This window comes from Candidatus Acidiferrales bacterium (assembly GCA_035515795.1).
Lineage (GTDB): Bacteria > Bacteroidota > Ignavibacteria > Kryptoniales > JAKASW01 > JAKASW01.
The window spans coordinates 115343-218380 of sequence record DATJAY010000005.1; the positions used below are offsets into that span (position 1 = coordinate 115343).

Here is a 103038-nt window from a genome sequence, read left to right on the forward strand (position 1 = left end):
TTCTGTTCATCGCATCACCGGATGATTGAAGGATTTGGAATGAAGTTCCTCATAGTGCCACAATATGAGAACGTTAAACTTTATTTTAAAGAGAGAAAATAGGGAATGAACGAGGCCGTCGGTGAAGCACCGGAGAATTAGCGATTCTCTCGGTTCTCGTAATGCACTTCCGACATCTCGCGGAGCCTTTCGGCAGCCGCTTCGGCAGTAATGTCACGCTGCGGATTCGCGAGCATCTCATAGCCGACCATGAACTTCTTTACGGAAGCCGACCTTAGAAGCGGAGGATAAAAATGCATATGAAGATGCCATTCCGGATGATTCACGGCATCAGTGGGCGATTGATGTATTCCTGAGGAATAAGGAAATGACGTCTCGAATAGATTGTCGTACCGAACGGTAATTTTTTTCAGCGCCGATGCAAAATCTTCATTGTCATCTCCGTTAAACTCAGCTAGACTAGCTTGATGTTTCTTCGGTGCGATTAGAACTTCGAATGGCCACACAGCCCAGAAAGGAACGACAGCAACGAACCGGTCGGTTTCAAAAACGACCCTGTCCTTTTGCTCCAACTCCAATGCAATATAATCACAAATAATACATCGGCCGGTCCGTCTTCGAAATTCCTCAAAGTTTCTCGATTCTTTCGAAGGTTCAACCGGGATTGAGCTCTCGGCCCAAATCTGGCAGTGCGGATGCGGATTGCTGCACCCCATCAGCTCACCTTTGTTTTCAAATATCTGGACATAGTTGACATCATCAAGCTTTCCGAGACTAATATATTCCGACCTCCACACCTCAACAACGCCGGCAATCTGTCGTTCATCCATTTCGGCCAGGGTTAGGTGATGGCGAGGAGAAAAGCAAACGACGCGACAGATTCCGCTTTCACTTTCAGCTTGTATCAACCCGTCGACATTGATCTTTGTCGTCTCGTGACTGAGTGCGCTGAAATCATTGTCAAACACGAAAGTATTTTGATAATCGGGATTTTTCTCTCCGTTTGCCCGTTCATTGCCGGGGCATAGATAACATCCCGGATCGTATGTGGGAAGAACGGTTGCGGATACCCTTTCTACTTTTCCGAGCCATGGCCGCTTGAGTCGTCCGGGAGAAACGAGTATCCATTCTCCGGTCAGGATGTTTCTTCTTCTGTGAGTCTTGGATTGTAGATTCCGATCCATGCTGTCGCTACATGTTGATTAAGCCTTGCCGAAAAAAAATTCAAGGAGACAGTTACAGGCGTTTCGTTCACCTCGAGACAACATCGGCCCCGGAGACAAGTTTACATTCGTAGAACTCTGGCTCTTTTCCCGTTTTCCTCTGATACTCTCTTTTTACACCTACTCTGAAATCCTGTAGAGAATCTTTTTCGATCAAATTGATTGTGCACCCGCCGAACCCGGCACCCATCATTCTTGCTCCGAGTACACCGTCGATCTGGGATGCCGTGTCGACAAGCAAATCAAGCTCATTGCAGCTGACACTATATTTATTCCGAAGGCCGTCATGGGATGCGTAGAGCAGATCACCCAATTTTTCGTACTCTTTCATTTCGAGGGCTTTGCTGGCAGATCTTACCCTGTCATTTTCTTCAAGCACATAACGGCACCTGTCGTAGACGACCGGTTCGAGCTCGTGTCTGCAGTTCTCCAATAGATCGATACTCACATCGCGCAATCTAGAAACCGGATGACCGACGGATGCAATTTTCCTTACGCCGGACTCGCACTGGCGACGACGAAGATTATATTCCGAATTCGCAAGGTCGTGCTTAATGCCGGTGTCACAAAGGACGAGACTTAGATTTTTCATGTCAAATGGGATGTACCTGTAATCCAGTGAACGGCAGTCGAGCTGGAATACCGAGTCCTCTTTCGCGATGAGATTTGCAAATTGATCCATGATGCCGCACATTACGCCGACAAATTGGTGCTCTGATTCCTGTGCCATTGCGGCGAGCTGGACACGTTCGATTCCCAGTTCAAAAATTTCATTTAGCGCAAATGCAAGCCCTGCTTCGATGGCAGCGGAAGACGATAGCCCTGCGCCAATTGGAATATCTCCTCCGAATAAACAATCAAACCCGTGCAGTGCATATCCATTCTTCTGCAATTGATCCACGACGCCGATAAGATAATTTGCCCAGCGCTTTGAGGATTTTTCAGGTGCGTTCACATCAAATTCGCAGCTGTCTTGAATGTCGCTTGCATACAATCTGCATCTCGAGTCTTTCCTTCTTGAGATGACGAAATTTATGGAGCGATTTATTGCCGCGGGAAGGACAAGCCCGTCATTGTAGTCGGTGTGTTCGCCGATGAGATTTATTCTTCCTGGCGAGCGAACGACGATTACTTCGTCCTTCTTTCCGTAAGAGCCGAAGAACTTTTCTCTGACAGCCCGGAAGAGATCGTTGGAAGCACTCAACGTTTCCATCAGAATTCCTTAAAACACTCTTCTTTTGTTGAAGTCACAGCGTCATTCATGTTTAGATTTCCGAATTCCTTTATGACGTAAAAAAACAGCACGGTTTCGCGCGGTTCTCAAAAAGATGTCGAATTTGAACGATTCGACGCTTATGTTAGCGCTAACAAAATTTAATTGCTTTTCGTGTAAATATCAAGTGGCTATCAGTCTTTCTATTGTAATCATTGGGCGGGGTGCATAAATTCAATGAGGGTTGTCTCAGCATTGTCAAGAGAGGCCATCGTTGGAAAAATTGGCGCAACTTGTCTCAAAATCTTATAAGAATATGTCTTATGTTCGATCCTCGCATCATAAGAAGTGATGAATAAGAATAATGCCTCCAAAAATAAGAACGCGAAGCTCATCCAAGCATGTAACAGTTGAGGCGATCGCCTTACGTCTTGGAATATCTGCAATGACGGTTTCAAGGGCGCTCAATGGTCGGCCTAATGTCAGCAAGGAAACCAAAGAGCGAGTCCTGGCCGCTGCAAAGAAATATGGCTACGTCCCCAATCACATAGCACGGAGCCTCGCCACCAAGAAGACAGATACAATCGGCGTCGTTGTACCGGAGATCACTCACTCTTTTTTTCCGGAAGTCATACGCGGAATTGAAGATGCCGCATACGCAGCGGGCTACCATCTTATCCTGGCCCACTCTGCAGAAGACTATAACAGGGAGCTTGATGCGATGAATACCCTGAAGTCAAAGAGAGTGGATGGCATGTTGATTTCCATTGCACAAACGGTCACGGATCATTCTGCATACGGAGAGACCATAGGCCGCGGAATCCCCATCGTGTTCTTCGATCGAGTTGCCCGTGATATCGGCGCGAGCAGCGTAAGTATCGACGATGAAAATTGTTGTACCATGATAACTGAGCATTTGATTGATCATGGTTATAAATCCATTGCTCATCTGAGTGGTCCAACTACAGTATCGATAGGGAAAGAAAGGCTCGCTGGATTCAGGAAGGCATTGAAACACCACGACTTGAGATTTAGACCGGAGCTTGTCGTTCAGTCCGGTTTTCATGAGAACGGCGGATATGCCGCGATGGAGAAAATTCTGCAATTACCGCCGGCTGAAAGGCCGGACGCGGTAGTCGCGGTTAACGATCCGGCGGCATTCGGGGCAATGAAGGCCATGATGGAACACGGACTCAGAATTCCTGAGGACATTGCAATCGTCGGGATGTCGGATGACGTTAGAGCAGAACTTGCTTCAACTCCACTGACTACTATGAGACAGCCGGCATATGAGATTGGAAAGACGGCGGCGGCAACTCTCATATCTGAAATTGAGGGAAAATCAAAACCGGGGAAGAGAATAACTGTCGACACTGAACTGATCGTGAGAAAATCCTGCGGTTGCGGAATTAACTAATACTTTTCGAGATAAGACGACAACAAGAAACCTCACATCCGAAGAAGATGTTCAAGTCGTCATTCAACTATTGCTATAGGCAGGGATAACCCAGATGTCCATGGCCGCCAAGTTGGATTCCGCGGGGAAGCGAGAAATGTTCTTTATGTATTGCCTTCTCAAGGTTGGTCACGGTATCTGAAGTCGCAGTATGTCGTGGTCTCTTGGATAAGAGAAGGAGCAAACTTCATGTTTTGAAGTTTCATTATCAATCGAGGAACGATTTCGGGAACAAATTGTTGGCAATTGGGAATCCACTTTGACATAAACCAAAATTTATTGGAGGAGGAATGAAAATAGGAGTTTTTGGTACCGGAATGGTAGGGAATACTATCGGTACAAAGCTCATCCAACTAGGCCATGAAGTAAAAATGGGATCGCGGACTGCGGATAATCAAAAAGCGGCAGAATGGGTGAAAGCAAACGGATCGAAAGCTTCGCAGGGAACATTTTCCGATGCTGCAGCTTTCGGAGAGATACTCTTCAACTGCACGTCAGGGATGAAATCAATCGATGCGTTGAAACTTGCCGGTGAAAAGAACATGGAAGGCAAAATCTTGGTCGATGTCGCAAACCCGCTCGACTTCTCGAAGGGAATGCCCCCGGCCTTGAGTGTTTGCAACACCGACTCCTTGGGGGAACAGATTCAGCGTACGTTTCCGAAAGTGAAAGTTGTCAAATCGCTCAACACTGTTAATTGTAAGATCATGGTCGAACCCTCGCTTGTGAAGGGTGACCACGATATCTTCGTGGCAGGCAACGACAAAGCTGCAAAGGATAAAATTAGTCAAATGATGAAAGATTGGTTTGGGTGGAAATCTGTTATCGACCTCGGCGACATCACTGCCGCCCGATCTCTTGAAATGTTACTCCCTATCTGGGTGAGGCTGATGGGGATTTTCCAAACGCCGAATTTTAATTTCAGGATCGTGAAATAAATGTCTTGCCCCCGTCAGGCCGAAAGCGGCATTGATGGGGTCTCTCTTGTTGCAACTCTCCGTCATACCGAATAAATTTTCCTAGAGTTTGTTTCCAACCAAAGAGGTGCATATATGACGTATCCGAAACCGACCCGTCGAAGCTGGGCCGAACCGTTCAAGATAAAAGTTGTCGAGCCGCTCGAGACGACGACCCGCCAACATCGTGTAAGAGCAATCAAGGAGGCGGGTTATAATACCTTTCTCCTTCGTTCCGAGGATGTCTATATCGATCTCTTGACCGACAGCGGCACAAATGCGATGAGTGATTACCAATGGGCGGGTATGATGCTTGGAGATGAGGCCTACGCCGGAAGCAAGAATTTTTATTATTTAGAATCTAACATGCGAAAATATTACGGCTACAAATATCTTGTGCCGACTCATCAGGGGCGCGGTGCCGAGCATATAATCTCTCAAATCTTGATAAAACCTGGGGACTATATTCCGGGAAACATGTATTTCACCACGACACGCGAGCATCAGGAGCTTGCGGGCGGGAATTTTGTCGACGTGATAATCGATGAGGCACATGATCCGGAATCAAGTTATCCTTTCAAAGGAAATGTCGATCTTCAAAAGCTCGAAGATTTGATAAATATGGTCGGTGCAAAGAAAATTCCATACGCAAGCATTGCTGCAACAGTGAACATGGCCGGAGGGCAGCCGATCTCAATTGGAAATATTAAAGCAGTTCGCAAACTTACGGCTAAACACGGAATCAAGATCATTCTGGATGCGACACGCGCGGTCGAGAACGCTTACTTCATAAAAATGCGCGAAAAGGGTTTTGAGAAAAGATCGATTGAAGAGATACTGAAAGAACTTTGTTCATACACGGATGGATGCACGATGAGCGGGAAAAAAGATTTGCTCGTCAATATCGGCGGATTTCTGGCCGTGAACGACAAGGATGTCTTCGATGAGGCGCGAAACATGGTCGTAGTGTTTGAGGGACTTCACACCTACGGAGGCTTAGCGGGACGTGACCTGGAAGCCATGGCACGCGGAATGGAGGAGATGGTTGAGGAAGATTACATCCGCTCGCGCATTGGCCAGGTCGAATACCTCGGGCAGAAACTCATGGATTGGGAAATCCCGGTAGTCAAACCTATCGGCGGCCATGCGGTTTTTTTGGACGCGAAGAAGATTTATTCACACATACCTCAGGATCAATTTCCGGCGCAGACTCTTGCAGCGGAGATCTATGTCGATTCCGGCGTGCGAACAATGGAAAGAGGAATAGTGTCTGCAGGACGCGATTCAAAGACCGGAGAGAACCGGCATCCTAAACTCGAGCTCGTTCGAGTGACGATTCCGAGGCGTGTCTACACTCAGGCTCACATGGATGTTACTGCGGAATCGGTCTTGGAAGTCTATGAAAACCGGAAGAAGGTAAAGGGCATGAAGATGGTTTATGAACCGAAGCACCTGAGATTTTTCCAGGCGAAGTTCGCGAGACTTTGAGTACCAGCTCATCATCTTGAACCATTAATTTCTGGCCGATAATCACTCCTGAATAATCTGAACAGGACGTGGCGCCTCAACCGGTGTCCTTCCTTAATGTTGGGATGATCAAATTCTCTCACTCTTTCCATCCCGATCCTTTCCATCACCTTTATTGAACGCCAATTCAAAAGGGACGTGAAAGAATATACTTCAGTGAATTGAAACTCATCGAATCCATAACGAAGGCAAGCCCTTGCTCCTTCCGTCGCGTAACCTTTTCCCCATGCCTCTTTTCTCAAACGCCACCCGATTTCAACGCAAGGTGTGAAGTCAGATCGAAATGTAGTAAGGTTGAATCCCGTGAAACCTATGAATCCCCGATCCTTTTTTGTTTCAACCGCCCAGAGCCCGTAACCATTTTCATCCATGTTCTTTACAATTCTCTCAAGGAATTGGTCGCTTTCCTCGCTCTTCAACGAGTTAGGAAAATATTCCATCACCTGCGGATCGGAATTCATCTTTCGGAACTCAATCCTGTCGGCGTCTGTCCACCGTCGAATACATAGCCTTTCGGTTTCAATGATGCATTTCATTGAGTAGCTCCGTGCGGAAGTCGATAGGAGAATTTTGGAATTTCAATCGCGGCATGTTATTGCGTGGAGCGAAAAAGGGCCTTGAGCATCTCTGCAACTGTATGTGGGTTTCTTCCTTCAATGTCGCTTCTATGGATCATGCCTGCAAACTTTCCGTCTTTCATGATTGCAAACGAAGGCGATGATGGCGGCTGGCCTATGAAATAATTTCGCGCGCGCTCCGTCGCCAGGCTGTCCTGTCCGGCAAAGACCGTCGCCAGATCATCAGGAATGATTTTTCCGTTGAGTGCCATCTCGACCGCCGGTCTGGCGATTCCCCCGGCACAACCGCAGGTCGAATTGACAAAGATCAGTAGAGTCCTCTTGTTATTTTTTATAGCTTCATCGACATCCTCTGGAGTTCGCAATTCCTTGAAGCCGAGCGATCTGACCTTATGTCGAATGTCCTCAACGAATAAATCGATTGTAGCAACCATATATTTCTCCGTTCGTTTGTATGATTAAACAACGAATCGGCAAAAATAGTTTTTAGGATTAACAGCAAAGCTGCGAAGACACAAAGATGCCTAATTTTTTATTCGTGGCTTTGCGTCCCGGCGGTAAAAATATCTTATAGATGTGTGATCGCTTCGAGAACCTTATCGACTTTCTCTTTTGATTCGGCTTCGCAGTAATAACGGATGAGAGGCTCCGTCCCGGATGCGCGGACCAGCATCCAGCCGCCGTCTGCAAAGAAATACTTGTATCCGTCGATTTTCAGGACGTGATCGATTTTGTGTCCTGCGACTTCCTTCAAACCCTTCTTCAACTTTCCGAGAACTCTTTGTTTGTACTGCTCCGTTGTGCGCACGTCGATTCTTCTGTAAACGTGTGGTCCAACCTGATCGAATAGTTCTTTCACAAGTTCTCCGAGAGTTTTTGTGCGCTTCGCCATCATTTCGCAAATCGTCAGTCCGAGGAACAGGCCGTCCCGTTCGGGTATGTGTCCTTTGAGTCCGACTCCTCCGCTCTCTTCGCCGCCGATGAGAACATCGCGGCTAATCATCACCGCGGCTACGTGTTTGAATCCAACGGGCAACTCCGTCAAAGTGAGGTTATATTTCTTTGCGAGAATGTCCGGCATATCGCCGACCGAAACAGTTTTCACGACTTCACCCCGAAGCCCTTTCGTCTCATAGTAATATTTTAGAAGGAGGGCGTATACTTCCTGAGGTCCGACAAAATTTCCGTTCTCATCAACCGCGCCGATCCTGTCTGCATCGCCATCGGTCGCAAGTCCGACACTGTAATTTCCTTTCGGCACGAACTTCAACAATTCACCGAGATGCATCGCGATTGGTTCCGGATGCTCGCCGCCGAATGATGGATTGAACTCATCATGAATTACAGTTGCATCGCCGATGAGGTGTTTCAGAATCCCTTGTCCCGCACCGTACATTGCATCGTGGACGATTCTCAGCTGGGCATTTTTGATTGTCTCAATGTCGATCTTTTTTTTCAGATCATCTATGTAAATCTGGCGAAGATTCTCCTTACTGATCAGACCCTTCTTGCTCAAGTCATCAAAACTTTTCTTTATCGAGTCGATCGATTTCTGAGAGGTCCGGTTTGCGTCCTTCTCGACTTTTGCGACGTATTCGACTTCTTCCGGTCCGCCGAAATCGGCCTTCAACTTAAAGCCGTTGTACCTCGCAGGGTTGTGGCTCGCAGTTATTACGACTCCACCCGCGGCACCGAATTTCGGAATCGCCAGTGAAAGGGCTGGCGTCGGACAATATCCATCCGAAAGAATAACTTTCAGACCGGTGCTCGCGATCACTTGAGCCGCTCTTTCCGCGAACTCCTGCGACTGAAATCGCGTGTCGTATCCTATCAGTATCCCGTTTCTAGCCTTCTTATGCTTTTTGTAAAATCTAGCAGTGGCTAGGGCGACTTTCGATACGTTGTCGAAAGTGTAATCTTGTGCGATGATTCCGCGCCAGCCGTCGGTTCCGAATTTTATTTTTGCCATGGTGATTCCTTTTGATTTTAATGGAATAAAATAAAATTCAACCGTTTAAGTTGCAAAGACGTGACTCAGGAGTGCCATTTCAAAATCAGGGGATTGAATTGGTGCGAAACAATGTCTATGATATTTTCTGGATAGGATATAATTAAGAATGATTTTCTGCGTCTTATGGATGTAAAGTCCTAAAGCTTTCTTTGGAGATAACATGAAATTGCTAATCATCGCTTGCTCCTTTTGTGCCTCGGTCATTGTTTGCTCCTGCATTCGCACTGGCTCCGGCACAACTGGACCTAAGATTCCGCAAACGATAGCCCTCGATGGTTATGGAGAGGAGCTTGATTCTACATACTACAAGGTTTGGTCGGATAGCTCATGGGAGGAGTTCTATCAGGATACGACTATAAACGGAGTGACCTACACCGTACTTCTTGATGCCTACGGCGAAGAAAGTCTTTACGACTCGGCAGGCTACTCCGGCTTCATTCTTCCTCAAACAATCTTTGGGGATACCGTTATTATATTTGATGCGCCGCTTCCTTCCCTGCCTGATACCATGGTTTCTGGTCAAACATACGTATTGAAGACAACTTTCTCTTTTCAGGGAGTGAGTTTTGTTCTTGAAGACGACGAATCCTTTCAGGGTGCGACCGCTTCGATCAACCTCCCATTCGGCACGTTCACGAATTGTCCGGACCTTGTATCAACCCAATCGATAACCGGCGGCGGGGAGACTGTGGCAGGAGGAGACCTCGAATATTGGCTAGCCAAAGGTCCTTCAGACATCCAGCAGAATATAAATTTGAACAATGGATACACATACACCATCGAAATGGTCTACGGAGTGGTCAACGGACAAGGCTGGGGTGTGAAGTATCCGAAAGCGCGGCTAAGTTACAAAGCATTTTCTAATGGGACGGTCACAGGACGGCGGCTCATTATAGACTCTTACCGATCAATATCTCGAATTTATACTATTGTACCTCCGATTCGTAGCAGGAAAAGTAGATGAATGTGAGTCAGGGCAGGATAGCTTTCGGCCTGTCCGATCTGTTGTTGAAATTCCTGTTCATTACATTTATATTCACGAAACGAAAATCGCCTTGAACTACCATACAAGATTTCGTGTCGACTCATTTCTTATCAAGGGGCAAACAATTTTTCCCATAAACTAAAAAGGAGCTACTCATGGCTGAAGAAGTGAAAACCATTTCACGTACCCAGTCTTTTGTGCCTGCCGAAACTACGATGAAGGAGTTCACTCTAAGAGCGTTGCTGCTAGGATTGGTAATGTGTGTCATACTTGGAGCGGCAAATGCATATCTGGGTTTGAAAGCGGGAATGACTATCGCTGCTACTTATCCGGCGGCAGTCATCGGAATGGCAGTGCTCAGGATAATGAAAGGGAGCCTGCTCGAGGAAAATTTTGCAAGAACAGTCGGCGCAATCGGCGAGTCGATTGCAGCGGGAGCAGTATTCACTATTCCGGCGTTTTATATTGCCGGGATCTGGAAGCAATTCGACAGCTCTCATTATCTGGAAGCGACCTCGATCATGTTAGTCGGAAGCGTGGTCGGAATTTTGTTTGTCACGGTTCTCAGGCGCGTCATGGTGGAAGACAGAGAGCTTCCGTTTCCGGAGTCAGTAGCGGCATCCGAGATTCATAAAGCAGGCAGGACGGGCGGAACAGGTGCGAAGTATCTTTTCAGCGCGATGGGACTTGGAGCCCTGATTCAGGCGCTTGGAGAGCTCAACTTCTTTGCCGGTGCATGGGAAAGGTTTATCAAATTTACTCCTCTTTCGATGACTCTCAAAAATGGTGCGGGCACTTCCACGGTTCAATCCGGCGGCGGCACTCTCATCACGACTCCCGGCGTCAGCCCGGCGTACGTCGGCGTCGGCTATATTATCGGGCCGAGACTCGCCGGACTGAATTTCGGCGGCGGAGTCTTGAGCTGGGGGTTGTTTGTTCCGCTTCTTCTTTACTTCGTGGGCCCCAGTGCTCTTCCCGCGGACGCATCGCAGGATGCTTGGATCGCGCTGAGCTATTCTGTCTGGTTGACTCTCGTTCGTCCGATTGCAATCGGCGGAATGATTTTCAGTGCGGCATATACGCTTTATAAAATGAGGAAGAGTCTGAGCGTCGGTCTTGGTAGAGCTGTAAGCGACGTGAGAAAAGCGGCAGCCGGCGGAAGAGTCGAGATCAGAACCGAACGCGACATGGATTTTAGGTATGTAGGCGGCGGAATTCTTCTGGCCGGCGTCGCAACATTTTTCATATATAATTATTTTGCGCAAGATGTCTCCGCCGCTCTCACTGCGACGGTTGTCATGCTTGTGACGGGGTTTTTCTTCGCTGCAGTTTCGGGATACTTGGTTGGAATAATCGGATCGAGCAATAATCCCGTGAGCGGACTCACCATTTCTACACTATTGATCGCGGCGATTCTCATGGTCGTGCTCGGGCAGACAGGCGTTGCCGGAGTCGCGGCGGTGCTCGGTGTTGCTGCTGTGGTTTGTGTCGCTGCCGCAGTTGCCGGTGAGATGCTTCAGGATCTAAAAGTCGGACACATACTTGGTGGTACACCTTGGAAAATGCAGGTAGGCGATTTGATCGGCGTGCTTGGCGGATCTGCGATTATGTTCATCCCTCTCATGATTTTGAACCAGGGCGATATCAACCAGGGCGGAATCGGCTTCGGCGGACGAAACCTGCCGGCTCCGCAAGCCGGCATGATGGCTGCACTCGCTCAGGGAATCGTCGGTGGACACATGGCCTGGCCGCTCATCGTCGTCGGAATACTAATGGCTTTCGGATTCATCATCAGCGGTGTGAAGAGTCCGATGCTGGTCTTCGTCGGAATGTACTTGCCGTTCGGAACGGTGGCTGCGATATTCGTAGGCGGATTGATACGCGGAATCGTCGATCTCATCGGCAGGGGCAGAAAGTACAACGAAGCGCAGACAGGGAGGGTAGAGAACACGGGAATCCTTCTATCGTCCGGCTTAATTGCGGGAGAGGCATTGTGCGGACTCGTGTTCGCTGCCCTCGCCTTCTACGACATAAAATGGTTTTCTATTTTTGTCAACCCGAGCTTCGGAGTCAGTTTGTTCGTGTTCCTGCTCCTCGCTGTGATTTTGATTTACTTTCCGATTCGCAATGCTGGATCACCCGATCAGCCTGCCCCGCCAAAGGCAGCAATGTAGGGACATAATCGGCCATTTTAATATAGGGCGGCTGAATTAGCCGCCTTTTGTGTCCCGGTGAAGCACCGGTTTTCTCTTACAGCTTTCGTGTCTGTCAGCTATATTTCAATTCAGACATTCCTACGAACAATAAATAAAAGGAAAGCCATGAAGCATTATTACCTTTTAGCTCTTTCTTGCCTCTTGCCTTTGATTCCTTCTCTCTCAGTTTCGGCTCAGCCAAAATCTTCCACCGATTCGTTAATGTCCTCTGCGACTTTCAGCGGCCTGCAGCTTCGTTCCATCGGACCCGCGTTCACTTCAGGCAGAGTGGCAGCATTTGCAGTCGACCCTAACGATCGCGCGCACTATTTCGTCGCCGTCGCATCCGGCGGGGTGTGGGAAACGAAAAATGATGGCACATCATGGACGCCCGTCTTCGATAACGAGGGCTCGTATTCCATTGGCGCAATTGCAATGGATCCGAAAAACCCTTTCGTTGTCTGGGTCGGGACAGGCGAGAACAACAGCCAGCGGAGCGTCGGATACGGTGACGGTGTTTATAAAACGCTCGACGGCGGAAAAAGCTGGACTGACGTTGGTTTAAAAAAATCAGAACATATCGGAAGAATTCTTATCGATCCGCGAAATTCAAACGTTGTTTTTGTTGCTTCGCAGGGGCCGCTCTGGGGTCCGGGCGGCGATCGCGGCGTCTTCAAGACAACCGACGGCGGCAGGACATGGAGGAACGTTCTCAGTATCAGTGAGAATACCGGTGTGAACGACATCGAAATGGATCCGACGAATCCTGATCTTTTGTACGCCTCATCTTATCAGAGACGCAGGCATGTCTGGACGTTGATCGATGGTGGCCCGGAAAGTGCGATCTACAAATCGACAGATGGCGGCGAATCCTGGAGAAAAATTTCGAGCGGTCTGCCGACCGTCGACATGGGGAAAATCGGTCTTGCGATTTCTCCGGTTAAGACTAGCGTGGTGTATGCAATTGTTGAAGCCGCGGAAGGACAAGGCGGCGTTTTTCGATCCACCGATTTTGGTGAAACGTGGGAGAAGCGGAATAGTTTTGATCAGACGGCGATGTACTATAGTACAATCTACGCAGATCCGAGTAATGTCGACAGAATCTATGTCATGAATTTCATGATCCAGGTTTCCAACGACGGCGGGAAGACTCTCACGCCTCTTAATACTAAATCAAAGCATGTCGACAATCATGCCATGTGGATCGATCCGCGCGACCCGCGTTATTATCTCGTCGGCTGTGACGGCGGAGTTTACGAAAGCTACGATCGTGGCGCGACATGGGATTTCAAAAATAATCTTCCTGTCACGCAGTTCTACGACGTCACGGTGGATAATTCTAAACCGTTCTACTACATCTATGGTGGGACTCAGGATAATAACTCGATGGGTGGTCCATCACGGACTGTGAGTGCATCCGGTATTGTCAATTCGGACTGGTTTATCACAGCCGGAGGCGACGGCTTTCAATCGCGCGTCGATCCCGAAGATCCCAACACCGTCTATTCGGAGAGCCAATATGGCGGACTTGTTCGCTTTGAAAGAAAAACGGGGCAGGTCCTCGGAATACAGCCCCAGCAAGGGGAAGACGAGGCTCCGCTTCGCTGGCAATGGGATTCACCGCTCATCATCAGCCCATTTTCTCATACCCGGCTCTATTTCGCCTGCAACAAACTCTTTCGAAGTGATGATCGAGGTGATACCTGGACTGAAGTCAGCGGAGACCTGACGCGGCAGATAGATAGGAATAAGCTGAAAGTCATGGGAAAGATCTGGAATGTTGATGCAGTTGCAAAGAACGCCTCTACAACTTTTTACGGCACGTGTACCACGATATCAGAATCTCCGATGAAGGAAGGACTCCTGTACGTCGGTACGGACGATGGGTTAATCGAAATGACCGAAGACGCAGGCAAAACATGGAGGAAGATAGAAAAATTTCCCGGCGTACCCGAAATGACTTATGTCTCTCGAGTTTATGCATCGCAATTTGATCTGAACACTGTCTACGCTACCTTCGATAATCACAAGAACGCGGAGTTCACGCCATATGTTTTGAAAAGCACTGATCGAGGAAAGTCGTGGACCACGATCAGCTCGGACCTTCCGAAAAACGGGCCAGTCCTTGCTTTTACAGAAGATTATATCGATCCCAATTTACTTTTTGTCGGCACGGAGTTCGGCCTGTTTTTCACAAGCGATGGAGGAAATCACTGGATTCAGCTCAAAGGCGATATGCCGACGATTCCCGTGCGTGATCTCGTAATTCAGAAACGCGAAGGGGATTTGATCGCAGCCAGTTTCGGAAGAGGATTCTATGTCCTCGACGACTATTCTCCGCTTCGTTCTGCGGATGAAAGGTCGCTTTCACAATCGGTGCTTCTTTTCCATGTCAAAGATGCAATGCTTTATATCCAATCTCAACCTCTTGGCGATTCTGGAAAGGCTGCTCAAGGTGAATCTTTCTTCGCTGCACCCAATCCTCCCTTCGGGGCTACGTTCGCTTACTATCTGAAGGAAAGCCTCAAAACGAAAAAGGAAATTCGTCAGGAAAAGGAGAAGGAGGCCGAGAAAAAGGGCGAAGAAATTCCATATCCTTCGCAGGAAGAGCTGACCTCAGAGAGCATGGAATCTCAGCCTGTTGTTGAACTGAGAGTGACAGACGAGTCGGGAAATGTCGTGAGAAAAATAGACGGTCCATCGACAGCGGGCATGCACCGTGTCAACTGGGATTTGACTTACCCAGATATGATTGCCTCCGGAGGGAGCGATGGCTCCGGCCCTCTCGTGATGCCTGGCAAATATTCGGTGACGCTTTTTGAAAGAATCGAAGGTAAGATGGTACAGCTATCAAGTCCCCAAACATTTGCGGTCTACGTCGAAGGAGCCGACACCATGAAGCATGAAAACCACCAGGCACTTATCGCATTTCAAAAGAAAGTTGCGAGCTTAAACGGTGAAATCCGTGGAGCCATCGAGACCGCTAACCTTCTGAAAAATAGGCTCGGTCTAATCACGCAAGCCTTGAGGCAAACTCCTGCCGCTGTTGACAGTCTGTGGATCATGGAACTCGGTATCGAGAAGGCGGCAGATTCAATACTAATTGCACTTCGAGGCAATGAGACTTTGCGTGCCTTGAGCGAAAATACGCCGGTATGTATCAGCGAACGAGTGTCCACGATAATGGGAAATGAAGCAACCTCTACCGCGAAGCCTCCTCAGACCGACATCAACTCATTTGAAACAGCGAGCGAAGAATTTATTCTGGAATCGGGCAGGCTGAAAGAGCTTGTCGAGGTGCGTCTGAAAAACCTGGAGGAGGAAATGAAAGCATCGGGATCTCCCTGGGTACCGGGCACGCTTCCGGAATGGAATGGGAAATAAAAAACAGGACTAGAAGCACGCGGAGGTTATTAAGTTGCTCTGGTAAAGCTGGCCGTGTTCGTCGGAATCCGTACTTTCGACGTTGGCGGTGCAATGTTTTGTTTACAATGAGTTAAACATAGAGTAAAAAGGATTTCATAACTGTTACATAAAATGATAAGCTGAAACGATAATACATGCGGAGTTTTAGAATGGCAAAAATAAGACCGAGATTTGCCCTGATGTCATGTCTTTTCGTGTGTGCATCCTGCAGTTTCGCGCTGGCACAGAGTGAGAATGAGATGGAATTCGACGAACCGGGCAGCGAGCAAGTCCTCAATCGTCAATTGTGGGAATTTGCCAAAGGGACCCCGTACGAATCTGTAGAGGCTTATGTCGAGAGGGCGCAAGAGAAGTCACGCACAGGAATGTCCGACGAGATAGAGCTTCCGACCGGCTGGAAGATTCATCCTGCCGGAAGACAAATCCAGGTCGGCCACCTTCCTTATGAAGCAATCATGTATAACGGAAAGCTTGTCGTGCTCAACACAGGTTACTATGCCGGTTACTCTCGTATTACGCTGGAGGATACCCTCGAACCTCAGGGAGTTTCAATCATCGACCCTGAGAGCGGAGAAATCCGAAACTCATTGAAGCTTGGTTGCATATTCCCGAGCGCAGTCGTCGGAGCGGACGCATACCTGTATGTCAGTGGCGGGTTTGATTCCACCATTCATAAGATTGACAAGAACTTTCAACTAGCTCAAGAGTACAAAGTCGGAGGTTACACAGCAGGACTTGCCCCGGTTGATTCTCAACATATCGCGCTTCTTTATATGGTTACGACCGATACTTCAAAGACTTCACGTGATCCTTTCGGCATGGGCCATTATGTGAAAGGCAGGATCGCACTGTTGAATCTCGTGAACGGGGATGTCGAGCGTGAGGCCGTCGTCGGTTATTTCCCCTATGCTGTCGAATTTTTGAACGGGAAGTTTTATGTGAGCGTATTGGGAGAAAATAAAATAAACGTCTATGATTCGCGTTTTCGAGAATTGAAATCGTTGAAAGTGGGAAGCGCCCCGGCAAGTATGACTGTTGATGGAGACTATCTCTATGTGGTGAACACAACTGCCGATGAGCTTACGGTGATAGAAGCGAAGACCGACAAAATTCTTCGCAGGATCTTCGTGGGGAAGCATGGATACAGGTCCGGTGTTTCTCCCACTTCTTGCGCAATCCTCGATGGTAAACTGTACGTAAGCGAAGCGACTCTTAACGCTATTGCGGTCTATCGGTTAATAGACGGAAAGCTTCTCGGTTATATACCCACGGGATGGTACACCACAAAGGTTTTGTTGGACGGAAAGAATTTGTATTTCCTCAGTGCTAAAGGGATACTTCCAAGACGTCCCAATCCGAATGGACCCTCGCCCATTATAGAAGGCCATAAAGAGGATTATGTGCTAAATCTCCTGAAAGGGACCGCTGGAATTGTTCCAATGAATTCCATAGATGATGATTTGTCCGAATGGACCAAGGAAGTTGAAGACGGCTCGCCTGTTTATAGTCCGGAGAAGGGCCTCAAGCTTCCGATCAAACATATTTTTTACATCATAAAGGAAAACCGATCTTACGATCAGGTACTCGGAGACCTCGGAAGAGGAAACGGCGATTCGAGTTTGACGATCTTCGGGAGATCGATCAGCCCCAATGTCCACAAGTTGGCGTCGGACTTTGTTACGCTCGACAATTTCTATGCCGATGGTGAGATAAGCGTACTCGGACACAGCTTCACGACAAGCGGCTATGCAAGTCCATTTCTAGAATGGCTCGGCAACGCATCGTACAGCGGCCGATACAAGGGGTATCCGTTCGGCACAGTCCCAGCCGTTTTCTCGAAGGAGTACATTTGGGATGCGCTCGACTTAAAAAGGGTCGATTACAAAATCTATGGCGAGCCGTATTATCTGATGACTGCTGCTTATAGAATCATCGAAAAGTTTTTCGGTGCAAGCAGCGTCATTGCAGAAAAATTTTATTCGAATAGCATGGCACTCGCCGCGAGTGTAGACAGAGGGGCAGAGTTCAGCGAATTCGTGCAGACATTTTATGGAAAGGCAAACAACAGAAAGAGCGCCCTCAAGCTTCTGAACGATGATGCTTTCACGAAGGGAATATCGAGAATTTTTACGGGAGATGAAACGCTTCACAATGCCCTGCGGAAAAATCTCCGTTTCAGGAGGGCATTTGCAGATTTCTTGTACCACTATTCTTTCAATTACTGGACTTGGGATTTGTGGTATTCTGACCTGCGTCGGTTCGAAGCGTGGAAAGCTGACTTCGAGCAGCAGTTGAAATCCGGAAAGGTCGTGCCGTTCGAGTACATCTGGCTTCCTAACGATCACACGGGAGGAATAAACCCCAATTACCAGAATCCGTATCAGCTTGTTGCACAGAACGACGCTGCGTTGGGTTTGATGGTACAGACGATTGCCGCGAGCCCCATCTGGGAAAACAGTCTGATACTTGTGGAGGAGGACGACGCTCAAAATGGTCCTGATCACGTCGATGCGACGAGGACTGAGGCTCTTGCCGCCGGCCCGTACGTTAAAAGAAATTCCGTCGTTGACGACCGCTATGACCAGCTCAGCACGATCAGAACCGTGGAATTAACCCTTGGACTCAATCCACTCAACTTTGAAGATGCGGTAGCGGTACCGATGTTTAGTATCCTTTCTTCTAAACCCGATTTTACAAAATTTGATTCCGCCCCTCCATCAGATAGTTTATCTGCTTCAGACAGATTCATTCTTGAAAGAATGGCGGCTCATGCAGGGGAAGAAAAATGAGCAAGGAAATGAAAATATCCGCGCAGGAACTGGCAGGAATGATCGATCATACTCTTCTCAAGCCGGAAGCGACGCCACATGAAGTGGAACAACTCTGCAAGGAGGCAATCGAATTCAACTTTGCGAGTGTCTGTATAAATCCATGTTACGTTGGACTTGCGAAGGCCAGACTGATGGGTTCGGCAGTAAAAGTTTGTACAGTCATCGGTTTTCCGCTCGGTGCAGCTACTACTATGTCGAAGGTGGGTGAAGCGAAAGAGGCGATCGCGAACGGTGCGCAAGAAGTGGACATGGTCATTAATATCGGGAGACTGAAGTCAAGAGATTATGGTTATGTAGAAAATGAAATCCGCGAGGTCGTGCAGTCTGCTCACTCGAGAGAGGCAATCGTGAAAGTCATAATTGAAACCTGTTTGTTGACGGACGAGGAAAAAGAGAAGGCATGTCTTCTCTCCAGGAATGCCGGCGCTGATTTCGTGAAAACATCTACGGGGTTCAGCAAGGGGGGGGCGACGACGGCCGACGTTGCTTTGATGAGGAGAACAGTCGTGAACAAGATCGGTGTGAAGGCATCCGGCGGTGTGAGAAGTTACGATGAAGCAATCAGTATGGTAGAAAGCGGCGCGACAAGAATCGGAACAAGTTCGGGCGTGAAAATAATTTTGGAAGCAAGACAGCGTATCGGCTAAGCAAAAAAGTTTCTTAACTCCTTCAATTTTATCCCTCCTTTTTTCGTTGTTGAATTACGCAACGGGCAACGCTGAACATTTCACCACCCTGCAATTCTTCTAATTCAACCGAGATTCTCCGATTCCAGTGAATCTTCATTTCTTGAACGTTGAAGAATTCCATCCGATCGCTCGTGGCGGGAGAATCTTGATCGAGCTGTCTTTTACAATCTGGTAAGTCATATGAAATCAATCGATTATGGTGGAAGAAATTTCGTGGAACAGCGTATTTCGGTATAGCAATTGCAAAATATTCAGTGAAAATATTCTCGTGTAATACGGAAATTGAAAATGGAGGTTTAAGATGGTTGCGATATTTGTAGTAGCGACGATAATCGTGTTTCTTATTATCGATTATTTCGTGCAGCGTGCGGAAAAACATAAAGTGGTACAAACTTCGTCGGCGACGGTCAAGGCCCGGTTTATCATTCCCAAAGGGTATTTCTTCGGAAGAGGACATACGTGGATCGAAATCTTATCGAACAGCCTGGCGAGGATCGGACTCGACGATTTTTCCCAGAAGATTATCGGGCGAATTGATGAGGTCGCTTTCATTCCGACGGGCAAGGAAGTCATGAAAGGTGACAGACTCTTCGCAGTGCAACAGGGGAGTAACGCCCTCTGGTTCCGTGCGCCTATTTCGGGAAAGGTTGTTTCATTCAATGATGAGCTTACACACTCGCCTGACGTCGTCAGGAAGAAACCTTACTCTGATGGCTGGGTTGCTATAATAGAACCGGCAAACCTTGAAAAGGAAACAAAGCTTCTTTCGATGGGAGAAGAGGCAGCACAATGGCTTAAGGAAGAAATCAAAAGATTCAGAAATTTCATAACGGCGCAGGGAACCACCAATGCGTCGTCCGGTCTTCCGGCATTGGCTGCAACAGCGGCCGCCCGAACCGGAGCGACATTATTGGATGGCGGAATTCCTGTTGAAGGTGTCATGGAACATTCATCGAAGGAAACATGGCAGAAATTCGAAAACGATTTTCTGACAAACGGTGATGCAAAGTAGAGTAATGGAGCATGAGATGCAAAAGCAATTTGGAATTTTGGTCGATACGACGCAATGTATAGGGTGTATGGCGTGCGAAGATGCATGTGCCGACAAATGGGGTTTCCCTCATACCGACGTGCACGAGCTTTCCTGCAACAAAAACACCGTGGTACAGCAGTGGGGCGATACTTATGTACCGAGGCTCTGTATGCACTGCGAAAATCCCGCATGCGCATCGGTCTGTCCGGTAGGTGCCTTGCACAAAACGGCGGACGGCCCTGTGGTTTATGACGAAAGCAAATGCATCGGTTGCCGCTATTGCATGCAGGCATGTCCGTTCCAGGTCCCGAAGTACCAATGGAACATGCCGAATCCGAAAGTGACGAAGTGTAACATGTGCTACGATAGAGTTGAAGCGGGCAAGCAACCAGCATGCGTCGAAGCATGTCCGGCGCAGGCGAGGATTTTCGGATACCGTGACGACTTAATGGAGGCAGCGAGGCAAAAAATAAAAAGCAATCCTCAAACCTACGTCCAGCATATTTTCGGGGAAACCGAAGTCGGCGGCACCTCGACGATTTATCTCGGCAGCGTTGATTTTGCGAAACTGGGATTCAGAACGGATCTTCCGCAAATTCAACTCCCGCAATATACATGGAATATCATGTCGAAGATACCGGATTACTTTGTCTGGGGAACGACATTGATGACGGGATTCTGGTGGCTGACTAATCGAAAAAAGAAAGTCGCGGAATATGAAGCCAGGTTAAAACGTGAGGGATCAAATGGCAACGATAAAGACGATGGGCGGAATGCCGATGGAGGTCGAGATGGACACGAGTAAGTTTTCTTACACAATTTCAAATTGGTTTAAACACTTTACTTTTTGGAAATGTGTCTTTCTAGTTCTGGTAATTGTGGGTTTGTATTCCACGGCGATAAGGTTCGCATTTGGACTTGGTGCCGCAACGAATCTGAACGATAATTTCCCATGGGGATTGTGGATCGGATTCGATGTGCTTTGCGGAGTCGGGCTTGCCGCCGGCGGATTTGTCATCGCGGCATCGGTTTATATTTTCCATCTCGACGACTACAAAGCATTGATAAGACCAGCTGTCTTGACTGCGTTTCTCGGATATGTTCTCGTCGTGTTTGCCCTTCTTTTCGATCTCGGACGGCCGTGGAATATCTGGCATCCGCTCGTGATGTGGAATCCGCATTCGGTGATGTTTGAAGTGGCGTGGTGCGTAATGCTCTATACTGCCGTCCTTGCGCTGGAGTTCAGCCCGATCGTACTGGAGAAGTTCAAATTGGAAAAAGCACAACGGGCCGTCCACTCGATAATTATTCCGCTGGTGATCTTGGGCGTGATGCTGTCAACACTTCATCAATCATCGCTCGGCTCGATGTATCTGATTACTCCCGAGAAAACCTATCCGCTATGGTACTCTGGAAATCTTCCGTTTCTTTTCTTCCTGAGCGCCGTAGCCGTCGGCCCGGCGATGGTCATAATAGAATCTTTTCTGAGCTCGCGCGCATTTCATCGCGAGATCGAACTGCCGCTCTTGTCTCGTCTCGGAAAAGTATCGGCGGTTGCGTTGGCAGTATATCTGGTTTTAAAAATGGAAGACGTCGTAAACTATAATCTTGTTTCGCATTTGCTTACCTCTAATCTCGAAGGAATACTCTATTGGATTGAGATCGTGATCGGCGCGCTCCTTCCTATGATCCTTTTGATTGTTCCAAAAGTCAGGACGAGCAAACGCGGTTTGTTCGGTAGTGCAATCCTGGTAGTGACCGGATTTGTTTTGAACAGGATGGATGTCAGCATTACTTCTCTGGAGCGGTACTATGGCACAAACTATTTCCCCAGCTGGATGGAGATCTCCGTGACAATGATGATAGTCGCACTCGGTTTTGGTGCGTTTGCGTGGGCAGCAAAGAATCTCGCCGTTTTTCCGAAGGAAGATAAGGTCAGAGTTCATGATGAAGGTTGCGAGGTGGTTATAGTCGATGCTCCTTCGAAACCCATCCCGGTCTTTGTAGAAACAAAAGCAAAATATTAAGCAGAGAGGTGTATTATGTCCGAAAAATCGGCTGGACAGGATCTCAAATCTATGAATCGTGTGATTCCCGAAGGCGAATCAAGCTGTATTTGGGTAGATGCCGGAGTCGTCTCTTATAGGCTGTGTGATCGCAATTTCGAATGCGAGGATTGCCCGTTTGATCAAGTGATGCGGCGGGAGTCTCGTCGAGACTCCAATGTCTCAATATCTGCTAAAGATTGGTCGAGTGAAAAGAAACACTTCGACCAATCTTTCACCGGGCACGAGACTATTGCCGATCTGGTGAAAAAATTCTTTTCTGTTTCCGCTGCGTGCGAACTTCCAAGCAGGCGCTTTTATTCCAGGAATCATGTTTGGGCAAAAAAGATCGATGACGGCTGTTATCGAATCGGTTTAGACGAGTACGCCGCTTCGCTTCTTCGTGATACTTGGAGCGTAATACTTCCGCAAACTGGAACAGTGTCCAGGCGCAATGCACCATTATCATGGGCCATTCTTGAAGATGGCACTATAATGGTACGTTCTCCGCTGAACGGAAAGGTATCGATGAGCAATTTGCATTTGAAGGAGTCTCCTTCTCTGATCGTCTCCGACCCGTACGAATCGGGCTGGATTTGTGAAATCGCCGGCGTGGAGGACAAAGCGGTAGGATCAAATTCCTTCGACGAAGCGGCGGGAAAAAAATTCTACGACAATCAATTTGCCGAGCTGGAGAAAACAATCGTATCCGAACTTGAGCGGAAGCCTGAGCTCGTCGGGGCTACGATGATGGACGGCGGAACGAGACCGAAGACTCTGAAAGATCTGCTTGGCCCTCAAAAGTATCTTTCCATTTTGAAATCGCTCTTGTCGATGGACCTGTAATTTCTGATAGCGGAATTCTGCCTCGTTGATTGATACTTCCGCGTCTTTTTATTCTTTCATGCCTTCGCCAAGCCAAACATAATCGCATTTCACATCAATTTCACACAATTCGACTAGCCTTCTGTCGTCTTTCTCGGCATAAGGATTGTTGAAATTTCTAACAAGGATAATGATGCGAATTACAAGATTCTTGGCCTTCAGACTGGTCGTTATCGTGTTGCTCGTGATGCTTGCTTCAACTGCAATCTTCACAAGCTTAATGCTTAAATGGCATTCGGAAAAATATCTTAGCGTCAATAAGGACTGGGCTTTGCGAACGAGCGACCTGATAAAGAGATCGACTCACTACAGCATGTTGGAAAACAGGCGTGAGGATATCTACCAGACTATCAATACTCTCGGATCGGAGCCGGGCATAGAAGCAATTCGCATTTACAATAAGAAAGGTGAGATTACCTTTTCAACCGTGAGCGGGGAAACGGGAAAACATGTAAACACCGGTGCCGAAGCGTGCAACGTCTGTCACCAACCTGGAAAACCGTTGCCGTCAGATACCTCAAGCGGTCTAACAAGAATTTTCCTTTCCCAGAAAGGCTACCGCGTTCTTGGAGTGATCACACCTATAAAAAACGAACCGAGTTGTTACAATACGGATTGCCACGAACATGCTGCGTCTCAAACCGTTCTGGGTGTCCTCGATGTTATGCTGCCGCTCAAGGAAATGGACGCGAGCCTTTCCCAGCTTCGAGGAGCAACTTATCTGACATCTGCGCTGATGGTCGCAGGCGTTACGGTTTTTGCGGGGATATTTATCTGGATAATGGTGAACGTGCCGGTAAGGAAATTGATTCGCGGGACGGATGAAGTCACCAAGGGAAACCTCGGATACCGGATCATGGTACGCTCTCATGATGAGATCGGAGACCTTGCGGCTTCATTCAACAAAATGACCGAGGAACTCAGGAGAGCGAGGGACGAACTGACCAGGTGGGGACAAACGCTCGAAGAAAAGGTCGAACAGAAGACCGAGGACTTGAGAAGGGCATTATCCAACATGGTACAGATGGAGAAAATGGCTTCGCTGGGAAAGCTGTCCGCAAGTGTGGCGCACGAGCTGAACAATCCTCTTGCTGGAATCTTAGCATACGCAAAACTCTTGCGCAAGAAAATATCCAAACAGGATTTTTCTCCGGAAAACCTGAAAGAGATCGACGATGAGCTGAAGATGATCGCAGACGAAACTGCGAGGTGCGGAAATATCGTGACAAACCTGCTCCTGTTTTCGAGACAGAAAGTCGGTGAATTCCGTCCTCAGAACCTCGCTCTGGTTATTGAACAAAGCGTTAGACTCATTGCGCATCATTTGGCCATGAATGATGTCAAGTGTGAGGTCAAGCTTCCCGGTGAGCCTATTGAAATCAATTGCGATCCTCAGCAAATTGAACAGGCCATGATAGCCCTTGAGATAAATGCGATCGAGGCAATGCCGGAAGGAGGCAATCTGAGGATAGAGCTGCAGAGAGTTGCAAACTTAAATGCCGCACAAATTAGAGTTGAAGATACAGGCATCGGAATCAGCGAAGAAGATATTGATCATATTTTCGAGCCGTTCTATACGACCAAGATAGACGGAAAAGGCACGGGTCTCGGCCTGGCGGTCGTGCACGGAATCGTAGAGGGCCACAACGGCAGGATAGAAGTATCGTCGAAGGTACACTGTGGGACTACGTTCACGATCACTTTTCCAATAGGTCCGAATGCTTCTTCGGAGAAGGAATTTGCAAATTCACAAAAGAGTTGAAAATAAGTATGGCGAACATTAATAGATCGGAGCAAGCGAGTGTTCTCATTGTCGATGATGAGCTTTCAGTTAGGGACTCATTGACAAAGTGGTTCATTGAAGACGGCTACCGCGTCGGTGCGGCGGAGAACGCGAATAAGGCGCTGAATCTCATGAACGATGGACCATGGGATGTAGTGCTTCTAGACATAAAGATGCCGGGCATGGACGGGCTTGAACTGCAAAAGAGATTGAAGGAGATCGACAAGACTTCGGCAATCATCATGGTCACCGCTTTTGCTGCGGTTGACAGTGCGGTGCAGGCTTTGAAAGAAGGAGCGTTCGACTACATAACAAAGCCCGTTGATCCGGAGCATCTGTCCCATCTCGTGCGAAACGCACTCAGGACAAAGAAATTGTCGGATGAAAATTGGCGGCTGCGCCAGCAAATGTCGGAACTTTCGGGCGTCGAGGAAATCATCGGAGAAAGCCAGCAGATAAAAAAAGTGATCGAGCTTGCAAAGACTGTAGCGCAGACAGATACAACCGTAATGATCCGGGGCGAGAGCGGCACGGGCAAGGAATTGATCGCACGAACCATCCATGCGAACAGCACGCGAAAATTTTTCCCGATTATTACAGTCAACTGCGGTGCGGTGCCGGAAACCTTGTTGGAGAGTGAGCTATTCGGCCACGAGAAAGGAGCTTTTACCGGCGCGCAATACAGACGTAAGGGTAAGTTTGAAATGGCCGATGGCGGCACAATTTTTTTGGACGAGATAGGAACGATCAGTCAGAAAATGCAGGTGCAGCTTCTGAGGGTGCTGGAGACAAGGCAATTCACGCGTGTCGGCGGGAATGATTTGATCTCAAGTGATTTTAGAGTAGTCTGCGCGACAAATCGTGACCTCGAGGCGGCAATCGCGGAAGGAAATTTCAGGGAAGATCTGTATTACCGCTTGAACGTGTTCACCATATTCATTCCGCCTCTCAGGGAAAGACGGGTTGACATCCCACCGATGGTGAATCACTTCATGAAAAAATATGCTGCTTCTATGAACAAGGCCATGCTCGAAGTCGATCCGGAAGCGATGGATATTTTGATTCGCAACAAATGGCAGGGGAATGTACGCGAGCTTGAGAACGTCATCGAGCGTGCGATGGTCCTGGCAAAACCGCCATCTGTCAAGGCATCCGACTTGCCCTTCCAGCTTTCACAGATTCAAGATGAAAACGGCACGGGCGAAGATTCGCTCATGAGCATGGAAAAAATTCATATCGCAAGAATTCTCAACAAATATGGATGGAACATCACGCGAGCGGCGGAAGCCCTCGACATAGACCGGGTCACGCTTTACAACAAAATTGCTAAATACGGTTTGAAGAAACCCTGAAAGCTGTGACTTACTTCAGAAGTGAGTCATAGCAAGTTTCGCCTAACTGCTCGAATAATGTCATCCATACTCCTTGTTGCAATCGCACCAGTAGATGTTTCTGTATTGTCCCCGCTTACCGAATCAATCGGGAAAACTTTTGAAGCGCGCGTTGATGTAATTCAATCCCCGCCGTTAGACGGTTCATTTGCATTTAATCTTTCACGGAACCAGTATAACTCTACTTCAATTCTGTCCGCGTTGCTAGAAAAGTCTGCCGAATGGATCCGTCCGGCAGATTTTTCTAATGGTCCGCCCTCCGTCCCTGCTGAACGAGACTTCACCAGGATGAGGTCGGGAGGCAAGATCCTAGGAGTTACCGATGGAGATATCTTCGTACCGGTTCTTACTTATGTTTTCGGAGAGGCGCAGTTTGATGGGAAGGCTGCCGTTGTTTCATCGCACCGGCTCAGAGAGGAATTTTACGGACTCCAGCCCGATAAGATCGTCTTCATGTCCCGACTGGCCAAGGAGGCAATCCACGAACTCGGTCACACTTTCGGACTGATCCATTGCGGCAACTATTTATGCGTCATGCACTCGTCAACGGGCGTTGAAGAAGTCGACGTGAAGACGGACAGGTTTTGCGACGAATGCAGAAAGAAGCTGATTGCTCATGGCTGGTAGCATGAAATATTTCACATTTTGAACCGCAGATAAATTCATAAGATCAATTCCCAGTATCCAACGTCAATCCATTTATTAAATTTGTATCCGACCTCTTTGAAGTGTGCCACTTTCTTGAACCCGAATTTTTCATTGAGCGCGATACTTGCCGGGTTTGGAAGTGCGATCCCGCTTATTACGGCATGGAATGATTTTTCTTTCAGTATCCTGAGAAGTTCTTTCTTCAGCTGCGAGCCGATTCCCTTTCCGATGAATCGAGAGTCAATATATGTTCCTGTTTCCACCGATTTCCGGTACGCCGCACGGTCTCTCCAAGTTCTCCCGTAAGTATAACCGACCACTTTTCCATCGATTTCGTAAACAAGCCATGGATAATTCTGCATCGCGGTTTTGATGCGTCCCATCATCTCATCCAGCGGTACGGGAATCTCTTCGAATGTGACAGAAGTGTTCTTTACATACTCATTATAAATGTCGCAAATGGCCTGCGCGTCGGACAAGCCCACTATTCGTATCATGGTTGCTCCGTAATATTATTTACACAACAAAATAACGACCGGGGGAAGAAATGAAAAGGGTTCGAATTGTATTGAATCGCACAACCGTTTGTGTTTAATTAAAGATGGTCAGGGTTGAAAAGTGAAAAGCCAGCCTGCTTTCAAAGCCGCACTCCTCGCCGCAGGAGGTATCGTCATAGGGAGACAATTTTATGTCTATTCCTACGTCTTTCTTGCAGCTGCGATTTGTATGACGGTCGCCGCATCGTCATGGCTCATCCTGAAAAAGGGAAGGATATCTCCGGTAATCTCCGGTCTCATCTATTCCGCGCTTCTCCTCTCTTTTGCCTTTTACATAAGCGTATCGTCATTGTCGCCAGCCATCCTTGCGAATTTTGCCGGCTTCACCGGCACTGTTGATGAGACTCCGCGCGGTGCGCCTGCTTATTCAGTGATGCTCAATGACTGCCGCGGATACGATAAAAAATGGTACAGGATCGCTGGTGATCTCATTGTTTCCTCCTCTTTCGAATTGAATTTGTCCGTCGGAGATAGGGTGGCGATCATCGGGAAAACGACCCCTCTTTCGAGCGCGAGAAACCCGGGGGATTACGATTGGAAATCATTTTACGAATTGAACGGAATTGCGGGGAGGATATTTGTGGAGGGCAAAAGAGATATCCTGCTGGTGTACCATGATACGAAGTTCAATTTTCTTAGGGATGTCATAGTACCGACGAGAGATTTTTTGCGCTCCAAGATCTCGGAGTTCATGCGAGGCGATGAAGCGGAGCTTGCAAAGGCCATGATCTTAGGCGAACGCCGTGGAATCAACGGGGAAATCGACGAGCAGTTTGTCAATACCGGTACGATTCATATCCTGGCGGTTTCGGGATTACATATCGGTTTTCTGACGGGGATGCTGATGATAATGGCGGCTCTTCTGAGAATTCCGAGGAGAATGCGGTTTTTTGCGATGGCTCCGATTTTGATCTTATACGCCTTTGTTGTCGGTTTGATGCCGAGCATAACACGCGCCGTCATCATGGCTTTGGTTGTTCTGTTCGGACTTTTCTTGCAGAGGAAACCGCAGATACTAAACTCCCTGGGATTTGCCGCGCTTGTTATTTTGGCTCTTAACCCATCGCAACTTTTCACGCCGGGGTTTCAATTGTCGTTCGCAGCGGTGATGTCGATCGCCTTCTTACACCAGAAAATTCTTGCGATGGTCCACAGAAGCTATCCAGCTTTAGAAGAACGTACCCTTCTAAATTCGATTGTTTCCCTTTCATTGTTAACGGTTGCCGCGACCCTCGGAACTGTTCCGCTTACCGTATATTACTTCAACAGGATCTCTCTCGTTAGTGTTATTGCCAATTTGTGCATAGTCCCGCTTGCAGGGATTTTTGCAACCATGACGTTCACCTCTATCGGCATGAGCGTGCTGTCGTCGTGGCTCGGCGGGATTTTCGGTGCCGCATCCCAATTGACCGGTTTTGTAATTCTCAAAATCAACTCGCTTCTCGGTTCGTCGAACTTCAGCAGCATGACGATTTCCGATTCCGGCTGGGTCTTTGCAGCTCTCTTTTATTTATGGCTTATTGCAGTAATTGCATTCCCCATGGCAAGTTCTTCGTCCGCTCAAAACTACCTCCGGAAAAAAATCATCTTTGCGATTCTTCTCGGTGCAAATTTCGTCCTCTACGGGGGATTTATGGGGCATCGAAAATCGGATACGAAATTGTACGTGCTGGATGTCGGCCAGGGTGATGCGATATATGTTGAGCTTCCGGATGGGAAGAACATGCTTGTGGATGCAGGGTTTAAGTTTAGAAATTATGATGTCGGTGAACGCATAGTGGTTCCTTTTCTACAGCGTCACGGTGTCCGAGAGTTGAACTATTTTGTGACAACACATTTGCACAGCGACCATATCGGCGGTGCAGCATCAATAATAGAAAAGTTTAAAATTGACAGCTTCATCTACCCTGATCAATCATCAAACTCGCAAGTGTGGCTGAATACTATGGCACATGTGAAGGCATTCAAAATTCCTGCAAGGATCGCGTCTGCAGGGATGATTTTAGATTCTTCTCCAACATGCAGAGTCTACGTACTGCATCCGAATCCAAAATATGTCGGCGAAGGCGGCCTCGCTTTTAAGACGAGACTGAACGATGGCTCGATAGTTCTGAAGGTGTGCATCGGAGGAAAGAGTTTTCTTCTTGCAGGAGACGCTGAAAAGCGTGTCGAGCATGATCTGGTAAAGATTTACGGACCATTTTTGTCCTCTGATGTTTATAAGGCGGGACACCATGGAAGCAACACGAGTTCGTCGGCGGAATTTCTGCAAACCGTTCACCCGGCTTATGCTGCAATTTCTGTAGGGATGAACAACAAATTCGGTCATCCATCTCCGGAAGTCATAGAAGAAATGAAGAGGGAGAATATCAAGATCTGGCGGACCGATTCAATGGGTGGAGCTTTCTTCGACGTCACCCCTGACACTGTGAGGCTTGTTCAGTGGAGATGAGTTGGCGGACAAAGGATAACGTGATGGAACAGTGATCGCTCATCAGATTATGGTGCCCGGGGCTAATCATGTAAGCATCCCTCGACTCCTTCGGAAGTAGTTTACGTTACAGTGATCATTTTTTCCATCGAGATGCTCAAGATTTTTTGTTTTTGCGGCGCAGAAGTCTTGTCGCGGTGCGAGCCAGACATGTTTCACACCTCGCAACGTACGCAGCGCCCCGTAACTTTCGAAAAAATTGAACGTTATGTCGCTGGCGAGCGGTTCGCAACCTTGATTTTTACTCTATGCAGGTTTAAATTTTACAGCAAAAAAATAAGGCGGAAAGTTTGATCACCCAGAGCTCCGATGACAAAAACCTGCAGGACGAGTTAAAAAATACCGGAAGCATTCCCGAACACATCGCCATTATCATGGATGGCAACGGCAGGTGGGCCAAGCAGCGGTCGCTTCCTCGAGTCGCCGGTCATCGAGAAGGCGTAGCTTCGGTTCGAGACATAGTCGAGGCATGCGGACAATTAGGAGTGAAACATCTTACGCTTTACGCATTCTCGACGGAGAACTGGAAACGGCCGGAGCAGGAAGTCTCGACATTGATGAGGCTTCTCGTCAAGGCGCTGAGGGATGAGACAGACAAGCTTCACGAGAACAACGTCCGGCTTACCGCCATAGGCGACCTTGAGTCGCTCCCTCTCATTGTCCAGAATGAACTGAATGACGCGTTGGAAAAAACGAAACGAAATACCGGATTGAATTTGAATCTCGCACTGAGTTATTCCGGCAGATGGGAGATAACGGAAGCGGTCAAGAGAATGATTGCCGACGCTATTGACAGGAAAATTTCTATTGACGATGTAAGTGAGTCCGTTATATCAAATTATCTCAGCACTTCGAGGATGCCAGATCCGGACCTGCTTATAAGAACAAGCGGCGAATTCCGATTGAGTAATTTTCTTCTGTACCAGCTTGCATATACTGAGATATATATATCAAAAGTTTATTGGCCGGAATTTCGAAGAAAACACCTTTACGAGGCGATAAGCGATTTCCAGAAACGTGAACGTCGGTTCGGGCTTGTGAGTGAACAAGTCAAACACCTGCAGACTTTTTAGTGAATTAAGCCGGAAGTATTCTTCAAGCGTGGATAACCTGCGGACCTTTCCTCCGTCTAAAGAAGTGTCGAGTTTCGGTAACAATTTGATTCATGGAGCCTTTTTTCGATAAATGAAAAATATTCTATTAGCGGTCATTATATTTACCGGCATTGCGAATGCTCAAGTTCAGAGTCCGCAGAAGGCAAAGCCTTTGAAAATTCTCGGGATATCGGCTGAGGGAAACAGACTTACTGATGCTGGTGCGATCATCAGATATTCCGGATTGAGGGTCGACGGCGAATTCACACCTGGGGGTGATGAGATACGCCAGGCAATAAAACAACTATGGTCCATCGGGATATTCTCCGACATCCAGGTTCTGATCGACAATCAGGTCGGTGACGGCGTTTATCTCCTCATTCGAGTGAAGGAATACCCCAGGCTGAATGATATCGTGTTGAAGGGGAATGATGAGCTGAGCGAGAAGGACATCAAGGATCAGATAAATCTTGTCAAAGGCCAAATCGTAAACCGACAGGACCTGAGCACCATTGTATATAACATAAAGAAGAAGTACGAGGACAAAGGGTATCTCCTTGCTAAGATAGATCCCGAACTTGTGCCGGTCGCCGATACCGCGGGTGCACCTGTCAATCTCGTCGTAAACGTAGATGAAGGCAAGGAAGTCAAGATCGAATCGATAACCTTCGGCGGCAACAGAGATTTTGACGACGGCGATCTGCGCGGTGCGATGGATGATACTAAGGAAAAAGTGTGGTGGATGTTCTGGAGGAGCGCGAAGTTTGATCAGAAGAAATACGATGACGACAAAGGGAAAATCCTTGACTTCTATAGAAAGAACGGCTACATAGATGCTTCGATACTCTCCGACTCAATATGGTACAGCCCGGACAAGGAGAATATGTTCATACATATTAACGTCGACGAAGGAAAGAAATATTACATCAGGCATATTACGTGGGAAGGGAATACAAAGTACCCATCTAGCATTCTGGATGAGCGGCTTGATTTGAAAGAGGGCGACGTCTACGACAAGGAGAAATTCGACGAAAATCTCCGCGGCAACAAAGACCAGACCGATGTCGCGTCCTTATACTTGGACACCGGTTATCTTACGTTCAGTGCCGATCCGGACGAAGTACGTGTTCCGCCGGATTCCGTGGACCTGAAAATAAAATTATACGAGCGGAATCAATTCCGCATCGGCGAGATCATTATTACCGGTAATACTAAGACCCAAGACAAAGTCATTCGTCGCGAGCTTTTTACAGTGCCGGGCGATTACTTTTCGCGTGCAATGATCATAAGAAGCGTAAGGCAGCTTTCGCAGATAAACTATTTTGATCCGGATAAAATTAAGCCTGATTATTACATCGTGAATGACTCCACGGTTAACGTGACTTACGATGTCAAAGAGAAATCGAGCGACACCTTCAATGCCTCGGTCGGTTACAGCCAGGCTTTTGGATTCACCGGTTCACTCGGTTTATCGTTCAACAATTTCGATATAGCTCATCCATTCGAGGGTGGGGCAGGTCAAGCGTTAACCTTTACCTGGCAGTTCGGAGTAAGCACCTACTATAGAACTTTCAGTCTCGGATTTAACGAGCCGTGGTTCATGGATACTCCAACTTCTCTCGGCGTGAACGTGTATGACACCAGACAGATTTACGGAGTTGACTTGAGAATGACGGGTGCCTCAGTGAGCGTCGGACGGAGATTTGATTGGCCCGACAGATATTTTCGTGGCGACTGGATCTTTTCGGGCCAGAAGGTCGATGTGGCAAACGGTGAAGCTTACGGTTACTTGAACGGCGATTACAGCGAATTTACGGCCACGCAGGTGATTTCCAGAAACAGCACCGATAATCCAATTTTCCCGACGATAGGATCGAATCTTTCGTTGACAGATGAAATAGCCGGTCCCCCTGTTCTGCCGGGGCAAATAAATTTTCACAAACACGTTTTCTCCGCAGACTGGTACACGTCGCTGCTCGGGACAAGCAGAGTTGTCCTGTACAGTGGAACAATGTTCGGGGTCGTCGGCGCTATAACAAATCATCCTATAGTTCAGATCAACGACGAATTTTTCATGGGTGGAACGGGGCTCGGCTACATTTCCACGACACCCTTGCGTGGGTACGACGATAGGGCTGTCGGTCCCAAATCCCCTGATACCCCGGGTGGAAATCCGCTTGGCGGGCTGGTCATGTTCAAGCAGACTTTCGAGATGCGTTTCTCTCTGCTGACCGATCCGATCCCGCTGTACTTGCTGTTGTTTGCCGAAGGTGGAAATGTATATAAAGATTTTCACCACACCGACATATTCCAGCTTGCCCGGTCGGCGGGTTTTGGCGCACGCGTTATGATTAATCCGATCGGCATGGTCGGATTCGATTATGGCTACGGTTTTGATTCAGTCGCTCCCAATTCTCCTCCTTCCGGCTGGCATTTCCATTTCCAGTTCGGAAGGGGCTTTTAAAAGCTGAATTTGTTAATTTTATAATCAATAAAGAAAGAGGTTAGAAGTGAAAGAAAAATCGGTTGTTTTGATTTCGGCTGCCGTCATTTTATCGGCACTCGGATTCATGTTTGCAGCATCGCCGAATAGCTCTCAATTGAAAATCGGCTATGTCAATTCCGCAACTATTCTCGATCAAATACCGGAAGCACAAGCGGCTCAAAGGAAGCTCGATGCGCTGATGAAAGCGTGGAGTGATACCGTCAACCAAATGTCGCAACAATATCAGGACAAGGCGGATGCTTATCAGAAACAATCCGCCATGATGACAGATCAAGCGAAACAGGCAGCACAGCAGGACTTGAACACTCTCCAGCAGCAGATTTTACAGTACCGACAGGAGAAAGTGGCGCAGGGCGGCGAACTCGATCAGACCCGCGAGAAGTTGATGAAGCCGATTCGCGATAAGGTTTATAAGGTTATCGCTCAAGTTGCGAAAGAAAAAGGAATGCAGTATGTCCTTGACAAGCGAGACGAATTGGCGATAATACTTTATGCAGACAAGAACTTCGATCTTACTTACGACGTGCTGGGCATTATAAATCGCGAAGGTAATTAAGACTTTATGAAAATTGTAGCTTCTAAAACGTGGATTCTTGCCTGTGCCATGATGGTTTCTTCTGTCGCCTTCGGGCAGCAGAAGATCGGGTGGGTCGATTCTCAAGAAATCATGAAACAGCTGCCGGATGCTGTCGAAGCGCAGGGCAAGCTTGATGCTCTCGTTGCGCAGTGGCAGGGTGAGATCAGCAAACTCCAGACGCAACTGCAACAGGAAGCCGACGATTACCAGAAGAGGCGTCTCATTCTCCCGGAGCAAGCCAGGGTACAGGAAGAGAACAAACTGGCAGACATGCAGAAGAAAGTATCCGATCTGAGAAATCAAAGATTCGGACAGAACGGGGACCTTTTTCAGCAGCAAAATAATATTATGCGGCCGGTTCAGGAAAAAGTAGTGCAGGCGATCCAGGACGTTGCCAAGGAGCAGGGTTATGATTATATCTTTGACAAAAGCGGCCAGGTCCTTTTGATGTATGCGAACGACAAATATGACGTCACTTCGCTTGTTCTCGATAAGTTGAAAATCCCGACGACGAACAAACCCGGTTCCACCACACCAACGCAGCCTACTCCCGTGCCGCAGAATACACAACCCGTCGTACACTGATGAGAGTTTCCGAAATCGCCCGTGAAATCGGAGCTCGCGTCGACGGGAAACCGGATGCTGAAATAATAGGCGTCGGGAAAATTGAAGAAGCAAAAGCCGGCGAAATTACTTTTCTTGCCAATCCGAAGTACGAAAAGTATGTTTCGACTACCTGCGCGACTGCAGTAATTGTCTCGGAAAATTTCAAAACAAATCGAAAAGACATTACGCTGCTCCGCGTGAAGGATCCGTATGTCGCTTTCGTTTTTGCATTAAAAAAACTGGCGCCTTCCCGCGACCTTCTTCCGCCCGGAACGCACCTGGCGGGCCACATATCTTCGAAGGCAAAGTTGGGGAAGGATGTACGGATTGGCGCTTGTGCCATCATATTGGATAATGCGCAGATCGGGGACAGAACAATGATTTTTCCCGGCAGCGTCGTGGGAGAAGATGTGGAAATCGGCGAAGACTCGGTGATTTATTCAAATGTGACTATTTACCAGGGATGCAAAATCGGAAACAGGGCCACGATACATGCCGGTACGGCCATCGGAAGCGACGGTTTTGGATTTGCGCCGAAGGATGATGGCACATACGAAAAAATTCCGCAGCTGGGAATTGTCGTTATCGAAGACGATGTTGAGATCGGGTCGAACTCTTCGATCGACCGTGCCACTTTGGGCGAAACCAGGATTTGCAGGGGCGTTAAGATAGATAACCTGGTACAGGTTGCCCACAACGTCATAATAGGAGAGGATACGGTCATCGCGGCACAAAGCGGAATTTCTGGAAGCACGAAGATCGGCAAGCACTGCATGGTCGGCGGGCAGGTGGGCTTCGCGGGCCACCTTGAGATTGCCGACAACACGAATTTCGGCGCACAGTCAGGAGTGCCGAAATCGATAAAGGAGACCGGAAAAACATATTTGGGTTATCCTGCCAGAGAGCTGCGGGACACCCATCGGATCTGGGCAGCTTCGGAAATGCTTCCAGGGATAATTCGTGAATTCACCAAGCTGCAGCACAAAGTCGAAGAATTGGAAAACAAGATGAAAGGCCGCAGCTGATAAGGATCGCCGTTTTGCTGCGGGCAATGAGTCGTTGGCTGCTAACTAAATTGTTATTGAAACAGAAAAAGAGAGAGTAATATCATAGATGCTTGTTCAACAGCGTACCATTTCAAAAAGCGTTTCTTTTTCCGGAGTGGGTCTTCATACCGGACTCGAATCGACAATCACGTTTCTTCCCGCACCAGAAAATCGCGGAATTGTATTCCGTCGCACGGATGTCGGCGGCAACCCTGAGATTCCTGCGATTGCTGACTACGTGGTCGACGTTTCGCGAGGTACGACCCTCGGCATCGGCGATGTCAAAGTTCATACCGTAGAGCATGTGCTGGCGGCGATCGCGGGCCTTGAGATTGACAACATAGTAATCGAGGTAGATGCGCCCGAGCCGCCTGTGGGCGACGGCAGCTCAAAACCGTTCGTCGATGCGTTGTCGAGCGCTGGATTTACACAGCAGGACGCTCCCAAGGATTATCTCATCATCGACCAGACGGTTGAGTACAAAGATGATAAAAAAGATGTCGACATGGTGGCACTTCCGCTTGACGATTTCAGAATTACTATAATGATCGACTACAAGAATCCCGCACTCGGAAGCCAGCACACCGGCCTATTCTCTCTTGAAGAAGAGTTTGTAAAAGATTTTGCTTCGTCGCGGACTTTCTGCTTCCTGAAGGAAGTCGAGATGCTGCACGAGAACGGCCTCATAAAAGGCGGGAACCTTGACAACGCGATCGTAATAGTTGATGATGACATGACTCCCGAAGAGTTGAAGAGACTCGGGAAGAGACTGGGAATAAACGGATCGATCATTTTAGGATCGACAGGAATTTTGAACGATAAGGCACTGCGGTACAAGAACGAACCGGCTCGTCATAAGCTTCTGGATCTTATCGGTGATCTTGCGCTCGTCGGCGCGCCGATGAAGGCCCAGATACTTGCAGCGCGGCCCGGACATCCGCATAACGTGGAGTTCGCAAAGAAGATTCGAAAACTTTACCAGCAAAAGAAAATAGTAAAGAGGTACCAGTTTACTAAAACCGCAGGCGTAATCTTCGATCTTGAGGCAATAAGGCGAATACTTCCGCATCGTTATCCGTTTTTGCTCGTTGACAAAATCGTCGACTTTAAGCTGGACGAAAAAGTCGTCGGAATAAAAAATATTTCCGCCAACGAGCCTTTTTTTGAAGGGCACTTCCCGTCCAGGCCTATCATGCCGGGGGTCCTTATAGTGGAAGCCATGGCACAGACCGGCGGTATTCTTCTCCTGAACGGGTTGGAAAATCCCGACGGCAAATTGGTCTATTTCATGGCTCTGAACAATGTGAAGTTTAGAAGAACAGTCGTGCCGGGCGATCAACTGGTAATGCAGGTCGAGATGATTTCCCGCAGGAGCAAGATGGCGGTATTGGCGGGGAAGGCTTTTGTAGACGGCACTCTTGTGGCCGAGGCTGAAATGACCGCGGCAATAGTCGATGCGAACAGCAATGGCTCCAATTGAGTTCGCCAACAGATCGGGTTTGGAAAACCAACTCAAAGTGATTTGTAAATGCCAACTTCAATAGATCCGAGAGCGGTCGTCAGCCGAAAGGCACAGCTGGGGAACGAAGTAAGCATCGGTCCTTTTACGATTGTCGAAGATGATGTTACGATTGGCGATGGCTGCAAGATAGCTGCGAATGCGCTGATCGCGAACGGTGCACGCATCGGGAAAAATTGTGCCATTCATCACGGCGCCGTCGTTTCGAATGCCCCCCAAGATCTGAAATACCGGGGAGAAGAAACCATAACAGAGATCGGCGACAATACGTTGATCCGCGAATTTGTAACCGTGCATCGTGGTACAGCGGAAACAGGGAAAACTGTGGTCGGTGCCGATTGTCTTTTGATGGCGAACGTCCATGTCGCTCACGATTGCAGGGTCGGAAACAAATGTATTCTGGCAAACGTCGTAGCACTCGGCGGGCACGTGACACTTGGCGATTGGGTTATAATCGGAGGATTAACACCTGTACACCAGTTTGTCAGCATCGGCTCTCACGTCATGATAGGCGGCGGCTTCAGGGCCGTACAGGACGTGCCGCCCTATGTGCTTGCCGGCCGCGAGCCGCTGCGATACGAAGGTGTGAACGTGATCGGACTTCGCAGGCGTGGATTTACACGGGAACAAATAGAAAACATCGAAAAAGCCTACCACGTTTTGTATTCATCCGGTCTGCTGTTCAGCGAGGCCATCAAGAAAATCGAAAACGAGTTTCAGCATTCTGAAGAAATCTGTACCATCCTGGAATTTTTGAAATCTTCTTCCCGCGGCATCATCCGCAAATAAAAGAGGTTACAATCGGTCCTGTTCCAAAAAATCTATATGACGGCGTGCGCCAACCACACCTTCCCATATGCAAAGCAAATATGATTGAACGAGAGATGGAGAGGGACACTCACCTTCAACCATCGGCTGATCGAAATTGGATTTGCGTCGACACGGGTGAACATGACGGCAGGTTCAACATGGAGTTCGATATCCGACTCGTGAACGAGTTTGACCTGGATGACACTCCGATTCTCCGTTTTTATTCATGGAAGCCTTATTGCATTTCGCTTGGAAAGAACCAAAGTTATTCTGATGTAAATACTGCACTCGCGGCACGGGATGGGATTGAAGTTGTGAAACGGCCTACTGGTGGAAAGGCTGTTCTCCATGGAGAGGAATTGACTTATTCAGTTGTGATGAATACGAGCGGGTTGAAGGTCCGCGAAAGTTATAATCTGATCAGCAAGGCACTTGCAGAAGGTTTAGGGATCATCTGCGGCGACCTGGAATTATCTCAAAGCTCAGCGGATTTCCGAAAGCTGTTCCATGATCCTTCAACGATACCGTGTTTTGCGACATCCGCTGTTTACGAAGTCGAATGGCACGGGAAAAAAATTGTCGGGAGCGCGCAGCACAGATTTGGCGACGTTTTGCTTCAACATGGCTCCATACTGGTTGGGAATTTTCACAAACAAATTGTGAAATACCTCAACGTTGACGATGAGGTTAGGCGGAAAGCATCGGCCGATCTCGATTCACATACGGCTGTCCTGGAAGAAATCCTGGGAAGGAAAATCGATCCTGCGGAAATAAAAGACTCGATCAAAATCGGATTTGAAAAAGTGTTTGGTGCAAATTTCTCTGAGAACTTAACAGGTGTTGCAGCTTGTTAGATCTTTTTCTAAAGGAGGATATCATGGCTGAGGTTGAAAAATCCAAGGTGGTAACGACCCGGACTGTAATTCAATTGAAAAACAACGGCGTAAAGATAGCCGTATTGACGGCATATGATGCCATTGTCGCCCGCATACTCGATGAGTCGGGAATCGATATTATCCTCGTCGGCGATTCCCTCTCGAATGTTGTGCAAGGAAACGACACGACGATTCCGGTAACTCTCGAAGAAATGATCTACCATGCAAAGATTGTCGTTCGAGCGGTGAAGCGTGCGCTTGTAGTCGTCGATATGCCGTTTATGAGTTTTCAAGTCGACGCGCAAGATGCCATCCGAAATGCGGGAAGAATACTGAAAGAGACCGGCGCTGGTGCCGTCAAGGTGGAAGGAGGCAAAGCAATCGTCGAATCTGTTCGAAGGATGACGGAGATTGGAATCCCTGTCATGGGACACCTTGGATTGACGCCCCAGTCCATAAATAAATTCGGCGGATATAAAACTCGCGGTTTGGAGAAAGATGAAGCCGCGAAAATCTTATCCGATGCAAGACTTCTCGAGTCTTCAGGTGCATTTGCGGTCGTGCTGGAAAAAATCCCTGCACGGTTGGCCGCGAAAGTCACGAAGAGCATCAGGATTCCGACGATCGGAATCGGGGCCGGCGTGCATTGCGACGGACAAGTGCTCGTCTATGCCGACATGGTCGGGCTGACGCAGGAGTTCAAGCCGCGATTCGTACGCCATTACGAGAACCTTGCGGAAAAAATGCACGATGCCTTTGTGAGGTACATCGGGGACGTGAAAAACGGAAAATTCCCATCGAAGGAAGAAAGCTACTAGTGAATTTCCAGTGGATACGTTTGGGGATCGCTTGTCTTTGAAATAGAGGCTGTGTAAATTCTTCTGGTACCTGATCCGAGTAGAATGGGTCAAGGTAAGATTGCCTGGTGCAAAGGTGTGATTGTTGTGCAAGAAGCTATAGTGAGTTGAAATATGTCAGGGCGATATTTCGCAGATATTCGGGGGGAGTCGTGTCGCGACAACATACACATATGATTGGTCGGGATAAAGCAGTTTTCCTGATTGTCTCCCTAACCTGCTTGGAAATATGCTTTATGACGTCTCTTGTTCCCAACGGATTCTCACAAGCCAGAACTACCGCAGATTCGAACCAGAGCGCGGATACTACACGTTTAATTTCCACGCTTGGCATCGAGCATATTCAAGTTGCTTCGTTGCCAATGCAGAGAATGGTGACGAAGATCCCGGAAGAATTAGCACAAGCGACAGATGCTTTTACAGGTAAGCCGTCGCGAAAGGCGGTGAATGTCAACATAGTCGTGAGTCCCGAGGAAGCAAAAGACGCAGCAGTCACTGTCGTGCAGAAAAGCAAGATGACTATCGAACCAGGCTCAATAACTGTTTCCTGGATTACTCCCGATACAATCGGGACGTGGAGAGCGCCTCTTTCATTGGCTCTGCTTGAAGGAGACTACGATGTTGCGGCGACGAAGGCTGGTTTCAGGTGTGTGGAGGAATCCATCAAACTTTATGATACCCGGGACCGTGAAGTATCGATGGACATGCTCTCGCTTGAGTACTTGCGGCGACAAAGAGAACAATGGGGCACGTGTAAATGGATCAGTGCAGGAGTTGCTGCCTGTGCAGGACTATCTACGCTTTTCTTTTACGAAAGGATCGGGACATACACAAACAGGTACAATACGGCAGTGGGCCTCTCTGATATTCAAGCAGACAAGAATTCCGTGAGGACGAATCAGAATTCATATAGAATATCGTCCACAGTAGCTTTCAGTGCTGTCGGTAGTTTTCTTATAACGTGGTTGATTCAAAGCTTATACCACGAATGATAATCATGAAAAGTAGATTGCACCTTTTTATTGTGATCCTTCTTCTTGCTTTTATCTCTCTATCGTGCACCAAGAAGGTCGAGTTTAACAACCCGTTCGATCCGAGTGTATCATTGGCTCCGCCAACCAATCTTCGCGTAGCGTCGGTGACAGATAGCTCTCTGTTATTTCAATGGAGCGACCACTACATCATCCGCAGCGAAGCTCAAACGTCGATTGCATCAATCATGTTCGAGGGAAGCTTTGATGATACTGTTTTTTCAGTGATAGACACTTTCAGTGCAACCGACACGACGGGGATTGTAAGCACAAAATTTGATACCACCAGTCAGACGCAATACTTTCGCATCTTTGCAAAGATAGGTGAGAGAACATCAACTACTTCAAACGTGGTAGCCTGGATAAAATCGTCGATCAATCCATTCGGACTCTCATTAACAAGTGTTAGTGAATACGGGCGCACGCTAAACTGGCGTGAGTCGTCTTCCCTTGTTGAAAAATTTCAAATCGAAAGAAAAGCAGGAACCATTGGAAGTTTCGATGTTATCGGAGTAACTCCTCCCAGCGTCACGAATTTTCTTGATACAGCAATAATTCTTACGAACACCACTTATTATTATCGAGTCTGTGCGATTTTACGAGGGGGTCTTAAGAGTCTCTATGATACGGCTTCGATTTATATTTCATTTCCTCCACCAAGTAATTTGATGATGAGTGCTAGCGATTCCAGCAGCATCAGCTTGACTTGGTCAGACAATTTTACAGGATTAGTTGGTTCTGAAATCCAAAGAGGCGAGGACAGCATTACCTTCGTGACAGTTGGCACTGTTGGGCCCGGTATAACTAAGTTCACCGACATTGGTCTCGATAGAAGCAAGATGTATTATTACAGACTGAGAAATTTCACCCAATACAACAAATCTCCATATTCCGCTTCCATTAGAATTTTCTATGGATGCGACTCACTCCACCAATTGACGACCCTGCCGTTTTCCGTACCAGTTTCAGCGGGCTATACATTTGGTTCAATTTACGTGAGCAGGCAGGGTAACGTAGCAATGTTCTGGTCAAAAGATGGTACGATAACCGTTTGGGATGTAGTTTCCAGATTGATACTGCACACTTTTTCTCAACTTGGGACGATCGGCCGGGTTGGCTTGAGTGGAAATGGAGCAGTCCTAGGTATTATGGATAGTTCCGCCGGTTCGTTTTCTCTTTATTCGACCACCGATGGACATCTTGTACGGGAAATTACAATAGCACCTCCAGCTGTTGATTTGGAAATGTCAAATGACGGTCTCTCGCTGATTACTTCGGGTGGTGATGACACTATTCGCGTTTGGAACGTCGAACGTGGCTCAGTGATAGCCTCGATGACTGGCATTCAGAAATCTCCCACCTCCTTGTTTTTGACGGAAGGCGGGGATACTCTCGTTTCAGGAGGTGGAAACACACTTTGTTTCTGGGATTTACATTCTGGATCCTTACTTCAGACAACTTCGGGTGGATATTTTAACAAACCTATTTACAGGTTAGCCAATGGCAATTGGGTTGGCGCAAATTTCGACGATTCCGGTGTCAGGGTCTTTGGTCTTTCAACTGGAGCCACCATACTTACAATACCGACACGATTGTCGGACCTGTCATACACTTCTTGGTTTTTATCACCTGATGGCGCGACGCTGTTCGCAGGTGGGAGTGACGGCTTCACTGCCTATAATCTGATTCCTGCACCTCCAGTCGCGGCCGGATTTGCCGATTACCCGGCGACGTGGATTATCGCGCGAATGGGGGAAAGCAGTAAGTTTATTGCAAAGGATGAACTCAATTATTATGGTGGAGCGCCGATTATTTTTGAAATGAAATTTGATTGGATAACTCAAACTTCAGGTTTCAATGGAGGCTTCCGATGAAGTTGACGGTCGGAAAATCTTGAGACTATTATTTAGAGGATATTTGATTGTCCTTTTTGCGAGGCAAATCGACCTGAAGGTGCAGAAGATCTTTACCGGGATATTAGCCGTCCAAATTCTAATAAGGGTTACCGCGTCTTTCTTCATCCTTTCTTTGTCTTCGTGCGGCTTCATCGAGCCGAAGCCTGCAATTAACAGCCAAGCTGGACATGTGCCTGGATTAAGATTACTCGTTTTCAAAAACGGTCAGCATGTTGCCGGGACTATCAACTTGACTGTTGTTCCAGATTCGATGCCGGCGCAAATTACCCAACTAAACCTAAGCGTGGACTCTACTTCGGTTAGCCCGCTCAGTCTTAACACGACTAATTTTTCACAGGGCGACCATGTTCTGCACTTCACTGCGCGATTGACGAGTCCAACTTCAGGATTTGTGAATTATCAGAACGGTGTCGTTGATACATTGAACGTGACGCTGAACTTTGACCAGACACCCGCTAGAGCGGTATCAGGTCTTTCAGTTTCAAACTCAAACGCGCATCCTGTCCTGTCTTGGTCGCCCAATCCATTCTCGACTTTTCTTTGTTACATCGTTCGTAGAAATAATACAATCATCGATAGCATATTTTCTGAGACGACGGCCTCTTTTGTCGATACTGGCTATACTCTCGCTGATTTTGATAGAGTAAGTTATGATGTTGGTACGTCGAATTGCGGGAGCGTTGCATATTCGCCGGCCATGACCTTTCAACTTGGACAATTTTTGTCGCTGATTCCTATATCGGGCAATCTGGACTACTCCAATGTGACAGGCGTTCTAGAAAATCTTGGCGATAAGGTTATCTTTGAATCCGATTTTGGCATTTTGCACAGCGACTTCTCGGTTGACTTCTACAGCTTTCTTGTGTCCATGTCTACTCAAACCCATAATATCCTGTCTCAAGCAAAAGTTCAATCAACGTGGATGGACTATACTCCAGGGCCTTACGCAAAGAGTCTTGATGCAGCAAGAATTTTTGGGGTTCAACCATACACTGGTACCATCATTGTACTTGATACTAATCTTCAACAACTGAGTTTGTCTTCTGTGAGTTTCGGATCCCCAAGAAACCTGTTCGCCGTAGGTTGGGCGGACAACTTATATTCCTCCGATGGTAATGGAACTTTATACGTATACGCCTCGGACGGTACCCGCATTAACTCTTACGAAAATATACTTGGTGGTCAGGCACGGTTTCTCAGCATATCTCCCGATGGCACGACTATGCTCGCCGCGGACAACAAGGGAATTAAGAGCTTTGCGCTCAGTCATGACTCGGTAGTCTTCAAACTTCAGTCCCCGATCAAAGATCAGTTGGGGTTGTTCCATTGCGATTGGAACGACTCCTTAGTATTCATAACAAGGCAGAATGCAATAGTTGAGGGGTGGGATGTAGGAACACTTAAATCTCTCGGTTCCTTTCATCCGTCAGCAGGTGTGCCGCAAGTATCGAGCGTTACTGCGCTAACCGCTAATTCAAGATACCTTTATGTCGCGTATACCGTCCGGTATAACAATGGGCCTGCTAGCATTGTTGTAGAGTATGACGTTTCTACCAGGCAACAAACGCGCTCCTGGATATTTCCATCCGTAGTCCAATCGCTCCTTGGTTCTGAGAAAGGTCGTTATCTTTTTGCCTGTACTTCTAGCAATCAATGGATCGTTGACCTTGGAGTTGGACAGTTATGAAACGAGTAATCTTTCGTTTAGTTTTGTCATTGTTCGTCTTTCGTCCAGCCTTTTCTCAAAACTATATTCCCATCGATATCTGGCAACCGTTTATATCTGTCGGATATGAATCTGCATCCACTGGTGACGTGAGCATTTTCTATCATAATATCGTCCAATCGTACCGCGACCAGGGAATTCCAGTTCCCACTCAAACCGATTTCGGCCGTACGTTGGCGGTTAATGGCGGTTTTCTTTATTGTCCGATAGCGTCTATATGGTTTGGTCTCTCCATGGGTTGTCTCTACTCACCGGCTTTCTCAGACTATCAGGACTATGCTGGTACACTGAAAGTTGACGGATCGGTTGTAACGTATCCAATAACAATTATAACACAATATAAATTGACTGACGTCGGTTCCTTTCCGATCCTGATCATTGTGAAACCCGGTTTCAGTTATTTTGCATCTAAGATTACTCAGGATCTTGAATTTGCAGGTTCCCCTCAAAACGATTTTCATTCCAAAATCTCAAGTTATAGTTGGGCATTCTGCATCGAGGCCGGCCTCGGAACGTCTGTTCAGATCGGAAGGATTACTGCGACGATCGAATCGGGGTACCATCTTTCAGGTGTCGGACCTCTGGATTATCATCAGAACCCTGGACCGGCGAACGATCCTTACTGGGGTGAAAGACATTTCATGTGGTCGATGGGGCAGTCGGGTTTCATTGTCCGCCTCACAACTGGATTCAATCTATAGGGACAATCATTGTTTAATCACTTGAATCATAGCGGAAAAGATTTCAATGGAACATTGTATTAACCATCCCGGCAAAAAAGCACTCTCTGTCTGTCATGGGTGTGGAAAAAATTTTTGCGAAGTCTGTTTAGACGAAGGCCGGGAATTCTATTACTGCAAAAACCCTGCTTGTCAGGAATTGTTAAAGAAAGACAAGAAGGTTGAGCTGCTGCCGGAAAAAATGATGTGCCCGGTCTGTTCCAGCGAGTTGGAACTTTCTAACGAGGATAGGACTTCGAAGAAATTCCACTGTCCGGAGTGTAAGTCGTTTGTCGATTTAACTGAGGATCCGCCGAAAATCTGGGACGACAAGAATTATTTGCTTTTACTTACTACTATGAACCAGGGCGACATTGCTGTGATCAAGTCACTTCTGGACAACGCAAACATAGATTACTATGCATTTGACGAGGATTTTCTTTCCATGAGACCTTTGGTTCAACCGGCAAGATTTTTCGTGGCTGAAAGTGACGTTGAAAAGGCGAAGGAAATTATGGAAAGCCTGAACCTCAATTTCTTTGGGATCACGAGACGGAATAAAATTGAAGAGTAAATCATAATGGGCCGGATGGCTTATCTATAACCTTTCGCGGTATTCCTTGGCCAGACGTTCTCACGAAGCTTGACATTCAATCCATGGCACGCTAAATTATGCTGAAGTTTTATTGAAGAGCTTTATTGAAATATCGCGGCGGGGAAAAGAGGTAACCATTTCAATATCGTCTAGAAGAGGGTAACAAAATTCTTTATCCACGTAATCTTAGATTAAGAGTTTTCCTGAACGGATATTTTTTGGAACCTTTCAAGTTTTTGTTGAGCGTCAAACGGGTAATTAATGGCGAAAGCGGTCGCGAACGTTTTGAATTTTCATTGTGCCCGTCTGGTCGTCCCGGGAAACCCATTTATGTCGGGATAGATAGAGGAATTTCTTGGGACGCACAAGCGATCTCTGGAGCTGGCTACATTCTTAGGAGGTATTAAAAATGCCGAACGGCAAGGTGAAGTGGTTCGATGGGAAAAAAGGATTCGGGTTTATTGAGCAGGAAAATGGACCTGAAATATTTGTCCACTATACGGACATAAAAACCGACAAACAATATAAAACTCTCGACAAAGGTGTCGAGGTGGAGTTCGAAATTGTTGAGGGCGCCAAGGGACTCAAAGCTGTTAACGTTACCGTGAAGTAGAACCAAGGGGCACAGAGGAAAAACGCGACAGGACCTCGCCGCTTTGTGCCTTTGCATCTCTGTACCTTTGTGCCTATCTTTTGAAACATAGAATGAAGACGATGAGTTTTGAATTTAAATCGAAAGACATCGAGAACATCGGCGTCGTTTTAAAAGTAAAGCCGGTAAAACGCGGCAACTTTTATCGCTTCGATTTGGATGACAAAAAATCCAAAAGAAAACTTTCGGTAGAAATTTATCCGGCAATCAAAACAGGGAAACAAAGCGGGAATTTGATTTCAGTTTATACAATCAATTCTCATCTCCAATTGCATCAGTGTACGGGTTATCTTGCTTCTGAAATGCTTGGGGAGGTGACGTTTTATTCCGAGATGGACGGAAAGATCAGCGGGTTGATTATCGAACGGGAAGCAGGGTGCTCACTTTATGCGAACGTCGATAGGAGCGTCCTTTCGGGAGACTTTACAAGGTTCGGACCGGAAGTTATGTTGAGCAGCATTGCACTGTCGCTTGCGGAGACGCAATTGTCCGCGGGTGTAAAAGGCAAATCCCGCGTCTCCACCGGTTCATAGCCTCGGGGGTCGTCCGATCCGAAGGGATTCTCCAGGAGAGGTCCGCCGCGGGCGGACATTCGGACAAGTGAAAACACGAGTTTTTTACGAACATAGACATGCTCCGAAGTTTGATCATGGTACACTTGCGTTGCTTGTTCGGCGCATCTTGCGGGAAGAGGGGAAGAAATCCGATAATATTAATGTGGTACTTGTTGACGATGAATATTTGAAGGAAGTAAACAAGAAGTTCCTGAACCACGACCATAGAACTGATGTTATATCCTTCGACGTCGGAGAAGATGGAATAATAGATGGGGAGATTTATGTCAGTGTGGATCGTGCGATAGTGCAAGCAAGACGATATAACGTTTCTCTTGAGAAAGAGATAACGAGATTAATCATTCACGGGATTCTTCATCTTTCAGGATGGGACGACGCGTCTCGGTCACAAAAATTACGAATGAGAAAGCGCGAAAATGTATTCATCGAGGCGTTTTGTAAGAAATAAGCTGACCTTTCGAAGGAATCAGAGATCCTTCGAACCTCCGGGAGAATGGAGGATAACTTGACTTTGGCAATTTTCAACGTATATTTGTTTTAAGGATGAGAATAGAATGCAAGAGAAAATCGTAGAGCTTATCGTCGTTTTGATGCGTGAGATAAGACAGGCTCGTGACATTTCCAAGGTCGATGTCTCAAAATTGAAGGATAACGGTTACAGTCAGTCTGAAATTTCGACAGCGCTGAGCTGGATCTACGACAAGATGAATATGCGCGAGCCTTTGAAAAATGTCAAAGGCCCGCGTGCGAGATCGTACAGGATGTTCCATGAAGCGGAAAGGCAGATCATCACTAAAGACGCGCGTGGATTCCTGGTCGAAATGTACGAGTTGGGCCTGATAGACCACCTCGATATGGAAAATATTATCGAGCGGTCCATGATGTCCGGGTTAAATATCGTAGACCGCAATGAGGTCAAATCGATTGTGGCGGGCGTCCTGTTTGAATATAATTCTCCGAATAAACCAGGCAGCCGGATTTTGCTTAATAGTTCAGATACGATAAACTAAATTCAAGAATCGAAGGCTAAGAGTCGAAAACAATTCCGTTGGATCAACAGACCGTTTGAAGCGGGACAATCTTTTTAATTTCATAAAATCAGCGTAAAAAAATGGCAAAGAAACTTGTAATTGTAGAATCACCTGCAAAAGCTAAAACCATAAATAGATATTTGGGAAGCGATTTTGTCGTCGAAGCATCAGTCGGTCATATAAAGGATCTGCCCAAGAGCAAATTGGGCGTCGATATCGAGCGAGGGTTCGAGCCGGAATACAAAACGATCCGGGGTAAAAGCGAAACGATCAAGAAACTCAAAGACCTTTCCGAAAAAGCTCAGCAGGTTTACATCGCTACCGATCCCGACCGCGAAGGCGAGGCAATCGCTCAACATATTGCGGAAGAGTTGAAGCAGGATTCCGATAAAGTTTTTCGCGTGCTCTTTACGGAAATAACGGAGTCCGGAATTTCAAAGGCGATGGAAAATCCTCTGAAGATAGATTCGCATCTGGTATATGCACAGCAAGCACGCCGCGTCATGGATAGGCTTGTCGGATATAAAGTCAGTCCTTTGATTTGGAAAGCTGTTTACCCGGGATTGTCGGCTGGACGAGTGCAGTCCGTCGCGTTGAAATTAGTGTGCGAACGTGAAAACGAGATAAAAGATTTTCTGCCGATTGAACACTGGTCTATTCTCGGAAAATTCCGAACGGTCGAAGATCCTTCGCACGGGAAAAAGGCGGAGGAATTTGAAGCGAAGCTTTACTCGATAGGGGAGAATGACTTAAGAGACCCGCAGGGAAGTGCGAACTCGAAAGAACGCGACAAAATATTTTATATCAAGGATCAAGAAAGCGCTGCCAAACTTGCGCAGGAGATTCTCGGTGAGAAATACAGGGTGGCTTCGATTGCCAGAAAAGAGCAGAAGAGGAATCCTGCTCCTCCGTTCATCACAAGCACACTTCAGCAGGCATCCTCCACTCGACTCGGTTTCTCTCCGAAACGGACCATGATGCTTGCACAGCAGCTTTACGAAGGCGTCGACCTCGGGCCGGAGGGGAGAGTCGGCTTAATCACGTACATGAGAACCGATTCTACTCGTATCAGCGAAGAGGCGATCAATGCCGCGCGCAGTTATATCAAGAGTGAATTTGGCGATGAATTCCTTCCTAAAGATGCCAGACATTTCAAAAAAGCAAAAGCGTCCCAGGATGCACACGAGGCGATAAGACCTGCTCATATGGAATATCTCCCTCAAGTAGTCAAGAAATACCTGCCGAGAGAGACGTTCTTGCTTTACGATTTGATATGGAAACGATTTGTCGCTTCCCAGATGAATCCGGTAGTCTACGACCAGATCACAGTTTCAATTGAAGGGGGTAAATTTGTTTTTAAAGCATCCGATTCCCGTGTGAAGTTTGCCGGTTTTCTCCAGGTCTATGACATTACGGCAGAAGATGCTGACGTGTCCAGGCCGGATGAGGACGTCGATGAACTCCAGAAATTCAAGCTGCCGGCGACTCTAAAGGAAGGCGAGCAGGTAAATCTTGAGGATATTTTTCAGCGCCAGCATTTTACAAAACCGCCTGCCCGTTATACTGAGAGCAGCCTCGTCAAGGAACTTGAGTCGCTTGGAATTGGAAGGCCTTCAACGTATTCTGCAATTGTTTCTACGATCGAAGATAGGGGCTACGTCGAATTGAAAGAGCGAAAGCTGTATGCGACAGACCTGGGAATGAACGTAAACAAGATTTTGTCGGCAAATCTTCCTGAGTTTTTCGATGTGAAGTTTACTGCCGAGATGGAATCGGAGCTTGACGAAATTGCAGGCGGGAACAAAAAATATCTGGATGTCATGAAGGAGTTCTACTCGCCGTTCGATACCGCGGTCAAGAAAGTCGAGGAAAAGATGGACGAGATAAAGTCCACGGTTGACGGTCAGCAGGTTGACTGTGATATCTGTGGTGCGCCAATGGTAATAAAGTGGAGCCGGCGCGGAAGATTTCTCGCGTGCAGCAGGTATCCGGAATGTAAGAACACGAAACCGATCGACGCGCACGATGACAACAATCGTCCGACGGGTGACAAGTGTCCCGAATGCGGCGGCGACCTTATCTACAAGAACAGCCGCTTCGGCAAGTTCATCGGCTGTTCAAATTATCCGACATGCAAATTTACGAAGAGCATCACGACAGGAGTGAAGTGTCCGGAGTGCGGCAAGGGAGAGCTTGCCCAGCGATTTACCAAGAAAAAGAGAATTTTCTACGGCTGCACAAACTACCCGAATTGTAAGTATGCGACGTGGGATAAACCCGTCAACATCCCATGTCCGCTCGGTGATTCTCCATTTCTGCTTGAGAAATATTCCAAGGCAAAGGGGAATTACTACAAATGTCCAAAATGTGAGAGCGAGATCTCTCCCGAAGAGGTCTCTCCGAAAAACAAGGAAGATGTGGCGGCGGGATCGAACGGAAAGATCGAAATTGCAGCGAAGTGAAACTGCGTGAATTAATAGATTCTTTTCTCGAATTTCTAAAAAAGGAAAAGGGAGCATCGGAAAAAACTCTCTCTACCTACGAGCAGTCGTTGAGGGAATTCGATAATTTTTTGTGTGAGTATTCGGGTGGTGCGGACCCTTCTATCAATAGTCTGTTGGAAGAAAGTGTTCGGGGTTTTCTTGTCGAACTCGACAAACGGCATAATAATAGAAGGACTGTCCGGAAGAAACTTTCAAGTATAAGATCCTTTGCAAAATATCTCGTGAAGTTTGAATACGTTGAGCGCGATTTCACTGGTTTCATCAGCACTCCGAAAGCGGCTAAGCCGATCCCGGTCTATATAGAGGAGGAGGGAATTAGAAATCTGCTTGGAGCGACTCCGAAAAGTGCGAAGGACTTCCGAGATATAGCTATGATAGAGCTTCTTTACGGAACCGGGATGCGCGTGAGTGAGTTATGTAATTTGGACGAAAAGGACATCGATTTTGACAGCAGGCTCGTTACGGTTTTGGGAAAAAGGAGGAAGCAAAGAGTTATTCCCGTGATCGACAGGGCGATTGATGCTGTCAGGAATTATTTAAAAGTAAGGGACGAAACATCTGGCAGAAAGGTGAGTAATCTTTTCGTTTCATCTAACGGGAAGAGAATGCTCCCGGCTTCCGTATATCGCATTGTCGCGAGGAGAATTCGAGAAGTATCGGACGTTGAGCGAAGGGGTCCTCACACACTGCGTCATTCGTTTGCGACACATCTTCTAAACCATGGTGCAGACCTCGAAGCTGTTCGGCAACTTCTAGGTCATGAGAGTCTGTCCACGACCCAGGTTTATACTCATCTCTCTGTTGAACAGTTGAAAAAAATATACAAGAGTGCTCATCCGCGCGCGAAATAATTCCATTGTCCGACGGGTCAATTGGGTAAGAATTAAAGATCGTATCGGATGTGCCGATAGATAAAAATAGGAGGAATCTTATGAACATCAGCATCACTTCCAGGCATTTTAAAGCTGACCCGGCTCTCAAATCATACGCTGAGGACAAGGTTTCCAGACTTGACAGATTTTTTGACGGAGTCGTGCGCTGCGACGTCATTTTCCTGAATGAACATTCCAAACCGAACGGAACCGACAAGATGGTCGAAATAAAACTTGCCGTGCACAACAAAGTCTTGACAGCACAGGAGACCACCAACGATTATTTCAAAGCAGTCGATAAAGTGGTCGATAGGCTCGAAGGACAGTTGGTGAAATTCAAACAGAGGCTCCGCAAAGTATAGAAATCGCGGAGTTCGACACTCATAATAGTCTGCGTCTGACACGCGTTCCCTTTTTGCTCAGGTGCATTTGCGCCGTTTTATTTATATATTTCTTGTGTCATGGCATCGCGCGTTTGGGAAACCAAGGAAATAAGGCGAAAAGACATCAGCGTCGGCGAGCTTTACAAGTTAGCCCACGACAGGACAAAGCTGCGTCCGATAAACGGGGATGTCGGCTTCGGAAGACTCATAAACGACAAGAATGTTCACCGGCCCGGTCTTGCCCTCGCAGGCTTCGTCGACCTGTTCACCTACAACCGCATCCAGATTTTCGGCAATACGGAAGTTCAATTCCTCAGCTCGCTCAAGCCTGAAGATAGACACCGCTCATTCCAGACGATACTTCAGTTTGAAATTCCCTGCATGATTTTTACAGACAGGAACGAAGTAGAACCGGAATTAATAGATATGGCGACTGCGCGCGGTGTTTCGGTTTTCGGTACCACTCTGGAAACGACACGCTTTGTTTATATCCTTGGCGAATTCTTAGACGATATTTTTGCTCCAAGCACAGTGGTACACGGTTCGCTGGTTGACGTTTACGGAATAGGGTTGTTGTTCCTCGGAAAGAGCGGCATCGGAAAGAGCGAGATCGCACTTGATCTTGTCGAACGCGGCCACAGACTTGTCGCGGACGACGCCGTCCAAGTCGTTCGTCAAGGAGAAGATATTCTTGTCGGAAAGAGCTCGAAGATCGCGCAGCATTTCATGGAAGTAAGAGGACTCGGTGTTATCGATGTTCGCAGCGTTTTTGGAATCAGGGCCGTCAGAAAAAGAAAACGGATTGAAGTTGTTGTAGAACTTGAAGAGTGGGATCCCAATCAGGATTACACCAGGACCGGCCTTGACCATGAGTATATTTCAATTCTCAGTGCCGAGGTCCCGCTTGTCAAGCTTCCTATCTTGCCGGGCAAAAATATTACGGTCATTGCGGAGGTCATCGCGCTGAACCATCTTCTACGTTCTTACGACTACGATGCAGCAGAGGTATTTAATAAAATACTCATGGACGCGATAAAGAAGAAGAAAAAAGAAGGCACCGCTGCGAATCGATACTTCGAAAGGGATATTGAATGAAGATGGTGAGAAAGACAAAAAAGTTTACGAAAAAAATTGTTGAAGGTGCTCTTGCTGGAAAAGTGGCGATCATAACGGGAGGATCGAGAGGGATCGGCAAATATATCGCGAGACGTCTGGCTGCTGAAGGTGCCTCCGTGGTTATTGCGGGACGAACGATTTCAGACCTCAAGGTCGCTCAGGAGGAAATTTCAGCCGAGGGAGGACGGGTGATCGCGGTGCAGACAGATGTGTCGAACGAAAAAAGCGTTCACAGGCTGCTTTCTAAGACTCTGACTGAATTCGGGACGATCGATATTCTTATAAACAACGCCGGTCAATACATTGAAAAATCGATCACCGATATGTCTGTTGAAGAATGGATCAATGTTATCAACACCAATTTGACCGGACCGTTTCTTCTGACTCGTGCAGTTCTTCCGGAGATGATAGAAAAGAAGGACGGGACAATAGTGATGATTTCTTCCACCTCGGGCAAGAGGGCAAAGGCGAATTCGGCCGCATACTCGGCATCGAAATTTGGCATCGAAGGATTTTCGGAAGCGCTGCTGAGAGAGGTGAGGGAGCATAATGTCCGCGTGATTGTCGTGACGCCGAGTTCGGTCGATTCGAGCGAGAGAGATTCGCAGCAGATCCTGAAAGGTGGCGAAGGTGCAAGACTTCGCGCCGAGGATGTAGCTGAAGTAGTCGTCGGGGCGATCAAGCTACCGCCGCGCGCTCTCGTTAGAGAAGTAGAACTATGGGCGACAAATCCCTGAAGGAAAATCAATAATCGAGATTCAAGGTCGAAAAGAGAGAGTCAGGGCGGTAAAAGGCGGAACAAGATATTAAGTAATGTTGTTGCTATTTTTCGTTAGAGATGGCGTAACCAGTTGGGTAATGACTTTTGAATTTGACTATGTTTGAACCGTCTTACATAAGACTCTATGAATCTGGCGAGCTGGAGAGAAGAATCAACATTCTCGATGAGATGCTCTCATCGTGCAATATCTGTCCTCTTGATTGCCGGGTCAATCGCACAAAAGGCGAAATTGCACGATGCTACTCCCGCTATCTACCGATCGTGAGTTCGTATTGTCCTCACTTCGGTGAAGAGCCGCCGCTTGTCGGTACGAGAGGTGCAGGAAACATTTTCTTCGGGAATTGCAACCTGCGCTGTGTGTATTGCCAGAATTACCAGATCAGTCAGAATTATAAGAACGAAATAAAGAATGAGGTGAGCTGCGAACGGCTTGCTGAAATTATGATTGAGCTGCAAAACAAAGGCTGTCACAATATCGGTCTTGTTTCGCCGACACACTTCGTTCCACAGATCCTAAAGTCAGTGTCCATCGCGATCGAAAAAGGATTACACCTGCCCCTTATTTACAACACTAATGCTTACGATTCGGTCGATGTCCTTCGCTTGTTAGATGGCGTCATCGACATTTATCTACCAGATTTGAAATACGGCTATGACTACGATGGGTACAGCTATTCTAAAGTCAAAGAGTATCCTAGGTTTGCAAGACTTGCGGTCAAGGAAATGCATCGGCAGGTCGGGAGCGAACTTGTATTCGGCAATGATGATCTATTGAAACGCGGGCTGGTAATCCGCCATTTGGTTTTGCCAAACGATATCGCCGGCAGTGAAGAAACTCTGAAATGGATTTCTGAAGAACTTGGAAAGGACACCGCTCTTTCCATTATGTCTCAGTATTACCCGACGAACAAAGCGGACGCGGTCGTACTTTTAGATCGTCGTATCCGTGAATCTGAGTATGAGCGGGTGCTTGCACTTCTCGACAAATATGGGCTGGAAAATGGATGGATGCAGAATTTCGAGAGCCAGGATTATTATAAGCCCGACTTTTCGGATAGGGTAGAACCGTTCAAGCGCTGAATAATTTTCTACGCATTTCCCGAATGCGGACACGTAGAAAGAAGGTCTGTAACTCTACATCTCTGTGGTCGCAACTGCGTGTGCCTGAGTTCCTCTATGTATTCTCTTCATCGTCGTCGAACGGGAAAAATATTTCCCTCGAATGGGGATCACTTTTCTCTTTAATCGAGATGCCTTTCGGATAAATTTCCAGGTCGACCTTATCCTTCAGGTATCCGGCTATGATCGCCGAGAATAATTCTTCTTCTTCCTTCCGGGTGAGTCTGCGAGAAGATGCACCACTTCCATGATCTGCAATTCTATTGTCGTCCATGACATTCTCTCTTTTCGTTATTTGATTCTGTTGCTTCTTTGTCCGAAGCAACGCTTCGGACAGCACCTTACAACTATTATCGGAACAAAATCAGCCAAACTTAATTGGACTTGATGAGCATGAAACACGAGGCTGGCATTGAGCACTCGAGCAGATTGCGTCAAGCTGCAGGCCGGAGAATTGACAAGTTATCCTTTTGGTGTGCAAAAGGGCGTGAAACGAGAAGATGAAAGCTCGAGTTTTTGCTGTGGATCGTGAGTCGACGGTCAAATCAGATATTTACATTCACCGAATAATTAATTAAACTTTGGAGCAAATGAGGAGATACTGCGTATGAATGCTATGCCGATCATCGTCTTGACCCTTGCTGTCTTCGCAATCGTATATAGATTTTATTATAGCTTCATCGCGGCGAAGGCTGCCGTGTTGGATGATTCACGCGTAACCCCGGCGCACCGCTTGTATGATGGCCACAACTATTATCCGATGAGCAAGTGGGTTCTCTTCGGCCATCACTTCGCGGCCATAGCCGGTGCCGGACCGCTTGTAGGCCCTGTTCTCGCCGCGCAGTTCGGATTCCTTCCCGGATTTTTGTGGCTGCTGTTCGGGGTGGTGCTCGCCGGCGCGGTGCAGGACTTCATAATATTTGCCGCGTCGGTTCGTCATGACGGAAAGTCTCTCGCGGAAATTGCTCGGGCGGAGATAAGCCCGGTGAGCGGAGTCATCGCGTCAATAGCGATTCTCTTTATCGTCGTCGTTGCACTGGCAGGGCTCGGCATCGTTGTGGTCAATGCGCTCGCGGAAAGTCCGTGGGGAACATTTGCCATAGGCACGACGATCCCAATTGCCATTTTCATGGGCCTCTGGATGTTCAAGTTCCGGAAGGGAAAAACCGTAGAAGCCACGGTCATCGGCGTTATCCTTTTGACAATTGCAGTTGTAGGCGGCAAGTATGTTCCCGAATCTTCGTTCGCTCCATATTTTACATTTGATCATCACACCCTGACGATCCTGATGGCAGTTTATGGCTTCTTCGCGTCCGTTCTTCCGGTGTGGTTCCTTCTTTCGCCGCGCGACTATCTAAGTTCGTTCATGAAATTGGGCGTTGTAGCATTTCTTGCTCTTGGTATAATTATAGTTGCTCCGATACTGAAGATGCCGGCATTTACCGCCTACGTCTCAGGCGGTGGGCCGATCATTCCGGGGAAATTGTTTCCGTACCTGTTTATCACGATCGCATGCGGCGCAATCTCAGGATTCCATGCCCTCGTCAGCTCCGGCACTTCACCGAAAATGGTTTCAAAAGAATCCCACATAAAGACGATTGGATTCACCGCGATGCTTTGCGAAGGTTTCGTCGGGATACTTGCGCTGATAGCGGCGACGAGTTTGTTTCCGCTTGACTACTTCGCGATAAATGTGCCGGTGCAAAAATTCGCCGCTATTGCCTCTCAGCTTAAGTCGATGGGATTTGATGTTTCCAATTTGCCAGCGTTGTCGAAAGAAGTCGGCGAGCAGCTCGCAGGAAGAACTGGCGGCGCCGTCTCACTCGCAGTCGGCATGGCACAGATATTTTCGTCGATTCCCGGCTTGAAAAATTTGATGGCATACTGGTACCACTTCGCAATCATGTTCGAAGCGCTCTTCATCCTAACGACGATCGATGCAGGCACAAGAATTGGAAGGTTCGTGTTGCAGGAAGCGTTGGGAAAAATTTACGGGCCGTTCTCAAAGGCAAGCTGGATGCCGGGAACGATTGTCACGAGCGCAGTTATAGTTTTCGGCTGGGCTTATTTTATTTATACGGGCACGATCGCCACTATCTGGCCGATGTTCGGAGCAGCGAACCAGCTTCTCGCTGCAGTTGCACTCGCAGTAGGGACTACATACATAATAAACCGCGGCAGAGCAAGATACGCCTGGGTTACGATCGTGCCGATGCTGTTCGTAGGTGCGACGACGCTGACGGCAGGATGGATGAATATGGCAAACATATATTATCCGATGATTTCACAGCCGGGCGTGCAAGTGCAGGGATATTTGAATTTAATTCTCACAGCCGTCATAATGGCAAGCGTTGTCGTGATCCTTTTTGATGCAGTGCCAAAATGGTACATGACCGTTAGAGGAACACGGCCGGTATTTGTCGAGGAAGCGGCGACAAAGTAAAAGATGTGTTGATGGATAGTGAGATTACCGAGCGGCTCGTTTTTATCCCTGTGAGGTTATGGGTCAGAACTTCATCGTCACGACGACCGAGTAGTTCCTTATCGGTGCGACATTCCCGATCATCTCAACGTAATAGTATTCGAACGCGTTGTTGACCACAAGACTTACTTCAAGGGGGCAGCCGACCGATGTCAAATCAACCCCTGCGCGTACATCTGTTACATATATTGGCACACGCTGGTCTCCGTCTTTCATGATCCCCAATTGAACAAGTTCTTGGTCGTAGTTCTCAAACTTTGAAAGATATCGGAAGTCAATCGACGCCCTGAAAAGCGAATACGAAAAATCCGCGGAGGCATAGAAAATCTCCCGCGAGCGGTACTTCAAAACAGTGCTGTCGGAAATGTCCCGGGGGTATATGTAAGTATAGCTCGCATTCAATGTCAGGAAATTCGTTCCAACGTTGCTTGAAATGTCGATCTCGTATCCCTGGATGCGCGCACGAGTAACATTTTCAAATTTTATTTGCTCGGTTAAAGTGTCAAATTCAGGTTCTATCATATTCCAGTAATCGCTTTGGAAGACCGAGGCATCGACGAGGCCGTACCACGATACCGGGATTCTCGCGCCGATTTCTCCAGATAGACTTGTTTCCGGAAGCAAGTCTGGATTTGGCACAATGATCACACCGCCGGTTGACGTATTGGAATATAGTTCGCTTAAACTTGGCGCGCGAAAACCTGTTCCGAGCGAGGCCCTGAGGGAAGATTCACTGCCGAGATCATAAACCAATCCGAGCTTTGGGTTAAACTGGTTGAACTCCTGCTTACCTCGTATTTTTTCATAGTCGTATCTAGCTCCTATCGTGGTACGCCATTGATCGAGTTTTCTTTCTCCCTGAAAATACACCGCGCCGCCACTGCCCTCCTTTGTCGAAAACAAGTTTGAATTTATGAAATCCGGCTCGACCTCGGTGCCGAAAGTCAGTATAGTCATTGAGTCGGCCTTCCATGTTCCTTGAAATTCCAGATAGCCTAAGTTTGAGGTGGAAGTGTCGCCGGACACATTTGCAGCCTGACCTTGAGGCTTCCCGAAATTGTCGTACCAGTAGTTGAAATAATAGCTTCCGCGAACAGCATAAAGGAATTTACTGCTCACAATATTCGTATAGATCCATGCAAGGTTTGCTCTGGTTGAATTCACCCACTCGCCGAGAGAACCGTCAGGAGGCTGGAGGGCGTGATTCAGATCTTTCCACCAAAGAAAACTGCCCGTGTGCTGCGTGAATACATTTCCGAAAATCTTCAGAGTCTGGTTCTCACCGATTGTTCCGGCAGACTTGATAAAAAAATTTAAATTGTCAAAACCGTCGTTTTCGATGTACCCGTCATCTTTTTTGTAGATCAGCGACGTCGTGAGCCCAAAATCTCCTAGACCGAGCTCCCCGGATGCAAACGAATGACTGATGGAAGCGCCCTGAAAGAAACGCGGCTTACTGGACCATTGCCACCCGCTGTACCGAGGCTGCTCGTATAAGCCACCGTATAGCTTAACGTTTGTCGAACTCGCATCGAGATTATTCTTGGTTATCACGTCGACGACTCCGCCGAGCGCGCTTGAACCGTACAGAGCTGAACCTGCTCCCTTGACAACTTCCAAGTGATCGATGTCCTCCATCGGAATTGATTCCCAATTAGCTCCACCAGTATCACCCGAGAGAAGAGGTATTCCGTCAATCAACAGGAGCACTCGGCTTCCTATTCCATAGGCAAATCCGCTTGAGCCCCTGATGTTGACCTGATCCTGAACGAAATTAACCCCGGGAACGTAGCGCAGCGCGTCGTCTAATGAAAGATTATTTCTCCGCTCAATCTCCGACGAACTTAGCAAGCTTATACTCACAGGGACTTCTGCCAAACTTTGTTCGCGCTTGCTCGCCGTGACTACCACCTGCTCAGTTTGTACCGGCAGCGGCTGAAGAAATATCGTGATCCTCTTTTGTGCCATGGTATCCAATTTTAGCTTCTCGCTAAACGCCCTGAACCCGATCATGGATACAGCAATCTTGTAGACATTCTTTTCTAACTTCGCAAACGAAAAGGAGCCGGTCGGCTTGGTAAGCATTCCAAATCTTGCCGTGCCATGATCGTCTCCAGATTGAATTACTACTGTTGCCCCCGCAATTGCGGAAGAATCTTCGGCGGAGAGTACGACGCCGTCTAATCTTGTCTGCGGGAGGCAGCTATTTTGAAAAAGCTGCAAAAGAACTATTGCCTGGAGTAGGCGGTGGATTCTTGAAATTGACATAAATATTTATTCCATTTGCGAACGTGTTTTCTGGAACGACTACACCTTCCGGCGAACCGACACCATTCAAATAGCCATAAGCGCCGACCACCTTCCAATCGACAAAAGTATTTGATCCGTACTGCATCGCGATTACGACATACTGAAAAGTGGACGACGAATCGAGATCAAAAATGTAAGACAGTGAATCGACAAACAATGGGAGAGCAGCTCCTCCAATTGGCGGATAGATCTTCGCTTGTCCGGTCAAAACTTCGTTGATAATATTAAGCGGAGGGTATTTGTAAAACGCCACGATACGAATATCATAAACACTGTCGGCAGGCGGATGTGGCCAATTTGAAAAATACACTGTCCCGCCGAAGCCAGGCTGGACTTCAGGAGCAGGCGCCGGTTCAAGACCATGTGTACAGCCGCAGAAAGTTACGCAGAATATAATGGCTAGCACAAGTATGGTTCTCAATTCTAAACCGGAATTTTTGAATTCGTTATTTTGCGGCGGAACTCTTAGAAGCGAACAATGTCCATGGGTGTGAAATCATGTCGTGCAAATACTTCGACTGCCATCTGTATCCCGGATGCGCAGCAAAAAACTTTGACGCGATGAAACTTTCGCCACAAGGATGTCCCATGCGCGCCACGAACTCCATCTTGCCTGCCATTTCTGCCGTAGCAACTTTCCCCTGTACTGCACCGCCAGGCGTGAACGGCCGCCAACCCCACTGCCTGACACCGATGGAGTCTTCGTCGGTGTGTCCGCACAAAACGCAAGCGTTAGGCCCTTCCTTCCCACGAACCTGGTCGAAGTGGTCTCCCATAAACTCTTCGGCGCGCTTTGCATCGATTCTTCCTTTATACTCCCGCATTAACTTTTCCCACCTGGCTCTCCTGTCGTTCATCGATGTGTAAAGATTGCCTGCCTTGAATGTGGTTTCTTCCACAATAAGTCTTTTGTCGACCGGGAAGTTGGAGCCGACATAATATCCATCTTTTGTACGCCAGGTTTTGTAATTTTTCAGCCCGAGCTCAAGCCGCGCCACTTCGTTCGTCTTGGTATCTCCGACAAGCCAGTCATTTGCGTATCCGCCATTGTTTCCTGTTGTCATGATCTTCACAAAATCATCGATGCTGTTTGAGTATTGCTCGGCTTCTCTCGCGCGCATGAACTCCGGAGTCCCGCTGGTGTCAAAACCTCTAAACTGCGCGATCGTCGTTTCGGTAATTAGAATCCCGGCGCTGTTTTCCGCAAAATCATCTCCACTGTGGATGAAGCCCGGGAAGGTGTCCATGAAAATTTCATTGCCCTTTTCAGGCACGATATCTTCGATGATGTTCCATCGTTCGCCGATTATGTAATCGATCCAGTTGTTATGCGCCATCACTATCCTGCCGTCGGAAGTGTAACTACCCGTCGCAATAAATGCGCTGCAGCTTCCGGGAGACTTGTCGATGTCGGCTCCTTTGATTCTCTTTGCTCTCAATGCAGGCAGATAATATTGGGCAAGTTCAATCCATCCGTTCAAAGCCGTAATATCGATTGTGTCATACTTCATCCCGCGGGCATTCAAACCTTCCGATATTCCTTCAATTTCATTTTTGTATTCATCGGTCAGTTTGGGCCGGAACATTTTCTCGGCAGATTGTCTATAGAAACTCCAGTCTTTGCGAGTCGAACGGCTCAGGTAGAACTTCAGCGTCTTAATCGCATCATCGATCTCCCGAGCGAGCAAGTATCCGTGCTGGTAGCCTATCTGATTTGGTGTACCTTCCACGTGGATATAAATCCAGCCCGCTTTATCCTCACGAGAGGCATTCTCCAATCTCGCGTCTAAGCTGGCGTGCCATGATGTTAGAAATAGGGAGTACGCAGCAAATACCAGGTACAAATACGGTAAGCGGTTAATTCTCATGGCATTTCCCTCGGATTCGTATCATTCCAATCACACTTCTCATGTCCCCGGCTTATCAACCTCTCGACTTCTATTCTCCCGTACAAAGCCGCATCTTTTACTTATTGCATCTTATCTACTGTCTGCTTCTCGTCTGCGGATTTTTGAAAACGTTATCCGGTACGACCCAGGCCCCCGGGAATCCATGACCTGTAATATAATTAGCCGCTTGAGAGGCGTCATACCTCGCTCGAAAGTCACCTGCGCGAATCTTGTAGTATGGGGAATCATAAATAATGTAAACGTTGTAGTCGGCTAAAAGCGTTTCCGCCCTTGTTCGATCCCCAATAGCCTCGGAAAGATCCAAAGTCGAGCCGATTTGCACGCGAAACCCCGGTATCGTGTTCGAGCTTTCCGTGCCGATGATTATGTCGAGGGTGTCCTTCGTGACCGCCGTGGAATCTGAATGATTGTTAAGTGAATCTCCTTTGACGGACACCGTGTCTTCGATTCTTGAAAGTGTGTCTGCAGATTCAATTGTATCCTTATGCATGCCCGCTGCCGTGGCGGAAGGAAGGGCGAGGCAGCAGTCCAGGAGGAAAAAAGTAAGGGCTAGTATGGTAAGAGCTGATTTCATAGATGTTTGGAACATCGACATTCCTGGTTTATTTGCGGAAACTCCGATGGCTCTCATTAATCGTAAAAAATTTACAGGTGTTCAGGATAGGAAACAAGCATATAAGTAGAGAAGCCTGGAAGGGATACTTTCTGACTGGATTTCTTATCCCAACAAAAAAGAGGCAGACAGATTTCTCCGCCCGCCTCTCAGGGTAGAAGGGTCGATAGGGACGACTACTTCAGCAAAACCATTTTCTTCACCGCCGAAAAACTAGATGTCGATAATCTATAGAAATAGACCCCGCTCGGCAGAACTTCGCCATGCAGGTTGCGACCATCCCATGTAACGACATGCGGTCCAGGGCTCATCTCGCCATCAAGAATTGTGACGATCTTTTGGCCGAGTATGTTATATATCGTAATACTTACGCGCTCGGTCTGGGCAATACTGAACGCGATTTGTGTTGTCGGATTAAATGGGTTCGGGTAGTTCTGCTCGAGAGAATAAGTTGTCGGTTGAACTGTCGGATTCTTTACAACTAACGGCGATTCAGGATCGACGGAGAGATTAGCCATAGTTGACGACGTAGTCCCGTCTGAATTATAAGTTGTGCTCGATGCACTTGAGCTAGTTGAATTGTATCCAACCACATCAGTGAACACGTTAAATGCACCCTGTGACAATCCGGTGATCGTGTAGTTGCCGTTACCATCCGTTATGCCATAACCCATGATGTTTCCATTTGCATCTGCTGAATAAACAATTGCGCCGCTTACACCAGTATGCATGGTGCTGGTTGTGATTGTGCCGCTTATAGATGCGTAGCCGGAAGCCGAATCGGGGATAGGCATGACATAGATATTAATTCCGCCGACGGCATTGCCGTCTATCTGAACTGCGGTCGCTTCCTTCCATCTCACCGTAGGACCACTAAGACTATAGAACGAGAGTGCGTAACTTCCAAGCGGGAGCGCAAGAATTTTGTAATATCCCGGCGGGAGGTCGGCAAACGTATATGTGCCTGTAGTATCCGCATCCGTGAAGTAGGCGCCAGCGACATGCATCTTCAGTGTGTCTCTATAATTCCAGACGTCCCTGAAAGCAATCATCCTCGCGGCGACACCTGTACCGCTTGTTGAATCAAGCACCGAGCCGCTGATTTGACCGAGGACCACTGGAGGTACGGGTATCAAGTTGAAGTTGATGCCGGTGGTATCGCTCAATAAGTTGAGGATGTCTGCGGTTAACAAGTTCTGCTTGTCATTATAGAAAGTCCTGAAGTACCCTTTTGCCCAGGCAAAAGCAACGTAATGGCCTTGGGGCAGCGTGTCGTTGTATACTCCGTTACTGTCGGTATGAGTTCTGAAAACGTACGGTGAGTGGACGTCATCGAGATCGAAACGGTGGTTGATTCCTTTATCATGGATTGCATCTTCAAAGAAATCGCGGAAATTCTCGTCGTTTATCCATTCGTTCAGATCTTCTTTAGCTTCGTTGAACACGAATCCCGCTCTCGCGAAGACAACCAGTGCACCTTTCATGATATTCCCGCTTGTGTCTGTAACACTTCCGGAAACAGTGAACTTCGGAAGTCGATAGAAACGACCTTTAAGAGTGAAGTTTGCACTGTAAGTCGAATCCTTTGTTACTCCGATAGGTGTTGCATCTTTGAGATCCTGGACATTGTTGTACCACTCCGGCAAATAATTTTGGTCGAGAGGAATGGCGCGGACAAAATATTTTCCGCCGTCGACATGATTTATCGAATAGTTGCCGGCTGAATCAGTCTCTGCTCTGTAATCGAAGAAGTCCCAGGGCAAAGGCATAAATCCTCCGATCATCGTGAGAGGAATTGCAGATCTATAAAGATGGACTACGACGTGAGAAAGCGGTTGCCCGAGAGTATCCGACACATTGCCGGCAATCTGCGCATCGATCATCGCCACCCTAACCACGAAGTCCTGTCTCGCCTCACCGCCCAAGCTTGAGGTAACTATCACCTCGACATCTCTATATCCTGACACTTGCGGTATCCACGTTATTAGTCCGGTGGAATCAATTACCATGAGTTCCGGATGTTCACCCAGGCGGTAGTGAAGAACCGCAGCAGGCGAATCTGAAACGGCGGTGACTTTATATGAGTAGACGGAGTCAACGGTAGCGTACAGCGGAGGAGTGGAAGTGATCGTGACTTTGTCTTTGTTGAAGTTGGAATACAGATAAACCGCAGCCATATTGCTCTCTTCAGAATCACCGGACAAGTTGAAGGCCTTTACCAAATAAACGTATGCAATAGGTATCGGGGGATAAATGGCGATCATTGGAGGCAATGTATCTGTGTAAGATGTCCCCGTAGTTGAATCAATGGGTGTGAAATGTGGTGCCGCGAAGGTCATCAACCTGGGATCATATGCAGCTCGATAAACGCGATAATATGTTGCCGTAAAGTTCGAAAGCTGTTCCCATGACAAATTTACATAACCAGCATTTAGCACCGCACTGAGAGAAAAGTCGGCCTCAACCGTCTGGGACCGCACTGCGGAGGTCATAAGGATTGTGCCCATCAATCCAATAAACCAAAGAGAGTATATTTTTCTGAGCATGTTATCTTTCCTCTTTTTTAATAAGGATGACTCAATCGGTGTGCCGTAGAACCATCGGAAACAGATGTGAAAGAAGGGACATTTGCAGGGGGATAAAAGATCCTGCAAAAAGTGCATGCGCGTGCGCAACAGTTGCAGAACGGTTTTCGCTAACTAGAAGCTGATCTTGAGGACGAGGTTTGCTGTCGATTGCCTGGGTGTGTAATCCAGACTAAAATACGGCGGAAGTTTTATGAACGCATCCACTGCAGAGTAAGCGTAAACTAAAACGAATGCTGATGCTGAATAAAATTCAGATTGGTAATACAAATTGTACGTCTTATACCGGGAAGAGGCGGAACTCGGAGTGGACGCATTTAGATAGCTTGTGCGCGCGCCTCGGCGCAGAAAATCAAAAGAGACAAATGATATTGCAGAGACCGCCCCTGCCCCCAAAAGAACGTGACCTTTGACCTCCTCACCTTGGTAACTCTGTTCCCATCCGGGGAAAATGACCGCTCTGAAAGTCGGTCCCTCATTATCGCTCTGTACAAAGCCTCCTTTTGACGAATAATCTGGCGCAGTTCCAGATTGTCTTTGGCGCTGTGCCTCTGCCTTCGCAATCTCAAAAACCTCTAGAATTTTCGGGGAGGTAAGAACGGGATCCAATGTGAAATTGTGATCCACTTCCAAAGCATTTTCGAAATGACCAATTGCCGCATCGTTCTTTCCTTGTGCGACTGATGAGAATGCTATGTATTTTTCGAACTGGACCCGCAATGAATCCGGAAGATTTTTCTCCTCGAGCGTCCGACGTGCGAGCAATTCAGATGAAATATACGAGCCGCTGTCGTACAATGATTTTATGCTCGAGAGGGTTGAGTCAAACTCGGCGCGGGTTTGCGAGAAAACCGGCGCGCAAAGGAAAGTACAGAGGGATAAATAAGGAGCGAGAAACAAAAGGCGCAATGCCGTTTTCACTTTGCCAGAAGCATTTTCTTCGTTGCAATGAACTTTCCTGCTGTCGTTGGCGCGACCTCGCTTGCTGTGAGTTTGTAGAAATAAACGCCGCTCGATAATTTGCTCCCATCGAAAACCACTTCATATTCGCCGGGATTTTGATGTGCACTGACTAATGTAGCAACTTCTCTTCCGAGAACATCGAAAACCTTTAAACTCACCTCGCTGACTGAGGATATCTGATAGCTGATTGCCGTTGATGGATTGAACGGGTTCGGATAATTTTGCGCCAATGAAAAAGCCTGAGGATTGGCATTCTTGTGTTCAAGAACGCCTATCAACTGCATGCTCGGGTCCGGAACCTCTTCCACTGAAGGGACAGCGAATTCTCCTCCGTTGTAATCAGGAGAGATTCCACCAAATATAAATATATTCCCATCGTCCCCGGTATCCGCGATAAATCCTGCTCTTGGGATACGCAGTGACACTTTCGATTCGTTTTCATATGCCGATCCTAAAGCACCGAAGTTAAGGAGCTCTACGTCTCCGTAAAACCCTTCGTTGGTTGTCGCTGCGCCGTAGCCAGAAATCGCAAAAACAGAATCACCTTTAACAACCACTTCAAAAAACGCTCGCGGATATTTCCAAGCAAAGCCTATCTGTAATGCCCCGGTTGCCAGGTCGTATCTTTCTACGTATCTGTACGGAGCAAAAATCTCCGCGACTTCAACCAAACCTCCGAAAATGTAGATATACTTTCCAATCTTGACCGCGTGATGGAAGGCGCGTCCCCACACTACAGTGTCGGGTGCCACACTCCAGGCTCCGGTAGCCGGGGAATAAAATTCGACCGTCCGACGAAAGCCCTCAGAACCAGCTCCACCGAAAACGAAAATGCTGTCGCCATACACTACAGATGCGGCACCTTCTCGGCGGTCATTCATGTGCTCCGAGTAATGCCATTGGTTTTTCGTTGGGTCGTACACCTCGACCGTGTTAAATATACGCCCCCCTGCGCTGTCGGCTCCTCCCATCACATAGATTGAGTCGCCGAGCGCCACAGCGGTCGCGTAGGCCCTCGGAGTGTTTAACGGAGCAACGGTCGTGTCCCAGGTTGCAGTTTTGAAGTCGAACGCATCGACTGTCGATGTTGCATGGACAGACGTGAGTTGACCCCGCACAATTTGCGTTCCTCCTCCGATGAGATAGAGTTTGCCTCCTATCCGTGCTGAACACATCCCGACTCTCGGACGCGGCATGTCGGGAATCGAAGAACCTTGCGAACACGCGACATTATAAACCATTCCGAAAAACCCGAATGTTAAAGCCGCTGTCAATTTCCACGATTTCATTTGCACCAAACCTTCGTAACTCCAGTATTATATCTCAACAACCGTGCCATTAGTTTTTCGAATTCATTTGAAAATTGAAGTTCAATCTCAAGGTATCGCCCGGATTAATTTTTAAATTCTGTATGATGTCTTGAAACGAGGGGTTATGAATTCTCAATTTACGGACGCCCGCGGACACAATAACAGGTTTGCTCAATGGGGTAGTATCCCTCTTTAGATCATCTACATAGATATCCCCCCACGGGGTAACTGTCACGAAAACATATCCTGCGTTTTTCAAAAAGTCCGCTTCTATCGTTGAAAGATTTTTTGGGCGTACATCAACTTCCTTCACGATCGGCACAAAGATCGGATTATTGAACGTGAGAGTGTGTTTGCCGACAGGAAATTTTATTGATCCGGCAATCGGAGTCCTGCCGATGTACTCACTGTCTATATCAACCTCAGCCCATGGGTTACAGGTAATCGATATATATCCAGAGTCGGTCGATGTATGAGCAGTTTTCAATGTACTCGACGTCGGCACAGCATGGACCAGAGGATTTTCGTTCAAGGTGGTTTTCTTAGGAGACATCTTGGACTCGGCGGTACTTTCTCTCATGTTGGTGCCGGGATTTTCTTTTTCCACCACGGCACCGTAGGAAGTATCGATTGCCTTTGTTGCGGGAGTTTTCATGCCCCGCCCAGTTGAGTTGATGAAGAAGTATATCAGAATCGACGCAGGAATCAACACCAATCCAATCGCAGCAAGAACCGGTTTGTTCTTGCCTTTCGCGACCAACCTCTTGATTTTCTTCATCCCTTTTCTCTCGCCCGTTAGAGAGTCCAGGAAATCGGCTGCCTCTTCTGCAGATGAGAATCTCATCCTTTTGTCCGGAGCGAGAAGGCGCTTCAAAAACTCAGACATCATCGGTGAAAACTTCTCCGACAATTTTTCAATTGATTCCGGACGGAAGTTTTGTATTCTATTTATACACTCAGCATAAGAACTACCTCGAAGGATTTGCTCGCCCGTAAGAGTTTCGATCAACGTGACTCCAAGCGAGAACAAGTCGGTTCTGGCATCGACGGTCTCGCCCCGCGCTTGTTCCGGAGACATATATGCCGGCGTGCCTATCAGACTGCCTTCCATGGTGAGCGAAGGCGCATTGGAAACCGCGGCAAGTCCGAAGTCGGTCACTTTGATGATTCCGCTTTGCGAGACAAGAATATTTCCTGGTTTTATGTCTCTGTGCACCACTCCCTTTCCATGAGCGTAAGAAAGCGCATTCAGAACTGAAGCTGCGACTTTTGTCATCAGTTCTTCGGAATGTTCGCTGTCGAGAAGCATTTTCTCCAGCGATTTCCCTTCCACATATTCCATGACGATAGCCGGCGCCCCGTCGATCTCAGTCAGGTCATACACCTGCACGATGTTCTCACATTGAAGTATCGCGCAGGCTTTTGCTTCCCGGGTGAATCTGGTTGCCAGATTTTTATCGCGCAGCAAATATTTGTGGAGGATCTTAAGCAGAACGATTCTATCGAGGATGCTCTGGTGCGCTTTATAAACGGATGTTGTATTGCTCTCGCTTATTTTTTCCAGGATCGCAAAACTACTTTGACTCACCGCCCCATTCCTTTATCCTGTATTGAAGCCACCTGAGTGATACGCCTAATTTCTCTGCAGTACGAGTTCTGTTGCGGCCGGTTTCGGTAAGAGTTTTTTCGACGAGCCTTCGTTCAAATTCTTCCAGGGTTTGTCCGCTTTGGAGAAGTTCTTCTTCTGAGTACTGCTGTAGCTTCAGATCTTCGTCAGACAACTCGTCGCTCCTTGAAAGGACCACTGCTCGCTCGATTACGTTTTGAAGCTCACGGACATTACCATTCCATGGATGCATGAGAAGGCGAGCCATTGCACTGCCGCCAATATTCCTCACATATCTTCCATGCGTTTCAGAGGCTTTTCTTAAAAAGAAATTTGCCAGCACGGGAATATCCTCGGCACGGTCTCTGAGAGGCGGGAGGTGAATTTCCACGATATTGAGCCTGAAATACAAATCCTCTCTGAATTTTTCTTTCTTGATTTCCTCGGTGAGACTCTTGTTAGTGGCCGAGATTATCCGTACGTCAACCTTGATATTTTCCACCCCGCCGAGTCTTCTTATCTCTTTTTCTTGAAGCACACGAAGCAGCTTTCCCTGCAATGACGGCGGGAGATCGGCCACTTCGTCGAGAAAAAGTGTTCCACCTTCCGCGTATTCGATCAAACCTTTCTTATCGGAAGTTGCTCCCGTGAAAGCACCTCTCTTGTATCCGAACAGCTCGCTCTCAAGAAGTTGTTCAGGGATCGCAGAACAATTTATTGCCATGAAAGGCTTTTCTCTCCGGGAACCCTGTTCATGTATTGCGCGGGCGATCAATTCCTTGCCTGTTCCGCTCTCGCCGGTAATCAGAACGGAGACATCGGTGTCAACAACGCGGTGGACAAGATCCAAGACTCCCTTCCAAATCTTGCTCTTTCCTATGATCCCAGGAAAAAGATCCGAGCTGGCAACCTGATTTTTAAGCCGGGTGTTTTCAGTTTTAAGATCATCATATTGTCTTGCATTCTCTACGGCAACGGCCGCCAAATTTCCGAATACCGCGAGGAACTTCAACGTTTCCTCGTTAAATTTCCGTCGAGACTTCGTGCTGTCCAGATAAATCGCGCCGGTGGTCTTGTCTTGTATGACGGCACCTGTTTGACGGAGGCGGAGCGGTACGCAGATTATAGAGAGTATTTGTTGTGCCACTATGCTGCGCGACGCCTCAAATCTTTCGTCGTTGAGAGCATCAAAAGTCATAATCGGCTCACCGCTTGCAAGAACCTTATTGATAACGGAGGAAGATGCGGCAGACTCGTCGGCCTCCTTCCTGCTGCTGAAATTTTTGCTTGCAACAACGTTAAAACCGTTTTGCTCGTTCACCATGACGATGTATCCCCGCTCGGCGTCAAGATGCGCCATGGCAGTCTCCAGCACCTTCTCGGTCAGTTCTTGCCGATCGAGAATCGAATTGATTTTCTGGGTTATTTCGTATAATACGGTAAAATTATCCTTCACATGATCAGACATATGAGTTCCAGCTTATTGTGACGGCACGAAGAAAGCAGCTTCGTGCGAGCAAGCGCTATTTCCAAACTGGTCCACTACCGCAACAGTCCAATAATAATTCCCGTGGGGTAATCCAGGTAAAGAACTCGGATAGGAGTAATTTATTGTATCTGGGTTAGTCCCTGGGTTAATCTCCGACTTTGACCAAATTGTTCCGCCCGCCAGGCTTACCACCTGCAACTGGTAAGTATATTCGAACGAAACTATTACCCGACCCCAACTGAACACCGGATAATTAGTTGTTGTATCTTGAAACGGTGACGTTGGTAAAGGCTCAGATTCTATGATTCTCGTGACATAAAATCCGGGGCTCAGCCCGATACCGTTTTCCCGGTCGATCGCGACAACTTCAAATTGTTTTCCGATAAGCCATTGGAGATCATTGTTCGGGAGCGAATCCGCATTGATAGTAACCTGATAGACATTTAGAGCAGCGTTGTAATTCATGCCGAAGGTGAGAGAATCAATCTTCACATAAACTGTGTCCACGTCCAGGGGGCCGTCAGGATCCGTAACGCTGGCAGAAACCGATGCGGTATAAACAGGTCCCGGATACCAATGATCAGTCTTGTTTGTTATGACCACCGCATTGTTTGCCTGCGGAAGTGCATCCAGATGAACCAGCGTGTCGAGAGTTCCACCGACGAGCATGGCTATTCTTAACGTATCGTTTAGGTATGAAGATTTTGTTATCACTACAGAGATACTTCCAGATGGCGCATTTGGAAAACTGAAGCTTCCATCTGCCGCGGTTACCTGCGCCAAGTTCGTGCCTTCGATTGTTACCAATGCTCCGGAGATTCCTACGCTGAGTGAATTCAAAATCAGCACTTTCCCTGAAAGGTTTCCATCGGTCGTGTGGTTGGGCGAACCCGGGTCTAAAGGATTATCGCGGGGTGCGTCCGGAGCGCAGCCGTTGAGAATCGCGGCAGAAAGCCATAACGTCACCAGGATGGTTTTGAAGTTCCTCATGCTCCTTCTACTCATGTCCAGTTTATCAACGAAAGGGTGGAAAATCAAGTAGCATCAGGCTTATGCATAAGAGGGTTGGCGATATTGGAGTGTTGACGGAGAAATGCCGGGCAGAAACTACATGGGCCCGCTCTCGCGGTCTATTCGAGCTAAAGAAGAAATGCAACGAGAAACGGGAAAAAAATATTTATCCGTTTCGAATGACTTTGATAATCGAACCTGCTACCGAGTTGAGTACTTCGTCGGAGTTGTAGAAGCCTCCTTCGATCCTGCTGCGTATCTCAGAGAGTTTATTTTGAATCTGCACGTCATGAAGTCTCTTAGCTTCAGGTGAGAGCTCCACCTTGTCGCTTGTATTTTGTACGGATTGCTTTTCTGAAAGATCCACTTTCTTCTTGACTTCCTTCGTGTTTTCAAAACTTGTTACAGAATCAATTGGGTTAATAGCCATAGCGCCCTCCTTAAGTCTTATCCCGCTCATTAACTATTGAAACAGGATATGTGGCCACCGCCTTGCGAGGCCCCGCCAAATAAATATTTTCTGGCGGGAGATGCCGCAGGGCGGCATAAGTAGCGATGTCCTTCGCTTTTCTCATATTGGCGAGTTCCTTTAGCAGCGTGGTGGTTTTTGCTCTTATCACGTTCGTTGCCTCGGAAACGTCCTGTTGTATATTTTTCATCAACAAATTCATCTCATCTAATATATCGGAACTTGTTGTTGAGACTTTAACCTCGACGAGAGCCTTCAAATCTTCGACCAGTTCACGACGTTCACCCATTAGCCTCATAGATTCGCTCAAATCGCCGTCTTTTACCGACTTTCTTAACGTGGAGGCATTCTCCGCTAAACTACGAGTTATTCTCAACGCTTTCGCTTCTGTATTCATATCGATTCTTAAATCAACATTTTAAGTTCACACTGCAAGATCTACAACAAACCACTTGTTGACATGTTACTCCAGATGCTGCTGAGAGAGCTTTGGGTTTGGTTCAGCTGAATCAAGAGTGACTCATACGCGGTGAATTGACTGCGCATGGCATCAGCCTGAATGTTAATGCTTGATTGCATCGAGTTTATCATGTCATTCATCGAATTGATCTGGTCCTGCGATCCGTTTATCTTTTGGTCCATCACTCCACCCGGCTGTGAAAATGATTTCACCAGGTTGTCGAGCTGCACGGCAACTCCGTCAGTAGAATTGAATAAATCGCTCACGGCCGAAGGGTTCGAGGTCAAAGCGCTCGTAAATGTGGACTGGTCGCCGAGGGAAAGGGTTCCGTCATTATTGAGAGTTATGCCAATTGCGTTCAACGAATTAGGGTTACCGCTTTTCACGGAATTTACCGGGCTCATTAGAATATTCTGCAATGCCATCTGCAGGTTCATGAATGTAACGTCGCCCGCAAGCGGGGCACGGGTGACCGCAGCATTGGAACTGCCAGAAGAACTGCTTGTGGTGTCCCTCATGTTTTGTGTTAATGACGAAATCAGTGTGTTATAAGAATTGATAAAATTCTGAACGGTAGATTGGATTGCGTTCGTGTCCGGTGCGATCGTCAGCGTTACCGGATCGTCTGTAGGCTGCTGTGTGCCCCCAAGGCTTAAGGTTACGCCGTTGAGAACATCAGTGATCGTGTTCGAACCCCGTGTGATCTCGATGCCGTCTAATGTAAAGTTAGCATCCAACAAATCGATGGAGCTGTTGATGTATCCTCCGCTTGTTCCCGTAGACGCGGTGCGTCCGCTGATGATGCTGTTTGTCCAGCCGACATCCTGGAGCAGATTTCCGGAAATGTCGGCGACGTTGATCGCATTTGCTGAGCCGCTTTTGCTGCTCGTGAACACGAGCCTCGCGGTGGAACTCGTATCGTTGACGACTGAAGCTGTGACTCCTATGCTGGCTGCATTCACTGCGGCGGCGATATTTGCCATCACGGTTGAGTTGGAATCGCCTGAATTTACACCGACATTAATCTTATTATTTGATCCATTTATGGAAAATGTGAGAGTCCCGGTGCCGGCAGCGGCGGAAATATCCGTCCCAGATTGCGACAATTGATTCGATACCAGCGTGTCATATTTCGCTAATTGTGTTACTAATAAACTATGAGTTCCCGATGCGGCAGTCGCTTGTGCAGTAGCGGTAACAATAGAGGGATCCGAGGACGAGACCGTTTTCGCTGCGAGTGGAGACAGAGACCCGACGGTCTTCAAACTTGTTGTTTGCGATTGAAAACTTGACAGATTCGACTGTATGCTCTTGTAAGTGGAAATGAGTGAATTGATACTTGACTGCTGCGACTGAAGCTGGTAGACTGGCTGGCTGATTGAAGTAATATATTCTGAGACGAGCTGGTCGATTGAAGAGCTCGATGATGAGTTTGTGTTCAATGTTACGGAAGACATTTTCTATCTCGAATTATGATAACTTGAAAGCTTCTGACCATGCGGAGCGAAGCTCGCGGATTACATTCTCGACTTCCTCAAAATTACCTTTTCTCGCCTCGCTCTGGCAGTATCTATACAAACGAAAAAAACCGAGAGAAGTCTCTTTATATTCGAAATCTAGCGCCGCAATGAGCTGCGTCAGACCCGCATTCACTTTAGACAGATCGCGTCTTTTGCTGTTCACAATAACATAATCGTACAATTTGAGAATCAGTTGAACGGGCGTGAGGCCCATTATTTCATTCTTCTTGTATCCTTCAAACGCACGCTTTGGTTTATATGCTACGGCTTCCATGGCTGCACCTTAATTATAAGGAGGCAGTATCCCGCCTGTTTGACGGGATACTGCTCTCAATTGTTATTGGAACAGTTTCAAAATTCCAGCAGGTATGGAATTCGCCTGCGCCAACTGCACGGTAGCAGTTTGCTCTAGGATCTGGAGCTTAGTTGCGTTGACCTGCACCTTCGCAATGTCAGCATCCATTATTCCGCTCGCAGCAGCATCGACGTTTGTGATCGATGTGTTGAGCACTTGCGTCTTGAAGCTCAACCGGGACTCAAGAGAACCGACATACTGCAACACCGATGAAACAGTGTTGATAGCGCTGTCCACGCTCGAAAGCGCAGAAGCGATGTTCGCAGTGCTTATGGCGTTCATGCTCAACGCGGAAGAGTCAACCGCGGTCGATATACTGACGGACAGGGTATCTCCACTGTCAGCGCCGACCTGGAACGACTCGCCGGTGAATGTCGTATCGATCAGGGCTTTCCCGTTGAATTTCGTCTGGGAAATTGTCTGACCGATTTCATTCATGTAGTCATTGACCTGGGTGACGAGGGCCTGAAGTTCGTCGGAACCTAATCCTGCGTTGCCGGCTTCCATAACCAACGTTTTCACGTTGACTAAAATATTGTTGATTGCTTGCAAGCCGCCTTCAGCTGTTGAAAGGACGCTTTGAGCATCGCCTACGTTCGTCAGAGCCTGGCTTAATCCTGCGGAACGGGCCGACAATTTCATGCCGATTGTATACCCGGCAGGATCGTCTCCAGCGCTGTTGACACGCTTTCCAGTCGCGAGTTCAAGCTGTGCTGTTTGAAGCTGTTGATTGATTGAGTTTAACGCGTTATACGCGTTCATAGCGCCAACGTTGGTCGCTATACGGAATCCATCCTCATAGGATGCCATGGTAAGTACCTCCATGTTATTTTCTTGCGCGGCGTCCTTGCCGCAAGAGGAGTTAGTTAAAATCCAGCATCAGATAGCGCTCCTCTCGCCATCCTGCCTCCACGCCAACGGCCTCCACGCAGATGCCATGCGCACCAGGTTTCGGCAGCAGGTGTGTCGTTAACTTTAGTATCGGAAGTCGATGATGGAACTTTAACCTAATTGATGTAAAACGCGCATCATTTTGCGGCATCTCCCGTCAAAATGTTCATATTTTGGGATCCCGCCTTGATGCTGCGTGTACCCGACAAAGATTCACACACCAAGCACTTTTCGACAGGCGTTTATTAATTGCTCAAGCTGGTTTCCGAGTCTGATATTTTTGTCCCCATCTTTTTGGATGCCAATGAGAATCGTGTAACCATCTTCTATCCTATTAGATGATAAGTATGCGACTGCAAGAACGTACCTCGAAATCATGTTCGACGGATTGTGCTCCAAACTTTTCTTCGCAAAACGGATCGCCGAGCCGTTGTCGTTCATTTCAAGTGCAAGCTGGGAAAGCTTCATAAACAATTTATCCAACACCGGCTTCGGCAAGCGTGAGTAATCGGTGTCCAGAACTTTCTTCAACTCTTCATACGCCTCCTCACGATCCCCGTTGTTCATTAAGGTAGCCCCCACTTGATAATTCAAGTACGGATCCTTCGGATATTTTAATAACGCTTCACGGAGGATTCTGAGATTCCGTTCGCTTCTTTTTTCTGTCCCCTGCACGACCTTTCTCGCGTATCCATGATGTAAAATCGTAAGATTGGAATCGGCAATTTTGCCTCCGGCACTCTCAATCGAAGGCCTGATCTGCTCATGAATCGGAAGCGAATAACGAAATTCCTTCCTATTTCTGAACAAACGCACCAGCTTTATCTCGTCGAATTCGACGATGTCGCTCTCGGGCATCTTACTTTTCACTATCATCTCGAACGCATCTGCATCGGAAGATTCGATCATTGCCGGAATTCGCTCTTGCGTATCTTTGACAAGCTCCTCGTCTGCATCAAGTACGAGTATCCAATCGCCGGAGGCATTCTCCAGAGAGACATTTCTTGCATCTGAAAAATCATTTCTCCACGCGCGCTCGATGATTCTCGCGCCGAACTTATTTGCCACATTCTTCGTGTAATCTGTCGAGCCGGTGTCCGCGATGATGATTTCATTCACTATCTTCTTTGCGCTTTCGAGACAAATGGGGAGAAGCTCCTCTTCATTTTTCACGATCATGCAAAGTGAAAGTTTTGGCTTCATTGAATCCCCTAGAACCCAGCCTGTGCCCGAAATTTGTCAAGTCCCGTCTTTACTTCCCGATGAGATTTCGTACTGCCTCTTCTGTCATCGGCCGCAGCATTATATGGTCGACGCCATTTGATTTGTCCTCACCCTCGCGGTTCGTCAAAAGTATCGTCATACATTCGGGCTGCGTTTTCTTGATCTGCTGACAGACCTCTTTGCCGTTTATCGATGGAAGACTGAGGTCAACGAAGGCAGCGGAAAACTTCTCCGACTCAAAAATTTTGGCCGCTTCAACCGCGTCGCCGGCAACTTTCAGACGCGAATAAATCTGAAGAAGGTACTGCGACTCTTCTTCAAGCAGCGCGCGGTCATCTTCGATTAGAATTGCACTCTCTCCTTTCGGCATCTCGACTCTCTTGACCTCACAGACATCGGTGGTAAGTTCGTTGCCGAGCGCCCGCGTGTCAACTTGATATCCCATCTTCTCAATTTTATTCACCAGTGCTTGAATACTTCCGTTACTTTTTATCGTATCGTCCCTTAATACGGCACCTTGCCGGGTCGTAAGCCTGACTCCGATGTGTTTCCCTTTTCCATCCGCAAGCTCGCTCGGACTTGGGAGGGCGGTCATCATCAACACCTCACAATCCGGAACTTCTGATATGATAATAAAGTTGACGAAAATATCTTTTATCAATTCGGAAACGGTTGACTCTGCCCTGAACTCAGTCAATGCCGAAATATCGAAGTTCCTTATTCGTTCTGAGGCAGCTTCGTGTTCCATGACGCCACTCCTGATGCTCTCGAAGATGGCATCTTGGTTCGTATACGAGCTGTCGAGATCTATCGATAAATCTTTTGTTGCGGAAGCAAGCCGCATTTTTATTTCCTCGATTATTTTCTCGTCGCCCTGAACAAACGAGAGCCTCGACAGCACGCCGTCGATCTCGATCCGGGCATTTCTCATTGTCGCCGGGATCTTGTCCACAGAATCGCGGAGAGTCGACAGATCCGAGTTCGCTTTGTCAAGTTTTGTTTGCAGCTCCGCGGAATTATCCCGCGCCGCAGGGAGTTCCGATGCGAGGAGACTCCTGAGCTTGTCAAACGTGAGCTGAATCATCATCTGCGCAAGCGGATCTGCGGAAGTTTTGATCTCGATGACCCCAATTCCGAAAGTCAAAAAGTTTGCCTCGTAGAGTTCTCCGCCATCTTTCTGAACTACATCCAAAGGTTTCACCGAACTCTGAGCGTCCTTCGCTGCTGAAACTGAAGAACCCTTGTCTCGTTGTTTGAGATAATCCTCGAGAATTGTCAGGACTTCATTTGGATCATCCGCTTTGGAGAGGCCCGTTATGAAATCGTTCATTAGTCTGGACTCACCGGACAAATCGGACGCTGTTCTTGCATGAGTTTCGGCGGCTCGTTTTGACTCGAGCAAATCAAGAGCGATTGAAGAAACGGCATTGAGTTCGGACGGCGCGGGGGTCACTCCGACAAACTTGAACATCAGTGCTAGATTCTGCTGCCGCGATTTAAGACAGAAGTACACTCCCTCCGATGAAAACACCTCTTCACCTTTGACGAAAGATGGATCGGCGGCGAGTTGCGCTGCCGGAACCATCATGCCAAATTTGATACTTGGGATCGAAACTGTGCTGGGTAAACTTCCATTGATGGTGGATAATGTCAATCTCGGCCCGTCAATGGAATATATCGCGATGGAGTCTGCTGTGAAAACCTGTTTGAGGAGGTCAACAGTTTTCTTGGATATTTCGCCGAGGCTCCCATCACTTATGCCTGTCAAGCCTACTAGTGCCCGGGTAACTTTCCCGCTCTCCTCGAACTTTCTTTGGGCCGACAAGCGCGTGTATATGTCTGCTGCAGTCGAAGAAGCGACGCTCAGGATTTCACGTAGCTCGTCAATCGCTTCCTGATCGATTCCCTCATTTTGTTCCGGGGAATTTTCGGGAATTGCGGCGGAAGCGAAGCCGCAGATGTCTCCTACCGGCGTACTCTCTATGGCTAGTCTAGAGTCCCCACCTGCAGAAACGATATTTGAAAAAGATGTGTCTGGAAGCTGGGCCCTCGAAAACAATCCTCCATTTCCCGCGAAGGACATGTCTGCCTGGGTTAGACTCAACGATAATGAGGGCTCGATCTTGTCCGTTGCAACCGTGAGCAAATATACATCGGCACTTTCTCTGGCGGCGTACAAAATTCCGGCGCAGATTAATTTCGGCGAAGTTTCGCCTGCGAGTATCTCTTTCAAATTGGTAAGAATGTTTTCGTATTGTTCCGAAGTGGCAAGCTCTTTCAACAGGTCATGGTGATGCTTGAGCTTGTTTATCTCCGCGCGCTGGACAACCCCTTCGGTTACTTCCCTTAGATGAAATACGGTTGAGTTACTCAGAGTCGCACTTTCTATCCTGAAGAATTTCCCATCAAGTTCGACAGTGCTGGTGCGATTGAGGGCGCCTAGTCCGGAAAAGAGAGTGTCAATGTTGAGCGACTCATTCAATTTGACGGCGAGTTTTTCCCGCGCAGCGAGATTTGCCGCAGACACTGTTCCGTTCTCCAAAATGAATATCGGCTCTTCTGAGAAAAACTCGATCGAATTCGCGAGGAGGTTTTGGGTGTTCCGCAGTTCCTGTCTGAGATTCTCCTGTTCCGTAATGTCTTCGACGAAAATGAAGATGGAATCCGCGGCGGCGGACAGGCACACGTTGAGATTTTTGCGGTCGGTTGCGTGGCAGGTCCTTGTGACGACATTCTTTGAGCGAAGCTCGGATTTGATTGCCTCCGGAGATTCGCTTAGGTAACGTAGAAAACCATCAAAGCTTTTCTCATTGGCTAGGAAATCTTTCAGCAAACTTTCGAATCCACCGTTCCATTCGACTATCTTATTTTCTACTACACGAGCGGTAGGGAATATGCTGTTGAACAATTTTTCGGCGTTGAAGGAAATCTTCCTCGAATCCTCCGCCGCCTTTTTAAGATCTGTGACATCACTGAACGCTAAGTAATGATACTCGCCGCTGCTCCATTGTGACACAGAGAATGTTCGTCCGTCTGAAGCCGGTGTTTCAAAAGTCGAATCCGATTCGGAGAGCGTCGGGATTCCATTACAGGAGGTGAACTCATCGGCAGAGTCTGTGATCGTGAAAATTCGTTTCAAGGATTCGCTGGCAAATTCGATTTTGCCGGCATGGATGGCTAAAGTCGGTATGGGAGAATTCTTTACGACGTCTTCCGAATGTTTTTTCTCTTCGACGGTCAGTTTATCAGCAAGTTCATTTTCCTTACGAAGGGTATCTATGGTTCTGTCAAGTTCGGCTTTGATGTTTACGCCCGCAGTCTCGTCGAACAGATAAACTACAATTTGATTATTGTCATCCAGAGAAATTATCCTTGCCTTGAAATACCTATCTGAAACTTTAAGAGGAAAGCTATCATCCCTTCTTATCTTAAGGCTGAGTAAGAATTCTACGAAATTCTGCCGGGTTTCCTCTTCCATTATTGAGGACAACGGTTGTCCTATAGCATCTGTGCCTCTGCCGAACAAATCCCTCAGCGCCTGGTTGGCTTCCGTTATGATGCCGCTTTCATCGAGAATACATGCGGGGATCGGCATGACGTCATACAGGTGAAGATGCTCGCCTTCCTTTTCAATAAACTCATTCTTCATTTTGATGAACTGCTCGTCGAACCTCTTTTCAAATACCTCAAGTCTGCTCCTTAGATTTGAAAGGTAAACGGCATATTTGAAGAGCGAACCGAATTGTCCGAAAAAGGTCCGGGCATCATGGATTCTTGAAGGAAGAAGCGATAAGATTAAATAATCTCCGGATTCTGCCTTGACGGAGAGGGTCGAGATCAGATCGAAGCCAAGCTCTGATTGAATTTTCTTACAAACCGCAGAGGTCGCAAAATCTCCCATCAAGGGAAACGGATCTTCGAACTCATAGTATTCGCCCTTGAACACTTTCGCTCTGCCTCCGCGCAGCGGAATCGCGTTAACATCGAGTCTGATTCCGAGTTTTATAAGGAGATTTGAGATACTATCTATGTCGTTGCCCGCGTAGCAAACTAGCCGCGCAGATTCGTTCGTACGTTTGAACATGAATACACTGCAATCGAAAGTTTGCATGATCCCGTCTGCTACTGCGGGAAGAGATTTGTCTGGTTCATCTGCGGCCATGACTTCCGATAGTGTGGACAGAAACACTTTCAGAAATCTCTCTGTCATGGGGTGGGTCCCGATCATCCCCGCGGGGATTTTACGCCTGGAGTACGACCTCAAATAGATAACGATTATGATTGCCGCGACGACGAAAAGAATTGGCAGAAAATCTAAAATGAGTAGATCGCTCATCACTCAGGAAAAATTAGTTGAAGGCTCTGTCCGGTGAATCCCTCCGGGGAAGCATCGGACTTCTGATCTGAAATTCAAGGTTCAAAATTTAAGGCTTATTAATTACTGTTTAGGCAGAGTAAAATAAAAGGTTGAGCCTTTCCCTTTGCCGGCAGATTCAACCCAAACGGTTCCACCGCACAGATCGACAATCTTTTTGACAAATGCTAAACCCAGTCCGCTTCCTTCGACTTTCTCGGTGTCGCTTGTTTTCACTCTCTGGAAAATTGCAAATATCCTCTCATGAAATTCCTGCTGAACGCCGATTCCGTTGTCGCGCACAAAAAAGAGATAGTGGTCGCCCTTGTCTTGCGCCCCGACCGTGATCTTCGGGTGCGGCTGGTCGCCCATATATTTAATCGCATTGTCAAATAAATTCATAAAGACCCGCTCGATGTATTTGGCGACGACGTAGAGCTTCGGGAAATCTCCTTCCTGTTCTACTTTTATTCTTCTTTCCGACATCCTTATCGACAGCTCTTTCAAAACACTGTTGACCAGTTCGCCGATGTCCGTCTCGTCGAGCACCATTTCAACGCTCCCGACTCTTGCCAGGTCGAGAAGATCATTGACGAGAGAGTGCAGTCTCGCCGAGGATGAGAGGATAGCCTCGATCAGAACATCCTGCTCAACCTCTAGATTTCCGCTGCGCTTGAGCTCCTTTGCAAATCCTTCGATAACGAGGATCGGAGATTTCAAGTCGTGCGTAATCGCATAAGTAAACTGCTGAAGCTCGTGATTCTTGCTTTCAAGAAGGTGCGTTTTTTGAATGGTCTCCTCGTGCAGCCGCGCATTTTCTATCGCCGCGCCGATCACGGTGCCGATTCCTTCCATGATCTCGCGCTGAGGATCTTCGAGCGCTCTCTCTACTTCACTGAATAGCGCACTGACGCCCACCGCTTTTCCTTTAGCCTTGAGAGGGAAAATCACTACTGAATCAAAAACAGATTTCTGCAAAGAGCGGGGAAGCCCTTCAAAATTATCGCCGCGGTTTAGCGACTCGACAACGTCGGATTTCAACACTTTTCCGAAGATGGTCGCGGCCACGTCGGACCCGTGAACCTCCGAAAGAAATTCTTCGTTAAGATTCGCGCTCGCCGCGACAAAAATTCTCCGTTCGCTTTTGTCCGGTAAAAGTATCGCCCCCGCGTCGCCATTAAAAATGTCCATCGTCTGCCTGACCGAATACTCAAGCACTTCTCTGAAATCGATTGTGCGGTTGAGAAGCATGGCGATTCTGTTTATCGCACTGAGCTGAAGGTTTCTTTGAGTAAGAGTTTCTTCAAGTTTGCGGCGGCTGGTAACATCCATCAGGATCCCGAGGGCGCCCGTAAGGACATTATCTTCACCCAAAATAGGAGAAGTAGATATCTGTATATAAGCCTCAGTACCGTCGGGATGTCTGAAAAGAAACTCACGAGGCTCAACCGGGCGCTCCGTAGAAATTGTTTGGTTGAATGGCAGATTTGAGGCCTGGACATGCTTTTTTGTGGCAGGATCGCAGAAGCCGCGAAGCAAGTGGGACGAATTTTTGTGAAGGTTGACGTCTCTCGTCACGCCGAAAATCCGTTCGGAGGCGCTGTTCATGACCACAATTTCTCCGAACCTGTTGGTGACCACTATGCCCTCACCGATGTCCTCGAACAGCCTCAACAAATCTTCAGAGATGATCAGGGTGCTATTTTTCGTCTCCACGTTCATTTCGAATTAGAAGGATACTATAATCATGTCAAGTTAAACCTCCATCGTTTCAGTTACAATCACTTAAGTGGAGCGGGTGAGCTATAAAACAGGAACAAGTCGCTGGAAATCAGGAGGATCAGGAACTAGGAATCCGGTTGTCTTTTCGAAGCCGGTCTTAATTCACGGCTTGAGCATTTTCGGAAAAAAGCTTATTATAAATGAGGCCAGTTCTTTTTCAACTTGGATATAAGGATTAGATAGAGAATTATCTTGTCCGGTTGTAATCTCGTACGTTCTCACTTTGGGGCTGTAGCTCAGCTGGGAGAGCGCGTGAATGGCATTCACGAGGTCGAGGGTTCGATCCCCTTCAGCTCCACAAAAAATCGGCTTTCCCAATCCAACCTTCCAATTGGGGTATAATTATTCCTGCGCTGCCGTTTGTTTCTTTGAATGCCACGAAGTAAAATAACTCGAGAGAAAAGCTTGCACTTTGATTTTGTACACAAGCCCAATTACTCTTTACATTTTTGTTCACGGAGGCCGACCGAGACGGTTTACATTCGCCGAAGAGTTCCTTCTGTGTAAGATTGCAGAGACCATGGACGGAGTTGAATTAAGAAATCATTGCAGTATAGCGATCGCGCTGATTATGGTGCTTTCTCCCGTCATCTTCTTGGAAGGATGTACGACGAATCCGACCTCGTTAACCGGCACATGGAATCTTGTATCGATCACTGAAACAAATGGCAGTCAAACAACGACTCTGAATTCTGCGTCGGCCGTTGGGAGTCTGGCTTTGTCCGCAAATTTTACATTCAGTGTTGACGGTGTAGTAACGTCTCAGTCCGGTGCAGAATTGCTCGGCTTTCCGGTCGGCTCCACCGGTGTAGCGACCGGTAACTATTCTTATTCAGGTGCTTATAGGACTATCTCATTCTATGTAACAAGTTGGTCGGGGAAAGGAAGTCAAACAGGAAGCATATCCGGAACTTACACACTTTCAGGGAACGCTCTTTTTATTAATTTGAATATCAGAAACGCAGCCGTAACAGTTAATCTATCAAGGGCTCAATAGCCCTCTGGAAACAAAGGAGCAACTTGAACCTTGCTCTCCAAAGCTGCTTAAGTTGTAAATCTAATTTGATTGATAGGACTGTGGGTTCAGTCTGCAGAAGTAAAGGAAGTGTTCTGGCGGACTAATATATTAATAACTATTGCCCTCTTAAGCTTTCAACGCTGGCGAGAACTCGTTTCAAAGTCAAGCTGATGGCCCACTTTTTTCTTTCTCTCTGTAAAAACCTATCAAATCCGTATTGGCAGGTTTATAGCCGAGTTGTCTTTGCATTGTCACGATCTGTCCGCGGTGATAGGAGAAATGGTTAAGCAACTGCTGAAATGCCCAGACGCGCGGATTCGAATATTTATTTCCCTTCATATCCTGATAGTCGAACCGCTCCTCGAGCTGACGATCATTTAATTCGTTTAATAGAGCAGATAGTTCTCCATCAAGCCTGCTCCATTCTTGCTTGAAATCATCAAGGTTTTTCAATTTGGACTCGTCAAGCGGTTGGGCGGATTCACCGCGCAACCTTCGCAGCCATGCGTTCTCTGCATTCAGTATATGCAGCAGAGTTCCTCGTACTCCTCCATGACTCGAATGCAGATCCTTCTCGAAATCTTCCTGCTTCATTTGTTCAAGTGAAACAAGAAGGCGTTCCTTCGCCCAGCGGTCGTATTGTAAAAGTTCAAGGATATCGCTTTTGTTCAAGTGTACCACCTCCCACCATAAGACGTCGTCAGTGTTCCTGTGCTAAATGGTTGTCCTATAAGAGTCCGTGCAGGCAAAACGTCATCGCCACTCGCGGACGCTTTCGGCAAGAACTAACTTTTAGTTCCGCTCAATTTGTTGACATGCCGCGTCAATTTTGATTTCTGGTTTGCGGCTTTGTTCTTATGTATCAAACCTTTTGAAGCCAGCTTGTCGAGAGTAGAAACAGCTTCCTTTAGAGCGGATGCGGCTTTCTCTCTGTCTTTCTCGGCGCGGACATTCTTTAAAAGGGTTTTCATCTTTGATTTTGCTTCTTTGTTTATCGCCCGTCGTCCTGTGCTTTGGCGAGCTCTTTTTTCTGCCGATTTGTGTTGTGCCATTATCTTCCTTTAATTTTTTCTCTTATGTGTAGCGCGGATCAATTCTTATTTTAAATAATATTTCAGCGGGTTAGGCTGCAACTTGCACTCCTCCGCAATTCTCATGAATTCGATCTTTTTCTCGTCGCGGAGTTTGTAGAGTCCCGGAACAAGTCTGTCTCTAATCTCAACCGGCGTGAGTGGATTTATATATATGCTCGTTCCACCCTCGAAGCCGGCGGGGACATTTATTCTCCATTTTATTAAGATTCGCCACGGCATCTTGTAAACCGAATCTATAGGCGTGTAATACCATTCTTCGTTGCAGGAAATTTCTGGTCCCGCCGCAGCATGAACTGCATGTACCATGTTGCTCATCCCGCGAATTTCCTCCTGTGTATGCTCCTGCGGCCGTGCCGCATGCGATTTTGAAAAAATCTCTATTGTCGGATATCGATGACCGATACCCACAAATGCGATTGCATGTTCGTTTTCAGCGAAAACGAGATTGTGGTGGCCTGCGAAATTCGCTCCGTATTCATTGAAGATGTTCGGATCCTGTCTGATCATTTTTGTCTGTTCGGTTATGGAAGACCCCCACTCATCGAGAGCCACCAGCTGCTTGTGAAGGTGATCGACGGAAGCGCCTGCCGGACTCAACCAATTTTGAAATATGCTGATATAGCGGGCATATCTGTTCATTTCGAAAATATCGACCATGGATTCGATTGCGAACAGAAGATATTGATAGTGAGATTCAGGAGTCATGTCGCCCGACGAAATTAGCTGGTTGTCGTATTCGGCGTCTTGTAAAAAATGTCTGTGGGCTATTATTATATCGTGGCAGCCGCCGAAGAAGGGGTCCGCCATACTGAGTTTTTCTTCCAGCGGGATTTTTCCGATTTCCTCCGGCCTCCGCCCCATCCTCTCCAGCTTGAAATTTATGATGTCGGTTATGTGCCGCAACCCCGTGGGATTACCGAAGTAGCTGTCCCGCCATTGAAGCTGTTCGCGATTAAGTTTATATCCGTAATTTTTTTTCCAGTAATCGAGTGTTACTATCTCGAACAGGTTAGGGATACGCCTGAACTCGGCGATGTTGTCGAAATATTTGTCGGGAGGAAGACGTTTGATTTTCGAATAAGTATTTCCCTGTCTGGTTACTCTTACCTTTTCCGGTGGTGTCTCGAAAAGTCTTGTTTCGCAAAAGCTGCAATAATCTTCTTTCTCCTTCGGCTTGATCTTCTGAGGCTGGACGGTATGATTTGAGTAAATGGGCTTGCTCCCTCTTCCGGGTACGGCCCACACCTCGGTGCCTGTAAAAGGATTGAGCTGTTTCGCTGTGCCATCGGGCATTATGTGGTAGAAATTTTCGTAGTCCAAAGGGTGATCTTTCTAGAAAAATACTGCAGAATTTAACGCATGACGGGAGAAATTAAAAGGACTAAAGACGTCGGCTGTCGGCGATCGTGTTGCGGTTACTCATTTGATTTTTGAGTTTCGGCTTTTATTTTAATCAGCAACCACTACAGAGAACCTAATGTCCTGCACAATTACTTTAATTCCCGGCGACGGAATCGGACCTGAAATAACAAGCGCGGCAATGCGAGTTATTGCCTCTGCAGGCGCGAAGATCGATTGGGAAATTTATGATGCCGGTTTCGCCGCCATCGAGAAGTACAAAGACCCGCTTCCGCAGCAGGTCATAGACTCGATCGCGAAAAACAAAATTGCCCTGAAGGGGCCGTTGACGACCCCGATCGGTACCGGCTTTAGAAGCGTGAACGTGGCGCTCAGAAAGGAATTCGATCTCTATTCCAACCTCAGGCCGGCGAAATCATTCGAGGGGATTAAATCACGGTACGAAAATATCGATCTCGTTATTGTCCGCGAGAATACCGAAGAATTTTACAGCGGCATAGAACACTACGTCGATGCACGTAAAAGCGCGGCGGAGACCATCGGCATTGTAACACGCACAGGCTCCGAGAGAATAATCAAGTTCGCATTCGATTACGCTGTGAGCCACGGTAGAGAAAAAGTAACGGTGGTTCACAAGGCGAATATACTCAAATATACCGGCGGACTTTTTCTAGACATTGCCAAAGTCATTGCGAAGGATTATCCGCAAGTAAGGATGGATGACAAGATTGTCGATAACATGGCGATGCAGATGGTCATCAATCCGAACCAATTCGATGTGATCGTTACGACAAATCTGTTCGGCGACATCCTTTCGGATCTCGCATCCGGTCTTGTGGGCGGGCTCGGTCTTGCACCGGGAGCAAACATCGGATACAATGCGGCCATATTTGAAGCAGTTCACGGAAGCGCGCCGGACATCGCAGGCAAAAATATTGCCAACCCGTGCGCCATTATACTCGCCTCATCCATGATGCTTGAACATATCGGTGAATCCGGTGCGGGCAAGAAGATAGCGTCTGCCGTCGCGGCAGTCATAAAGGAAGGGGAAAAAGTCACGCGGGACATCAACCCGGCAAACCCGGTCTCGACGGAGGAGATGGCGGATGCCATAATAGAGAAACTGTAAATCCCTTTTCCAAAACTCTAAACAATGTTGAGATTTTAGATCTGAAATCTACCGACTAGAATAAGTGAAACGCACCCCGGTTTATCTCGTACTCCTCACCGTCTTCATCGACCTTGTGGGCTTCGGAATAATAATTCCGCTGCTGCCGTTCTATGCGCAGCATTTCGGCGCAACCCCGACTGTAATCGGGCTTTTGAGCTCTTCATATTCGGTCATGCAATTTCTATTTGTGCCGTTCTGGGGAAGATTCTCGGACCGGATCGGCCGAAGACCGATTATTCTAATGAGCGTCACTGGCTCTTTTATTTCCTACATGATTTTCGGATTTTCGGATTCGCTCGCGCTCCTTTTTATATCTCGGATTTTGGCGGGCTTCATGGGTGCAAATATCTCGACTGCACAGGCGTACATCGCCGATACGACGTCGGTCGAAGAGAGAGCAAGATACATGGGATTTATCGGTGCTGCATTCGGTTTTGGGTTCATGCTCGGACCATTCATAGGCGGAGTCCTTAGCAGAATAAGTTATGGAGCGCCGGGATTTTTCGCATCAGGGATTTCGCTGGCGAATGTGGTGCTCGCATATTTCATGCTGCCGGAATCCAATCCCCGGTATTCCGCATTCGGGATACAGAGCCGTGGATCGGCTCGCAAAATAAGTTGGCTCAACGTTGCTGCGACCCAATCCGCTTTTCGAAATCACGGGATCCGGAACCTCGTGCTGGTTTTCTTTTTCTATACGGTTGCGTTCTCGATTCTTTATGTGGCTTTTCCGCTTTTCAGCAAGGAGATATTGAAGTACGATGCCGAGGATAACGGATACTTCTTTGCATATGTCGGGATGGTTGGAATCATCATTCAAGGTGGGGCAATCGGTCGGCTTGCAAGAAGATTCGGCGAAAAATCGCTTGTAACAGCCGGCCTGGCCTTTTTTGTCTCTGCATTGGTTCTTGTCCCGGTCACTCGCGCACTGTCGACACTTATCGTTTCTGCAACGTTGTTGGCAGTGGGGAGCGCGTTCATAGCTCCCTCGCTGACTAGCTTGATTTCAAAATATGCTGGTACAGGTGAACAGGGCAGCACACTGGGAGTCTCGCAGTCGTTCTCGAGCCTTGGAAGGGTCATCGGACCTTTCCTGGGAGGGTTCATCATAGGGACGACGGGATTCGCATGGCCCTTTCTTACAGGCGCCATCATGATTGTGATTGCACTTATCCTTTCCCTCCGCGCGGCGAGCCCGGCTTCTCAAAAATCTGGTTAGGTTGTAAAATAGATTGCTTTTTGTTAATTCTTTTTGAAACTTTAGGCGTATGAAGCAAAGCAAGAAACATTCCGATGGCGGGGTGGGCGGAAAAAATTCCCAGCGTCAGCCTCAGAAGATTTCCCGGTCGAAAACAAGTCACAAGGACATTGACATGCAGCAGCTCGGATTTGAGGTTGAAGTTGCAGTCTATGAGGTCGATAAGATATTCGAAGGTCAGGGTGACAAACTCAGCGACCAGTATGTCGTCGATTCGCTCGGCAGCTTTGTAAAAGTGATCAAAGACGAGAGCTACGCTTCGTACTCGGAAAAGTTGAAGGAGGGCTCCGACGACGAATCCGACCTGCTTCATATTAATATCGTGAACCGGTTGAGCGCCGCGATTGAGGAATTAGAACTTCAGGTGACCGATCTTGAACTTATAGATGTTGTAAAGCAAGTACTCGCCGCTGTAAAAAAATCAAAATCCACAAAGTCATCTCGCGCGTACCTTGATTCACTTGCGAAACGACTGAAAGAGATGGGAATCAAGTCCGACTTTCTTACCGAGACCGATGTTGAGGGTGAGACGATCCCGCTTGACGATCTCGACAATTTAGACGACCTCAGCTTCAACGATGACGATTTGGATTTAGATGATCCGAAACTAAAGTATTAATGAAAAACTCCATACGCGAATCTATAAGTTCCCGATACCATCGCGAGGCGTCCAGGCAAATAAATATTTTGACGCGACAAATTCTAAGTTCTAATTCGAAAAAGGGGGAAGATCTGAATCGATTTGAGATTCGTTACCCGGGTTTCGAAGTATATTTGGGGTTTGGAGCTTAAACCAAAGTGGGTTTTAACTGCGGAATCATAGGGCTTCCTAACGTCGGGAAATCGACGATCTTCAACGCAATGACAGCTGCCGGAATCGCAGCCGAAAATTATCCATTTTGTACCATTGAGCCGAATGTAGGGATTGTCCCGGTCCCCGACATGCGACTCGATAAGCTGGCCTCTTTCTACAAGACGGGTAAAATAATTCCGACAACGATCGAATTTGTTGACATTGCTGGTCTCGTCAAAGGTGCAAGCAAGGGCGAAGGTCTCGGTAATCAATTCCTCGGTCATATCCGTGAGGTTGATGCCGTCGCTCATGTGGTACGATGCTTCGAAGACTCGAACGTCATACACGTCGACGGCTCAGTCGATCCGAAAAGAGACATCGAAATTGTCGAGGCGGAGCTGATCATCAAAGACATCGAGACGCTGGAAAGGAAGATGAAAGAGACCGAAGGACGCGCGCGTTCGGGAGATAAGAAAATTAAGGAAGAGTACGACGTTTACGTCCGTTTAATGGGACACCTCAATACAGGAAGGCTTGCAAAGTATTTGACCTTCGAAGATGAAATGCACCGCGAGTACGTTCGGTTACTGAATCTTCTGACAGACAAGCCTGTGATGTATATTGCCAATGTCGACGAAGAAAGTATGAAAGGCAGTTCCGAAGGGAGCCGCGCGGACAACAAGTATGTCCAGGCCGTATGTGAAGTGGCCTCGCGAGAAGGGGCGAGAGTAGTGAGGGTATCCGGGAAGATTGAAGCCGAACTTTCGCAGCTGAATTCCGAAGAGCGAGCAGCTTTTCTCTCCGACTTGGGATTGAAAGAATCCGGGCTTGAGCGGGTGATCCGTGAAGGCTATTCGCTCCTGAATCTCATTACATTTTTCACCGCGGGTCCTAAAGAGGTTCATGCCTGGACAGTCGAGGCGAATACCTGTGCCCCGAAGGCAGCTGGGAAAATTCATTCCGATTTCGAGAAAGGGTTCATCAGGATGGAAGTAATTAAGTACGATGACCTTATGCATCTCGGTTCGGAGCAAGGAGTCAAAGACGCCGGACTTTTGCATATCGAGGGGAAGGACTACATGCTTCACGACGGCGACATCGTTGTTGTAAGATTCACCGTGTAAAGTCGATTCTTATATAAGAAGCGGTCGAGTGAAAAGATTTTCCGGTGGACTCTTCCTTTTCATCCTGATTTTCTCAATAGATTCATCCGGACGGTAGACGGCAGAGGTTTCGATTTATCTGCACGATTGCGCAGCAGCGAAAAATTGAATCCGAACAGTGGGAGATTTTTGTTGATATGAGTTTCGGTTCATTTGATTTGTCTATCATTTCGAATTTAAGGTTTAGTATCTTTCCATATGGATAAGCTGACACAACTTAACCGAAAAATTATTTCCTGCTGCAAATGTCCCCGCCTCGTGGAATGGCGAGAAAAAATTGCAATAGAAAAAACGGCGCGTTTTCATAACGAAACCTACTGGGGAAAACCGGTGCCGGGTTTCGGCGACCCGATGGCGAAAGTCTTGATCGTCGGACTCGCGCCCGCGGCACACGGCGCGAACCGCACGGGCAGAATGTTCACAGGAGACAGAAGCGGAGAGTGGCTGTATAGCATGCTGCACAAATTTGAGTTCTCCAGCGAACGAGTTTCATCATCAGCGGACGACAACTTGAGACTGAAGAATTGCTATATAACGGCTGTTGTACGCTGTGCACCGCCCGCGAACAAACCAGCGAAAGACGAGATTCATAATTGCCAGCCTTATTTGTCAAGCGAGCTGCAAATTCTTGAAGGCGTCGAAGTGATCGTCACGCTTGGAAAAATCGCATTCGATTGGACGATAGACTCATTGTCACAACTGCACTTCTTCGGAGGAAGAACTTGGAAAGAGAACTTCGAACGTCGTCCCAAGTTTGCGCACGGCGTGAAACTGCAAATAGACGAGAAATTGACGCTCATCGCGTCTTATCATCCAAGCCAGCAGAATACTTTCACGGGGAAGTTAACGAAGCGCATGTTCGAGTCGGTATTCAAGGATGTTAAGGAACTTCTAGGATGAGTTTCCGCTTGCCAAAAACAGCCCTTGCAGGTCTGATCCGCCGGGGTTAAATTAAGTTTTAGACTTTTGAATCATGGGGATGTAGCTCAGTGGTAGAGCATCTGCCTTTTAAGCAGAGGGTCGCAGGTTCGATCCCTGCCATCCTCACAGATCAACATTGATGAAATCGTTCTCCAGATGGTTGTGAGACGCCGCTCGAAGGTATGAAGAAGCGAATAAGACGAGGATTTCTTTGTGAATAGTGGGAGTGCAAAGAGGGTAGACCGGGATAGTTTCTTGAACCTTTGATATGCACGGTTTGTTGTGTTCTTTAACCAATACAGACATTTAGCAAAATCATTAGTTTCGCACAACGAGTTCTCACTGCTTGTGCTTCATTTCACTTGACAAGCTATTAATGATGAGCTAAATTTTTCTGCAAGTTTTAAACAAGAAGGAGAAGGTTTTTGAGTTCCGATACCAATGGCTTCGGTAATGGCAAAGGAATTAATGGGAACGGATCGTTCTCCGGCAGTAGTTTGTTAATTCGCGGCCAGCAGGAGGAGATCACCTTTCAGGATATAATTGAGAAGGTATATCGCCGCAAAAATATCGTTATCATCGTCTTCCTTTTTATACTTACCTTGACGGCTCTCTATACATTTCTTCAACGTCCGACTTACGAGGCAACGTCTCAGGTCCTGATTCAGAAGAGCAAGACAGGATCTAACGGCATACTGGAAGGCATGGGCGATATTCTCCAACCTTTCGAGTCCGATGAAAGAAGAATCACCAACGAAATGGATATTCTCCAAACTAATCTTCTCAGAACAAACGTTGCACACCGACTTTTGAGTTCTCCGGTTATCACGACCAGAGGTGGACCGGATACCATGGAGATCATCACCAGGTCGGAAGAAAGGTTGAGAAAGAATCCGGCAAATTTCAGCCTGATCGATTTGGTGAAGGCGTCGTTGGAGAAAGCGGTGTCGTTTACGAACGACCGCAACTCGGACATAATAAGCATTGCCGTAAGAAGTCACTCTCCCGAAGAGGCTGCTCATATCGCGGATGTATATACACAAGAATATTATGGTTTGAATCTTAGCTCGAGCCGCAACATGGCAACGAACGTAAGACAATTTCTTGAAAGCCAGCTTACTGATACGAGAAAGGATCTCGACGTTTCCGAGAACAACCTGCAAAGCTATATGCAGTCTCAAGGGATAGTTTCCCTCGACGACGAATCGAAGCAGCTGATCGAGGCGATGAGCACGTTCGAGGCGCAGCGCGACGATGTGGTAATCGAGGAAAAATCCCACCAGCAAGTTCTGCAGTCGTACAGAGACCAGCTCGCAAGAATCGAACCTTCGCTGTCTGCTAATGTTTCGGATGCAATCGATCCGTATATCTCTCTTCTGCAGGAGCAGATAGCAAAGCTGCAGGTGAACCGCGATGTAGCGATGGCGCAGAACCCGGTGGTTGGGAACAAGGACGTCTATAACCAGATCGTTGCGCAGGCAGATTCGCAGATAGCGGAGCTGCAACGAAAACTCAAAGACAAGACAACTAAGTTCTTAGAGAGGCAAGCGTTTGCCGCGGGTTCGCCCCAGACGTCGCAGGGATCGTCTTCCGGCAATTATGACCCGACAGGGTATTACAAGCAATTGAAGCTTCAAATACTGCAGGAGGAGATCCAACTGAGTAGCATTCAAGCGCAAAGAAGAGAGCTTGATAACATCGTCGGAAAATACGAGGGAGAATTTTCGAAACTGCCGAAGCAATACATCGGACTCGCAAAGTTGGATCGCGCAGAAAAAAGCAAAGAGAAATTGTTCTTGATGGTACAGGACAGTTATCAGCAGGCGCAGATTGCGGAGCAATCTCAGTTTGGTTATGTACAAATAGTTGATCCCGCGGTACCGCCACAGAAACCGGTAAGTCCAAAGATCCCCTTGAATCTTACTTTGGGCCTGCTGCTTGGATTGGCTCTCGGAATAGGTCTGGTATTTGTGCTCGATTATTTGGATAGGAGCATTAAGTCGCCTGAGGATCTTGAAAAGAAAGGTCTGAATGTGTTGGGGTCGATACCCATCATGTCGGGAGCCACTATCGGCAAAGAGGATGAAAGAGAGCGGAAGGTGATGAAGGATGGCCAGATGGTGCAGCTGCGTTTGATTACGCACCACAAGCCGTCAGATCCAATATCGGAATCTTACAGGTCGCTCAGAACGGCGATTCAGTATTCTCGAATCGATAAACCGATCAAGACACTTCTTGTCGCCAGCGCGCTTCCCAAGGAAGGGAAATCCACTACAGTCGCAAACTTGGCAGTCACTATGGCGAAGGCCGGTTTGAAAACGCTTCTTGTCGACGGTGATCTCCGGAGGCCTGTACAGCACAGAGTGTTCAATTGTGACCGGAAACCGGGTTTGATCGAGTATATGAAAGGTGAAATCGATCTCAACACCGCGGTGAGAAAAACATTTGTAGAAAATCTATTTTTACTTCCTACAGGCTCCCTTCCTCCGAATCCGGCAGAAGTGCTCGGCTCCGATACGATGAAAGCCACCCTGGAGATATTCAAGGCGAGTTTCGATGTGGTGGTTTTTGATTCTCCACCTATCGTTGCTGTTACAGATGGCGTGATTCTCTCCAAGCTCACCGATGCAGCCGTTTTCGTAACACTTGCAAATAAGACAGAAGTCGACGTGCTGGAGAAAGCTTATTCGACATTGAGGCAGGTCAAGGCTGATGTGATTGGTTTTGTTCTCAACGAATTCGATGTGACCAAGGCCTACGGCGCATATTATCGATACTATCGCTACTATCATTATTACGGTCACTCCGAAGAGGGCAAGGGCAAAGCGTAGAGCGTCCGCGTAGAACTGAAAAAAGAGATAGAGCAGTATCATTGAAAAACGGTTCGGAACTTCTTTCAGGATCCTGTGCGGAGGAAGCACATATGGAGAAGCCCGGCAGTGCAAAGTGCTGGCATGTCATGTACGTGCACGCGCGGCATGAGAAGAAAATCCATTCTGAAATGCTCAAGATGGGAATTGAGTCGTTCCTCCCTATGAAGAAGGAACTGCACACATGGAGCGACCGGAAAAAATGGATCGAGGTTCCCCTCTTTAGCTGCTACGTATTTGTCCGAATAGATCCCTCGGGGAAAGACATAACCTCCGACGAGAAAAACCGAGTGTACCTTTTAAACGGGTTTGTGAAGTTCGTTTCCTCAAATGGGAAGCCGAGTATCGTACCACAGTGGCAGATCGACGGTATCAGAAAGATCGTCGATTCCTATCCCGACACAGTTGAGGTGTTGGATTCCGATTATGTCGGAACGGACGGCGCAATAATTGGGGGTCCTCTTTCGGGAATGACCGGAAAGATTATCGAAGTAAAAAACCGGAAGTGCTTCCTGATAAAAATCGACGGCATTGAGAAAGTGTTATCTGTTACAATCCCGGTTTCCTCGTTCAAACCGTTCCCGTCCCAAAGATCACGAAGATCCGAGGGATCCCTTTCGGAGATTCCTGCGGAGAACCTCGACAAGTCGGGACAAATGGGAGAAGTGAGCAAAGCTAATCGACAAAGGCTACCGAGAAACCTTAACCGGAAAACCCCAAATACGGGGCAACCTGGATCTTCGACGATCCGGAAGTAAAAGAGAAACTGCGGGCAGTAGTAGAGCGTTTTTTCCACAAGGGATTCCTTTGGAACGAATCTGTCTGAGATTATCTCATTTACTATTTTGCCGCTCGCGATCGCACATCAGCCGTCATGTGACTGAGATAGCGAAGCTGTAGACAGAGGTTGTCGATCTTTGTTATTTGCTTGCCGTTATTAATCAAATAGAGCATCATGGTGAAGTGAGATCTGGAATGATTAGGAAATGTTATCTGTGAACTATCTCGTAACGGGTGGAGCCGGATTTATCGGATCACATATCGTGGACAAACTTCTTGAAAAAGGGAATAAAGTCCGCGTGTTAGACAACTTTTCGACTGGCAGGAAAGAGAACCTGGCGTATTCATTGGACAAAGTCGAGTTAATTGAGGGAGATGTTCGGGATTATCAAGTTGTGCGAGAAGCCGCAGAAGGAATTGATGTGGTATTGCACCAAGCGGCGATATCCTCGGTTGTGAAGTCGGTGGACGACCCGGTAACCACCAATGCGGTCAACGTGGATGGAACAGTAAACATCCTGCAGGCATCTCGTGACGCCAGCGTGAAAAGAGTTGTTTATGCTTCGTCGGCTTCGGTGTATGGCAACAACCCGGATGTTCCTAAAAGAGAAACGATGATGCCGTCTCCGGAGTCCCCCTATGCTGTCTCGAAGCTCACGGGAGAATATTACTGCAAAGTATTTTCGAGCTTGTTTGGACTGCACACCGTGTGTCTTCGTTATTTCAATGTCTTCGGAGAAAGGCAGGACCCCTCTTCCGAATACTCCGGAGTGATTTCAAGATTCATATCCGCGCTGCTTTCGGATAGAAATCCGACAATCTATGGAGATGGCGAACAGAGCCGGGATTTCGTCTACGTCAGGAATGTCGTGGATGCCAATATCCTAGCGGGTACCATCGACTGCAGGCCGGGTCCCGTTTTGAATGTTGGATGCTCTGCTAGAACGACGCTGAACCAATTAGTGAAAGAACTCAACTCGATTATTGGCAAGAACTTGACTCCGATCTACCAGCCTCCGCGTGCGGGAGATGTAAGAAATTCCCTTGCAGATATTACTTTGATCGAAAAAGTATTGTGCTATGAACCGAAGATCGGTTTCCGCCAAGGACTGGAAAAGACGATAGACGGACATCTTCGATTAAGAAATCCCTTAGTCTGACGCGAACCGATTCTAACTATCCGAGAGATGAATTCATAATGCAATGTCGAAACTCGCCTGAGTGATCGGCAGAAAAGCAAATGACACCTTTTCCTAAGAAAGAATTCGGGAATCTTCTCCTTTCTGGGTCGCTTGTCTTCGCGCCGAGATTGCCGTGGATAAATGCAGAACATGGATCTATTATGAACTGGAGGAGGGCGGCGAACGCACCAGGCGCAATATCTTTTTCAGCGGAAATCGCTGCCAATCTTGTGAATGTCGAAGTGTTATGGAGTCTCATCTGAAATATTTCACGGTGATGTTTATCTATTGCTGCTCTGTTCTGACATGCCTCCCAGATCTTTATGCCCAAACTCTGTTAGTTGCAAAGACGGTTGAAGATTTTGAAGCGCCGAACACATCGGGGTTCAGAGTATACACCCAAAGGAGTTGTCAGCTGCAATTGACTTCGACATATTTTGTAATCTCCGGCAAACAGGCCGCAGAACTCGACGTGACCAATTCGAACATTGACCCGGAGCATCCGCCAGGGTTCTATGTCTATCCGGCATTGTCGGACTGGTCCGGATTCAGTTCTCTCGTCATTAGAATGGTCGCACTGCCTTACGATCTTAGCTCGGAGGTGCGCGTCACGGTACAACTGAATTCGATGAGCAAACCGGGGACATCGAGGCGTGAGGAGACCCGGAGCTACGAGTTTTCAGTTCCGGCCAATAGCCCCGTGACTGCCGTTTTACCAATCAACGATTTGGCATTTAAAGAAAGAATCGGTTCTATTTTCTTCGGGGTTTTGAATAGCTCAGGCCAGTATTTCATGGACGATATCCAGGTGGCACAAGAAACACCGAAAGAAACCGCGGTGAGAAGTCTCATGCTCCCGCCGGGGATCCGGCTCCCCTTTAACATCTCCTTTGGTTTGCGTCAGAAAGGGAGCTTTTATTATGACGGTATTCTCTACTATGACAGCAACGCGCTGATCGATGTTCAATTGACCTCAAATGTGCCGCCGGAAACGAGCATCACTATTCCGGTAGACTGTACCGGGACTGCGGGAGAAAATCTTCTTGCGACCCAGGTGGCGTTGAATCAGGGGGACAGTCTCAAGATACTGCAGATACACCCGGACGGGGACGGTAATCTGAGCTTGAAGGTTGGCAATCTCTCAAGAACGGTTGCCCTAAGACAGATTTCCGATTTGAACTCCATGCGCCGACAAAATGCCCTGAATGTGAGCAAGCTCCTGCAAAACAAGAGTATTTTTCCTTCCGGGAAAAGATTAGTTGCGGCCACCGCCGGGATGAAATACGATGAGAGTGGAAGACCCGACTTGAAAGAAATGATCTCAAGGCTCACCGACTTAGGGGTTAACTGCTTCGCATATCAAATTGACCACCATCCGAGGCAGGAATTGGATTCGCTCCCGGAGTTTTGCGATCTCGCGGCAAAAGCTGGAATTGAGGTATGGGCGTATTTGGACCCGCCGACTGAAGCTCCGACTTTTCCAAATGAGCCCAATGGATCCCAGTTATATCCGCCATTCGGACTCGATTATGTGAGATGGGCAAAGGAAATTGGCGCAATCTCCAAGAGCCATCCTAATCTCACGCTCTGGATGATAGACGACTTCGACCACAATCTGAACTTTTTTACGCCGGCCTACACGAAAGATATCTTCGCAGCACTGAAGCAGGAGAACCATGGTCTCGCTTTCGGTGTAGTCGTCTATCATGAGAACTTGAAGAAGTTCAACGTCGCTGCATACAGCCCGTACGTGGAAGCGGTCCTCTGGGGATACCAGGATAACGCGCAGTTGGATTCGACTTACGGCATCTCAGCAACTACTCTCCCGATTGATATTAACGATTTCTGGAATGCGTTTCCGAAAGCGCTCGTGATCCCCTGTATTTACTTCACCCCGCATTCTTCGTGGTCGGGAAGGAAAGCAACTCCATCTTACCTTCTGGATGCGTTGACGACGGCCACCCAGGATGCAGGTATTGCCTTTGTGTTCAACACGCCATTCCCCGGCACTTCCAACTACAGCATCGTGAAAAAGTTTTGTCACTCTTCATCATTGAAATAAAATCCGCGTTGAACTAATTCCTGCTTTTAGCAGCTTCTAATGTTGATCAAGAAACTCTGGCTGACCGCTATACTCATTTTTGTTGTAGAGGTTATTGCAACAACAGGAGTTTTCTTTTCTGTACATACAAGAAGAGTCTTTCATTGTTCCATTGTGCCCCTTACGATTGGACTGGTAGTCACGAGCCTAGTGTTTCCCCTTAAACTCTCCTTGGAGATGCATAAGCATTGGCACAAAACATTGCCCTGGCAATTGTCATCGATATAAATGGTCACTAGAAGCGAGCAACTTTCAATTTTGTCTACTGTTCGACGGATCTTCCTAAATATCTTCTCACTATCATGGGCGCAGATCGCCACAAGGGGAGTAAGCGTATTCACCATGATGTACCTTGCCCGCGTGATTTCAACAGCAGGGCTTGGCATGCTAGGGTTCGCGGCTGCCTTTGTTGGCTACTTCAGCATCATGGTTGATTTCGGGACCCAAACTGTGGGAAGCCGGGAAATAGCGAAGGATCGGTCAAACATGGAATCGGTAGTCGGTTCGGTGATTTCCTATCGTTCGATGACTTGCGGTTTGGGATTCACTGTTTACTGTGTAGTTGTGGCTTTGCTAAAGGAACCAATTCTAGTCAAGGTGGTCCTGTTCATTTCAGGACTCAGTGTCTTCACTATTCCTTTTAACCTTGATTTTGTCTTCATAGGGGTTGAAAAAATGGGCTTTGTGGCTACTCGGGTTTTTGGTTCCTCTGTCCTGACTCTTATCGGGGTATTTCTACTCGTTCACAATCTGGCTGATGTCTGGATCGCTGCTGGCATCCCGGTTTTTTCCAACTTTCTCAATACCGCCTGGCTATTCCGCTATTATTTGAAACGCATTGGGCGCGTCCGAATTCTAATTGATTTCAAGGCACTAAAGCACTTGCTGCTTCAATCCTGGCCGGTTGGTTTGTCGGCTCTCATGATCTCTGTTTACTATAACATGGATACGGTGATGTTGGGGTTTATGAGATCAAAAGAAGAGGTCGGTCTCTATACGGCCGCATACAAGATAATATATTTGGTTGCTCTATTTCAATCAGCGGTGAACCAATCAATTTTCCCCACCCTTTCAAGGTTATGGGAAAGCAATCGCGAAAAGCTTAGATTGATGGTAGAGACATCTATGGATATGATGCTTCTGGTCAGCGCCGTGGTGACAATAGGTGTTTTCGATCTATCGGGTCTGGTTATTAGGTTAGCGTTTGGATCGCATTTCGGATTGTCAAGTAATGTTTTGAGGGTACTGATTTTCACTATGAGCTTTGTTTATAATGAGACAGTTACTGCGCCACTACTCTATGCCACGGGCAGGCAAAAGCGGCATCTAATTGCAGTCTCTCTGGGAGCACTTACGAATACCTTACTTAATTTTCTCCTGATTCCGCAGTACGGGATGTTTGGGGCAGCAGCAGCGACCATCGCCGCTGAAGTAGTGGTATTCACCATGCTCTACATATACGCTCGGAGGATCGTGGCGAGTTCTGGCTTCTGGGCCCTCCGTGCGGCAGTACTGTACTCATTGGTGCTATGTGTAACTGTTGTGTTACCGAGTTTACTTATTTCAACAATTCTTTTGGTGGGCATCATAACTATTGGATTGTTTGCATTTCGCAAATTCATGAACCAGTTTACAGCTATTCGTACAGTTGTTTCATAAGATGGAGTAACGAAAGACATGAAGCTTCTAAAATTTGCGGCGGGGTGGTTTATTCCACACAGCGCAGTTAGAACCATAAAACTTATTAAGGGCAAGAGGGAGTTATCTCTTCGAATAGAGCGTCTCAAATCAGCTAGCCGTCTGGAAGAAGGGAAAAAGGCTGTCGACTTCGACTACGATGGTGCCATTGACTATTTGGTGAGCTTGGGCTGTGAGAAATCGCAAGTACTCTACGGAAGTATGCCAAAGGAGTCCCTCTCTTATGTCGCATCTTTGCTATCGAGGTTGCCACAGGGGAATCCCATAAACGGGCTTCACATCGGCAATTTCGTTGGGGTTTCTTTGGCATACTTTACAAAGTTAGTCGTTGCTTTACACAAAGACTCAATCATGGTCTCCATAGATCCAAACATACCCCATAGGGGAATCATCAATCCATTGGGCAAAGTGGTTGCTCTACTTGCTTACTTCGGCCTTGAGGGGAACAGTGTGATACTTACTGGATACTCGCTCGAGAAAAACGTAAGCAATGACGGCTCTCTTTATGGAACGCATTATGACCCGTTGAAGAACTATCATAAAGAAGTAAGCTGCACAAGACAATTGGAAGCATTGAAAAAACTCGGGATGACAGGAAAGTTTGACTTTTTGACTATTGATGGTAACCACGATGGTTCATATCTGAGTCGTGAAATAACTGGTTGTATTCACCTTCTGAAGCCAGAGGGGCTTATCGTCATGGACGATGTGACATCAACTTGGGCCGAAGTGAAGTCAATTTTTGAGAAATTAACTGAGCAGGGGTTTGTTCAGGTCGGATATGATGGTAGGGTCGGCATTTTAAAAATTCCAAATCAGAAATAATAAACGGAGCCACTTTTTCAGAGACTGTGACATGTTCGATTACCTAATTGTGGGAGCAGGTTATAGCGGCTGCGTGCTTGCGGAGCGGCTGGCGAGCCAGCTTGGCAAGAATGTGCTCGTAGTTGAGCGTCGCGACCATATTGCCGGAAATGCCTACGATTATTATGATGAGCACGGGATACTTGTCCATAAATATGGGCCTCATATCTTTCACACTAACTCGAAAAAAGTCTGGGACTACCTGAGCAAATTTACAGAGTGGCGGCCGTACGAGCACAAAGTTCTTGCGGCTGTCGACGGATTGAAGGTACCCGTTCCATTCAATCTCAACTCCCTTTACATGCTCTTTCCACCCAAGCGTGCCGAAGAGCTCGAACGGCTTCTCCTGGAAAACTTCGGATATGACAAGAAGATCCCGATACTCCGGATGAGAGAAGCAGCTTCCGGGGAGCTGTGCCAGCTTGCAGATTATGTTTATGAAAAAATATTTTATGGATATACGACAAAGCAGTGGGGGCTGAAACCGGAAGAGCTCGATCCGTCCGTTACCGCGCGTGTTCCGGTTCTGGTCGGGAGAGACGACAGGTATTTCCAGGATGTCTACCAGGGAATGCCGCTCAAAGGGTACACGAGCATGTTCAGGAGAATGATCGACGATCACCGCATCCATGTCCTCCTGAACACGGACTATAAGTCGGTCATCGAGGATTTGAAATTCGACCGGATGATATACACAGGGCCGATAGATTACTTCTTTGATTACGTCCATGGCGAACTGCCATACAGAAGCTTGAGATTCGAGATGAAGACGTTTCAAGCGGAGTATTACCAGGAGGTTGCGCAGGTCAATTACCCTAACGAGAATGACTATACAAGAACGACAGAGTTTAAACACCTGACAGGGCAAGAGTCGCATCTAACCTCTGTAGCATTTGAGTATCCGCAGGCTCACCTGAACGGGCTTAACGAGCCTTATTACCCAATCCCACGCGAAGAAAATGCGGAGCTTTATAATAAGTATATTGATGGGGCGGGAAGGCTTAACGGGACTGTCTATTTTGTCGGAAGGCTGGCGGATTACAAGTATTACAACATGGACCAGATCGTGGCGCGTGCCCTTGCCGTCTTTGAAAAGGAGATTTGTGGAATCAAAGTCTGAAACTATTGCCGCTGTTGTAGTTACGTACAACCGCAAACTGCTTTTGAAGGAATGCTTAGAGGGCATTCTTGCTCAGAATAGACCAGTTCAGGGGATAGTTATTATTGATAATGCTTCTATCGACAGAACTCCAGAGATGTTGAAAGATCTTGGGTTTCTTGAAAATGTTCCGACTGATGGCGGGCAGGAGCCTGGAGTGAACCGAACCGTCCGCGCCCTTGCAAATGGAGGGAAGGACGTAGCACTTCACTATGTCCGGCTATCCACTAATGCCGGAAGTTCTGGCGGATTCTACGAAGGCGTCAAACGAGCTTATAACATGGGTTTTGATCGGCTTTGGATAATGGATGACGATTGTCTTCCGCAAGAAACATGTCTTGCAGAATTACTAGAGAATCTTTCTCCCCGTGAGTATGGTGGTCCTATTAGATTTACGCGCGATGGGGTCCCCCTCACTGCACTTAAGAAAGTGTATGCTGAAGTCGGACACCGGGTCGAATCTCTCACGTTTGCTTTTAACGGGCTATTGATGCCAAGAAGGATCGTAGCGGAAATTGGCTTTCCACTTAAGGGCTTTTTTATTTCCTTTGACGATACGGAATATTGCAAGAGAGCGCGTGATCACGATTTCAAAGGTTACTACATCAGAACCGCGAAACTGTATCATCCCGACGCTCCCCATTTTGACCTTAGATTTGCCGGCCTGAAAATTACAGTTCCGAACTATACGAAGGGCGATCGGATTTTTTATGCGGCGAGGAATGTAATGTACACTTACAGACTCCATAAGAAACATAACAGGCTCAGGGGTGTTATAAAGGTATATGGCTATGAGATTCTCGCACTTTTCTTTAAAGAGTTTTCTTTGAGGCGTCTCCGTTTGCTCGTTAAGGGAGTTGCTACGGGGGTGTTTACAAAACCCGTTACAAATGATGAATGTCGAAGTTAGTCCCGTTGACCATTCAGTCTAACGCTGGCAGTTGAGGAGCAGGTCAACACGTGATAAAATTTTTTGAAAGAAATATCATCAATTGTTACCGTTTTCTTCTATGGATGATGCTGAAATTATTTGGGAGAGGGACATTTGCGAGAAAGAATGTCGGCATCCGTAAAGTCCTTGTGTATGGCTATTTTGGTCTCGGGAATTTCATCCTTTTCACTCCAACAATAAGGGCTCTGAGGCTGCTTTATCCTGAAGCTCGATTCACTCTTCTCCATGATGGTAGGACGGGAGTCAATTTCATCGCTGAGAACGAGCACCTGTTCGATGATTACATGGTACACCCGAGAAACGGCGGCCCGGTGAAGATACTCAGGACAGCGAGGAAAATTAGAGCTAAAAAGTACGATTTGTTGGTGGGAAACATCAACGCCAACAGAAGTTTTCTGGCGGCACTGACTGTTCTCTCAGGTGTGAAGCTGAGAGCTGGACACGTAAGCAGCCCCGGCTGGCAGAGTCGATTTGATTTTATATATAATG

The 103038-nt window shown here is 47.5% G+C and carries 86 protein-coding genes and 2 tRNA genes (1 of these 88 running past the window's edge); 58 read left to right on the forward strand and 30 right to left on the reverse strand.

Going from position 1 to position 103038, the window contains the following annotated elements; translation table 11 throughout:
- The 3 genes from VLX91_04290 to VLX91_04300 form a co-directional block, all read right to left on the reverse strand.
- Positions 1-10, reverse strand: the start of a protein-coding gene (locus VLX91_04290; GenBank protein ID HUI29415.1) for a sugar porter family MFS transporter. 1319 nt of this gene lie to the left of the window's left edge; the window shows 10 of its 1329 coding nt (coding positions 1-10); it begins with the start codon at positions 8-10; its stop codon lies off the left edge, out of view.
- Positions 11-137: 127 nt separating this feature from the next.
- Complete coding sequence (locus VLX91_04295; GenBank protein HUI29416.1) at positions 138-1184, reverse strand: UDP-glucose--hexose-1-phosphate uridylyltransferase; 1047 nt, start codon at positions 1182-1184, stop codon at positions 138-140.
- A gap of 67 nt (positions 1185-1251) precedes the next feature.
- On the reverse strand, positions 1252-2436 hold the full coding sequence (locus VLX91_04300) for a galactokinase (GenBank protein ID HUI29417.1): 1185 nt from the start codon (positions 2434-2436) through the stop codon (positions 1252-1254).
- A 364-nt stretch (positions 2437-2800) separates the two neighbouring features.
- On the opposite strand from VLX91_04300, the gene VLX91_04305 reads away from it, so the two are divergent.
- The 3 genes from VLX91_04305 (at position 2801) to VLX91_04315 (ending at position 6336) form a co-directional block, all read left to right on the forward strand.
- The gene (locus VLX91_04305) at positions 2801-3853 is read left to right on the forward strand and encodes a LacI family DNA-binding transcriptional regulator (protein HUI29418.1); all 1053 of its coding nucleotides are present in this window, start codon (positions 2801-2803) and stop codon (positions 3851-3853) included.
- 329 nt (positions 3854-4182) lie between these two features.
- The gene (locus VLX91_04310) at positions 4183-4830 is read left to right on the forward strand and encodes an NAD(P)-binding domain-containing protein (protein HUI29419.1); all 648 of its coding nucleotides are present in this window, start codon (positions 4183-4185) and stop codon (positions 4828-4830) included.
- A gap of 114 nt (positions 4831-4944) precedes the next feature.
- Complete coding sequence (locus VLX91_04315; protein HUI29420.1) at positions 4945-6336, forward strand: tyrosine phenol-lyase; 1392 nt, start codon at positions 4945-4947, stop codon at positions 6334-6336.
- Positions 6337-6347: 11 nt separating this feature from the next.
- Here the strand turns inward: VLX91_04315 and VLX91_04320 are convergent, their stop codons facing one another.
- The 3 genes from VLX91_04320 to VLX91_04330 all read right to left on the reverse strand — a co-directional run bounded on the left by VLX91_04320 (position 6348) and on the right by VLX91_04330 (position 8922).
- Positions 6348-6911 carry a GNAT family N-acetyltransferase gene (locus tag VLX91_04320; protein ID HUI29421.1) on the reverse strand — a complete coding sequence of 188 codons (564 nt, stop codon included), beginning with the start codon at positions 6909-6911 and terminating at the stop codon, positions 6348-6350.
- A gap of 56 nt (positions 6912-6967) precedes the next feature.
- A complete protein-coding gene (locus tag VLX91_04325; protein ID HUI29422.1) occupies positions 6968-7387 on the reverse strand; it encodes a BrxA/BrxB family bacilliredoxin in 420 nt (139 codons plus the stop codon).
- 134 nt (positions 7388-7521) lie between these two features.
- Complete coding sequence (locus VLX91_04330; protein HUI29423.1) at positions 7522-8922, reverse strand: phosphoglucomutase/phosphomannomutase family protein; 1401 nt, start codon at positions 8920-8922, stop codon at positions 7522-7524.
- A 202-nt stretch (positions 8923-9124) separates the two neighbouring features.
- On the opposite strand from VLX91_04330, the gene VLX91_04335 reads away from it, so the two are divergent.
- From VLX91_04335 to VLX91_04375, 9 genes are all read left to right on the forward strand, one after another.
- Positions 9125-9928: a hypothetical protein gene (locus tag VLX91_04335; GenBank protein ID HUI29424.1), complete on the forward strand. Its 804-nt coding sequence runs from the start codon at positions 9125-9127 to the stop codon at positions 9926-9928.
- A gap of 176 nt (positions 9929-10104) precedes the next feature.
- Positions 10105-12123: an oligopeptide transporter, OPT family gene (locus VLX91_04340; GenBank protein HUI29425.1), complete on the forward strand. Its 2019-nt coding sequence runs from the start codon at positions 10105-10107 to the stop codon at positions 12121-12123.
- 147 nt (positions 12124-12270) lie between these two features.
- Positions 12271-15528 carry a hypothetical protein gene (locus VLX91_04345; GenBank protein HUI29426.1) on the forward strand — a complete coding sequence of 1086 codons (3258 nt, stop codon included), beginning with the start codon at positions 12271-12273 and terminating at the stop codon, positions 15526-15528.
- Between the two features lie 191 nt (positions 15529-15719).
- A complete protein-coding gene (locus VLX91_04350) occupies positions 15720-18359 on the forward strand; it encodes a hypothetical protein (protein HUI29427.1) in 2640 nt (879 codons plus the stop codon).
- Positions 18356-19048 carry a deoxyribose-phosphate aldolase gene (deoC, locus tag VLX91_04355; GenBank protein ID HUI29428.1) on the forward strand — a complete coding sequence of 231 codons (693 nt, stop codon included), beginning with the start codon at positions 18356-18358 and terminating at the stop codon, positions 19046-19048. The genes VLX91_04350 and deoC overlap by 4 nt, the downstream gene beginning before the upstream one ends.
- A gap of 343 nt (positions 19049-19391) precedes the next feature.
- Positions 19392-20102, forward strand: coding sequence for a hypothetical protein (locus VLX91_04360; GenBank protein ID HUI29429.1), 711 nt, complete (start codon positions 19392-19394; stop codon positions 20100-20102).
- A gap of 16 nt (positions 20103-20118) precedes the next feature.
- Entirely contained in the window at positions 20119-20928 is an 810-nt protein-coding gene (locus VLX91_04365; GenBank protein HUI29430.1) for a 4Fe-4S dicluster domain-containing protein, read from the forward strand.
- A complete protein-coding gene (gene hybB, locus VLX91_04370) occupies positions 20870-22150 on the forward strand; it encodes a Ni/Fe-hydrogenase cytochrome b subunit (protein ID HUI29431.1) in 1281 nt (426 codons plus the stop codon). The genes VLX91_04365 and hybB overlap by 59 nt, the downstream gene beginning before the upstream one ends.
- Positions 22151-22165: 15 nt before the next feature.
- Positions 22166-23014 carry a hypothetical protein gene (locus VLX91_04375; GenBank protein ID HUI29432.1) on the forward strand — a complete coding sequence of 283 codons (849 nt, stop codon included), beginning with the start codon at positions 22166-22168 and terminating at the stop codon, positions 23012-23014.
- Positions 23015-23062: 48 nt separating this feature from the next.
- Here the strand turns inward: VLX91_04375 and VLX91_04380 are convergent, their stop codons facing one another.
- Entirely contained in the window at positions 23063-23266 is a 204-nt protein-coding gene (locus tag VLX91_04380; protein ID HUI29433.1) for a hypothetical protein, read from the reverse strand.
- Between the two features lie 7 nt (positions 23267-23273).
- Here VLX91_04380 and VLX91_04385 point away from each other — a divergent pair, with 7 nt between their 5' ends.
- The 3 genes from VLX91_04385 to VLX91_04395 are packed head-to-tail and all read left to right on the forward strand — an operon-like array spanning position 23274 to position 26854.
- On the forward strand, positions 23274-24815 hold the full coding sequence (locus VLX91_04385; protein HUI29434.1) for an ATP-binding protein: 1542 nt from the start codon (positions 23274-23276) through the stop codon (positions 24813-24815).
- Between the two features lie 8 nt (positions 24816-24823).
- Positions 24824-26188 (forward strand): sigma-54 dependent transcriptional regulator, encoded by a 1365-nt coding sequence (locus tag VLX91_04390; GenBank protein HUI29435.1) that lies wholly within the window; start codon positions 24824-24826, stop codon positions 26186-26188.
- Between the two features lie 57 nt (positions 26189-26245).
- Positions 26246-26854 (forward strand): hypothetical protein, encoded by a 609-nt coding sequence (locus tag VLX91_04395; GenBank protein HUI29436.1) that lies wholly within the window; start codon positions 26246-26248, stop codon positions 26852-26854.
- 35 nt (positions 26855-26889) lie between these two features.
- On the opposite strand, the gene VLX91_04400 is transcribed toward VLX91_04395, so the two are convergent.
- Positions 26890-27372 carry a GNAT family N-acetyltransferase gene (locus VLX91_04400; GenBank protein HUI29437.1) on the reverse strand — a complete coding sequence of 161 codons (483 nt, stop codon included), beginning with the start codon at positions 27370-27372 and terminating at the stop codon, positions 26890-26892.
- Positions 27373-27493: 121 nt separating this feature from the next.
- Between VLX91_04400 and VLX91_04405 the strand changes: the two genes are divergently transcribed.
- The 25 genes from VLX91_04405 (at position 27494) to VLX91_04525 (ending at position 54794) form a co-directional block, all read left to right on the forward strand.
- Positions 27494-29884 carry a DNA internalization-related competence protein ComEC/Rec2 gene (locus tag VLX91_04405; protein HUI29438.1) on the forward strand — a complete coding sequence of 797 codons (2391 nt, stop codon included), beginning with the start codon at positions 27494-27496 and terminating at the stop codon, positions 29882-29884.
- A 329-nt stretch (positions 29885-30213) separates the two neighbouring features.
- Positions 30214-30996, forward strand: a complete 783-nt coding sequence (locus VLX91_04410) for an isoprenyl transferase (GenBank protein HUI29439.1) — start codon at positions 30214-30216, stop codon at positions 30994-30996.
- A 112-nt stretch (positions 30997-31108) separates the two neighbouring features.
- Entirely contained in the window at positions 31109-33481 is a 2373-nt protein-coding gene (gene bamA / locus VLX91_04415; protein ID HUI29440.1) for an outer membrane protein assembly factor BamA, read from the forward strand.
- A gap of 46 nt (positions 33482-33527) precedes the next feature.
- A complete protein-coding gene (locus tag VLX91_04420; GenBank protein HUI29441.1) occupies positions 33528-34079 on the forward strand; it encodes an OmpH family outer membrane protein in 552 nt (183 codons plus the stop codon).
- A 6-nt stretch (positions 34080-34085) separates the two neighbouring features.
- A complete protein-coding gene (locus VLX91_04425; protein ID HUI29442.1) occupies positions 34086-34685 on the forward strand; it encodes an OmpH family outer membrane protein in 600 nt (199 codons plus the stop codon).
- A complete protein-coding gene (gene lpxD, locus VLX91_04430) occupies positions 34685-35731 on the forward strand; it encodes a UDP-3-O-(3-hydroxymyristoyl)glucosamine N-acyltransferase (protein ID HUI29443.1) in 1047 nt (348 codons plus the stop codon). The genes VLX91_04425 and lpxD overlap by 1 nt, the downstream gene beginning before the upstream one ends.
- A gap of 88 nt (positions 35732-35819) precedes the next feature.
- The gene (locus VLX91_04435) at positions 35820-37232 is read left to right on the forward strand and encodes a bifunctional UDP-3-O-[3-hydroxymyristoyl] N-acetylglucosamine deacetylase/3-hydroxyacyl-ACP dehydratase (GenBank protein HUI29444.1); all 1413 of its coding nucleotides are present in this window, start codon (positions 35820-35822) and stop codon (positions 37230-37232) included.
- Between the two features lie 48 nt (positions 37233-37280).
- A complete protein-coding gene (gene lpxA, locus VLX91_04440; protein ID HUI29445.1) occupies positions 37281-38060 on the forward strand; it encodes an acyl-ACP--UDP-N-acetylglucosamine O-acyltransferase in 780 nt (259 codons plus the stop codon).
- Positions 38061-38140: 80 nt separating this feature from the next.
- Positions 38141-38935, forward strand: a complete 795-nt coding sequence (locus VLX91_04445) for a lipoate--protein ligase family protein (protein HUI29446.1) — start codon at positions 38141-38143, stop codon at positions 38933-38935.
- Between the two features lie 23 nt (positions 38936-38958).
- On the forward strand, positions 38959-39774 hold the full coding sequence (panB, locus tag VLX91_04450; protein HUI29447.1) for a 3-methyl-2-oxobutanoate hydroxymethyltransferase: 816 nt from the start codon (positions 38959-38961) through the stop codon (positions 39772-39774).
- A gap of 275 nt (positions 39775-40049) precedes the next feature.
- A complete protein-coding gene (locus VLX91_04455; protein ID HUI29448.1) occupies positions 40050-40805 on the forward strand; it encodes a hypothetical protein in 756 nt (251 codons plus the stop codon).
- 5 nt (positions 40806-40810) lie between these two features.
- Positions 40811-42718, forward strand: a complete 1908-nt coding sequence (locus VLX91_04460) for a hypothetical protein (GenBank protein ID HUI29449.1) — start codon at positions 40811-40813, stop codon at positions 42716-42718.
- Positions 42702-44447, forward strand: coding sequence for a hypothetical protein (locus VLX91_04465; protein ID HUI29450.1), 1746 nt, complete (start codon positions 42702-42704; stop codon positions 44445-44447). The genes VLX91_04460 and VLX91_04465 overlap by 17 nt, the downstream gene beginning before the upstream one ends.
- Complete coding sequence (locus VLX91_04470) at positions 44444-45187, forward strand: hypothetical protein (protein HUI29451.1); 744 nt, start codon at positions 44444-44446, stop codon at positions 45185-45187. The genes VLX91_04465 and VLX91_04470 overlap by 4 nt, the downstream gene beginning before the upstream one ends.
- A 46-nt stretch (positions 45188-45233) precedes the next feature.
- Positions 45234-45779 (forward strand): DUF2007 domain-containing protein, encoded by a 546-nt coding sequence (locus tag VLX91_04475; GenBank protein HUI29452.1) that lies wholly within the window; start codon positions 45234-45236, stop codon positions 45777-45779.
- Between the two features lie 430 nt (positions 45780-46209).
- Positions 46210-46413 (forward strand): cold shock domain-containing protein, encoded by a 204-nt coding sequence (locus tag VLX91_04480; GenBank protein HUI29453.1) that lies wholly within the window; start codon positions 46210-46212, stop codon positions 46411-46413.
- Between the two features lie 101 nt (positions 46414-46514).
- Positions 46515-46985 (forward strand): hypothetical protein, encoded by a 471-nt coding sequence (locus VLX91_04485; GenBank protein ID HUI29454.1) that lies wholly within the window; start codon positions 46515-46517, stop codon positions 46983-46985.
- Between the two features lie 67 nt (positions 46986-47052).
- A complete protein-coding gene (gene ybeY, locus VLX91_04490) occupies positions 47053-47475 on the forward strand; it encodes an rRNA maturation RNase YbeY (GenBank protein ID HUI29455.1) in 423 nt (140 codons plus the stop codon).
- 106 nt (positions 47476-47581) lie between these two features.
- Positions 47582-48037 carry a DUF494 family protein gene (locus VLX91_04495; protein ID HUI29456.1) on the forward strand — a complete coding sequence of 152 codons (456 nt, stop codon included), beginning with the start codon at positions 47582-47584 and terminating at the stop codon, positions 48035-48037.
- Positions 48038-48138: 101 nt separating this feature from the next.
- Complete coding sequence (gene topA, locus VLX91_04500) at positions 48139-50520, forward strand: type I DNA topoisomerase (protein HUI29457.1); 2382 nt, start codon at positions 48139-48141, stop codon at positions 50518-50520.
- Positions 50517-51413: a tyrosine-type recombinase/integrase gene (locus VLX91_04505; GenBank protein HUI29458.1), complete on the forward strand. Its 897-nt coding sequence runs from the start codon at positions 50517-50519 to the stop codon at positions 51411-51413. The genes topA and VLX91_04505 overlap by 4 nt, the downstream gene beginning before the upstream one ends.
- Before the next feature lie 80 nt (positions 51414-51493).
- A complete protein-coding gene (gene raiA, locus VLX91_04510) occupies positions 51494-51796 on the forward strand; it encodes a ribosome-associated translation inhibitor RaiA (GenBank protein ID HUI29459.1) in 303 nt (100 codons plus the stop codon).
- A gap of 99 nt (positions 51797-51895) precedes the next feature.
- Positions 51896-52912 carry an HPr(Ser) kinase/phosphatase gene (gene hprK / locus VLX91_04515; protein ID HUI29460.1) on the forward strand — a complete coding sequence of 339 codons (1017 nt, stop codon included), beginning with the start codon at positions 51896-51898 and terminating at the stop codon, positions 52910-52912.
- Positions 52913-52914: 2 nt separating this feature from the next.
- Positions 52915-53670, forward strand: a complete 756-nt coding sequence (locus tag VLX91_04520) for an SDR family NAD(P)-dependent oxidoreductase (protein ID HUI29461.1) — start codon at positions 52915-52917, stop codon at positions 53668-53670.
- A 140-nt stretch (positions 53671-53810) separates the two neighbouring features.
- The gene (locus VLX91_04525; GenBank protein HUI29462.1) at positions 53811-54794 is read left to right on the forward strand and encodes a radical SAM protein; all 984 of its coding nucleotides are present in this window, start codon (positions 53811-53813) and stop codon (positions 54792-54794) included.
- A 94-nt stretch (positions 54795-54888) separates the two neighbouring features.
- On the opposite strand, the gene VLX91_04530 is transcribed toward VLX91_04525, so the two are convergent.
- Positions 54889-55107 carry a hypothetical protein gene (locus tag VLX91_04530; protein HUI29463.1) on the reverse strand — a complete coding sequence of 73 codons (219 nt, stop codon included), beginning with the start codon at positions 55105-55107 and terminating at the stop codon, positions 54889-54891.
- 333 nt (positions 55108-55440) lie between these two features.
- Here VLX91_04530 and VLX91_04535 point away from each other — a divergent pair, with 333 nt between their 5' ends.
- On the forward strand, positions 55441-57276 hold the full coding sequence (locus tag VLX91_04535; GenBank protein HUI29464.1) for a carbon starvation protein A: 1836 nt from the start codon (positions 55441-55443) through the stop codon (positions 57274-57276).
- A gap of 63 nt (positions 57277-57339) precedes the next feature.
- On the opposite strand, the gene VLX91_04540 is transcribed toward VLX91_04535, so the two are convergent.
- From VLX91_04540 to VLX91_04625, 18 genes are all read right to left on the reverse strand, one after another.
- Positions 57340-59583, reverse strand: coding sequence for a TonB-dependent receptor (locus VLX91_04540; GenBank protein ID HUI29465.1), 2244 nt, complete (start codon positions 59581-59583; stop codon positions 57340-57342).
- Entirely contained in the window at positions 59519-60031 is a 513-nt protein-coding gene (locus tag VLX91_04545; GenBank protein ID HUI29466.1) for a hypothetical protein, read from the reverse strand. The genes VLX91_04540 and VLX91_04545 overlap by 65 nt, the downstream gene beginning before the upstream one ends.
- Before the next feature lie 40 nt (positions 60032-60071).
- Positions 60072-61493 (reverse strand): C45 family peptidase, encoded by a 1422-nt coding sequence (locus tag VLX91_04550; protein ID HUI29467.1) that lies wholly within the window; start codon positions 61491-61493, stop codon positions 60072-60074.
- 115 nt (positions 61494-61608) lie between these two features.
- Entirely contained in the window at positions 61609-62109 is a 501-nt protein-coding gene (locus tag VLX91_04555; protein HUI29468.1) for an SPOR domain-containing protein, read from the reverse strand.
- 215 nt (positions 62110-62324) lie between these two features.
- Positions 62325-64694: a T9SS type A sorting domain-containing protein gene (locus VLX91_04560; GenBank protein ID HUI29469.1), complete on the reverse strand. Its 2370-nt coding sequence runs from the start codon at positions 64692-64694 to the stop codon at positions 62325-62327.
- A gap of 153 nt (positions 64695-64847) precedes the next feature.
- A complete protein-coding gene (locus VLX91_04565) occupies positions 64848-65654 on the reverse strand; it encodes a hypothetical protein (GenBank protein ID HUI29470.1) in 807 nt (268 codons plus the stop codon).
- A complete protein-coding gene (locus tag VLX91_04570) occupies positions 65651-66985 on the reverse strand; it encodes a kelch repeat-containing protein (protein HUI29471.1) in 1335 nt (444 codons plus the stop codon). The genes VLX91_04565 and VLX91_04570 overlap by 4 nt, the downstream gene beginning before the upstream one ends.
- Before the next feature lie 49 nt (positions 66986-67034).
- Positions 67035-68594: a serine/threonine-protein kinase gene (locus tag VLX91_04575; protein HUI29472.1), complete on the reverse strand. Its 1560-nt coding sequence runs from the start codon at positions 68592-68594 to the stop codon at positions 67035-67037.
- A complete protein-coding gene (locus tag VLX91_04580; protein ID HUI29473.1) occupies positions 68581-70080 on the reverse strand; it encodes a sigma 54-interacting transcriptional regulator in 1500 nt (499 codons plus the stop codon). The genes VLX91_04575 and VLX91_04580 overlap by 14 nt, the downstream gene beginning before the upstream one ends.
- Positions 70081-70092: 12 nt before the next feature.
- A complete protein-coding gene (locus VLX91_04585) occupies positions 70093-71091 on the reverse strand; it encodes a hypothetical protein (GenBank protein ID HUI29474.1) in 999 nt (332 codons plus the stop codon).
- A gap of 187 nt (positions 71092-71278) precedes the next feature.
- On the reverse strand, positions 71279-71542 hold the full coding sequence (locus VLX91_04590; GenBank protein ID HUI29475.1) for a hypothetical protein: 264 nt from the start codon (positions 71540-71542) through the stop codon (positions 71279-71281).
- Positions 71543-71552: 10 nt separating this feature from the next.
- Complete coding sequence (locus VLX91_04595; GenBank protein ID HUI29476.1) at positions 71553-71978, reverse strand: hypothetical protein; 426 nt, start codon at positions 71976-71978, stop codon at positions 71553-71555.
- A gap of 41 nt (positions 71979-72019) precedes the next feature.
- Positions 72020-73498, reverse strand: a complete 1479-nt coding sequence (gene fliD / locus VLX91_04600; GenBank protein HUI29477.1) for a flagellar filament capping protein FliD — start codon at positions 73496-73498, stop codon at positions 72020-72022.
- A gap of 13 nt (positions 73499-73511) precedes the next feature.
- Entirely contained in the window at positions 73512-73835 is a 324-nt protein-coding gene (locus VLX91_04605; protein ID HUI29478.1) for a flagellar export chaperone FliS, read from the reverse strand.
- Positions 73836-73898: 63 nt separating this feature from the next.
- A complete protein-coding gene (locus VLX91_04610) occupies positions 73899-74726 on the reverse strand; it encodes a flagellin (GenBank protein HUI29479.1) in 828 nt (275 codons plus the stop codon).
- 294 nt (positions 74727-75020) lie between these two features.
- Positions 75021-76010 carry a glycosyltransferase gene (locus VLX91_04615; protein HUI29480.1) on the reverse strand — a complete coding sequence of 330 codons (990 nt, stop codon included), beginning with the start codon at positions 76008-76010 and terminating at the stop codon, positions 75021-75023.
- A 49-nt stretch (positions 76011-76059) separates the two neighbouring features.
- The gene (locus VLX91_04620) at positions 76060-80367 is read right to left on the reverse strand and encodes a response regulator (protein HUI29481.1); all 4308 of its coding nucleotides are present in this window, start codon (positions 80365-80367) and stop codon (positions 76060-76062) included.
- 102 nt (positions 80368-80469) lie between these two features.
- Positions 80470-82101, reverse strand: a complete 1632-nt coding sequence (locus VLX91_04625) for an ATP-binding protein (protein HUI29482.1) — start codon at positions 82099-82101, stop codon at positions 80470-80472.
- Positions 82102-82392: 291 nt separating this feature from the next.
- Between VLX91_04625 and VLX91_04630 the strand changes: the two genes are divergently transcribed.
- Positions 82393-82465, forward strand: a tRNA-Ala gene (locus VLX91_04630).
- Positions 82466-82687: 222 nt separating this feature from the next.
- The gene (locus tag VLX91_04635; GenBank protein HUI29483.1) at positions 82688-83164 is read left to right on the forward strand and encodes a hypothetical protein; all 477 of its coding nucleotides are present in this window, start codon (positions 82688-82690) and stop codon (positions 83162-83164) included.
- Between the two features lie 183 nt (positions 83165-83347).
- Here VLX91_04635 and VLX91_04640 read toward each other — a convergent pair whose 3' ends face one another.
- The 3 genes from VLX91_04640 to VLX91_04650 form a co-directional block, all read right to left on the reverse strand.
- Positions 83348-83857, reverse strand: coding sequence for a DinB family protein (locus tag VLX91_04640; GenBank protein HUI29484.1), 510 nt, complete (start codon positions 83855-83857; stop codon positions 83348-83350).
- 113 nt (positions 83858-83970) lie between these two features.
- Entirely contained in the window at positions 83971-84237 is a 267-nt protein-coding gene (gene rpsT, locus VLX91_04645; GenBank protein ID HUI29485.1) for a 30S ribosomal protein S20, read from the reverse strand.
- Between the two features lie 45 nt (positions 84238-84282).
- Positions 84283-85599, reverse strand: a complete 1317-nt coding sequence (locus VLX91_04650) for a DUF4921 family protein (GenBank protein ID HUI29486.1) — start codon at positions 85597-85599, stop codon at positions 84283-84285.
- A gap of 157 nt (positions 85600-85756) precedes the next feature.
- On the opposite strand from VLX91_04650, the gene VLX91_04655 reads away from it, so the two are divergent.
- From VLX91_04655 to VLX91_04725, 15 genes are all read left to right on the forward strand, one after another.
- Entirely contained in the window at positions 85757-86767 is a 1011-nt protein-coding gene (locus tag VLX91_04655) for an isocitrate/isopropylmalate family dehydrogenase (protein HUI29487.1), read from the forward strand.
- Positions 86768-86831: 64 nt separating this feature from the next.
- Complete coding sequence (locus VLX91_04660; GenBank protein HUI29488.1) at positions 86832-88028, forward strand: MFS transporter; 1197 nt, start codon at positions 86832-86834, stop codon at positions 88026-88028.
- A gap of 49 nt (positions 88029-88077) precedes the next feature.
- Complete coding sequence (locus tag VLX91_04665; protein ID HUI29489.1) at positions 88078-88686, forward strand: hypothetical protein; 609 nt, start codon at positions 88078-88080, stop codon at positions 88684-88686.
- Between the two features lie 179 nt (positions 88687-88865).
- On the forward strand, positions 88866-89984 hold the full coding sequence (gene ychF / locus VLX91_04670; GenBank protein HUI29490.1) for a redox-regulated ATPase YchF: 1119 nt from the start codon (positions 88866-88868) through the stop codon (positions 89982-89984).
- Between the two features lie 297 nt (positions 89985-90281).
- Complete coding sequence (locus VLX91_04675) at positions 90282-90923, forward strand: uracil-DNA glycosylase (GenBank protein ID HUI29491.1); 642 nt, start codon at positions 90282-90284, stop codon at positions 90921-90923.
- Positions 90924-90998: 75 nt separating this feature from the next.
- A tRNA-Lys gene (locus VLX91_04680) sits at positions 90999-91070 on the forward strand.
- A 299-nt stretch (positions 91071-91369) separates the two neighbouring features.
- A complete protein-coding gene (locus tag VLX91_04685; GenBank protein ID HUI29492.1) occupies positions 91370-93775 on the forward strand; it encodes a polysaccharide biosynthesis tyrosine autokinase in 2406 nt (801 codons plus the stop codon).
- A 92-nt stretch (positions 93776-93867) separates the two neighbouring features.
- Positions 93868-94572, forward strand: a complete 705-nt coding sequence (locus VLX91_04690) for a UpxY family transcription antiterminator (protein HUI29493.1) — start codon at positions 93868-93870, stop codon at positions 94570-94572.
- Between the two features lie 237 nt (positions 94573-94809).
- Positions 94810-95754, forward strand: a complete 945-nt coding sequence (locus VLX91_04695; GenBank protein ID HUI29494.1) for an SDR family oxidoreductase — start codon at positions 94810-94812, stop codon at positions 95752-95754.
- Positions 95755-96022: 268 nt separating this feature from the next.
- A complete protein-coding gene (locus tag VLX91_04700) occupies positions 96023-97837 on the forward strand; it encodes a hypothetical protein (GenBank protein ID HUI29495.1) in 1815 nt (604 codons plus the stop codon).
- 267 nt (positions 97838-98104) lie between these two features.
- Positions 98105-99535 carry a flippase gene (locus tag VLX91_04705; protein ID HUI29496.1) on the forward strand — a complete coding sequence of 477 codons (1431 nt, stop codon included), beginning with the start codon at positions 98105-98107 and terminating at the stop codon, positions 99533-99535.
- Between the two features lie 18 nt (positions 99536-99553).
- Entirely contained in the window at positions 99554-100399 is an 846-nt protein-coding gene (locus VLX91_04710; GenBank protein HUI29497.1) for a class I SAM-dependent methyltransferase, read from the forward strand.
- Between the two features lie 31 nt (positions 100400-100430).
- Complete coding sequence (gene glf / locus VLX91_04715) at positions 100431-101558, forward strand: UDP-galactopyranose mutase (protein ID HUI29498.1); 1128 nt, start codon at positions 100431-100433, stop codon at positions 101556-101558.
- Positions 101542-102507: a glycosyltransferase family 2 protein gene (locus VLX91_04720; protein HUI29499.1), complete on the forward strand. Its 966-nt coding sequence runs from the start codon at positions 101542-101544 to the stop codon at positions 102505-102507. The genes glf and VLX91_04720 overlap by 17 nt, the downstream gene beginning before the upstream one ends.
- A gap of 50 nt (positions 102508-102557) precedes the next feature.
- The coding region (locus VLX91_04725) for a hypothetical protein (protein HUI29500.1) at positions 102558-103038 on the forward strand (481 nt) is incomplete at its 3' end.

What these genes read in the sequence shown, in the direction of transcription:
- VLX91_04295 (HUI29416.1), bottom strand. Translation starts at nt 1,184, where the DNA reads ATGGATCGGAATCTACAATCCAAGACTCACAGAAGAAGAAACATCCTG.
- VLX91_04300 (HUI29417.1), bottom strand. Translation starts at nt 2,436, where the DNA reads ATGGAAACGTTGAGTGCTTCCAACGATCTCTTCCGGGCTGTCAGAGAA.
- VLX91_04305 (HUI29418.1), top strand. Translation starts at nt 2,801, where the DNA reads ATGCCTCCAAAAATAAGAACGCGAAGCTCATCCAAGCATGTAACAGTT.
- VLX91_04310 (HUI29419.1), top strand. Translation starts at nt 4,183, where the DNA reads ATGAAAATAGGAGTTTTTGGTACCGGAATGGTAGGGAATACTATCGGT.
- VLX91_04315 (HUI29420.1), top strand. Translation starts at nt 4,945, where the DNA reads ATGACGTATCCGAAACCGACCCGTCGAAGCTGGGCCGAACCGTTCAAG.
- VLX91_04320 (HUI29421.1), bottom strand. Translation starts at nt 6,911, where the DNA reads ATGAAATGCATCATTGAAACCGAAAGGCTATGTATTCGACGGTGGACA.
- VLX91_04325 (HUI29422.1), bottom strand. Translation starts at nt 7,387, where the DNA reads ATGGTTGCTACAATCGATTTATTCGTTGAGGACATTCGACATAAGGTC.
- VLX91_04330 (HUI29423.1), bottom strand. Translation starts at nt 8,922, where the DNA reads ATGGCAAAAATAAAATTCGGAACCGACGGCTGGCGCGGAATCATCGCA.
- VLX91_04335 (HUI29424.1), top strand. Translation starts at nt 9,125, where the DNA reads ATGAAATTGCTAATCATCGCTTGCTCCTTTTGTGCCTCGGTCATTGTT.
- VLX91_04340 (HUI29425.1), top strand. Translation starts at nt 10,105, where the DNA reads ATGGCTGAAGAAGTGAAAACCATTTCACGTACCCAGTCTTTTGTGCCT.
- VLX91_04345 (HUI29426.1), top strand. Translation starts at nt 12,271, where the DNA reads ATGAAGCATTATTACCTTTTAGCTCTTTCTTGCCTCTTGCCTTTGATT.
- VLX91_04350 (HUI29427.1), top strand. Translation starts at nt 15,720, where the DNA reads ATGGCAAAAATAAGACCGAGATTTGCCCTGATGTCATGTCTTTTCGTG.
- deoC (HUI29428.1), top strand. Translation starts at nt 18,356, where the DNA reads ATGAGCAAGGAAATGAAAATATCCGCGCAGGAACTGGCAGGAATGATC.
- VLX91_04360 (HUI29429.1), top strand. Translation starts at nt 19,392, where the DNA reads ATGGTTGCGATATTTGTAGTAGCGACGATAATCGTGTTTCTTATTATC.
- VLX91_04365 (HUI29430.1), top strand. Translation starts at nt 20,119, where the DNA reads ATGCAAAAGCAATTTGGAATTTTGGTCGATACGACGCAATGTATAGGG.
- hybB (HUI29431.1), top strand. Translation starts at nt 20,870, where the DNA reads ATGGCAACGATAAAGACGATGGGCGGAATGCCGATGGAGGTCGAGATG.
- VLX91_04375 (HUI29432.1), top strand. Translation starts at nt 22,166, where the DNA reads ATGTCCGAAAAATCGGCTGGACAGGATCTCAAATCTATGAATCGTGTG.
- VLX91_04385 (HUI29434.1), top strand. Translation starts at nt 23,274, where the DNA reads ATGCTTAAATGGCATTCGGAAAAATATCTTAGCGTCAATAAGGACTGG.
- VLX91_04390 (HUI29435.1), top strand. Translation starts at nt 24,824, where the DNA reads ATGGCGAACATTAATAGATCGGAGCAAGCGAGTGTTCTCATTGTCGAT.
- VLX91_04395 (HUI29436.1), top strand. Translation starts at nt 26,246, where the DNA reads ATGTCATCCATACTCCTTGTTGCAATCGCACCAGTAGATGTTTCTGTA.
- VLX91_04400 (HUI29437.1), bottom strand. Translation starts at nt 27,372, where the DNA reads ATGATACGAATAGTGGGCTTGTCCGACGCGCAGGCCATTTGCGACATT.
- bamA (HUI29440.1), top strand. Translation starts at nt 31,109, where the DNA reads ATGAAAAATATTCTATTAGCGGTCATTATATTTACCGGCATTGCGAAT.
- VLX91_04425 (HUI29442.1), top strand. Translation starts at nt 34,086, where the DNA reads ATGAAAATTGTAGCTTCTAAAACGTGGATTCTTGCCTGTGCCATGATG.
- lpxD (HUI29443.1), top strand. Translation starts at nt 34,685, where the DNA reads ATGAGAGTTTCCGAAATCGCCCGTGAAATCGGAGCTCGCGTCGACGGG.
- VLX91_04435 (HUI29444.1), top strand. Translation starts at nt 35,820, where the DNA reads ATGCTTGTTCAACAGCGTACCATTTCAAAAAGCGTTTCTTTTTCCGGA.
- lpxA (HUI29445.1), top strand. Translation starts at nt 37,281, where the DNA reads ATGCCAACTTCAATAGATCCGAGAGCGGTCGTCAGCCGAAAGGCACAG.
- VLX91_04445 (HUI29446.1), top strand. Translation starts at nt 38,141, where the DNA reads ATGATTGAACGAGAGATGGAGAGGGACACTCACCTTCAACCATCGGCT.
- panB (HUI29447.1), top strand. Translation starts at nt 38,959, where the DNA reads ATGGCTGAGGTTGAAAAATCCAAGGTGGTAACGACCCGGACTGTAATT.
- VLX91_04455 (HUI29448.1), top strand. Translation starts at nt 40,050, where the DNA reads ATGACGTCTCTTGTTCCCAACGGATTCTCACAAGCCAGAACTACCGCA.
- VLX91_04460 (HUI29449.1), top strand. Translation starts at nt 40,811, where the DNA reads ATGAAAAGTAGATTGCACCTTTTTATTGTGATCCTTCTTCTTGCTTTT.
- VLX91_04465 (HUI29450.1), top strand. Translation starts at nt 42,702, where the DNA reads ATGGAGGCTTCCGATGAAGTTGACGGTCGGAAAATCTTGAGACTATTA.
- VLX91_04470 (HUI29451.1), top strand. Translation starts at nt 44,444, where the DNA reads ATGAAACGAGTAATCTTTCGTTTAGTTTTGTCATTGTTCGTCTTTCGT.
- VLX91_04475 (HUI29452.1), top strand. Translation starts at nt 45,234, where the DNA reads ATGGAACATTGTATTAACCATCCCGGCAAAAAAGCACTCTCTGTCTGT.
- VLX91_04480 (HUI29453.1), top strand. Translation starts at nt 46,210, where the DNA reads ATGCCGAACGGCAAGGTGAAGTGGTTCGATGGGAAAAAAGGATTCGGG.
- VLX91_04485 (HUI29454.1), top strand. Translation starts at nt 46,515, where the DNA reads ATGAGTTTTGAATTTAAATCGAAAGACATCGAGAACATCGGCGTCGTT.
- VLX91_04495 (HUI29456.1), top strand. Translation starts at nt 47,582, where the DNA reads ATGCAAGAGAAAATCGTAGAGCTTATCGTCGTTTTGATGCGTGAGATA.
- topA (HUI29457.1), top strand. Translation starts at nt 48,139, where the DNA reads ATGGCAAAGAAACTTGTAATTGTAGAATCACCTGCAAAAGCTAAAACC.
- raiA (HUI29459.1), top strand. Translation starts at nt 51,494, where the DNA reads ATGAACATCAGCATCACTTCCAGGCATTTTAAAGCTGACCCGGCTCTC.
- hprK (HUI29460.1), top strand. Translation starts at nt 51,896, where the DNA reads ATGGCATCGCGCGTTTGGGAAACCAAGGAAATAAGGCGAAAAGACATC.
- VLX91_04520 (HUI29461.1), top strand. Translation starts at nt 52,915, where the DNA reads ATGGTGAGAAAGACAAAAAAGTTTACGAAAAAAATTGTTGAAGGTGCT.
- VLX91_04525 (HUI29462.1), top strand. Translation starts at nt 53,811, where the DNA reads ATGTTTGAACCGTCTTACATAAGACTCTATGAATCTGGCGAGCTGGAG.
- VLX91_04530 (HUI29463.1), bottom strand. Translation starts at nt 55,107, where the DNA reads ATGGACGACAATAGAATTGCAGATCATGGAAGTGGTGCATCTTCTCGC.
- VLX91_04535 (HUI29464.1), top strand. Translation starts at nt 55,441, where the DNA reads ATGAATGCTATGCCGATCATCGTCTTGACCCTTGCTGTCTTCGCAATC.
- VLX91_04540 (HUI29465.1), bottom strand. Translation starts at nt 59,583, where the DNA reads ATGTCAATTTCAAGAATCCACCGCCTACTCCAGGCAATAGTTCTTTTG.
- VLX91_04550 (HUI29467.1), bottom strand. Translation starts at nt 61,493, where the DNA reads ATGAGAATTAACCGCTTACCGTATTTGTACCTGGTATTTGCTGCGTAC.
- VLX91_04555 (HUI29468.1), bottom strand. Translation starts at nt 62,109, where the DNA reads ATGAAATCAGCTCTTACCATACTAGCCCTTACTTTTTTCCTCCTGGAC.
- VLX91_04560 (HUI29469.1), bottom strand. Translation starts at nt 64,694, where the DNA reads ATGCTCAGAAAAATATACTCTCTTTGGTTTATTGGATTGATGGGCACA.
- VLX91_04570 (HUI29471.1), bottom strand. Translation starts at nt 66,985, where the DNA reads ATGAAATCGTGGAAATTGACAGCGGCTTTAACATTCGGGTTTTTCGGA.
- VLX91_04580 (HUI29473.1), bottom strand. Translation starts at nt 70,080, where the DNA reads ATGTCTGATCATGTGAAGGATAATTTTACCGTATTATACGAAATAACC.
- VLX91_04585 (HUI29474.1), bottom strand. Translation starts at nt 71,091, where the DNA reads ATGAGGAACTTCAAAACCATCCTGGTGACGTTATGGCTTTCTGCCGCG.
- VLX91_04590 (HUI29475.1), bottom strand. Translation starts at nt 71,542, where the DNA reads ATGGCTATTAACCCAATTGATTCTGTAACAAGTTTTGAAAACACGAAG.
- VLX91_04595 (HUI29476.1), bottom strand. Translation starts at nt 71,978, where the DNA reads ATGAATACAGAAGCGAAAGCGTTGAGAATAACTCGTAGTTTAGCGGAG.
- fliD (HUI29477.1), bottom strand. Translation starts at nt 73,498, where the DNA reads ATGTCTTCCGTAACATTGAACACAAACTCATCATCGAGCTCTTCAATC.
- VLX91_04605 (HUI29478.1), bottom strand. Translation starts at nt 73,835, where the DNA reads ATGGAAGCCGTAGCATATAAACCAAAGCGTGCGTTTGAAGGATACAAG.
- VLX91_04610 (HUI29479.1), bottom strand. Translation starts at nt 74,726, where the DNA reads ATGGCATCCTATGAGGATGGATTCCGTATAGCGACCAACGTTGGCGCT.
- VLX91_04615 (HUI29480.1), bottom strand. Translation starts at nt 76,010, where the DNA reads ATGAAGCCAAAACTTTCACTTTGCATGATCGTGAAAAATGAAGAGGAG.
- VLX91_04620 (HUI29481.1), bottom strand. Translation starts at nt 80,367, where the DNA reads ATGAGCGATCTACTCATTTTAGATTTTCTGCCAATTCTTTTCGTCGTC.
- VLX91_04635 (HUI29483.1), top strand. Translation starts at nt 82,688, where the DNA reads ATGGACGGAGTTGAATTAAGAAATCATTGCAGTATAGCGATCGCGCTG.
- rpsT (HUI29485.1), bottom strand. Translation starts at nt 84,237, where the DNA reads ATGGCACAACACAAATCGGCAGAAAAAAGAGCTCGCCAAAGCACAGGA.
- VLX91_04655 (HUI29487.1), top strand. Translation starts at nt 85,757, where the DNA reads ATGTCCTGCACAATTACTTTAATTCCCGGCGACGGAATCGGACCTGAA.
- VLX91_04665 (HUI29489.1), top strand. Translation starts at nt 88,078, where the DNA reads ATGAAGCAAAGCAAGAAACATTCCGATGGCGGGGTGGGCGGAAAAAAT.
- VLX91_04690 (HUI29493.1), top strand. Translation starts at nt 93,868, where the DNA reads ATGGAGAAGCCCGGCAGTGCAAAGTGCTGGCATGTCATGTACGTGCAC.
- VLX91_04700 (HUI29495.1), top strand. Translation starts at nt 96,023, where the DNA reads ATGGAGTCTCATCTGAAATATTTCACGGTGATGTTTATCTATTGCTGC.
- VLX91_04705 (HUI29496.1), top strand. Translation starts at nt 98,105, where the DNA reads ATGGTCACTAGAAGCGAGCAACTTTCAATTTTGTCTACTGTTCGACGG.
- VLX91_04710 (HUI29497.1), top strand. Translation starts at nt 99,554, where the DNA reads ATGAAGCTTCTAAAATTTGCGGCGGGGTGGTTTATTCCACACAGCGCA.
- glf (HUI29498.1), top strand. Translation starts at nt 100,431, where the DNA reads ATGTTCGATTACCTAATTGTGGGAGCAGGTTATAGCGGCTGCGTGCTT.